The organism is Clostridium sp. LIBA-8841, assembly GCF_034439435.1.
Lineage (GTDB): Bacteria > Bacillota > Clostridia > Clostridiales > Clostridiaceae > Sarcina.
Genome location: NZ_JAPCKJ010000006.1, coordinates 57,672 through 173,014 on the forward strand (window position 1 = coordinate 57,672; position 115,343 = coordinate 173,014).

The 115,343-nt window shown below is 29.7% G+C and carries 110 protein-coding genes, 7 tRNA genes, 1 riboswitch and 1 other annotated feature (2 of these 119 cut by a window edge); of the genes, 105 read left to right on the forward strand and 12 right to left on the reverse strand.

Translation table 11 applies throughout. The features are described 5' to 3' along the window. From rpsC to cwlD, 33 genes are all read left to right on the forward strand, one after another. Nucleotides 1-638, forward strand: partial view of a 30S ribosomal protein S3 gene (rpsC, locus tag OIF33_RS14695; protein WP_322504994.1) — the 3' portion only. The gene continues 31 nt to the left of window position 1, outside the view; the window shows 638 of its 669 coding nt (coding positions 32-669); the start codon falls outside the window, past its left edge; its stop codon occupies nt 636-638. 30 nt (nt 639-668) lie between these two features. Beyond that, complete coding sequence (gene rplP, locus OIF33_RS14700; protein WP_322504995.1) at nt 669-1,103, forward strand: 50S ribosomal protein L16; 435 nt, start codon at nt 669-671, stop codon at nt 1,101-1,103. Continuing rightward, nucleotides 1,103-1,312: a 50S ribosomal protein L29 gene (rpmC, locus tag OIF33_RS14705; RefSeq protein ID WP_322504996.1), complete on the forward strand. Its 210-nt coding sequence runs from the start codon at nt 1,103-1,105 to the stop codon at nt 1,310-1,312. Before rplP ends, rpmC begins: the two co-directional genes overlap by 1 nt. 21 nt (nt 1,313-1,333) lie before the next feature. After that, on the forward strand, nt 1,334-1,588 hold the full coding sequence (gene rpsQ, locus OIF33_RS14710) for a 30S ribosomal protein S17 (RefSeq protein WP_003454312.1): 255 nt from the start codon (nt 1,334-1,336) through the stop codon (nt 1,586-1,588). A gap of 30 nt (nt 1,589-1,618) precedes the next feature. Further along, complete coding sequence (gene rplN / locus OIF33_RS14715) at nt 1,619-1,987, forward strand: 50S ribosomal protein L14 (RefSeq protein WP_317274678.1); 369 nt, start codon at nt 1,619-1,621, stop codon at nt 1,985-1,987. Nucleotides 1,988-2,010: 23 nt separating this feature from the next. Then, nucleotides 2,011-2,325 carry a 50S ribosomal protein L24 gene (gene rplX, locus OIF33_RS14720; protein ID WP_003454257.1) on the forward strand — a complete coding sequence of 105 codons (315 nt, stop codon included), beginning with the start codon at nt 2,011-2,013 and terminating at the stop codon, nt 2,323-2,325. A 22-nt stretch (nt 2,326-2,347) separates the two neighbouring features. After that, entirely contained in the window at nt 2,348-2,887 is a 540-nt protein-coding gene (gene rplE / locus OIF33_RS14725) for a 50S ribosomal protein L5 (RefSeq protein ID WP_322504997.1), read from the forward strand. A gap of 16 nt (nt 2,888-2,903) precedes the next feature. Next, nucleotides 2,904-3,089, forward strand: a complete 186-nt coding sequence (locus OIF33_RS14730; protein ID WP_003470274.1) for a type Z 30S ribosomal protein S14 — start codon at nt 2,904-2,906, stop codon at nt 3,087-3,089. A 32-nt stretch (nt 3,090-3,121) separates the two neighbouring features. Then, on the forward strand, nt 3,122-3,520 hold the full coding sequence (rpsH, locus tag OIF33_RS14735; RefSeq protein WP_003454446.1) for a 30S ribosomal protein S8: 399 nt from the start codon (nt 3,122-3,124) through the stop codon (nt 3,518-3,520). 94 nt (nt 3,521-3,614) lie between these two features. Beyond that, nucleotides 3,615-4,154, forward strand: coding sequence for a 50S ribosomal protein L6 (rplF, locus tag OIF33_RS14740; RefSeq protein ID WP_322504998.1), 540 nt, complete (start codon nt 3,615-3,617; stop codon nt 4,152-4,154). A 30-nt stretch (nt 4,155-4,184) separates the two neighbouring features. Next, the gene (gene rplR / locus OIF33_RS14745) at nt 4,185-4,544 is read left to right on the forward strand and encodes a 50S ribosomal protein L18 (protein ID WP_322504999.1); all 360 of its coding nucleotides are present in this window, start codon (nt 4,185-4,187) and stop codon (nt 4,542-4,544) included. A gap of 20 nt (nt 4,545-4,564) precedes the next feature. Beyond that, nucleotides 4,565-5,062, forward strand: coding sequence for a 30S ribosomal protein S5 (gene rpsE, locus OIF33_RS14750; protein ID WP_322505000.1), 498 nt, complete (start codon nt 4,565-4,567; stop codon nt 5,060-5,062). Nucleotides 5,063-5,067: 5 nt separating this feature from the next. Continuing rightward, nucleotides 5,068-5,247: a 50S ribosomal protein L30 gene (gene rpmD, locus OIF33_RS14755; protein ID WP_322505130.1), complete on the forward strand. Its 180-nt coding sequence runs from the start codon at nt 5,068-5,070 to the stop codon at nt 5,245-5,247. Nucleotides 5,248-5,280: 33 nt separating this feature from the next. Further along, entirely contained in the window at nt 5,281-5,721 is a 441-nt protein-coding gene (gene rplO / locus OIF33_RS14760; protein ID WP_322505001.1) for a 50S ribosomal protein L15, read from the forward strand. Nucleotides 5,722-5,723: 2 nt separating this feature from the next. Continuing rightward, nucleotides 5,724-7,001: a preprotein translocase subunit SecY gene (secY, locus tag OIF33_RS14765; RefSeq protein WP_322505002.1), complete on the forward strand. Its 1,278-nt coding sequence runs from the start codon at nt 5,724-5,726 to the stop codon at nt 6,999-7,001. Nucleotides 7,002-7,027: 26 nt separating this feature from the next. Continuing rightward, nucleotides 7,028-7,678 (forward strand): adenylate kinase, encoded by a 651-nt coding sequence (locus tag OIF33_RS14770; RefSeq protein ID WP_322505003.1) that lies wholly within the window; start codon nt 7,028-7,030, stop codon nt 7,676-7,678. Then, nucleotides 7,678-8,427 (forward strand): type I methionyl aminopeptidase, encoded by a 750-nt coding sequence (map, locus tag OIF33_RS14775; RefSeq protein WP_322505004.1) that lies wholly within the window; start codon nt 7,678-7,680, stop codon nt 8,425-8,427. Before OIF33_RS14770 ends, map begins: the two co-directional genes overlap by 1 nt. An 88-nt stretch (nt 8,428-8,515) precedes the next feature. Beyond that, complete coding sequence (locus tag OIF33_RS14780; RefSeq protein WP_322505131.1) at nt 8,516-8,794, forward strand: KOW domain-containing RNA-binding protein; 279 nt, start codon at nt 8,516-8,518, stop codon at nt 8,792-8,794. 7 nt (nt 8,795-8,801) lie between these two features. After that, complete coding sequence (gene infA, locus OIF33_RS14785) at nt 8,802-9,020, forward strand: translation initiation factor IF-1 (protein WP_300351220.1); 219 nt, start codon at nt 8,802-8,804, stop codon at nt 9,018-9,020. 12 nt (nt 9,021-9,032) lie between these two features. After that, nucleotides 9,033-9,146 carry a 50S ribosomal protein L36 gene (gene rpmJ, locus OIF33_RS14790; RefSeq protein ID WP_039312872.1) on the forward strand — a complete coding sequence of 38 codons (114 nt, stop codon included), beginning with the start codon at nt 9,033-9,035 and terminating at the stop codon, nt 9,144-9,146. A gap of 236 nt (nt 9,147-9,382) precedes the next feature. Next, on the forward strand, nt 9,383-9,748 hold the full coding sequence (gene rpsM / locus OIF33_RS14795; RefSeq protein WP_300351226.1) for a 30S ribosomal protein S13: 366 nt from the start codon (nt 9,383-9,385) through the stop codon (nt 9,746-9,748). 16 nt (nt 9,749-9,764) lie between these two features. Beyond that, a complete protein-coding gene (rpsK, locus tag OIF33_RS14800) occupies nt 9,765-10,160 on the forward strand; it encodes a 30S ribosomal protein S11 (protein ID WP_003454436.1) in 396 nt (131 codons plus the stop codon). A 23-nt stretch (nt 10,161-10,183) separates the two neighbouring features. Continuing rightward, nucleotides 10,184-10,804, forward strand: a complete 621-nt coding sequence (rpsD, locus tag OIF33_RS14805; protein WP_003470276.1) for a 30S ribosomal protein S4 — start codon at nt 10,184-10,186, stop codon at nt 10,802-10,804. Between the two features lie 84 nt (nt 10,805-10,888). Continuing rightward, a complete protein-coding gene (locus tag OIF33_RS14810; protein ID WP_003454404.1) occupies nt 10,889-11,836 on the forward strand; it encodes a DNA-directed RNA polymerase subunit alpha in 948 nt (315 codons plus the stop codon). A gap of 16 nt (nt 11,837-11,852) precedes the next feature. Further along, a complete protein-coding gene (gene rplQ, locus OIF33_RS14815) occupies nt 11,853-12,194 on the forward strand; it encodes a 50S ribosomal protein L17 (protein WP_003454231.1) in 342 nt (113 codons plus the stop codon). Between the two features lie 370 nt (nt 12,195-12,564). Continuing rightward, nucleotides 12,565-13,410: an energy-coupling factor transporter ATPase gene (locus OIF33_RS14820; protein ID WP_322505005.1), complete on the forward strand. Its 846-nt coding sequence runs from the start codon at nt 12,565-12,567 to the stop codon at nt 13,408-13,410. Further along, entirely contained in the window at nt 13,395-14,252 is an 858-nt protein-coding gene (locus tag OIF33_RS14825) for an energy-coupling factor transporter ATPase (protein WP_322505006.1), read from the forward strand. Before OIF33_RS14820 ends, OIF33_RS14825 begins: the two co-directional genes overlap by 16 nt. 15 nt (nt 14,253-14,267) lie before the next feature. Further along, complete coding sequence (locus OIF33_RS14830; RefSeq protein WP_322505007.1) at nt 14,268-15,074, forward strand: energy-coupling factor transporter transmembrane component T; 807 nt, start codon at nt 14,268-14,270, stop codon at nt 15,072-15,074. Between the two features lie 182 nt (nt 15,075-15,256). Further along, on the forward strand, nt 15,257-15,991 hold the full coding sequence (gene truA / locus OIF33_RS14835; protein ID WP_322505008.1) for a tRNA pseudouridine(38-40) synthase TruA: 735 nt from the start codon (nt 15,257-15,259) through the stop codon (nt 15,989-15,991). 146 nt (nt 15,992-16,137) lie between these two features. Beyond that, nucleotides 16,138-16,572 (forward strand): 50S ribosomal protein L13, encoded by a 435-nt coding sequence (gene rplM / locus OIF33_RS14840; RefSeq protein WP_322505009.1) that lies wholly within the window; start codon nt 16,138-16,140, stop codon nt 16,570-16,572. Nucleotides 16,573-16,598: 26 nt separating this feature from the next. After that, a complete protein-coding gene (rpsI, locus tag OIF33_RS14845; protein ID WP_322505010.1) occupies nt 16,599-16,991 on the forward strand; it encodes a 30S ribosomal protein S9 in 393 nt (130 codons plus the stop codon). A gap of 513 nt (nt 16,992-17,504) precedes the next feature. Continuing rightward, entirely contained in the window at nt 17,505-19,118 is a 1,614-nt protein-coding gene (locus OIF33_RS14850; RefSeq protein ID WP_322505011.1) for a Na/Pi cotransporter family protein, read from the forward strand. A gap of 219 nt (nt 19,119-19,337) precedes the next feature. Then, nucleotides 19,338-20,030 (forward strand): N-acetylmuramoyl-L-alanine amidase CwlD, encoded by a 693-nt coding sequence (gene cwlD / locus OIF33_RS14855; RefSeq protein WP_322505012.1) that lies wholly within the window; start codon nt 19,338-19,340, stop codon nt 20,028-20,030. 234 nt (nt 20,031-20,264) lie between these two features. Here the strand turns inward: cwlD and OIF33_RS14860 are convergent, their stop codons facing one another. Continuing rightward, entirely contained in the window at nt 20,265-21,122 is an 858-nt protein-coding gene (locus OIF33_RS14860; RefSeq protein WP_322505013.1) for a YitT family protein, read from the reverse strand. A 253-nt stretch (nt 21,123-21,375) separates the two neighbouring features. Here OIF33_RS14860 and OIF33_RS14865 point away from each other — a divergent pair, with 253 nt between their 5' ends. The 5 genes from OIF33_RS14865 to OIF33_RS14885 all read left to right on the forward strand — a co-directional run bounded on the left by OIF33_RS14865 (nt 21,376) and on the right by OIF33_RS14885 (nt 28,002). Further along, the gene (locus OIF33_RS14865) at nt 21,376-22,074 is read left to right on the forward strand and encodes a response regulator transcription factor (RefSeq protein WP_322505014.1); all 699 of its coding nucleotides are present in this window, start codon (nt 21,376-21,378) and stop codon (nt 22,072-22,074) included. Further along, nucleotides 22,052-23,875, forward strand: coding sequence for a HAMP domain-containing sensor histidine kinase (locus OIF33_RS14870; protein ID WP_322505015.1), 1,824 nt, complete (start codon nt 22,052-22,054; stop codon nt 23,873-23,875). Before OIF33_RS14865 ends, OIF33_RS14870 begins: the two co-directional genes overlap by 23 nt. A gap of 124 nt (nt 23,876-23,999) precedes the next feature. Then, nucleotides 24,000-24,356, forward strand: a complete 357-nt coding sequence (locus tag OIF33_RS14875; RefSeq protein WP_322505016.1) for an arsenate reductase family protein — start codon at nt 24,000-24,002, stop codon at nt 24,354-24,356. Between the two features lie 282 nt (nt 24,357-24,638). After that, a complete protein-coding gene (locus tag OIF33_RS14880; protein WP_322505017.1) occupies nt 24,639-26,870 on the forward strand; it encodes a ribonucleoside-diphosphate reductase subunit alpha in 2,232 nt (743 codons plus the stop codon). Between the two features lie 97 nt (nt 26,871-26,967). After that, entirely contained in the window at nt 26,968-28,002 is a 1,035-nt protein-coding gene (locus OIF33_RS14885) for a ribonucleotide-diphosphate reductase subunit beta (RefSeq protein WP_322505018.1), read from the forward strand. Between the two features lie 205 nt (nt 28,003-28,207). Here OIF33_RS14885 and OIF33_RS14890 read toward each other — a convergent pair whose 3' ends face one another. Beyond that, entirely contained in the window at nt 28,208-28,903 is a 696-nt protein-coding gene (locus OIF33_RS14890; protein WP_322505019.1) for a carbonate dehydratase, read from the reverse strand. A gap of 256 nt (nt 28,904-29,159) precedes the next feature. On the opposite strand from OIF33_RS14890, the gene rpsD (OIF33_RS14895) reads away from it, so the two are divergent. Next, nucleotides 29,160-29,753, forward strand: a complete 594-nt coding sequence (gene rpsD, locus OIF33_RS14895; protein ID WP_322505020.1) for a 30S ribosomal protein S4 — start codon at nt 29,160-29,162, stop codon at nt 29,751-29,753. Nucleotides 29,754-29,926: 173 nt separating this feature from the next. Here rpsD (OIF33_RS14895) and OIF33_RS14900 read toward each other — a convergent pair whose 3' ends face one another. Continuing rightward, nucleotides 29,927-31,933: a sigma 54-interacting transcriptional regulator gene (locus tag OIF33_RS14900; protein WP_322505021.1), complete on the reverse strand. Its 2,007-nt coding sequence runs from the start codon at nt 31,931-31,933 to the stop codon at nt 29,927-29,929. Between the two features lie 473 nt (nt 31,934-32,406). Here OIF33_RS14900 and ptsP point away from each other — a divergent pair, with 473 nt between their 5' ends. The 4 genes from ptsP (at nt 32,407) to OIF33_RS14920 (ending at nt 36,678) form a co-directional block, all read left to right on the forward strand. After that, entirely contained in the window at nt 32,407-34,026 is a 1,620-nt protein-coding gene (gene ptsP, locus OIF33_RS14905; RefSeq protein ID WP_322505022.1) for a phosphoenolpyruvate--protein phosphotransferase, read from the forward strand. Nucleotides 34,027-34,189: 163 nt separating this feature from the next. Next, nucleotides 34,190-35,359: a beta-aspartyl-peptidase gene (gene iadA / locus OIF33_RS14910; protein ID WP_322505023.1), complete on the forward strand. Its 1,170-nt coding sequence runs from the start codon at nt 34,190-34,192 to the stop codon at nt 35,357-35,359. Between the two features lie 117 nt (nt 35,360-35,476). Further along, on the forward strand, nt 35,477-35,791 hold the full coding sequence (trxA, locus tag OIF33_RS14915) for a thioredoxin (RefSeq protein WP_322505024.1): 315 nt from the start codon (nt 35,477-35,479) through the stop codon (nt 35,789-35,791). Between the two features lie 26 nt (nt 35,792-35,817). Beyond that, a complete protein-coding gene (locus OIF33_RS14920; RefSeq protein ID WP_322505025.1) occupies nt 35,818-36,678 on the forward strand; it encodes an NAD(P)/FAD-dependent oxidoreductase in 861 nt (286 codons plus the stop codon). A gap of 32 nt (nt 36,679-36,710) precedes the next feature. Here OIF33_RS14920 and OIF33_RS14925 read toward each other — a convergent pair whose 3' ends face one another. Both OIF33_RS14925 and OIF33_RS14930 read right to left on the reverse strand, forming a co-directional pair. Then, nucleotides 36,711-37,313 carry a cell wall hydrolase gene (locus OIF33_RS14925; RefSeq protein ID WP_322505026.1) on the reverse strand — a complete coding sequence of 201 codons (603 nt, stop codon included), beginning with the start codon at nt 37,311-37,313 and terminating at the stop codon, nt 36,711-36,713. 70 nt (nt 37,314-37,383) lie between these two features. After that, on the reverse strand, nt 37,384-38,346 hold the full coding sequence (locus OIF33_RS14930) for a hypothetical protein (RefSeq protein ID WP_322505027.1): 963 nt from the start codon (nt 38,344-38,346) through the stop codon (nt 37,384-37,386). 159 nt (nt 38,347-38,505) lie between these two features. Here OIF33_RS14930 and cdaA point away from each other — a divergent pair, with 159 nt between their 5' ends. From cdaA to OIF33_RS15035, 21 genes are all read left to right on the forward strand, one after another. Then, nucleotides 38,506-39,363: a diadenylate cyclase CdaA gene (cdaA, locus tag OIF33_RS14935; RefSeq protein ID WP_322505028.1), complete on the forward strand. Its 858-nt coding sequence runs from the start codon at nt 38,506-38,508 to the stop codon at nt 39,361-39,363. Then, complete coding sequence (locus tag OIF33_RS14940; protein ID WP_322505029.1) at nt 39,330-40,712, forward strand: YbbR-like domain-containing protein; 1,383 nt, start codon at nt 39,330-39,332, stop codon at nt 40,710-40,712. The genes cdaA and OIF33_RS14940 overlap by 34 nt, the downstream gene beginning before the upstream one ends. Before the next feature lie 76 nt (nt 40,713-40,788). Further along, nucleotides 40,789-42,390 (forward strand): NAD(P)/FAD-dependent oxidoreductase, encoded by a 1,602-nt coding sequence (locus OIF33_RS14945; protein ID WP_322505030.1) that lies wholly within the window; start codon nt 40,789-40,791, stop codon nt 42,388-42,390. A 182-nt stretch (nt 42,391-42,572) separates the two neighbouring features. Beyond that, a complete protein-coding gene (gene ptb, locus OIF33_RS14950) occupies nt 42,573-43,481 on the forward strand; it encodes a phosphate butyryltransferase (protein ID WP_322505031.1) in 909 nt (302 codons plus the stop codon). Between the two features lie 21 nt (nt 43,482-43,502). Beyond that, nucleotides 43,503-44,573 (forward strand): butyrate kinase, encoded by a 1,071-nt coding sequence (gene buk, locus OIF33_RS14955; RefSeq protein ID WP_322505032.1) that lies wholly within the window; start codon nt 43,503-43,505, stop codon nt 44,571-44,573. Nucleotides 44,574-44,800: 227 nt separating this feature from the next. Continuing rightward, entirely contained in the window at nt 44,801-46,519 is a 1,719-nt protein-coding gene (locus OIF33_RS14960; RefSeq protein WP_322505033.1) for a ferredoxin hydrogenase, read from the forward strand. Between the two features lie 251 nt (nt 46,520-46,770). Further along, nucleotides 46,771-47,880, forward strand: coding sequence for a sn-glycerol-3-phosphate ABC transporter ATP-binding protein UgpC (locus OIF33_RS14965; RefSeq protein ID WP_322505034.1), 1,110 nt, complete (start codon nt 46,771-46,773; stop codon nt 47,878-47,880). 34 nt (nt 47,881-47,914) lie between these two features. Beyond that, complete coding sequence (locus OIF33_RS14970) at nt 47,915-48,856, forward strand: PucR family transcriptional regulator (RefSeq protein ID WP_322505035.1); 942 nt, start codon at nt 47,915-47,917, stop codon at nt 48,854-48,856. A 393-nt stretch (nt 48,857-49,249) separates the two neighbouring features. Beyond that, nucleotides 49,250-50,476, forward strand: a complete 1,227-nt coding sequence (locus OIF33_RS14975; protein WP_322505036.1) for a maltose ABC transporter substrate-binding protein — start codon at nt 49,250-49,252, stop codon at nt 50,474-50,476. A 93-nt stretch (nt 50,477-50,569) separates the two neighbouring features. Beyond that, complete coding sequence (locus OIF33_RS14980) at nt 50,570-51,520, forward strand: sugar ABC transporter permease (RefSeq protein ID WP_322505037.1); 951 nt, start codon at nt 50,570-50,572, stop codon at nt 51,518-51,520. Between the two features lies 1 nt (nt 51,521). Further along, a complete protein-coding gene (locus tag OIF33_RS14985; protein ID WP_322505038.1) occupies nt 51,522-52,415 on the forward strand; it encodes a sugar ABC transporter permease in 894 nt (297 codons plus the stop codon). Between the two features lie 322 nt (nt 52,416-52,737). Continuing rightward, on the forward strand, nt 52,738-53,751 hold the full coding sequence (locus OIF33_RS14990) for a LacI family DNA-binding transcriptional regulator (RefSeq protein ID WP_322505039.1): 1,014 nt from the start codon (nt 52,738-52,740) through the stop codon (nt 53,749-53,751). Nucleotides 53,752-53,773: 22 nt separating this feature from the next. Continuing rightward, the gene (locus OIF33_RS14995; protein ID WP_322505040.1) at nt 53,774-55,921 is read left to right on the forward strand and encodes a TIM-barrel domain-containing protein; all 2,148 of its coding nucleotides are present in this window, start codon (nt 53,774-53,776) and stop codon (nt 55,919-55,921) included. A 21-nt stretch (nt 55,922-55,942) separates the two neighbouring features. Then, nucleotides 55,943-57,436, forward strand: coding sequence for a 4-alpha-glucanotransferase (gene malQ, locus OIF33_RS15000; RefSeq protein WP_322505041.1), 1,494 nt, complete (start codon nt 55,943-55,945; stop codon nt 57,434-57,436). Next, nucleotides 57,429-59,792: a glycogen/starch/alpha-glucan phosphorylase gene (locus OIF33_RS15005; protein ID WP_322505042.1), complete on the forward strand. Its 2,364-nt coding sequence runs from the start codon at nt 57,429-57,431 to the stop codon at nt 59,790-59,792. Before malQ ends, OIF33_RS15005 begins: the two co-directional genes overlap by 8 nt. Nucleotides 59,793-60,200: 408 nt before the next feature. Next, the gene (locus tag OIF33_RS15010; protein ID WP_322505043.1) at nt 60,201-62,219 is read left to right on the forward strand and encodes an amylo-alpha-1,6-glucosidase; all 2,019 of its coding nucleotides are present in this window, start codon (nt 60,201-60,203) and stop codon (nt 62,217-62,219) included. Nucleotides 62,220-62,335: 116 nt separating this feature from the next. After that, complete coding sequence (locus OIF33_RS15015) at nt 62,336-63,175, forward strand: AIM24 family protein (RefSeq protein ID WP_322505044.1); 840 nt, start codon at nt 62,336-62,338, stop codon at nt 63,173-63,175. Between the two features lie 213 nt (nt 63,176-63,388). After that, nucleotides 63,389-63,691 (forward strand): YerC/YecD family TrpR-related protein, encoded by a 303-nt coding sequence (locus OIF33_RS15020; RefSeq protein ID WP_322505045.1) that lies wholly within the window; start codon nt 63,389-63,391, stop codon nt 63,689-63,691. Nucleotides 63,692-63,770: 79 nt separating this feature from the next. Next, the gene (locus OIF33_RS15025; RefSeq protein ID WP_322505046.1) at nt 63,771-64,088 is read left to right on the forward strand and encodes a DUF1540 domain-containing protein; all 318 of its coding nucleotides are present in this window, start codon (nt 63,771-63,773) and stop codon (nt 64,086-64,088) included. Between the two features lie 245 nt (nt 64,089-64,333). Further along, entirely contained in the window at nt 64,334-65,026 is a 693-nt protein-coding gene (locus OIF33_RS15030) for a response regulator transcription factor (protein ID WP_322505047.1), read from the forward strand. Further along, a complete protein-coding gene (locus OIF33_RS15035) occupies nt 65,007-66,401 on the forward strand; it encodes a HAMP domain-containing sensor histidine kinase (RefSeq protein ID WP_322505048.1) in 1,395 nt (464 codons plus the stop codon). The genes OIF33_RS15030 and OIF33_RS15035 overlap by 20 nt, the downstream gene beginning before the upstream one ends. 52 nt (nt 66,402-66,453) lie before the next feature. Here OIF33_RS15035 and OIF33_RS15040 read toward each other — a convergent pair whose 3' ends face one another. Next, nucleotides 66,454-67,746, reverse strand: coding sequence for a DUF349 domain-containing protein (locus OIF33_RS15040; RefSeq protein WP_322505049.1), 1,293 nt, complete (start codon nt 67,744-67,746; stop codon nt 66,454-66,456). A gap of 470 nt (nt 67,747-68,216) precedes the next feature. On the opposite strand from OIF33_RS15040, the gene glmM reads away from it, so the two are divergent. From glmM to OIF33_RS15070, 6 genes are all read left to right on the forward strand, one after another. Further along, a complete protein-coding gene (glmM, locus tag OIF33_RS15045; protein WP_322505050.1) occupies nt 68,217-69,563 on the forward strand; it encodes a phosphoglucosamine mutase in 1,347 nt (448 codons plus the stop codon). Nucleotides 69,564-70,322: 759 nt separating this feature from the next. Beyond that, nucleotides 70,323-72,155 carry a glutamine--fructose-6-phosphate transaminase (isomerizing) gene (gene glmS, locus OIF33_RS15050; protein WP_322505051.1) on the forward strand — a complete coding sequence of 611 codons (1,833 nt, stop codon included), beginning with the start codon at nt 70,323-70,325 and terminating at the stop codon, nt 72,153-72,155. 17 nt (nt 72,156-72,172) lie between these two features. Next, nucleotides 72,173-72,343 (forward strand): hypothetical protein, encoded by a 171-nt coding sequence (locus tag OIF33_RS15055; RefSeq protein ID WP_322505052.1) that lies wholly within the window; start codon nt 72,173-72,175, stop codon nt 72,341-72,343. A 256-nt stretch (nt 72,344-72,599) separates the two neighbouring features. Further along, entirely contained in the window at nt 72,600-73,412 is an 813-nt protein-coding gene (locus tag OIF33_RS15060) for a class I SAM-dependent methyltransferase (RefSeq protein WP_322505053.1), read from the forward strand. 272 nt (nt 73,413-73,684) lie between these two features. After that, entirely contained in the window at nt 73,685-74,266 is a 582-nt protein-coding gene (locus OIF33_RS15065) for a 5-formyltetrahydrofolate cyclo-ligase (RefSeq protein ID WP_322505054.1), read from the forward strand. Between the two features lie 91 nt (nt 74,267-74,357). After that, nucleotides 74,358-76,052, forward strand: a complete 1,695-nt coding sequence (locus OIF33_RS15070) for a M3 family oligoendopeptidase (protein ID WP_322505055.1) — start codon at nt 74,358-74,360, stop codon at nt 76,050-76,052. Nucleotides 76,053-76,135: 83 nt separating this feature from the next. Here the strand turns inward: OIF33_RS15070 and thrS are convergent, their stop codons facing one another. Further along, nucleotides 76,136-78,067 (reverse strand): threonine--tRNA ligase, encoded by a 1,932-nt coding sequence (thrS, locus tag OIF33_RS15075; RefSeq protein ID WP_322505056.1) that lies wholly within the window; start codon nt 78,065-78,067, stop codon nt 76,136-76,138. Between the two features lie 87 nt (nt 78,068-78,154). After that, nucleotides 78,155-78,373, reverse strand: a binding site (T-box leader). A gap of 242 nt (nt 78,374-78,615) precedes the next feature. On the opposite strand from thrS, the gene OIF33_RS15080 reads away from it, so the two are divergent. The 4 genes from OIF33_RS15080 (at nt 78,616) to OIF33_RS15095 (ending at nt 82,164) form a co-directional block, all read left to right on the forward strand. Continuing rightward, nucleotides 78,616-78,699, forward strand: a tRNA-Leu gene (locus tag OIF33_RS15080). A gap of 4 nt (nt 78,700-78,703) precedes the next feature. Beyond that, a tRNA-Gly gene (locus OIF33_RS15085) sits at nt 78,704-78,777 on the forward strand. Between the two features lie 9 nt (nt 78,778-78,786). Beyond that, nucleotides 78,787-78,861, forward strand: a tRNA-Gly gene (locus OIF33_RS15090). A gap of 240 nt (nt 78,862-79,101) precedes the next feature. Next, entirely contained in the window at nt 79,102-82,164 is a 3,063-nt protein-coding gene (locus OIF33_RS15095; protein WP_322505057.1) for a GDSL-type esterase/lipase family protein, read from the forward strand. 65 nt (nt 82,165-82,229) lie between these two features. Here OIF33_RS15095 and OIF33_RS15100 read toward each other — a convergent pair whose 3' ends face one another. Then, on the reverse strand, nt 82,230-82,634 hold the full coding sequence (locus OIF33_RS15100) for an HNH endonuclease signature motif containing protein (protein ID WP_322505058.1): 405 nt from the start codon (nt 82,632-82,634) through the stop codon (nt 82,230-82,232). A 191-nt stretch (nt 82,635-82,825) separates the two neighbouring features. Here OIF33_RS15100 and OIF33_RS15105 point away from each other — a divergent pair, with 191 nt between their 5' ends. The 7 genes from OIF33_RS15105 to OIF33_RS15135 all read left to right on the forward strand — a co-directional run bounded on the left by OIF33_RS15105 (nt 82,826) and on the right by OIF33_RS15135 (nt 86,671). Beyond that, complete coding sequence (locus tag OIF33_RS15105) at nt 82,826-83,518, forward strand: hypothetical protein (RefSeq protein WP_322505059.1); 693 nt, start codon at nt 82,826-82,828, stop codon at nt 83,516-83,518. 101 nt (nt 83,519-83,619) lie between these two features. Then, a tRNA-Arg gene (locus OIF33_RS15110) sits at nt 83,620-83,696 on the forward strand. 3 nt (nt 83,697-83,699) lie between these two features. Further along, a tRNA-Gln gene (locus OIF33_RS15115) sits at nt 83,700-83,774 on the forward strand. 70 nt (nt 83,775-83,844) lie between these two features. After that, nucleotides 83,845-83,918 (forward strand) — tRNA-Gly (locus OIF33_RS15120). Between the two features lie 44 nt (nt 83,919-83,962). Then, nucleotides 83,963-84,038, forward strand: a tRNA-Lys gene (locus tag OIF33_RS15125). A gap of 134 nt (nt 84,039-84,172) precedes the next feature. Continuing rightward, on the forward strand, nt 84,173-85,015 hold the full coding sequence (locus OIF33_RS15130) for a pyridoxamine kinase (RefSeq protein WP_322505060.1): 843 nt from the start codon (nt 84,173-84,175) through the stop codon (nt 85,013-85,015). Nucleotides 85,016-85,091: 76 nt separating this feature from the next. After that, nucleotides 85,092-85,256: riboswitch (SAM riboswitch) on the forward strand. Between the two features lie 101 nt (nt 85,257-85,357). Further along, on the forward strand, nt 85,358-86,671 hold the full coding sequence (locus tag OIF33_RS15135; RefSeq protein WP_322505061.1) for a Na+/H+ antiporter NhaC family protein: 1,314 nt from the start codon (nt 85,358-85,360) through the stop codon (nt 86,669-86,671). Between the two features lie 134 nt (nt 86,672-86,805). On the opposite strand, the gene ispF is transcribed toward OIF33_RS15135, so the two are convergent. Beyond that, nucleotides 86,806-87,276, reverse strand: coding sequence for a 2-C-methyl-D-erythritol 2,4-cyclodiphosphate synthase (gene ispF, locus OIF33_RS15140; protein WP_322505062.1), 471 nt, complete (start codon nt 87,274-87,276; stop codon nt 86,806-86,808). A 397-nt stretch (nt 87,277-87,673) separates the two neighbouring features. Here ispF and OIF33_RS15145 point away from each other — a divergent pair, with 397 nt between their 5' ends. From OIF33_RS15145 to rluF, 3 genes are read left to right on the forward strand one after another with little or no spacing between them, the layout of a single operon-like run. Continuing rightward, entirely contained in the window at nt 87,674-88,327 is a 654-nt protein-coding gene (locus OIF33_RS15145; RefSeq protein ID WP_322505063.1) for a class D sortase, read from the forward strand. A 60-nt stretch (nt 88,328-88,387) separates the two neighbouring features. Further along, the gene (locus OIF33_RS15150; protein ID WP_322505064.1) at nt 88,388-89,401 is read left to right on the forward strand and encodes an anti-sigma factor domain-containing protein; all 1,014 of its coding nucleotides are present in this window, start codon (nt 88,388-88,390) and stop codon (nt 89,399-89,401) included. A 20-nt stretch (nt 89,402-89,421) separates the two neighbouring features. After that, nucleotides 89,422-90,309 carry a 23S rRNA pseudouridine(2604) synthase RluF gene (gene rluF, locus OIF33_RS15155; RefSeq protein ID WP_322505065.1) on the forward strand — a complete coding sequence of 296 codons (888 nt, stop codon included), beginning with the start codon at nt 89,422-89,424 and terminating at the stop codon, nt 90,307-90,309. A gap of 155 nt (nt 90,310-90,464) precedes the next feature. Here the strand turns inward: rluF and OIF33_RS15160 are convergent, their stop codons facing one another. After that, nucleotides 90,465-91,412: an alpha/beta hydrolase gene (locus OIF33_RS15160; RefSeq protein WP_322505066.1), complete on the reverse strand. Its 948-nt coding sequence runs from the start codon at nt 91,410-91,412 to the stop codon at nt 90,465-90,467. 105 nt (nt 91,413-91,517) lie between these two features. Between OIF33_RS15160 and OIF33_RS15165 the strand changes: the two genes are divergently transcribed. The 19 genes from OIF33_RS15165 (at nt 91,518) to OIF33_RS15255 (ending at nt 112,713) form a co-directional block, all read left to right on the forward strand. Continuing rightward, entirely contained in the window at nt 91,518-92,228 is a 711-nt protein-coding gene (locus OIF33_RS15165; RefSeq protein WP_322505067.1) for a DUF3298 and DUF4163 domain-containing protein, read from the forward strand. A gap of 234 nt (nt 92,229-92,462) precedes the next feature. Next, nucleotides 92,463-93,839 carry an aldehyde dehydrogenase gene (locus tag OIF33_RS15170; RefSeq protein ID WP_322505068.1) on the forward strand — a complete coding sequence of 459 codons (1,377 nt, stop codon included), beginning with the start codon at nt 92,463-92,465 and terminating at the stop codon, nt 93,837-93,839. A 704-nt stretch (nt 93,840-94,543) separates the two neighbouring features. Continuing rightward, a complete protein-coding gene (locus OIF33_RS15175; protein ID WP_322505069.1) occupies nt 94,544-95,923 on the forward strand; it encodes a glycoside hydrolase family 1 protein in 1,380 nt (459 codons plus the stop codon). Nucleotides 95,924-96,074: 151 nt separating this feature from the next. Continuing rightward, entirely contained in the window at nt 96,075-97,145 is a 1,071-nt protein-coding gene (locus tag OIF33_RS15180) for a mannose-1-phosphate guanylyltransferase (RefSeq protein WP_322505070.1), read from the forward strand. A 275-nt stretch (nt 97,146-97,420) separates the two neighbouring features. Continuing rightward, entirely contained in the window at nt 97,421-97,987 is a 567-nt protein-coding gene (locus tag OIF33_RS15185) for a DUF3867 domain-containing protein (protein ID WP_322505071.1), read from the forward strand. A 326-nt stretch (nt 97,988-98,313) separates the two neighbouring features. Beyond that, nucleotides 98,314-98,892, forward strand: a complete 579-nt coding sequence (locus OIF33_RS15190) for a zinc dependent phospholipase C family protein (RefSeq protein WP_322505072.1) — start codon at nt 98,314-98,316, stop codon at nt 98,890-98,892. Nucleotides 98,893-98,976: 84 nt separating this feature from the next. Further along, entirely contained in the window at nt 98,977-99,597 is a 621-nt protein-coding gene (locus OIF33_RS15195; RefSeq protein WP_322505073.1) for a TrkA C-terminal domain-containing protein, read from the forward strand. A 129-nt stretch (nt 99,598-99,726) separates the two neighbouring features. Then, on the forward strand, nt 99,727-100,086 hold the full coding sequence (locus OIF33_RS15200) for a metalloregulator ArsR/SmtB family transcription factor (protein ID WP_322505074.1): 360 nt from the start codon (nt 99,727-99,729) through the stop codon (nt 100,084-100,086). 14 nt (nt 100,087-100,100) lie between these two features. Then, on the forward strand, nt 100,101-102,296 hold the full coding sequence (locus OIF33_RS15205; RefSeq protein ID WP_322505075.1) for a heavy metal translocating P-type ATPase: 2,196 nt from the start codon (nt 100,101-100,103) through the stop codon (nt 102,294-102,296). Nucleotides 102,297-102,761: 465 nt separating this feature from the next. Next, the gene (locus OIF33_RS15210) at nt 102,762-103,400 is read left to right on the forward strand and encodes a redox-sensing transcriptional repressor Rex (RefSeq protein WP_322505076.1); all 639 of its coding nucleotides are present in this window, start codon (nt 102,762-102,764) and stop codon (nt 103,398-103,400) included. A 270-nt stretch (nt 103,401-103,670) separates the two neighbouring features. After that, nucleotides 103,671-104,453 carry a short-chain-enoyl-CoA hydratase gene (locus OIF33_RS15215; protein WP_322505077.1) on the forward strand — a complete coding sequence of 261 codons (783 nt, stop codon included), beginning with the start codon at nt 103,671-103,673 and terminating at the stop codon, nt 104,451-104,453. A 44-nt stretch (nt 104,454-104,497) separates the two neighbouring features. Next, nucleotides 104,498-105,637: an acyl-CoA dehydrogenase gene (locus OIF33_RS15220; RefSeq protein WP_322505078.1), complete on the forward strand. Its 1,140-nt coding sequence runs from the start codon at nt 104,498-104,500 to the stop codon at nt 105,635-105,637. Nucleotides 105,638-105,655: 18 nt separating this feature from the next. Beyond that, nucleotides 105,656-106,435, forward strand: coding sequence for an electron transfer flavoprotein subunit beta/FixA family protein (locus OIF33_RS15225; RefSeq protein WP_322505079.1), 780 nt, complete (start codon nt 105,656-105,658; stop codon nt 106,433-106,435). A gap of 21 nt (nt 106,436-106,456) precedes the next feature. Further along, on the forward strand, nt 106,457-107,464 hold the full coding sequence (locus OIF33_RS15230) for an electron transfer flavoprotein subunit alpha/FixB family protein (protein ID WP_322505080.1): 1,008 nt from the start codon (nt 106,457-106,459) through the stop codon (nt 107,462-107,464). Nucleotides 107,465-107,577: 113 nt separating this feature from the next. Next, entirely contained in the window at nt 107,578-108,426 is an 849-nt protein-coding gene (locus tag OIF33_RS15235; RefSeq protein ID WP_322505081.1) for a 3-hydroxybutyryl-CoA dehydrogenase, read from the forward strand. 249 nt (nt 108,427-108,675) lie between these two features. Next, a complete protein-coding gene (locus OIF33_RS15240; protein ID WP_322505082.1) occupies nt 108,676-110,376 on the forward strand; it encodes an ABC transporter ATP-binding protein in 1,701 nt (566 codons plus the stop codon). A gap of 211 nt (nt 110,377-110,587) precedes the next feature. Further along, entirely contained in the window at nt 110,588-111,088 is a 501-nt protein-coding gene (locus tag OIF33_RS15245; protein ID WP_322505083.1) for a signal peptidase I, read from the forward strand. Nucleotides 111,089-111,352: 264 nt separating this feature from the next. Next, entirely contained in the window at nt 111,353-111,757 is a 405-nt protein-coding gene (locus OIF33_RS15250; RefSeq protein WP_322505084.1) for a C-GCAxxG-C-C family protein, read from the forward strand. A gap of 17 nt (nt 111,758-111,774) precedes the next feature. Then, nucleotides 111,775-112,713, forward strand: a complete 939-nt coding sequence (locus OIF33_RS15255; RefSeq protein WP_322505085.1) for a DNA-3-methyladenine glycosylase family protein — start codon at nt 111,775-111,777, stop codon at nt 112,711-112,713. A gap of 78 nt (nt 112,714-112,791) precedes the next feature. On the opposite strand, the gene OIF33_RS15260 is transcribed toward OIF33_RS15255, so the two are convergent. Together OIF33_RS15260 and OIF33_RS15265 are read right to left on the reverse strand one after the other, a co-directional pair. Next, nucleotides 112,792-113,097 (reverse strand): HNH endonuclease, encoded by a 306-nt coding sequence (locus tag OIF33_RS15260; protein WP_322505086.1) that lies wholly within the window; start codon nt 113,095-113,097, stop codon nt 112,792-112,794. Nucleotides 113,098-113,225: 128 nt separating this feature from the next. After that, entirely contained in the window at nt 113,226-113,882 is a 657-nt protein-coding gene (locus tag OIF33_RS15265; RefSeq protein WP_322505087.1) for a TIGR01906 family membrane protein, read from the reverse strand. Between the two features lie 381 nt (nt 113,883-114,263). Here OIF33_RS15265 and groES point away from each other — a divergent pair, with 381 nt between their 5' ends. Then, a complete protein-coding gene (gene groES, locus OIF33_RS15270) occupies nt 114,264-114,548 on the forward strand; it encodes a co-chaperone GroES (RefSeq protein ID WP_322505088.1) in 285 nt (94 codons plus the stop codon). A 56-nt stretch (nt 114,549-114,604) separates the two neighbouring features. Then, on the forward strand, nt 114,605-115,343 hold the start of the coding sequence (gene groL / locus OIF33_RS15275; protein WP_322505089.1) for a chaperonin GroEL. The gene runs 881 nt beyond the window's last position; the window shows 739 of its 1,620 coding nt (coding positions 1-739); its start codon is at nt 114,605-114,607; its stop codon lies off the right edge, out of view.

Genomic DNA, 115,343 nt, shown 5'->3' on the forward strand with positions numbered 1-115,343 from the left:
GAGTTGGTGTAATTAAAGATTGGGATGCAAAATGGTATGCTGATAAGAAAAATTTTGCTGACAACTTAATCGAAGACCAACAAATAAGAAAATTCATAAAGAAAGAACTTTTCTCAGCTGGAATCGCTAAGATTGAAATCGAAAGATCAGCTAAGAGAATTAAGTTAAACATACACACAGCTAAGCCAGGAGTAATCATCGGAAAAGGTGGTTCAGGAATCGAAAGATTAAAAGCTAGCTTAAAAAATATAATAGCTGAGAAGAATGTTTTAATAAACATCGTTGAGGTTAAGAACGCTGAAACTAACGCTCAATTAATGGCTGAAAACATTGCTGCTCAATTAGAAAAGAGAATATCATTCAGAAGAGCTATGAAGCAAACTATCCAAAGAGCAATGAAAGCTGGCACATTAGGTGTTAAAACTGCTTGTTCAGGTAGATTAGGTGGAGCTGAAATAGCAAGAACTGAGCAATATAATGAAGGAACAATCCCACTACAAACAATAAGAGCTGACATCGACTATGGATTTGCTGAAGCAGATACAACTTATGGTAAAATCGGTGTTAAAGTGTGGGTTTACAATGGAGAAGTTCTTCCAACTAAAAAAGTTGAAAAAAAGGAAGACGCTAATGCATAATATGATGCACTAAGAAAGGAGGAATATAACATGTTAATGCCTAAAAGAGTTAAACATCGTAAGGTACAACGTGGTAGAATGAAAGGTAAGGCAACTAGAGGAAACTTTCTAGCTTACGGAGATTTCGGAATCCAAGCTACAACTTGTGGATGGATCACTAGTAACCAAATAGAAGCTGCGAGAATAGCTATCAATAGATATATAAAAAGAGGCGGAAAGCTTTGGATAAAAATATTCCCAGATAAACCTGTAACTGAGAAGCCAGCTGAAACAAGAATGGGTTCAGGTAAAGGTTCAGTTGAATACTGGGTAGCAGTAGTTAAACCAGGTAGAGTTTTATTTGAATTATCTGGAGTTGATGAAGAGAAAGCAAGAGAAGCTATGAGACTTGCTTCACACAAACTTCCTGTAAAGACTAAGTTCGTTACAAGAAGAGATTTTGAGGAAATGGGTGGTGAAGAATAATGAAAGCTAGAGAGTTAAAAGAACTAAGAACAAGCAATCCTCAAGATTTAATAAATAAATTAGGAGACCTTAAAGCTGAGTTATTCAATTTAAGATTCCAATTAGCTACAGGTCAATTAGAAAACCCAATGAGAATCAAAGAAGTAAAAAAATCAATAGCTCAAATCAAAACAATCATAAGAGAAGAAGAGTTAAAGATTGAGCAGTAATCCTGAAAGGAGGTAACCGCTGTGGAAAGAAATTTAAGAAAAAAGAGATTAGGTAGAGTTGTTTCTGATAAAATGGATAAGACTATCGTTGTTGCGGTTGAAACAAAGGTTAGACATCCACTATACGGAAAAACTGTTAACAGAACAACTAAGTTCAAAGCTCATGATGAAAATAATGAGGCTAGATTCGGAGATAGAGTTCTTATAATGGAAACTAGACCATTATCTAAAGATAAGAGATGGAGACTTGTTGAGATAGTAGAGAAAGCAAAATAGTTTTCTAAAGTCTGAAAGGAGGTTAATTTCATGATACAACAACAAACCTTACTAAAGGTTGCTGATAACTCAGGTGCAAAAGAAATAATGTGCATAAGAGTTTTAGGCGGATCTAAAAGAAAATTCGGAAATATCGGAGATATAATAGTTGCTAGCGTTAAAAGTGCAACACCAGGCGGAGTTGTTAAAAAAGGAGACGTTGTTAAAGCAGTTATTGTAAGATCAGTAAGAGGACTAAGAAGAGCTGACGGTTCATACATCAAGTTTGATGAAAATGCAGCTGTAATAATAAAAGATGATAAGCAACCAAGAGGAACTCGTATCTTTGGACCAGTTGCTAGAGAGCTAAGAGATAATGAGTTCAACAAAATCTTATCATTAGCACCAGAAGTTCTATAATAAACGATTAGGAGGTGGCTAAGATGAAGGTACATGTTAGAAAGAACGACACAGTAGTAGTTATATCAGGTAAAGATAAAGGAAAAACTGGTGAAGTTTTAAGAGTAATTCCTAAGACTGGTAAAGTAGTAGTTAAAGGAGTTAACTTAGTTAAAAAGCATCAAAAACCTAATAGACAAAACATGCAAGGCGGAATAATAGAAATGGAAGCTGCAATAAACAGCTCAAAAGTTATGTTATTCTGTGAAAAATGCAAAAAGGCTACAAGAATAAGCCATAAGTTATTAGAAGACGGTGCAAAAGTAAGAGTATGTAAGAAGTGTGGAGAAACATTCTAAAATTTGAAAGGAGGTACTTTACGTGAATAGACTTCAAGAAAGATATGAAAAAGAAGTAGTTCCAGCTATGATGGAAAAGTTCGGATACAAAAACATAATGCAAGTTCCTAAAATAGAAAAAGTTGTTATAAACATGGGAGTAGGAGAAGCTAAAGACAATCCTAAGGTTCTAGAATCAGCTGTTAGTGATTTACAAATAATCGCTGGACAAAAGCCTGTATTAACAAGAGCTAAAAAGTCAGTTGCTAACTTCAAAATAAGAGAGAACATGGCTTTAGGATGTAAAGTTACTTTAAGAAAGACTAATATGTACGAATTCGTAGATAAATTAGTTTCAATAGCTTTACCTAGAGTAAGAGACTTTAGAGGAGTTTCACCTAAAGCATTTGATGGAAGAGGAAACTACTCATTAGGTATTAAGGAACAATTAATATTCCCAGAAATCGAGTATGATAAAGTAGATAAAGTAAGAGGAATGGATATAATCTTCGTTACTAGTGCTAACACAGACGAAGAAGCAAGAGAATTATTAAGATTCCTTGGAATGCCATTCGCTCAATAATAAGGAGGGGATACGCATGGCTCGTAAGGCAATGATCGAAAAATGGAAAAAAGAACCTAAATACAAAACTAGAGCGTATACTAGATGTAGATTATGTGGAAGACCACATTCTGTATTAAAGAAATTCGGAATTTGCCGTATCTGCTTCAGAGAATTAGCTTATAAAGGTGAAATTCCTGGATGTAGAAAGGCAAGCTGGTAATATACTAGTAGAATGAAAGGAGGCACAATATAATGGTTATGACAGATCCTATCGCAGACTTACTAACTCGTGTGAGAAACGCGAATTCAGTAAGACACGAAGTTGTTGAAGTACCTTCTTCAAGTGTTAAGAAGGCTATCGTAAATATATTATTACAAGAAGGTTATCTTAAAGGAGTAGAGGAGTACAACGATGGTGTAGTTCCTATGATGAGATTAACTTTAAAGTACGGAGCAAACAATGAAAGAGTTATAACTGGTTTAAAGAGAATATCAAAACCAGGTTTAAGAGTTTACTGCAAGAAAGATGAAGTTCCTAGAGTATTAAACGGATTAGGTATCGCTTTAATATCAACTTCAAAAGGATTAGTAGTTGACAGAGAAGCTAGAAAATTAGGATTAGGCGGAGAAGTTATCTGCTACGTTTGGTAATTTTTTAGATTGAGAAAATAACATAGATTTAAATAGATTGAAGCAAAGAGATAAATTAAAAATATAAGGACCAAATTCACAGGAGGTGCGCATTATGTCAAGAGTAGGTAAAATGCCTATAGCTATCCCTGCTGGAGTAACTGTTACTGTAACACCAGAGAACGTTGTTACAGTAAAAGGCCCTAAGGGTGAATTAGTTAAAGCTATGCACAAAGACATTAATATAGCTGTAGAAGATGCTCAAGTAGTTGTTACTAGACCAAGTGACGTTAAAGAACACAGAGCACTTCACGGATTAACTAGAGCTTTACTTAACAACATGGTTGTTGGAGTAAGCCAAGGTTTCTCAAAAACTTTAGAGTTAAACGGAGTTGGATACAGAGCTCAATTACAAGGAAAGAAACTTGTTATGAACTTAGGATATTCACATCCAGTAGAAGTTGAAGCTGTTGAAGGAGTTGACTTCAAGTTAGACGGAACAACTAAAGTTATCGTTGAAGGTATCGATAAAGAAAAAGTTGGAGCAGTTGCTGCTAACATCAGATCATGGAGAAAACCTGAACCATACAAAGGTAAAGGAATCAAGTACTCTGATGAAGTTATAAGAAGAAAAGAAGGTAAAACTGGTAAATAATAAATACTAATATAGAAAGGAGTGAACCTTATGTTCAAAAAGGCAGACAGAAAAGAAGCAAGAGAAAGACGTCACCTAAGAGTTCGTAAGAAGGTATTCGGAACTCCAGAAAGACCAAGATTATCTGTATATAGAAGTGAAAAGAACATATATGCTCAAATAATAGACGACGTTAACGCTGTTACTTTAGTATCTGCTTCAAGCTTAGATAAAGCTATAGAAGTTAAAGGAAGTAACAAAGAAGCTGCTAAAATCGTTGGAGATTTACTTGCTAAAAGAGCTATAGAAAAAGGAATAACTGATGTAGTATTCGACAGAGGTGGATACGTATATCATGGAAGAGTTGAGGCTTTAGCTAGCGGAGCAAGAGAAGCCGGATTAAAATTCTAATCTACAAGGAGGGGAAATACATGAGAATCGATCCTAGCACACTAGACCTTAAAGAAAAGGTTGTTAGTATAAGCAGAGTTACTAAGGTTGTTAAGGGTGGTAGAAACTTCAGATTCAGTGCTTTAGTTGTTGTTGGAGACGAGAACGGACACGTTGGTGTTGGAACTGGTAAATCTATCGAAATCCCAGAAGCAATAAGAAAAGGAATAGAAGATGCTAAGAAAAACTTAGTTGAAGTTTCAATAGTTGGAACTACTGTTCCTCATGAAATACACGGAAAATTCGGTACAGGAGATGTACTTATAATGCCAGCTACTGAAGGTACAGGAGTTATAGCTGGAGGTCCTGCAAGATCAGTTCTTGAGTTAGCAGGATTAAAGGATGTTAGAGCTAAATCATTAGGTTCAAACAACCCAAGAAACATGGTAAAAGCAACTATCAACGGATTAGCAAACTTAAGAACAGCTGAAGATATAGCTAAATTAAGAGGAAAATCTGTTGAAGAGATATTAGGTTAGGAGGGATAGCGATGCTAAAGGTAACATTAGTTAAAAGCTTAATTGGTAGAAAAAAAGACCATATCGCTACTGCACATGCCCTTGGACTTAGAAAAATAGGTAAAACAGTAGAGCATGAGGAAACTCCTCAAATAAAAGGTATGATAAACAAAGTTAGTTATCTACTAAAAGTTGAAGAAGCATAATTAAATAGAGTGTCAGAGGAGGTGTAATAACATATGAAACTTCATGAATTAAGCCCAGCAGCTGGTAGTAAATCAGCTCCTAAGAGAGTTGGTAGAGGTACTGGTTCAGGACTAGGAAGAAATGCCGGAAAAGGTGAAAAAGGTCAAAATGCTAGATCAGGTGGTGGAGTTAGACCAGGATTCGAAGGTGGTCAAATGCCATTATACAGAAGACTTCCAAAAAGAGGATTCACTAACCCATTTTCAAAACATTTTGTAACAATCAATGTTGATAGATTAAACATATTCGATAATGGAACAGAAGTTACTCCAGAATTACTATTAGAAAAAAGAGTAGTAAGTAAACTAATGGACGGAGTTAAGATCTTAGGAAATGGAAACATAGAAAAGAACTTAACTATCGCAGGTTGCAAGTTATCAAAGCAAGCAGCTGAAAAAATAGTTGCAGCTGGAGGAAAAGTTGAGGTGAAATAATCGTGCTATCAACCCTACGTAATGCCTGGAAGGTTCAAGATTTAAGAAAAAAGATAATTTGGACTGTATTCTTAATAGCAATTTTCAGGATGGGAAGTTATATTCCTGTTCCTGGAATTGATACAGATAGTCTGAAAGCTTTAACACAATCAGGAGGCTTAGTAAGCTTCTATGATTTAATTTCTGGTGGTTCTTTTAGTAGATTTAGTATATTTGCTTTAGGTGTTGTACCATACATTAATGCTTCAATCATCATGCAACTTTTAACAGTTGCAATTCCTAAATTAGAGCAACTATCTAAAGAGGGAGATGACGGAAGAAAGAAAATCCAAAAGATAACTAGATATGCTTCAATTGTTATTGGAGCAATCACAGCTTATGGAACTTATGTGATAATTCACAATGTAGGAGCACTTAAGAGTAATTCTCCAGTTAGTATGTTTTTAATATTACTAACATTAGTAGTAGGATCAACTTTCCTAATGTGGTTAGGAGATCAAATTACTGTTAAAGGAGTAGGAAATGGTACCTCTTTGATAATATTTGCAAATATATTATCAAGTTTACCAATGACTGGTTATCAAATATATAACTTAAGTAAGATAGGTAAAATAAATATTGTTGAAGTAGCATTATTTATTTTCTTTACATTAGCTTTATTAGCAGGTGTAATTTACTTATCATTAGCTGAAAGAAGAATCCCTGTACAGTATGCAGGTAAAGCCGTAGGTAATAAAATGATGAAGGGACAATCAACTCATATTCCATTAAGTATTATTGGAACAACTGTTATAGCAATAATCTTTGCTATGTCTGTTATGAGTTTCCCAACAACTATAGCTCAATTCTTCCCAGAAGCTGGATGGTCACAATGGATTACAGGATCTTCTTACAGTCCTTTCAATGCAAAGACTTGGATGTATCCAGTATTATATTCATTACTGACTATATTCTTTACTTGGTTCTATACTCAAATAACATTTAAGCCAGATGAAATGGCTGAGAATATGCATAAATCATCAGGTTTCATTCCTGGAATAAGACCTGGTAAACCAACAGAGATTTATTTAGAGAAAGTATTAAATAGAATTTCAATGTTTGGTGGATGTTTTGCTGCGTTTATAGCGGTAGTTCCTATCTTAGTTGCAAACTATACTCCTTTTGAAGGAATACAGTTTGGAGGAACATCACTGTTAATCTTAGTTTCAGTTTCATTAGAAATAATGAGACAGTTAGAATCTCAATTAACAATGAGACATTACCAAGGATTCTTAAAATAGAAATACAAGTTATGGAGATGATGCCCGTGAAGATAGTTTTATTAGGTCCTCCTGGAGCAGGAAAAGGAACACAGGCAAAATCAATTAGTAATAGATATTCAATTCCTCATATATCTACTGGAGATATTTTTAGAAAGAATATTTCTGAGAATACTCCTTTAGGTATTGAGGCTAAAACATACATGGACAATGGACAGTTAGTTCCAGATGAAGTAACTATAAACATGGTAAAAGATAGACTTCAGCAAGATGATTGTAAAAACGGATATCTGTTAGATGGTTTCCCAAGAACAGTTCATCAAGCAGAGGCTTTAGATAATTTCTTAAGTGAAAGAGGCGAGTCAATAGACACAGCTCTTTTAATAGAAGTACCTAAAGAATTCATACTTGAAAGAATGACAGGAAGAAGAGTTTGTCCTTCATGTGGAGCAAGTTATCACATAAAGTTTAATCCACCAGCTAATGATGGAAAATGTGATCTTTGCGGATCAGATGTTATCCAAAGAAAAGATGACACTGAGGAAACAGTGAAAGAAAGACTTGATGTGTACGAAAATCAAACACAACCATTAATTGATTTTTATGAAAACAAAAAGCAACTTTCAGTAGTAGATGGAACACAAGCAATAAACGAGGTCTTTGAGAGTATCTGTAAAATATTAGGGAGCGACAAGTAATGATAATTCTTAAGAATGAGAATGAAATCGACCTAATGAGGAAAGCAGGAAAGCTTCTTGGAGAAACACTTAACCTGCTTAAGGAGAAAGTAAGACCTGGTATTACTACTACGGAATTAGATAGAATAGCTGAAGAGTTTATAACTAAGCATGGAGCTACACCATCCTTTAAGGGATTGTATGGTTTTCCAGCTTCATTATGTATATCTGTTAATAATCAAGTAATTCATGGTTTCCCAGGAAGTTATGAATTAAAAGATGGAGACATTGTTTCTATTGATTGTGGAGTTTGTCTAAATGGATTTCACAGTGATGCTGCTAGAACTTTTGGTGTTGGAAATATATCAGAAGAAGCGGAAAAGCTTATTAGAATTACTGAAGATTCCTTTTTTAAAGGAATAGAGAAGGCATATGTAGACAATAGATTAACGGATATTTCTAATGAAATACAGCAATATGTTGAAGCAAATGGATTTTCTGTTGTTAGAGACTTTGTAGGACATGGAATTGGCCGAAAAGTACATGAAGATCCTGAAGTTCCTAATTTCGGTAGACCAGGCAGAGGTCCAAAGTTAATGGCAGGAATGGTGTTAGCTATTGAACCAATGGTAAACATAGGATCATATAGAGTTAAGACTTTAGATGATGGCTGGACAGTAATAACAGCAGATGGTAAACTTTCTGCACATTATGAAAATACAGTTGCAATTTTACCTAATGGTCCTGAAATATTAACACTTGTAAAATAGTTTTAATATATATTGCTTAGTTATAAATTAACATTTGCCTATAAGGAATTTGTAGTTTATGACTAAGGTAATCTTTGAGGTGGATAAGTTGCAAGAAACTCACTTAATTGGTAAATTAGTTACTTCAAATGCTGGTAGAGATGCAGGAAAATCATATATTGTGGTTGGATCAGCAGGTGAATATCTACTAGTAGCTAATGGAGCAACTAAAACCATGGAAATGCCAAAAAAGAAAAAAATAAAACATGTAGTGCTTACTGAGATATTGGATGATGAATTAAAATCAGGTATAATATCAAAGGATAAGAATATAAATCTTAAAATAAAAAGATTTTTAAAGCTTAATCGCACTAACAAGGAGGTTTGATTACCTTATGTCAAAAAGTGATATAATTGAAATGCAAGGTACGGTTTTAGAATCCCTACCAAATGCAATGTTTGAAGTTGAATTAGAGAGTGGGCATAAAATTTTAGCACATATCTCAGGAAAGTTAAGAATGAACTTCATAAGAATTTTACCAGGAGATAAGGTTACTGTGGAACTTTCACCATATGACCTAACAAGAGGTAGAATTACATGGAGAGCAAAATAAGGAGGGTTAGCGATGAAAGTAAGACCATCAGTTAAGCCTATTTGCGAAAAGTGCAAAGTTATAAGAAGAAAAGGAAGAGTAATGGTAATCTGTGAAAATCCTAAGCACAAACAAAAACAAGGCTAATAGGTAAATAAAACATAATAAAAAGGTCAATTGGGAGCGAATTCTTATTGACTTTTATTTAAAAGTAAAATATGATTATATAGGCATTTAAATAATAGCAAGTAAATTTTAGGTGCGGCTGTGATGGGTAAAACCATCAACCTAAAATTTTAAATATAAATAAACAATAGAGCAATTGAGTTACTTATTTAATGTAAATCAATTTCGTATTTTAATTACCAGGAGGTGTAACATTAATGGCAAGAATAGCAGGTATCGACCTACCAAGAGAAAAAAGAGTTGAAATAGGTCTAACTTATATATATGGTATAGGATTACCTACATCACAAAAAATTCTTGAAGTAACTGGAGTTAATCCTGATACAAGAGTTAAGGATCTTACTGAGGACGAAGTAAACTCAATAAGAAACTACATTAAAGAATTAACAGTTGAAGGTGACTTAAGAAGAGAAGTTGCTTTAAACATAAAGAGATTAGTTGAGATTGGTTCATACAGAGGAATCAGACATAGAAAAGGTCTTCCACTTAGAGGACAAAAAACTAAGACTAATGCTAGAACTAGAAAAGGTCCTAAGAAGACAATAGCTAATAAGAAGAAATAGTTAAGGAGGGAAGACAATGGCAGCTCAAAAAGTTAAAAAAACTAGAAGAAGAAAAGAAAGAAAAAATGTTGAGCATGGTGCAGCACACATCCAATCAACATTCAATAACTCAATAGTTACTTTAACTGATGCAAAAGGAAATGCATTAGCATGGGCAAGTGCTGGTGGACTTGGATTCAAAGGTTCAAGAAAAAGCACACCATTTGCAGCTCAAATGGCAGCTGAAACAGCAGCTAAAGCAGCTATGGAACACGGATTAAAAAGCGTTGAGGTTTACGTAAAAGGACCAGGTGCTGGAAGAGAAGCAGCTATAAGAAGCTTACAAGCAGCTGGATTAGAAGTTACTTTAATAAAAGATGTAACTCCAATTCCACACAATGGATGTAGACCACCAAAAAGAAGAAGAGTTTAGTAACGTCACGGGAGGTGTAATGAATGGCAAGATATACTGGAGCTACATGTAAGTTATGTAGAAGAGAAGGTATGAAATTATTCCTAAAAGGGGATAGATGTTATACAGATAAATGTGCTTTCGTTAGAAGAAGCTATGCACCAGGACAACACGGAGCAAGCAGAAAGAAATTATCTAACTACGGAACACAATTAAGAGAAAAGCAAAAAGCTAAGAGAATATACGGAGTTCTTGAAGGTCAGTTCAGAAACACATATGAAAGAGCTGAAAAAATGAGAGGAATCGCCGGTGAAAACTTACTTAAGTTATTAGAAATGAGATTAGATAACGTTGTTTACAGATTAGGATATGGTGCTTCAAGAACAGAAGCTAGACAATTAGTAAACCATGGTCATTTCTTAGTAAATGGTAAAAAAGTTGATATAGCATCATTCAAAGTATCAGTTAACGATGTTATAACAGTTTGTGAAAAGAGCAGAGGATCAGAAAGATTCAAAATGTTTGCTGAAAATCCAAAAGCTTTACCAAAATGGTTAGAAGCTAACGTTGAAAACTTCGAAGGTAAAGTTGTTGCTGAACCTGCAAGAGAAGATATCGATGTACCAGTTAACGAGACTCTAATCGTCGAGTTATACAGCAAATAATAATTAATGATCTTAAGAGTACTTTTACAATTGGATCAGTTGCCCTCATAAGGTTGCCATTTTTATATTAAGGAGGGTTTTTAAATGTTAGAAATAGAAAAGCCAGTAATTCAATGTGTTGAATCAAACGATAACGGAACATATGGTAAGTTTGAGATTGAACCATTAGAAAGAGGTTATGGAATAACTCTTGGTAATGCATTAAGAAGAATATTACTTTCTTCTTTACCTGGAGTAGCTCCAACTTCAGTTAAAATAGATTCAGTTCTTCATGAATTTTCAACAATAACAGGTGTTAAAGAAGATGTTACAGAGATAATCTTAAATCTTAAAATGTTAGCACTTACTATGGAAGGTGAAGGACCAAAAACTATTTATATTGATGCTCAAGGACCAGGTGTTGTGACTGGAGCAGATATAAAAACAGATGGTGATGTAGAAGTTGTAAACAAAGATCTACATATCGCTACATTAGACAACGATGGTAAGTTATATATGGAAATCGTAGTTAATAGAGGAAGAGGATATGTTACTCAAAACAAAAATAAAACAGAAGATCTTCCATTATCAGCTATAGCTATAGATTCTATATACACTCCTGTAAAGAGAGTTAATTTCTCTGTTCAAAATACAAGAGTTGGTCAAATTACTGACTATGATAAACTTACATTAGAGATTTGGACTAATGGAACTATAAGAATAGAAGAAGCGATTTCATTATCAGCTAAAATTCTTATAGAGCACTTCAAATTATTCATGACTTTAACTGACAACGCTAATGATGTTGAGATAATGATTGAAAAAGAAGAAGATAAAAAAGAAAAAGCTTTAGAGATGACTATAGAAGAGCTTGACTTATCAGTAAGATCATACAATTGCTTAAAAAGAGCAGGTATAAACACTGTTCAAGAGCTTGCGGGCAAGAGCATGGATGATATGATGAAAGTTAGAAACTTAGGTAAGAAGTCTCTAGAAGAAGTAGAAAGAAAGTTAAACGAGTTAGGCTTAAATTTAAGACTAAATGACGAGTAGGTGAGGAGGTAAAGCCATGGCAGGATATCGTAAGTTAGGTCGTCCTACTGATCAAAGAAAAGCTATGCTTAGAAATCTTGTTACAAGCTTCTTAAAGCATGGTAAAATAGAAACTACTGAAACAAGAGCTAAGGAAACTAGAAGCCTTGCAGAAAAAATGATCACTCTTGCAAAAAGAGGAGATTTACACGCAAGAAGACAAGTATTAGCATTTGTTACAGAAGAAGAAGTTGTTAAAAACTTATTTGACAACATAGCTCCAAAGTACGCTGAGAGAAACGGTGGATACACTAGAATGTACAAAGTTGGTCCTAGAAGAGGAGACGGAGCTGAAGTTGTTATACTTGAATTAGTATAATATATTTCTTTAGAGAGGATTAAGTTTTTGCTTAGTCCTCTTTTGTCATATAAAATAATAATTATAGGGTACTTGTACTAACATATGAAGTTTAAAATTCAAGTCATATTATGGTGGTAAATTAGTAGCTTATTAAATGTTTAAAGAAACTTTTAATAAATATATTTTAAGTTTCAAGAAAGATAATTTTATATAAAGGGTTAAAATAAGGAAATATCTATTTACAAAATAAAATTATTAATAGTATTATTTTATAAGTAGGTATTTTTTTTATACCTAAAATAATTTTTTGAATTTAATACATATTGAGAAAAGGAGTTAATTACTTTTAACTCTAACTACTTTAGATTTAGCTTTATAGGAGGCTAGTATGGGAGAAAATATGATTAAAAGTGAAGATTTAGTTTTTAAATACGTCAACGCTGAAGAACAAACTGAAAAGATTGCAATAAATCACGTTTCTATGGAAGTTAAAAAGGGAGAATTTCTAGTTATATTAGGTCATAATGGTTCAGGAAAATCAACTATGGCAAAGCATATGAATTCTTTATTACTCCCTAGTGGTGGAAAGATGTATGTAGATGGATTAGATACTTCTGATATAGAAAATATTTGGGAAGTTAGAAGAAGAGCAGGAATGGTTTTTCAAAATCCAGATAACCAATTAGTAGCTACCATAGTTGAGGAAGATGTTGCTTTCGGGCCTGAAAATTTAGGTGTTGAGCCTAAAGAAATAAGAGAAAGAGTCGACGATTCATTAAAAGCAGTTGGTATGTATGAATATAGAAAACATGCACCACATTTATTATCAGGAGGACAAAAGCAAAGAATTGCAATTGCAGGAATATTAGCAATGAGACCTAAATGCATAGTTTTAGATGAACCTACAGCAATGCTTGACCCTTCAGGTAGAAGAGAAGTAATGAAAACTATAAAAGAAGTAAATAAGAAGTTTGGAATTACTATAATACTTATAACTCACTACATGGATGAGGCAGCACAAGCTGATAGAATAATTGTTATGGATAATGGTGAAAAGGTAATGGAGGGAGTTCCAAGAGAAATTTTTTCTCAAGTTGAAAAAATAAAATCAATAGGATTAGATGTTCCTCAAGTTACTGAATTAGCTTATGAACTTCAAAAAGAAGGGATAAATATATCAACAGAAATATTAAATATAGATGAGATGGTGAATGCTTTATGTCAATTAAAATAGAAAATTTAAATCATGTTTATATGCCTAAAACACCATTCGAAAAAATCGCATTAAATGATATAAACTGTGAGATAAAAGATGGAGAATTTATTGCATTAATCGGGCATACTGGATCAGGAAAATCAACTTTTATTCAACATTTAAATGGATTATTAAGTCCTACTAGTGGAAATATAATAGTTGATGGGGTTAATATAGCTGATAAAAAAGTTAAGTTAAGTGATATTAGAAAAAAAGTTGGCTTAGTATTTCAATATCCTGAATATCAATTATTTGAAGAAACTATTGAAAAGGATATTGAATATGGTCCAAGAAACTTAGGTATTAGTGAAGAGGAAATAAGTAAGAGAGTTAAGAAATCAATGGAAATGGTTGGCCTTGATTATGAAACATACAAGGATAAATCACCATTTGATTTAAGTGGTGGACAAAAGAGAAGAGTTGCCATAGCTGGTGTTATAGCTATGGAACCTAAAGTTCTTATATTAGATGAACCAACTGCTGGATTAGATCCAAAGGGAAGAGAAGATATACTTGCTCAAATAAAAATTCTTCATAAGGAATATGGAATGACTATAATAATGGTTAGTCATAGTATGGAAGATGTAGCTAAGATTGCTGATAGAGTAATAGTTATGAATAGTGGAGAAATAGTTTTAGAGGGTGAGATAGCTGAAGTATTTAAAGAGGTTGAGGTTTTAGAGAAGATAGGCTTGGCTGTTCCTCAAGTTACTTATTTAATAAAAGAGTTAAGGAAAAAGGGCTTTAACATATCAGAAGAAATATTTACTATTTCTCAAGCTAAAGAAGCTCTTTTAGAAATAATAAAGAATAATAATTAGGAAGGATAAGAAATTATGTTAAAGGACATTACTATAGGTCAATACATTCCTGGGGATTCTTTTGTACATAAATTAGATCCAAGGACTAAGATATTAATATCATTTATCTTTATTGCTTCACTATTTATAGTAGATAAGTTTTGGGGATATATATTTATAATAGCCTTCTTAGGTGCAACAGTATTAATATCTAAATTACAATTTAAGTATTTATATAAAGGACTTAAACCGGTATTTTTATTAATAGCTATAACAGCAGCACTTAATATATTTATGATAAAAGGAACAGAGGATACTCTTATATGGCATTGGAAATTCTTATATATTTATAAGGAAGGGATAACAACAGCTATATTTATGGCTTTAAGACTTATCTTATTAATAATGGGTACTTCTGTATTAACACTTACTACATCTCCAATAGAGTTAACTGATGGGATTGAAAGCTTATTAAAGCCTTTCAAGAAGATTGGAGTACCAGCTCATGAGTTAGCAATGATGATGACAATTGCTTTAAGATTTATACCGACTTTAATTGATGAAACTGATAAAATAATGAAAGCTCAAAAAGCTAGGGGCGCAGATTTTGAATCAGGAAACATAATACAAAAAGCAAAAAGCTTAATACCATTATTAATACCTTTGTTTATTAGTTCATTCAGAAGAGCAGATGAGTTAGCCATGGCTATGGAAGCAAGATGCTATAGAGGTGGAGATGGAAGAACTAGAATGAAAGTATTAAAGTATTCTAAGAATGATTTTATTTCTTTCGGAGTAGCAGGTTTACTTTTAGCTTTATCAATAGTAGTTAGGGTTATGTAATATAAATAAGTTTAGAGTTCAAAGAGATTTAGTACTTTTAATAGGAATTAAATATTGATAATATAAAAGAAAGACTACAAATTTGTGGTCTTTCTTTCTTTGAAAAACAATATAAGTACAAATTTATTTGAAATGTGCTTAATTGAATTTTATTGTATAAAAAGATTTAAAGGAATGATAATATGAAAAATATAAAGTTAACTATAGAATATGATGGAACATCCTATTTTGGATGGCAAAAACAACCTATAGGTAATACTATTCAACAAAGGGTTGAAGAGGCCATAAAAAAAGTTACAAAGGAAGAGGTTGAACTATTGGGAAGTAGTAGAACTGATTCAGGAGTTCATGCAAAAGCTTATGTGGCTAATTTTAAGACTAATTCTAGCATACCAGGAAGGAATTTTAAGGCTGCATTAAATTCAAAGTTACCAAAGGATATAGTTATAATGAATTCAGAAGAGGTAGATGAAGGTTTTCATGCTAGGTATATGACCACTGGAAAGACTTATTGTTACACTATATTAAATAGAGAAGAACCACCAGCATTAGAAAGAAATTATGTTTATCACGTGAAAAAGCCTTTGGATGTTGAGGCAATGAAAGAAGCATGTAAATACTTTTTAGGAAATCATGATTTTAAGGCTTTTCAAAGACCAGGAGGAACAGTTAAAACTTCTGTAAGAACAATTAATGATTTGCACATTGAAACAGAAGGAAATAAAATAAAGATTTTTGTATCAGCTGATGGATTCCTATATAATATGGTGAGATTAATAGTTGGAACTTTACTTAAAGTAGGAAGAGGAAAAGAAAAGCCAGAGTATATAAAGGAAGTCATAGATTCTGGTGATAGAAAAAAGGCGGGAATTTGTGTTCCGCCAACAGGACTATGTCTAGAAAAAGTTTTTTACTAAAAGTAACCTAAATGTATTGACACGCCCGTAAGCGTGTATTATAATTGTATTTGTTTGTAAGAGAGATGTACGGGATTCAATATGAATCTTAACATAAAGTACGAGGACATATAAAACCTATTTTAAAATTCTAGGGAGGGAAAACGATGAAATCATACATTGCAAAAGCACAAGAAGTTGAAAGAAAATGGTATGTTGTTGACGCTGCTGGAAAGCCACTAGGAAGAGTTGCTAGCCAAGTTGCTTCAATATTAAGAGGAAAGAACAAGCCAACATTTACACCAAATGTTGATTGTGGAGATTTCGTTATCGTTATAAACGCTGAGAAAGTAGTTTTAACTGGTAAGAAATTAGATCAAAAAATGTTAAGAAAGCACAGCCTATATGCTGGTGGATTAAAAGAAACTCCATACAGAGAAGTTTTAGAAAATAAACCAGAATTTGCTTTCGAAGAAGCTGTTAGAAGAATGCTTCCAACAGGCGTTTTAGGAAGAAAAATGTTAAAGAAATTAAATGTGTACAGAGGAACTGAGCACAAGCATGCTGCTCAAAATCCAGAAGTACTTGAGTTAAGATACTAATTATAAGCTCGGGAGGAGGAGTTCAAATGGCAAAAGTTCAATACATGGGAACTGGAAGAAGAAAGAAATCAGTTGCAAGAGTAAGACTTGTACCAGGTGAAGGTAGAGTTGTAGTAAATAATAGAGAAATCGAAACATATTTCGGATTAGAAACTTTAAGAGTTGTAGTTAACCAACCATTAGTTTTAACAGAAACTAAAGACAAATATGACGTTTTAGTTAACGTTCATGGTGGTGGATTATCAGGTCAAGCAGGAGCTATAAGACATGGTATATCAAGAGCTTTATTAAAAGCTGACGAAAACTTAAGACCAGAATTAAAGAAAGCTGGATTCTTAACTAGAGACCCAAGAATGGTTGAAAGAAAGAAATGCGGTTTAAAGAAAGCAAGAAGATCTCCACAATTCTCAAAGAGATAATATTGTTTTTATCAGAAAGAAGGAGGAACACCTCCTTCTTTTTTTATATCTTTTTGTAAATATGAGAACTTTTAATCAATAAGATGATTTCATCTTAAGAATAAAAAGTATTTTCTTTTTTTATATAGGCTAAGTTTAAAATAAATATTAGTATTTACAAATACTGAACAATATTTATAGGTAACAAAGGAATATATTACAATAAATATTAACAAATTTGAAATATAAATATGAATAAATCGATTAGACAATAAATGTTATAAAATCTTAAAAGTGGCTTAATAACTTAATGTAAATGTATTCTATGTTTAGTTCTTTTAAATAAATTGGATATTAATTAGAAAAAATTTCAATAATTTGGATTCTATATTAAGTTTAAGTTAAAAAGAATATTTAAAACTTAACAAGCAAGTGATTATATTGTAAAATGTTATAGGATTGATATTTTAAAATTAAAAAAGAAAAATTAGAGATTTGTACTTTACAAATTAAGCAAATTGGAGGAGAAGTATCTTGAAAGATGCAATTTTTACTTTAATTGAGGTTGCCGGTGGTTTAGGACTATTCCTTTTCGGTATGAAGTTAATGGGAGAAGGACTAGAGAACGCTGCAGGTGATAAGTTAAAAAGTATATTAGAGAAAGTTACTAAAAATCCTATATCAGCAGTTTTAGTAGGAGCTTTTGTTACTATGGTAATACAAAGTTCAAGTGCTACTACAGTAATGGTAGTTGGATTCGTTAATGCAGGTCTTATGAACTTAGCACAGGCTGCTGGAGTAATAATGGGAGCTAATATTGGGACAACCATTACAGCACAACTTGTTGCCTTTAAGTTAGATGAGATTGCACCTTTATTTGTAATAATTGGTGTTGTGTTATTAATGTCAGCTAAGCAAAAGAAAAGAAGAGATGTGGCTAACATAATATTAGGATTTGGTATCCTATTCATGGGTATGGGAATAATGAGTTCAGCATTAAAACCATTAGCTGCATCACCAATGTTTAAAGATCTTATAGTTGCTATTGGACATAATTGGTTTTTAGGAATATTTACTGGATTAGCACTTACAGCTATACTACAAAGTTCATCAGCTACAACAGGGATATTAATAGCTTTAGCATCAACAGGTAGTATAGATATAAAAGTTGCATTACCAATATTATTTGGATGTAACATAGGAACATGTGTAACTGCTTTATTAGCTAGTATTGGTGCCAATAAAACAGCGCATAAAGCTGCTGCAATACATTTAATGTTTAATGTTTTAGGTACATTGATATTTATACCATTTATAGCACCACTTGGAGATCTTGTTATAAAAATGAGCCCAGGGGATGTTGAAAGACAAATAGCTAATGCGCATACAATCTTTAATATAACTGCTACTATAATACTTGTACCATTAAGTAAGTACATGATTATGATAGTTAACAAATTAATTAGAGGTGAAGATGAAATTGAGCACTGTGGACCTAAGTATCTTGATGAAAGATTATTAGAAACACCAGTAATAGCTGCAGGACAAGTTCAAAAAGAAACTTTAAGAATGGCGAATAAAGCTAAAGAAAACTTAGAGTTAAGTATGAAAGCTTTTAAAGAAAATAATGAGAGCTTAGTTAAAAAAGTATATGAAAATGAAAAACTTATAAATGTATTAGAAGAAGCAATAACTTCTTACTTAGTTAAATTATCTAAGTGTGAATTATCTGCTAAAGAAAGTAACTTAGTAGCATCAACTTTCCATGTTGTAACTGATATTGAGAGAATTGGTGATCATGTTGAAAATATAGCTGATTTAACATTGGAAAAGGTTGGAAGAAGTCTAAAATACAGCGAAGATGCTTTAAAAGAAATAGATTATATATATAATCAAACAATTAAAGCTTTAGATGTAACAATAGATGCCTATGCAAATGAAAATGTAGATGAAGCTGGAACTATTTACGAAATAGAAAGAAGAATAGATTCATCACAAAAAGAATTTAGAGAAAATCATATTAAGAGATTAAGTCAAGGTTCTTGTAGTGCTTATGATGGTGCAATATTTATGGACTTATTAAGTAACTTTGAAAGAATCGGTGACCATGCAACTAACATAGCTGAAAGTGTTATGGAAGTTTACTAAGATTATTAAAAGAACACCTAGAATTAGGTGTTCTTTTTTTGTATAAACTTTTAGAATATTTCTTTATATATAGGAAAAAATAAATTGGACTTCATAATTAAATAAGTTGTTTATTTTAGAGTAATAATTAAATTTACTTTGATATTAATGCTTCTTTATGGTTTCTAATTAAAGGAATCTTAGAGATATATAATTATATAAATATAGGAGGTATTCTAAATGAAGAAAATAATTAAGATTTTATCAATGATGATGATTTCTTTTTTAGCTTTTAATATGATTCTGGTAAAAGTTAATGCAGAGGAATGTAGAAAAGTTATATTGATAGATCCTGGCCATGGAGGAATAGATGGAGGAGGTAAAAGTGCAAGTGGAATATTAGAGAAGGATATAAACCTATCAATATCCTTGAAAACTAAGGCTATTTTAGAAAGCAAGGGATATAAAGTAGTAATGACAAGAAGTGAAGATGTGGGGTTATATAGTGAAGGTAAAAAGGTAAGAGAAAAGAAACAAGAAGATTTAGCTAATAGAGTTAAGATGAAGAAAGAAAGTAGTTGTGATGTTTTTATAAGCATACATCAAAATATGTTTCCTCAAAAAAGTTGTAAAGGAGCTCAAGTATGGAGTGCCAACAATGAAGCGAGTCAAAAGTTAGGGCAAATAATTCAACAAAAGTTTAGAGAAGAGGTTGATTCTAGTAACAAAAGAGCACCAAAAGTTGCAAAGAAAGAATATAAAATATTAAGTGATGACCATGAATGTTCTTCTGTAATATTAGAATGTGGATTCTTATCAAATCCAGAAGAAAGTGTATTATTAAGTAAGGAAGAGTACCAAACTAAAATTGCTAATGCCATATCAAATTCAATAGATGAATATTTTAAAACAGTAGATGAAAAGAAAAACTAGGCTTGAAAAATTTACTTCAATATCATTAGGTCTAATAGAATTAAATCTATAAGATAAAAAAATAAGGTTTAAAATTAAGAAAAATAGTATTATAAATAAAAGACATATTAAGAAATTAAGTAATTTAAACTTATTCATAAAAACTCCCCAAAATAAATCTACTATATATATACTTTAATTTATTTAGTTATTATGACAATAAAAAAGCTATGCTGTATTAGCATAGCTTTTATTTTATATATTTTTAAAGCCTTTTCCTTTAACTTCTGAAACGTCAATTATAGTTATAAAGGCACTTGAATCTATATAATGTATTGTGTTTTTTAACTCAATCATTTGTCTTGTAGTAACTAGACAATAAAGCATTTTCTTTCTATCGTGAGTATATTCACCTTCAGCTAAAAGAGAAGTTACTCCTCTATGAAGATCATTTATTATGTAATTTATTACTTGTTGTTCTTTATCAGTTATTATAAGTAGTAACTGTTTTGAGTGAATACCTTTAATAACTTTATCAACTAATACTGTCTGTACAAATATAGATATAAGTGTATAAAGTGCTGTTTCTAAACCAAAGAAAATTCCACCTAAAGCAACTATACACATGTTCAGTACGAAACTTAGTGATCCTATATTAAAGTTTGAGTATTTTTTACGGATAACCATAGTAACTATATCTGTTCCTCCAGTTGATCCACCTTTAGAAAATACTAAACCATAACCAAAACCGCATATGGCACCACCAAAAACACAGTACAATAATTTATCATCTAATGATACAAGATGTGATACTGGTGCTGTTATCATTAATGATATAGATAAAGCTAACATTCCTATAGCTGAGTTAAATGTAAACTGCTTTGAAAGTTTAAAATAACTAAGTATAAATAAGGGAATGTTTATGAGTAAAACAACAATACCTGAGTTAACTCCCATTAAGTATTGAAAGATAAGTGCAATACCTGTTGCTCCACCACTAAGAAGTTTAGCATTTGATAAAAATAGGTTTACGCCTAAAGATGCGATAAAACAACCTAAAATAATAAATGCATTATCAATTAGTAATTCTTTTTTCTCTCTAATGTAATTCATTGGGATTCTCCTAAATTTACAATAAATAATTTCATAGGTTATTATAATGCTTTTTTTTTTAAAGTAAAGCAAATAGATACATTGAAAAAGCAACTGATGTGTTTTTATGGTAAAATACATTGTATATACTATGATTTTCACTGAATTAATAGTAGAATTTATATCTTAATAAAATCGTAATAAATAAATATGTTAATTTTAATTTTCCTCCTTTACTATTTAAGGGAGGCATAAGTTTAAGGAGTGCTTTATTATGGAAAAAGAAAAGTTTAATGTTTTAGTTGTTGATGATGAGAAAGAAATAAGAGATGCAATAGATATATATTTAAGAGGTGAGGGAATAAATGTAATAAAGGCTGGAGATGGATTTGAGGCCTTAGAAGTTCTTGATAAAGAAGATATCCATTTAGTAGTTTTAGATATAATGATGCCTAAATTAGACGGTATGAGAACTTGTTTAAAGATAAGAGAAAGTAGAAATATACCAATAATATTACTATCAGCAAAATCAGAGGATAGTGACAAGATATTAGGGCTAAATATTGGTGCAGATGATTATGTGACAAAACCATTTAACCATCTAGAGCTTGTTGCTAGAGTAAAATCTCAATTAAGAAGATATGACTATCCTTTAAATAGAGAAAATACTCAAGACTTAATAGTAATAAAAGATTTAACTATAGATACGGTAAATAAGCAAGTTGCTTTAAGAGATGATAATATCAAGTTAACAGCAACAGAATATAAAATATTAACACTTTTAGCATCTCATCCAGGAAGAATATTTTCAATTAAAGAAATATATGAAAGAGTATGGGAAGAACCTTTTTATAAAAGTGAGAATACGGTAACAGTTCATATAAGAAGAATGAGAGAAAAAATAGAAATTAATTCAAAAGACCCTGAGTATATAAAGGTGGTGTGGGGACTTGGGTATAAAATTGACAAATAGTTTTTCTAGATGGTGGAGAAACTATAGCCTTTCAGTAAGAAGTATAGAAAACATGTTTATAATAATATTTGCAGTATTTATTCCTGTTCTTTATATTATTTTATTTGGAGGATATACTTTCGAAAATATAGTAAAACTAAATGCAAAGGCAAATACTGATATAAGTAACACTGTTATGTATAGAAATGCATTAATAAATCCACAGAGATATAGAGAAAGTAGACTTTTAGCTCAATCTGTAGATATATCGGATTTTCTATATAATGAAACCAACTATTTAAGTACATTAGATAGCCTAGATACAAGAGAAGAAAAGCAAGCTTTTATTTCAAAGCTTCAAGAAAGAGCAACTAGTTATTCTGGAGTTGTTTTAGTAAATAAGAAAACTGGAGAATATTACTCTAATAGAGTATGGTTTTATGAAAAGCCATACAATCTTTCAACCCCTAAAGAAGTTTTAGAAAGCTTATCAAAGAATGATAATGTAGTCTTTAAGGAAATCAATCCTTCAGATAATTATGAAGAAATATATTTTTCTAGAGGAGAGCTTTATGATTCTGAAATAAGTTCAATTAAAATTGCTTTTATTGTGACTATGACAACTACAATTTTAATGATACTTTTAATTATAAAAAAACTAGCTATGATTAAAAATATGGGAATAAAGGCTTATAAAAAAAGCTGGAGAAATGGTTATTTCTATAAATTTTTAGAGTGTTTAAATGTATTAATTACGAAGAAGATGTTTATAGAAGAATTTTTAAAAGATAAAGTGGTTATATTCACTATTTCTTTTACAATAATATATATTCTTATAAATGGTTTTATGAGAAATATAGAATTCGTATGGAAGCAATATCACTATGTCTTAACAGATAATAGATATTTATGGTTGATTCCAATTATTTTTATAGTTCATTTTATTGGAAAATTCATAAGAAAGTATGATGGGTTAGATACTATAATAAAAGATATAGAAAAAGTTAAAAAAGGTGATACTGAAATTGAAATAAAGGATAATGATGACAAACAAGTAAGAGAGTTAGCAGATGATGTTAATGATCTAAGATTAGGATATAAAGAATTAGTTGAAGAGGGAGTAAAAAATGAAAAGCTAAAAACAGAACTAATATCTAATGTTTCACATGATTTAAAAACTCCATTAACTTCAATAATAAATTATGTAAATATCCTTCAATTAAATGATATAACAGAAGAGGAAAGAAAAGAATATATTGAAATATTAGATAAAAAATCTCAAATGCTTAAAAAGCTTATAGATGATTTATTCGAGGTTTCTAAGATGTCTTCAGGTAAAGTTGAATTATTTAAGTATAATATAGATATAATTCAACTTATATATCAATGCATAGCAGAAGTTGAGGACATATATTCAGAAAAAGAAATTCAGTTTAAGATAAATTCACCAGAAGAATGCATTGTAAAAATAGATCCTCAAAGAATGTCTAGGGTTTTTCAAAATTTAACTACTAATGCTTTAAAATATAGTTTAGAGAAAACTAGAGTATATATTGAAATTAAAGATTTAGAAAACTATTTAGAAATATCATTTAAAAATATTTCATCATATGCCTTAGATTTTGATGAACAGGATATTTTGGAAAGATTTGCAAGAGGAGATGAATCAAGAAATTCAACTATAGAAGGATCAGGATTAGGATTAGCTATAGCTAAAACTATCGTGGAACTTCATAACGGTAAATTTAGAGTTGAATGTGAAGGTGATTTATTTAAAGCTTTTGTAATAATACCTAAGAATAAGGAAGACAATAATGAATAAGAATTATAGTCTTTTATTATTAACTTATTTTAAAATCTTCACATAAAGAGTATAATTACTATATAATAATATTTATTTAATAAAATTATTTGTTAAAATATTAATTAAGAGAAGGTGTGAGGAAATGAGTTATTTATTTTTAGAGTATCCTAAATGTAGCACTTGTAGAAAGGCTAAGAAGTGGCTTGAGGAGAATAATATAGATTTTATAGATAGAATGATAGTTGAAGAAAATCCGACTAAAGAGGAATTAAAAACTTGGTATGAAAAAAGTGGAGTTAAGTTAAGTAAGTTTTTTAATACTTCAGGTAAATTATATAGGGAAATGAACCTAAAGGATAAAGTAAAAACTGCTAGTGAAGATGAGCTTTTAGAAATACTGTCAAGTAATGGTATGTTAGTAAAAAGACCGCTACTTATAAAAGATGATTTAATTCTTATAGGATTTAAAGAAGAAGAGTGGAATGAAAATTTAAAATAATTAAAAGACTACAGGAGAAGATTCTGTAGTCTTTTTTTATTAGTATACCAAAAGCATTATTCTACTTATTGTAGGAATAAATTTAAATTGTCAATAATTATTATTAAGCAAATAACATTAAAAAAAGAAAATATAACTTATATAATAAGAGTTATTGATATAAAAACCTAACTTTTTCAAGAAATTCAAGTTTTACAAAACAGACTTAAATTATTATAATAAATTGTCAAGATATTGTGCGAAAATAAAGATTAATTACTATATATTGTGGAGGGGTAGCTAATGACACTATTAAAGAGATATTGTGCATGGTCTATAGAAGAACTAAATGATGAAACGGGACTATATACTGAAGAAAAGTTAATGGTAGCTTTAGATAATATAGTTACATCAAAAATGGGAGAAAAAGAGATAATAAAATCTTTCATACAAGTTTCATTAGAGTTAACTTCTCAAACGGAACCAAGATGGCAAGAAGTAGCGGCAAAGTTATATGTTAAGAATTTATATGAAGAGGTAAGGATAAACAGAGGATTAGAAGGTGGTGTAAATCCATATGATAACTTCTATGATTTTATAAAAGAACTTACTGATAAAGGTTTATACGGAAAATATATTTTAGAAAATTATTCTAAAGAAGATATAGAAGAGTTAGAAAAAGAAATAAAAAGAGAAAGAGACTTTTTATTTACATACAGTGGAATAAATTTATTAGCTAAAAGATACTTAGTTCAAGATTTTAATAGATTACCATTAGAGCTTCCTCAACAAATGTTTATGGGAATTGCTATGCATCTTGCTATTCCTGAGAAAAAGGAAAAGAGACTTTATTGGGCTAAAAGATTCTATGATGTTTTAAGTTCTATAAAAGCTACAATGGCTACACCAACTATGTCTAATGCTAGAAAGCCATTCTATCAATTAAGCTCATGTTTTATAGACACTGTAGATGATAGTTTAGCAGGTATATATAAATCATTAGATAACTTTTCAAAAGTTTCTAAGTTCGGTGGTGGAATGGGAATCTATATGGGTAAGGTAAGAGCTCTAGGCTCAGCTATAAGGGGCTTTAAAGGTGCATCAGGCGGAATTATACCTTGGATAAAATTATTCAATGACACAGCTGTAGCCGTTGACCAACTAGGAGTTAGAAATGGATCAGTTGCTATTTGGTTAGATGCTTGGCATAAAGACTTACCAGAGTTTCTTCAAATAAGAACAAACAATGGAGATGACAGAAAGAAAGCACATGATATATTCCCAGGGCTTTGTTATCCAGATTTATTTTGGAAGTTAGCCGAAACTGATATAGATGCTAACTGGTATATGATGTGTCCTCATGAAATAAAGACTGTTAAAGGATATTCCTTAGAAGATTTCTATGGAGAAGAGTGGGAAAAGAAATATTATGAGTGTGTAGAAGACTCTAGAATAGAAAAGAGAGTTATGAGTGTTAAGGACATTGTTAGACTTATAATAAAGAGTGCTGCAGAAACAGGAACACCTTTTGCTTTCTATAGAGATACTGTAAATAAATTTAACCCTAATAAACATAAGGGTATGATATACTCATCAAATCTTTGTACTGAAATAATGCAAAATATGAGTTCTATGGAGATAGAGCAAACAGAGATTAAGGATGAAAATGGTGATGTAGTAGTTATTGAAAAAACTAAACCAGGAGACTTTGTTGTTTGTAACTTATCTTCAGTGGTATTAGGAAATGTAGATGTTACATCAGATGAAGAAATAGAATACATAGTTGAAACTCAAATAAGAGCTATGGATAACGTAATAGATTTAAATTATTATTCAGTTCCATTTGCTGAAATAACAAATAAAAGATATAGAGCAGTTGGATTAGGAACATCAGGATACCATCACATGCTTGTAAATAATAAGATTGTATGGGATTCAGAAGAACATTTAGAGTTTGTAGATAAGGTTTATGAAAGGATAAACTTCTATGCTATAAAGGCTAGTTTAAATATAGCTAAGGAAAAAGGAAGCTATCCATTATTTGAAGGTTCAGACTGGAGCAATGGTGATTATTTTGAATTAAGAGAATATAATTCACCACAGTGGAAAGAACTAAAAGAAGAAGTTACTAAGCATGGTATGAGAAATGGATACTTATTTGCAGTGGCTCCAAATGGTTCAACAGCTACTTTAGCGGGAACTTCAGAGGGAGTAGATCCAGTTATGAATAGATTCTGGCTAGAGGAGAAAAAAGGAAGCATAACTCCAAAAGTAGCACCAGGGCTATGTCAAGAAAACTTCTGGTATTATGTTTCAGCTTATAATGTAAATCAAGAGTTTACTGTTAGAGCTAATGGAGTGAGACAAAGACATATAGACCAAGGACAATCATTTAATCTATATATAACTACAGACTATACTATGAGACAAATCATGAATCTTTACATAGCTGCATGTAAAAATGGAGTTAAGAGTATTTACTATGTAAGAAGTAAATCATTAACTGTTGAAGAGTGTGAGAGTTGTTCAGCATAGAAAAAATAGATTAAGAGAATAAAGATACTCATCTAAATTTAGATGGGTATCTATTACGTATAAACCAAGAAATAAAGTGATGAAAGGTGACGCAGAAATGGAAATAAATAAAAGACCTCTTTTTAATGAGTTTGGAGATACTGAAACTAATAAGAAGAGAATGATAAATGGTAATACAACTAACTTAAATGACTTTAATAATATGAAATATACTTGGGTTTCAGAATGGTACAGACAGGCTATGAATAACTTCTGGATACCAGAAGAAATAAATTTAGCTCAAGATTTAAAGGATTATAAAAAGTTAACTAAGGAAGAAAAAACAGCTTATGATAAAATATTATCTTTCTTAATATTCTTAGATTCAATACAAACAGCAAACTTAGGAAATATAAATAGTTATATTACTGCTTCAGAGGTTAACTTATGTTTAACTATACAAGCTTTCCAAGAAGCGGTTCACTCACAAAGTTATAGCTACATGTTAGATAGTATTTGTTCACCAGAGGAAAGAAATGAAATACTATTCCAATGGAAGGATGATTCTATATTACTTCAAAGAAATAAGTTTATAGGAGAGCTATATAATAACTTTTTAGAAAACTCAACTATGGAAAATTTTATAAAATCAGTAATGGCTAACTATATCCTAGAAGGTGTTTATTTCTACTCAGGATTTATGTTCTTCTATAACTTAGAGAGAAATGGAAAAATGCCAGGTTCAGCTCAAGAGATAAGATATATAAATAGAGATGAAAATACTCATTTATGGTTATTTAGAAGCATAATAAAAGAATTAAGAGAAGAAATGCCAGAGGTATTTACTGAAGAATTAAAGAATGACTTAAGAGAAATGGTTAGAACTGGTGTCGAGCATGAAATTGCATGGGGACATTATGTTATAGGTGATAATGTTAATGGGATAAATAAAAATCTTATAGAAAAATATATAAAATATATAGGAAACTTAAGGGTTAAAGCTATAGGATTAGAACCTTTATTTGAAGGATATAATGAAAATCCAGCACCATGGGTAGATTACTACGCTGATGCAAACCAAGTAAAAACAGATTTCTTTGAAGCCAAATCAACAGCTTATGCTAAAGCTGGAGCTTTAATAGATGATCTATAATCTTTAATATATTCAACATAAGAAGAGGCTGTATTAATAGTGCTTAAAATAAAATTTATAAATATATTCTGAGAATTACTAAATTCCAGCAATAATTTATAAGTTCTATTATATAAGATTTTTATACAGTCTCTTTTTTTACATGTTTTTATTTTGTCATGTCTTAAAATGGTATTAAATTTTAGCTAGATTTAAATAAAATGGTTTATTCCAATAAATCAGGAGAATTTAAATCATAATGCAATCCACAGCTACAGAGGCCTTCTCCAAATAAGATTGAATATGATTGAGGAAAAGCACTATTTATCTTTATCACTTCTTTAGCAAATTCCTCTCTGTCTTTAGGTATATCCATTAAAGCATCAGCCTTTTCTTGTGTATCAATTATAGCACCAGAAGGTATAAACTTATTTGGAGGTATTTTAATGGCTCCTGTTACCAAGGTATTTGCAGAAATATAAGTTCCTTCACCTACTATTGCATAGAAAACAGTACTATTAAAGCCAACAAAGACATTATCTTTTAAGTAACAAGGACCGTGAATTATGGCACCATGAGCACAGGAAACTGATTTGCCTATATAAATAGAGTATTTTTTATTGTCTATAAGAACTTTTTCTTTAGCTAATCCATGTAATATAACACCATCTTGTAGATTGGAGCTTTCACCAATAAAAAATGGAGAACCTTCATCACATCTAACAGTAACATTGCAGGCTATAAAAACATTCTTTTCAATAGTTACATCTCCTATAATTGAAGAAAAAGGACCAATAAAGGCTGTAGGGTCTATACTTGGAGAAATACTTACTTTATTAATCTCAGTTTTAGGATTTGGACTTATAACATATGGATGAGTATTTAAATTATATACATTTTGACGTGAACTAATAGAATTCATAACTTATCACCTTAAATTAACTTTATAACTTCATAATATTAACATGCTAATTAGAATGTGTTATTACTAAAATAATGTATAAATTTTTATTTCAAAATAGACAATAAAATTATAGTTTAAAGATAGAGTGAGTATTTAAAAGCATTAATAAGATAAATAAATATAAAATAGATATTCGTTAATGATAATCATTTTCAATGAGATAAAGTTTATGTTAAAATGACATCATAGAAAAACAAACATTTGGAGGTTTAATATGGCTAAAATGATGGGACCTCGTTTCAAAATGTGTAGAAGACTTGGATTAAATGTAATAGGACATCCAAAGGCGATGGAACGAGCAAGCAGAGGAACAAGCAGAGCAGATAAAAAATTATCTGATTATGGTGTTCAATTATTAGAGAAACAAAGATTAAGAGCTTATTATGGTGTTATGGAAAGACAATTTACTAGATATGTAGATCAAGCTTTTAATAGTAAAGAACAACCAGGTGAAGCTTTACTTATGATTTTAGAGTCAAGACTTGATAATATGGTATATAGAATGGGATTTGCAACTTCTATAAGACAAGCTAGACAAATGGTTAACCATGGACACTTCTTAGTAAATGGAGAAAAAGTAAATATACCATCTTTTAGATTAAATGTTGGAGATGAAGTTGTTTTAAGAGAGAAATCAAGAAAAACAGAAATGTTTATAAACAACTTTAAGGATAGTATAGGAAGTGAAGTTCCTTACGTAAGTAAAGAAGAGGAAAGCTTTAAAGGAATATTTACTAGAAAACCTAAGAGAGAAGAAATTCCAATAACAATACAAGAGCAATTAATAGTTGAATTCTATTCTAAATAATAGTAATGCTGTATAACTGTTTAATTCAATAGGAAATTTAGTTTTAATTACCAAGCTGTTCCCGTAGTTAAGACTAAAATATCTTGTCATAATTATACCTAATAATGTTACTAAACTCTTACTAATAAAAAACACTTGGAGGTGTGCTGGCCTCCAAGTGCTTTTTACTTTTATTATTTTTTTACATCTATATTATACTTTTTACATTTTAGAGAAACTGTTCTATGAGTTAATCCTAAAGCTTTACCAGCCTTATTAAATGATTTATATTTTTTCATAGCTGCTTCAATTATTTGCTTTTCATATTCTTCGAAAGGAAGGATATGATCCACATCAATATTTAAAGCGAAAGAAGTAGATTCAATTGGCTTTAAATAAGAAGGAAGATATTTGCTATCTATATAATCTCCATCGCATAGATTTATAGCCCTTTCCATTATGTTTTCAAGTTCACGAATGTTTCCAGGCCAAGAATATTCAATTAAGAGATTAAGAGCATCTTGGTTTATTCCTAATATACTTTTATTTAGCTTTTTATTTAGCTTAGTTATAAAATGCTCAACTAATTCAGGGATATCTTCCTTACGTTCCTTAAGAGGAGGAAGATTAATACCAAGGACATTAAGTCTATAATAAAGATCTTCTCTAAATGAACCTTCCTCAATCATTTCTTCTAAATTTCTATTAGTTGCTGCAATAACTCTTACATCAATGTTCTTAGGTGCAATTCCTCCAACACTTTCAATTTCTCTTTCTTGCAACACTCTAAGTAGTTTAACTTGCATTGATAAAGGCATATCACCTATTTCATCTAAGAAAATTGTTCCAGTATCAGCAATTGCAAATTTACCTGGCTTACTTTGAACTGCACCTGTAAAAGCACCTTTCTCATATCCGAATAATTCACTTTCCAATAGATTTTCAGGTATTGAAGCACAGTTAACTCTAACAAAGGGTTTATTTTTTCTATTACTATTATTATGTATAGCTTTTGCTATAAGCTCCTTTCCTGTACCACTTTCACCTCTAATAAGTACTGTAGAAGTAGTTTCAGAAGCTTTTTGACACATATACATTATGTCTTTTAATGTTCTAGTTGAACCTATAATGTTTTTAAAAGAAGAATTTTTAGAAAGTTGTCTTAAAAATTCATTTTTATAGTAATCTAATTCTTGTTCAGATTTATTTAATTTTGACATAAGCTCTTTAATTAAGCTAACTGGTCTAGAAGTTGAAATAACTCCTTTAAATTCACCATCAATAAATAGTGGGTCAATAGTACTTATGACATTAGTACCATTTTTCTTATGAATTACATCTTTTAATAAAGTTTTTTCTTTAAATACTTTAGCTCTAAGCCCTTTAGGAGAAACATCAAAAATGCTTTTTCCTATAATATCAGTACTTACTTTAGAGAAATTTTTAATATATGCAGGATTTAAGTAGTTTATTATGCCATTTTCATCTAAAAAGCAAATCATATCCTGTGAGTTTTCAAGTATCTTTGTAAATTTCTCGTTTATTTCCTTCATACCTATAAGATCAGATACATCTTGAATTACACTAACAGCTCCTATAATTTTTTCATTTATAAAAAGAGGAGAACTATTCACTAATCCAACTCTATTATTAATATGAAGTGTAGAACCATATTTTTTTAAATTACTAAGCATAACATGAGGAAGTTGAGATGAAGGAATTACCTCGTTAATTTTTTTACCATTAACATCTTTTCTATCACATCCAATGAATCTTAAAGCATATTGATTTATTGTTATTATATTTTGGTCTATATCTATAACAACAATTCCTATAGGTAGACTTTCTAGAACCTGTTCGTTAGCTACTATACTAGCATCAATTATTTCATCAATTTCACTATCTTCAGATTCTGAAGAATCATTTATGTTTTTATCAATAAAATCCATAAGAGATTGAACTGCTAATTTTTCAATCATTCCTTCATTTTGACATCCAATTAATATTCTTTCACCAGGTAAAACCTTAAGGGAAAGAATTGCAAGCATACTTATTCCAAGCCAATCAGTATAAGAATCTTTTTTTATATAAAGCTTAACTTTATATTTTGACTCTATTTCAGAGGCTTTATTAACAATCATAGCAGAGTATCTAGTATGTAATCCTAAGGGCGTTTTTATGATTAATTCTCTTGAATACATTAAATGAAATCACCGTCCAAAGTTTTATTTTAATGAATTATATACAAAAAAGTGAATGTACTTGATATTTTTTATCAAGCATTAATAATATATTATCAGAAAAACATATTATTTTAAAGGTTTTATATATGTTATTATTAATAAAAAAGAAATTTCTAAAGAAAATGTGATAAAAAATATCAAGAGTAAAATTTGATTGATATTTTTTATCACATTTAGTATAATAAAAGCAATTAATATAACTAATTATTTTTATGTAAGTTTTTAATGAATAAAATATTTTTATAAGAATTATAGGCATTTTTACTAGGGTTTATGAGTATAATATATCTTGAAAAATATTATGCTTTAAAAACTTGGCACGCAAATTGCTGTTGTATATAGGCAGTGAATTTGAAAAGTGAATTAGTTGAATTGTGATTGATATTTAATGTTGTATTTAGTTGAGTACGAACTTAAAGGAGGACTACATAATGAAAAAAGGTATTGCTGCTTCAAAAGGATATGCAATAGGAACTGTATTTATACAAGAACATGAGGAAATAGTAATAACTGATGCGAAGGTTTCAGATATAGCTGCTGAAAAAGAAAAGCTAGCTAAAGCTTTAGCTCAATCAAAAGAGCAATTAGAAGCAATAAAAGAAAAAACAGCTAAAGAAATCGGAGAGCATGAAGCTCAAGTTTTTGAAGCTCATTTAATGTTATTAGATGACGTAGAGTTTACTGGTCAAATGGAAATGACTATTGAAAATGATCAATTAAACGCTATGAAGGCTGTACAAAATGTTACAGATACTTTCGTTATGATATTTGATTCTATGGATGACCCTTATATGAGAGAGAGGGCAGCAGATATAAAAGACGTTTCTAAGAGAATAATAGCTAACCTAGCAGGTAAGGGCGGAAACGGAATGGAAAATGTAGGAGCTAACACTGTTGTTGTAGCTCATGACTTAACACCTTCAGATACTGCTCAATTAGATAGAAGTAAAGTTGTTGGTTTCTTAACTAACATCGGAGGAAGAACTTCTCACTCAGCTATAATGGCTAGAACATTAGAAATACCAGCTGTTGTTGGATTAGGTGATATAACAACTTCAGTTAAAAATGGAGATACTATCATAGTTGATGGTATTGAAGGTGTAGCTATAATCAACCCAGATGAAGCTACTATAAATGAATACAAAGCTAGATTAGAGAAGTTTAAAGCAGACCAAGAAGAATTAAAGAAATTAATAGATGTTAAAACAACTACTAAATCAGGTAGAAGAATAGAGGTTTGCGGAAATATCGGTAAACCAGAAGATATAGATCAAGTTTTAGAAAATGGTGGAGACGGAGTTGGACTATTTAGAACTGAGTTCTTATACATGGATAGAGATGAAGCTCCAACTGAAGATGAGCAATTTGAATCATACAAATATGTTTTAGAAAAAGCAAATGGTAAGCAAGTTGTTATCAGAACATTAGATATCGGTGGAGATAAAACTCTTCCATACTTACCATTACCAGAAGAAATGAACCCATTCTTAGGATACAGAGCTATAAGATTATGCCTAGACAGAAAAGATATATTTAGAGTTCAAATAAGAGCTTTATTAAGAGCTTCTGTTTATGGAAATCTTGCAGTAATGTTCCCAATGATTTCAGGATTAGAAGAATTCCAACAAGCTAAAGCATTTGTTGAAGAATGTAAAGCTGAATTAAAAGCAGAAGGAATAGCTTACTCTGATTCAATTCAATGGGGTATCATGGTTGAAATTCCAGCTGCAGCAGTTTATGCTGATGAATTAGCTAAGCATGTTGATTTCTTCTCAATAGGAACTAACGACTTAATCCAATATACATTAGCTGCTGATAGAATGAGTGAAAAGGTATCATACCTTTACAACCCAATGCATCCAGCTGTATTAAGATTAATCAAAATGACAATAGATGGTGCTCACAAACATGGTAAGTGGGTAGGAATGTGTGGAGAGATGGCAGGAGATGAAAGAGCTATACCAACATTAGTTGAATATGGCTTAGATGAATTCTCAATGAGTGCTTCATCAATCTTAACTGCTAAAAAGATAATAATGGAACAAGAATAATAGTCAATAATTTAAAAATTAATATACAACACTCAAAACCCTAAGTTTTGGCACGAATTGTTTCGTGCCTTTTTTTATATAAAAACTTATTTTTTTATTAAATAAATTTATTATTGAGTTTTAGGTAAAAATAATAATAATTTAAATAAAGGAGGTGTATTTTTTGTTAAAGATAATAAAAAATATAGAGGTTTATGATCCAGAGTATTTAGGCAAAAAGGATATTGTTATATTAAGTGATAAAATTGAAGGGATATATGATGAAGTAACTGTTCCAGAAAATTTTATAAATATTCAAGTTATTGATGGAGAAGGAATGATAGCTGTTCCAGGATTCATAGATTGTCATGTCCATATAATTGGTGGGGGTGGAGAAGGTGGATTTAGAACACGAACTCCAGAACTTCAATTAAGCAGTATTATAAAAGGTGGAATAACTACCCTAGTAGGGTGTATAGGAACCGATGGAGTTTGTAGAGACATGAAGGGATTAGTTGCAAAAGCAAAGGCTTTATGTGAAGAAGGTGTTACTTGCTATTGTTATACTGGATCTTATGATGTTCCTGTAAATACTATAACTAAAAGTATTAAGAGTGATTTACTTTTGATAGATAGAGTTATAGGTGTTGGTGAAATAGCCCTTTCAGATCATAGAAGTTCTCAACCAACCTATGAGCAGTTTATTAATATAGTAGCTCAGGCTAGAGTTGGAGGACTTTTATCAGGAAAGGCTGGGATAGTAAATGTTCATTTAGGTGCTGGAAAAAGAATGATCGAGTATATAACTAGATTAATAAATGAAACTGAGATTCCACCAAACCAGATTGTTCCTACTCATATGGGAAGAAGTAGAGAGCTTTTCGAGGCTGGTATAAACCACGCTAAAGCTGGTGGTCAAATTGATTTGACTACATCATCAGATCCTCAGCATTTAGAGGAAGGAGAGCTAACAGCTGGCGAAGGACTTAAAAAGCTTTTAGATGCTGGAGTAGACATAGAGAGAATAACCTTTTCTTCAGATGGAAATGGAAGTATGCCATTATTTGATGAAAATGGAGAGTTAAAAGGTTTAGGAATATGTTCAGTAGAAAGTCTTTTTAATGAAGTTAAGGAGGCTATAAAGCTTGGGGTACCTTTAGAAAAGGCTATAAGAGTTATTACTAGTAATGTTGCTAATGTTTTAAAGTTAGAGCATAAAGGCTTTATATCAACAGGAAAAGATGCAGATATAGTTTTATTAGATAAAAAAAATTTAGATATAAATTCTGTTATATCTAAAGGGAATATTTTGATGAATGATAAAAAATTGTTAGTAAAAGGTACCTTTGAATAACAAACTTATAAAAGTTAAATAATAGTTATTATTTGTAACATTGACTTAATATTTTAAATATAATATAATTGTAAGTAATAAAGTACCCCTAAGGGGTATATTAGGAGGCGCGTAAAAATGGTAAAACACATAAATGATCAAGATTTTAATACAGAGGTAATAGAAGCAAGTGAAGTAGTAGTTGTTGATTTCTGGGCAACTTGGTGTGGACCTTGTAAAATGATAGCACCAGTTATAGAAGAGTTAGCAAATGAAATGACAAATGTTAAATTTGTTAAAGTTGATGTTGATAAAAACCCAGGTTCAGCTGGAAAATATCAAATACAAAGTATACCAACTTTATTAATATTCAAAGGTGGAAAAGTTGTTGATACTTTAGTTGGATTTAGACCAAAAGCTGCATTAGTTGAAGCTATCAAAAAACACGTTTAATGAGCTTCTTAAGGAGATGAACAATTTTGAGCGAGAGATATGATATAGCCATAATAGGAAGCGGACCAGCTGGTCTTTCAGCTGCATTAAATGCAAAAATCAGAAATAAAAAATTTATTCTTTTTGGTAATGATGATTTAAGCACAAAGCTTGTTAAAGCACCAAAAGTAAATAACTATCTTGGATTTGTAGGAAAAGATGGTATTGACCTTAAGAATCAGTTTATGGGTCATTTAAAAGAAATGGATATAGAGATAACTGAGGAAAGAATAAATAGTATTTATGCTATGGGAGATTATTTCGCTCTTATGGTAAATGAAAAAATGTATGAAGCAACTTCAATAATAATTGCAACTGGTATAGAATACACAAAACCTATGAGAGGTGAATCAGAATTCTTAGGTAAAGGTGTAGGCTATTGTGCTACTTGTGATGCTCCGTTATATAAAGAAAAAGTTGTAACTATAATTGGTTATAATAAGGAAGCTGAAGAGGAAGCTAACTTCGTAAGTGAATTAGCAGCTAAAGTTTACTATGTTCCTAGATATAAAGGAGAATTTAATTTAAATTCATCAATAGAAGTTGTTGATGATATTCCTGTAGAAATACAAGGAGATAATAAGGTCACTAAACTAGTTACTAAGAATGGTGAAATAGATACTGATGGTATATTTGTATTAAGAGATAGTATATCACCAGGTCAATTAGTACCAGGTTTAAAAATAATTGGTGATCATATAGATGTTGATAGATCAATGAAAACCAATATAGAAGGATGTTTTGCTGCAGGTGATTGTACAGGTAAACCATATCAGTACATGAAAGCTGCTGGTGAAGGAAATGTAGCTGCCTTAAGTGCAGTATCGTACTTAGACAGTAGAAAATAAGAAAAAGCTAACACAAAGTGTTAGCTTTTTCTTTAGGTAACATTAAAAAATACATGTTGACCTATACTTTTTTCTCCTGTCTTTTCAACGCCTTTCATCCACGAGCATGTAGCAATTTTAGGGTTATAAAAATATAATGCTTCATTTGTTGGGTCACAGCCTTCTATAGCTTTAATAACAGCATTATAGCTATCACTATCAGGTACTACGTCTATTTTACCGTTTCTAACGCAGGAAAAGGCATTTTTTTGAGTTATTACTCCTTGAATAGTATCAGGGAAGTGAGAATCTGTTGTTCTGTTAAGAATTACTGAAGCAACAGCGATCTTGCCATCAAAAGGTTCACCTTTACTTTCAGCATATACAACCTGAGACATTAAATATATGTCATCTTTGGTCAAGGATATTGTAGAGTTTGAGCTCTTGAATACAGCGACAACCTCGTCAGGTGTATTACAGATTTGATCAGATTCTGGGTTTTGTGAATTAGCAGCTATTTCTGCTAATTCTATATAATCATTTTTGGTTACATGCTCATTTGAAAGAGAAAGCCCTAAAACTTCTTTCTCATTAAGTGTAGTGATAAGAAATAAGGCGAAGGCGAAGATGAAGTAAGTATAAATACTCTTTTTCATAAGAACCTCCTTTTAGGTAATTATTTTACTTTGTATATTGTAACCAAAAAAATAGACTTAATACGCTATTTTAATTTTTAATATAATTATCTAAGGACTTTTCGGCAGATTCTAATGAATAGATGAATTCATCAAATAGCTCAGAAGACTTATCATAATAATCTTCTGCAGTCTTTTTATTTTCGATCTCATCTAAAAGACCCTTGTAGAAATAATCAATGTAGTTACCATAAGATTTTAATGCCTTTTCAAGAGCTAAGAAGCAATCATTAGCTTGTTCTGGAATAGGCAAGGAATATAAATCATTTTTAAGTTCTTGGAGAGAAGCAATTTTACTGTCTATGTCGGTTGTTAAAACTTTTAAATCTCTATTGGATTCTTTTATTAGGTTTGCTGTTTCAAAAAGTTTTTCATCCATTGAAGAAAGTTTTAAAGCTATTGATTTCATGGCAACCACAAAATCATTTTTTTGGCTTTGGACAAAGTCTTTATCTCTATTTGTTTTTATTAACTCATTTATATAATAAAAAATGTCTTGAAGATAAGTATTTCCTTCTTTGTATAAATAAACAGGAATTAAATTAGCTCTACATAGGTAATAGTAATTTTCACATTCTTCTTTTAGCTTTAACGCAATAGCATATTCATCAGCTAGATTTAAGGCATCTGGTGTTTTTAGAATAGATAGTATTTTATTGAAAAGTTCAATATTTTTTTCTAAGCCATTACTAATAGGTGTTAATAAATATTCTCGTTTTGGAGAAACTGTTAAAGATTTTATATTAGAATTTATGTTTGAAAGTTTTTCAAGTTTATTTTCTATGGAGTTTATATAATTTTCTGAAGTTATGGTTCCTTCAGAAAAATCATAAGTAAGATTAATTTCAGAAATAGATCTTCCTAAGTCTTCAAGCTTAGATTTTTCATTATGTGCTCTAAAAAAGGAAAATCCTAAAACAAATATTAGTATTAGAACTGCAAATATTATATATATCAAGGAATTATCAATATATTTTTTATACTTAAAGTCCATAATAAGTACCCCCTCATTTGATTTTTATTAAAATATATGAAGAAATACATGATAACATTACCTAGAATATGTAAAACTACAAAGAAATGATTTAAAATATATTTTATAATTATATTTTTATTGTATAATTTAATTGTTAAGGTAATGGAGGTGAATTTTGTGCAAGAATTAATAATGATATTTACAAATAGTTTAAAGGATATATCTATTTGGTCAATCATAGATATTTTAATTGTAGCCTTTATATTTTATAGAGGTTATATATTAATAAAGGAAACTAGAGCAGAGCAATTATTAAAGGGAGTAATATTATTATTGATTTTAATCCCTATAAGTTATGTTTTAAGACTTCAAATGTTAAACTTTATATTAACAAAGACATTAACAATAGGAGTATTATCAATAGTAATTATTTTTCAACCTGAAATCAGAAGGGCATTAGAACATATAGGAAGTACTGCTTTTGATGATTTTCATGTAATTCAAGATGATCAAAAACTAGAGGAAGTTATTGACCAGCTTATAACAGCAGTAGAAGACATGGCTGAGACTAAAACAGGAGCTTTAATTGCTATTGAACAGGGAACTGGTTTAGCAGAAATAATATCCACAGGAACTCAGTTAGATGCTATTATAACATCAGCATTAATAGAAAATATATTCTTTAAGAATACTCCATTACATGATGGAGCAACTATAATTAGAAATGATAGAATCGTTTCAGCTGGTTGTGTTTTACCATTAACAAATAATAATACTATAAATAAAAAGTTAGGAACTAGACATAGAGCGGCTATAGGATTATCTGAGATATCAGATGCTTTAGTTATCGTCGTTTCAGAAGAAACAGGAGCGATATCCTTAGCTGTAAAAGGAAGATTAACTAGAAATTATGATGGTAAAAAGTTAAAAAATATATTATTAAAAGTCATGAGGAATAGACGTGATAAGAGAGGTAAATCTTATGGGGAGAAGGTGAAAATATGCTTAAAAAAATTAAAGGAAAAAATTTCTTGATAAAATTTATATGCTTATTATTATCCTTTTCACTTTGGTTATACATAATAAATGTGGAGAATCCAGTTAGAGAGTATAAATTGAATAATGTTCCTGTTCAAGTTGTAAATGCAGATGTTTTAAAGGGATATAATTTAGTATTGATCCCTAATCAAAATTTAACAGTAGACTTAGATTTAGAGGGGCCTTCAACTGAAATATATAAGGTTAAGAAAGAACAATTTAAAATAGTTGTTAATTTAGGAGAGTATGTTTTAAAAGAAGGAGATAACAACATACCAGTACAAATAGAAAGTTCTCCTAATAATATAAATATAAAAAACAATGGACTTTTAAGAGTTAATGTAGCTCTTGATAAATATCAAGAAAAAAGTTTACCTATTGAAAGTAAAATAAAAGTAAATACAGAACAAGGAACTTATGCTGATAAAATAACTATTAATCCACAGAATGCTACTGTATCAGGGGCTCAATCCTTAGTAAGCAAAGTTAAAGCTTTAGAAGTAAAAGGTGAGATAAATGATGTTAGCAAAGCTGTTAATATGAGTTTACCCGTTGTTGCTGTAGATGAAAATGGAAATGAAATTAAGGATGTAAATATAAGTCCAAATAAGGTAGATGTATCTTTTGGAGTTAAAAAAGCTAAGGAGGTACCAGTTAATGTAATAACAACAGGAACTCCTAAGGAAGGCTTAGCCTTAAAATCAATTACTCCAAGTATTGCAAAAGTTAGCTTAATTGGACCGGAAGATGCATTAAGTAAAGTTAGCTTTGTGGAAACTACACCTATAGATGTATCTCAATTTGCAGATGATGCAGAGGTAACAACGGTGTTAAAAGTTCCAGATGGAGTAAGCTTAACTTCTAATGATCAGTCTCAGATCAAAGTTAAATTAGATTTTAGCAAAGACGCACAAAAAGAAATTGATGTTCCAGTAACTATAGAAGGAAGTTTAGAAGGTTATACACCTGAAACTGATGTTAAGACCGTTAAGTTAACATTAGATGGGCCAGAAGATTCTATAAGTAATATAGATGTAAGTAAGTTTAAATGTAGTATTGATATATCAAAACTTACAGCAGATGGAGGAAGTGTAAAACCAACTATATCAAATTCTTATGATAACATAAAAGTTATTAATATGAATCCAGTAGAGGTTAAGGTAACTTTTAAAAAGAATGCTGAGTCAACTGGTGGTACTGATAATAATACTAATCCAGAAAATCCAAACAATAATAATAGTGATAATAGTAACAGTAGTAACAGTAATAATAGTAACAATAATAATAGTAATAGTAATAGTATTTCACGTGCAAATAATAAGCATAATAAAAATAATAAGCAATAAATATTTACCACAGATTACTTTAGGGTTATTCTGTGGTAAAATAATTTACTAAAGAAAATAAAATGGAGGCAATTTTATGACTATTAGAATAAATAATATTAGTTTAGATATAAATGAAGATTTAAGTCTTTTAAAAAATAAAGTAGCTAAAAAATTGAAGATGTCTAAGGATGAAGTTGGAGATATAAAGATAATAAAAGAGTCTTTAGATGCCAGAAAAAAGAATCTTATAAAATTTAATTATTGTATAAATATAGAGCATGAAAATGAAGATAAAATAGTTGCTAGACTTAATGATAAAGATGTGAAAATAGAAACGGTTAATTATGACTTTGATTTTAAGTTTGGAGAAAAAAAGCTTGAACATAGACCTGTAGTTGTGGGATTAGGACCATCAGGATTATTTGCAGCTCTTTTATTAGCTAAAAAAGGATTTAATCCAATAGTATTTGAAAGAGGAGAAGATGTTGATACAAGAACTAAAACTGTAGAAGAGTTTTGGAGAAGTGGGGAATTAAATCCAGAATCAAATGTACAGTTTGGTGAAGGTGGTGCAGGAGCATTTTCTGATGGAAAGCTTACAACTAGAATAAAAGATACAAGATGTGATTACGTACTTGATGCTCTTGTAAGAAATGGAGCACCAGAGGAAATAATTTATAAAGGGAAACCTCATGTAGGAACCGATATATTAAAGAATGTGGTTAAAAATATTAGAGAAGAAATAAAAAGATATGGCGGAGAAGTTCACTTTAATTCAAGATTTGAAGGAATAATAAAAAAGAATAACAAACTAAAAGGAATTAAGGTTAATGGAGAAGAAGTTCCATGTGAAGTAGTAGTTTTAGCTTTAGGACATAGCTCTAGAGATACATATGAAATGTTATTTAATGAAGGAATATTCATGAAGCAAAAACCTTTTGCCATAGGAGTTAGAATAGAGCATCCACAAGAAATTATAAACTTAAGTCAATATGGAGAAAAATATGCTAATCATCCTAGATTAAATGCAGCAGAATATAGACTATCATATCAAAGTAAAACTTTAGACAGAGCAATATATTCTTTCTGTATGTGCCCAGGAGGAGTTGTTGTTAATGCATCTTCAGAAGAAAATAGATTATGTGTAAATGGTATGAGTTATCACGCTAGAGATAAAGAAAATGCTAATTCTGCCTTAGTTGTAACTGTGGGATCAAATGATTTTGGAGGTGATCATCCTTTAGAGGGAATGAAGTTCCAAAGACATTATGAAGAACTTGCATTTAAACTAGGTGGAGGAAACTATAATACTCCTATTCAGTTAGTTGGAGATTTTATGAATGATAGAGTTTCAACCAAATTAGGAAAAGTTAATCCAAGTGTATTGAGTAATGGGTATAGATTTGAAGATTTAAGAAAATGTCTTCCTTCTTATGTAATAGCAGGATTAAAGGAAGGTATCACTGATTTTGATAGAAAGATAAAGGGTTTCGGTCATAATGATGGTGTTTTAACTGGTATAGAGACAAGAACTTCAGCACCAGTTAGAATTGAAAGAAATGAAAAGTTACAAAGTATATCTTTAGAAGGACTATATCCTGCCGGAGAAGGTGCTGGTTTCGCAGGTGGGATTGTTTCAGCGGCAGTAGATGGATTAAAGGTAGCTGAAAATATAATGAAAGAATATAGTGTTTAAAATTTAACAATTAAATAAAAAATAATAATTTGAATATTCTGAAAACTTATGTTTTCAGAATATTTTTTGGTAGAATATAGTTATGTAGAATTAATTTTGAATTTATAAAATTATGTAATCGAATTTTTTTTGTTTGTAATTGTTATAAATTTAACAAAATTCAAGGGAGAGGGTTGAGTATTATGGCTAAAAATTTTAATGAATTGTTTTCAAAACTAAGAGAGAATGGAATGAAAAAAGTTTCCGTTGCAGTTGCTCAGGATGAACCAGTTTTAGAAGCAGTAAGAGAAGCAAAAAAATTAGGAATAGCTGATGCTGTTTTAGTTGGTAATGAAGAGAAGATAAAAGAAATAGCTAATAAGATAGATATGAATTTAGCTGATTTTGAAGTTATAAATGAGCCAAATGATAAAAAAGCAGCTTTATTAGCAGTAGAGTTAGCATCAACAGGCAAAACTGATATGGTAATGAAAGGATTAGTTGATACTGCTACTTTTTTAAGAAGTGTACTAAATAAAGAAGTTGGATTAAGAACAGGTCAACTAATGTCACATGTATCTGTATTTGAAATACCAGGAATGGATAGATTACTTTTCTTAACTGATGCAGCATTTAATACATATCCAGAGTTAAAAGATAAAGCAGCTATGATAAATAACGCAGTTAAAGTTGCACATGCTTGTGGAGTTTCAGTTCCTAAGGTTGCTGTTATAGGCGCAGTAGAAGTTGTGAATCCTAATATGCCAGCAACAATCGATGCAGCATTATTAGCTAAAATGAGTGATAGAGGACAAATAAAGGGATGTATAGTTGACGGACCGTTTGCCTTAGATAATGCTATATCAGAAGAGGCTGCTGAACATAAAGGTGTAAAAGGGGAAGTTGCAGGAAAAGCAGATATATTATTATTACCTAATATAGATGTTGCGAATGTAATGTATAAAACTTTAACTTACATGTCAGATTGTAAAAATGGTGGATTATTAGTTGGTACATCAGCACCAGTTATATTAACTTCTAGAGCAGATAGTTTTGAAACAAAAGTTAAATCAATAGCTATAGCAGCAGTAGTTGCTCATGATTTAAAATAATAGATTTTGGGGGAGAGTTATATGGCATACAAATTATTAATAATAAATCCAGGTTCAACATCAACTAAAATTGGTGTTTATGAGGGAGAAAAAGAAATTTTAGAAGAAACATTAAGACATTCAGCAGAAGAAATATCAAAATATGATACAATTTACGATCAACTTGGTTTTAGAAAAGAAGTTATTTTAAATGTTTTAAAAGAAAAGGGAATTGATATAAAAGAGTTGGATGCCGTTGTTGGAAGAGGTGGAATGCTTAAACCAATAGAAGGTGGAACTTATGAAGTTAATGGTGCTATGGTTGAGGATTTAAAAGTTGGAGTTCAAGGACCACATGCTTCAAATCTAGGTGGAATATTATCTAATGAAATAGCAAAAGAAATTGGTAAAAGAGCATTTATAGTAGATCCAGTTGTTGTTGATGAAATGGAAGATGTAGCAAGACTATCAGGTGTTCCTGAATTACCTAGAAAAAGTAAATTCCATGCATTAAATCAAAAGGCCGTCGCTAAGAGATATGCGAAAGAACATAATACTTCATATGAAGATGTTAATTTAATAGTTGTTCATATGGGAGGCGGTGTTTCAGTAGGAGCACATAGAAAAGGAAGAGTTATAGATGTAAATAACGCATTAGATGGAGATGGACCATTTTCACCAGAAAGAGCTGGAGGAGTACCATCAGGAGAATTATTAGAAATGTGTTTCTCAGGAAAATACAGCAAAGAAGAGGTTTATAAAAAACTAGTTGGAAAAGGTGGATTCGTTGCTTACGCGAATACAAATGATGCAAGAGATTTAATAAAGTTATCACAAGAAGGTGATAAGGAAGGTTCATTAATATTTGATGCATTCATATACCAAATAGCAAAAGAAATAGGATCAATGGCTGTGGTTTTAGAAGGAGAGGTTGATGCTATAGTATTAACTGGTGGAATTGCGTATAGTGATTATGTTACAAATGCTATAAACAAAAAAGTAAAATGGATTGCACCTATGGTTGTATACGGTGGAGAAGATGAACTTTTAGCTTTAGCACAAGGTGCAATAAGGGTATTAGATGGTGTAGAGGAAGCAAAAATATATAAATAAATTAATAAAATAGATATAAATTTTAAGAGTGTAAAGTATTTAGGGGAAGAATTTTGTAATTCTCCCTTAAATTTTGCTTTAAAAAAGTGTTCATAAAAGTCTGAAATATTTATATTTCACAAATATTATGTTAGAATAGTAACGATGATTTTTAAATTAACTGATTTTTACGATATAAGAGTTGATGTTTAGTATTTATTAAAAAATCCTAAAAGTGGAGGAACAGCATGAATAAAATAATAATCAATGATAAGACTATCGAATTTGATGGTGATAAGACGATACTTGACTTAGCTAGAGAGAATGGATTTGACATTCCGGTGCTTTGTGAGTTAAAAAATTGCGGAAATAAAGGACAATGTGGAGTTTGTCTTGTTGAGCAAGAAGGAAATGATAGACTATTAAGATCTTGTGCAATAAAAGCTAAAGATGGAATGGTTATTAAAACTGAGAGTGAAAAAGTTATAGAGGCTAGAAAAGAAAGAGTAGCAGAACTTTTAGACGAGCATGAGTTTAAATGTGGACCATGTAAAAGAAGAGAAAACTGTGAATTCTTAAAGCTTGTAATAAAAACAAAAGCAAGAGCTCATAAACCATTTATAGTTGCAGATAAATCAGAATATGTAGATGACAGAAGTAAATCAATAGTTTTAGATAGAACTAAGTGTGTTAAATGTGGTAGATGTGTTGCTGCATGTAGAACAAGAACAGCTACTAACTCAATAAAATTCCATAGAATTGATGGTGTTAGATTAGTTGGACCAGAAGAATTAAAATGTTTCGATGATACAAACTGTTTATTATGTGGACAATGTGTTGCTGCTTGTCCAGTTGATGCATTATCAGAGAAATCACATATAGAAAGAGTTCAAGATGCATTAAATGATCCAGAAAAGCATGTAATAGTTGCTATGGCACCAGCTGTAAGAACATCAATGGGTGAATTATTCAAGATGGGTTACGGCCAAGACGTTACTGGAAAATTATATACTGCTTTAAGAGCATTAGGTTTCGATAAAGTATTTGACATAAACTTTGGTGCTGATATGACAATAATGGAAGAAGCTACTGAACTTATAGAAAGAATCAAAAACAACGGACCTTTCCCAATGTTAACTTCATGTTGTCCATCATGGGTTAGAGAAGTTGAAAATTACTTCCCAGAGTTAGTAGAAAATCTTTCAACAGCTAAGTCACCACAACAAATATTTGGTGCGGCATCAAAAACTTACTATCCACAAGTTGCTGATATAGATCCTAAAAAAGTATTTACAGTAACTATAATGCCTTGTACTTCTAAAAAATTCGAGGCGGATAGACCAGAAATGGAAAACGAAGGAATGAGAAATATAGATGCAGTTTTAACAACTAGAGAATTAGCTAGAATGATAAAAGCTGCTAAAATAGATTTCGCTAAGTTAGAAGATAGCGAAGTAGATCCAGCTATGGGAGAATACACAGGAGCTGGTGTTATATTCGGAGCTACTGGTGGAGTTATGGAAGCTGCTTTAAGAACAGCTAAGGACTTCATGGAAAATGATAACTTAGATAACGTAGATTATGAAGTTGTTAGAGGATTAGCTGGAATAAAAGAAGCTGAAATAGAAATAGCAGGAAATGAATATAAATTAGCTGTTGTAAGTGGAGCTGCTAATGTATTTGAATTAGTTAAGTCAGGTAAAATAAATGACTACCACTTCATCGAAGTAATGGCATGTCCAGGTGGATGTGTTAACGGTGGAGGACAACCACATATCTCAGCTGAAGATAGTGATAAAATGGACATTAGAGAAGTAAGAGCTTCTGTTCTTTACAACCAAGATAAGAACTTAGAGAAGAGAAAATCACATCAAAACTCAGCTTTATTAAAAATGTACGAAAACTATATGGGTCAACCAGGTCATGGAAGAGCTCATGAGTTATTACACATGAAATATAAAAAATAATATTTTAAATATAAACAGAGTGTTTAAATTTTAAAACACTCTGTTTTTTTATAGCCTTTTACAAAATATAAAAAAATTAATAAAAAATATCACAAGAAAAATGAAATTTGTACAGGCTATTTAGATTATCATACAAAAAATAATGAATTCTTTTGTAAATAATGTCCATAGATGAAAACGGTTAATTGGTATAAAATAAAATCATAAAAGAAATTCGAGAAAATAACTGAAATTTATGGGGGAGTATTAATATGGCAAATTTATCACTTAAACATATTTATAAAGTTTATCCAGGAGATGTTACAGCAGTTAAAGACTTTAACCTAGAAATAGCTGACAAAGAGTTCATCGTATTCGTTGGACCATCAGGTTGTGGTAAGTCTACTACTTTAAGAATGATTGCTGGATTAGAAGAAATATCAAAAGGTGAATTATTCATTGGAGATAGATTAGTTAACGAAGTAGAACCAAAGGAAAGAGATATAGCAATGGTTTTCCAAAGTTACGCACTATATCCACATATGACTGTATATGATAACATGGCTTTTGGACTTAAATTAAGAAAAGTTCCAAAAGAAGAAATAGACAAGAAAGTTAGAGATGCTGCTAAAATACTTGATATAGAGCATTTATTAGATAGAAAACCAAAAGCTTTATCAGGTGGACAAAGACAAAGGGTTGCATTAGGAAGAGCTATAGTAAGAGAACCTAAAGTATTCTTAATGGACGAACCTTTATCAAACTTAGATGCTAAATTAAGAGTTCAAATGAGAACTGAGATTTCTAAATTACATCAAAGATTACAAACAACATTCATATATGTTACACATGACCAAGTTGAGGCTATGACAATGGGTACAAGAATCGTTGTTATGAAAGATGGTATAGTTCAACAAGTTGACTCACCACAAGAAATATACAATAACCCAGCTAATATATTCGTTGCAGGATTCATTGGAAGTCCACAAATGAACTTTATAGATGGTACTATAAAGGAAGAAGGCGGAAAATATTTTGCTACTTTCCAAAATGAAAAAATTGAAATGCCAATGGATAAAGCTAGATTATTAAAAGAAAAAGGATATATAGGAAAAAATGTTATAATAGGGGTAAGACCTGAACATTTAGATGATGACCAAGAGTTAGTTGCTGCAAATCCAACAACAGTAATAAAATCAAAAGTTGAAGTTACAGAATTAATGGGAGCAGAAAGTTATATTTATACTAAACTTGCAGATCAAAACATAACAGTTAGAGTAAATGGAAGTACTAAATTACAAAATGGTCAAGAAGCTAAGTTCTACGTTGATGCTAATAAAATTCATATATTCGATAAAGAAACAGAATTAAAATTAGTTTAATCAGCAATAGCTTTAATATAGAGGGGTAATCAATATGTACAGTTTTCATAAGTTCTTAGAAGAGTTATATTTAAATACAAAAATACCTTTCAAGGTTACTTTGGATGATAAGGAGTTTATATTATCAGAATTTGATAATAGTGATACGGTTTCTTTAGACTTTGAAGTTAATGATAAAAAGGGAAAAATAGTAACTCAAAAAGAATATGAAAGCTGTACTTCTTTATTGAGATATTTAATTGAAAATAAAATTAAAGAGGTATCGAGCAATAAGGAAAAGCTTATTAAAAAAGCCTTAAATGGAGTAGTTATAGACAAAAATATTATTGATAAAGAACTATATTTTTTAAAGGATGAGTTCTTTATAATTAATGTTTATTTAGCTTCACATATTCAAGAAGGCTTAGAACTTATAAATGAGTGTTATGGCAATAAAAATATAGTTAGTGTATTAAGGAATGATAGTATAGTAATCATTGGAACGCTAGAAGATATTGAAGAGCATCTTAATAGTATCAAAGATTCTATAGCCTCAAACCTTTATACAAAATGCTATATAAGCTATATGAAATTAAATAATATAAATGAAATAAAAGAGGCCTATGAGATAAATATGTCTAAAATAAATCTTGCAATAAAATACGATTTGGATGAAATTGTTTATGGAGATAGAGATTTACTTTTCGAAAATTTAGTTGACTCTATAGATGAAGATTTAAAAAATAAGATGTATGAAGATTTTGGATTAGGGTTCTCTAAGTTAGATAGAGAAATGATAAAAACAATAGAAACTTTCTTTAAGTGTGGACTTAATATAAGTGATGCATCTAAAGAATTATATGTACATAGAAATACTCTTATCTACAGATTGGATAAAATTCAAAAATGTACATCTTATGATATAAGGAATTTTAATGAGGCTGTAATCTTTAAAATAGCTTTTTTAATATGGCGTGGAAAAGAAATCAGCAAGTAATAATTAAATATATTTATGAGATTAAAGAACTGTATCAAATATATGCTTTAGAAAAATTAAAGTTAAGTTATATTTGATACAGTTCTTTCGTTTTTAGAAAAATAATTTGGTTTTGTAATAGTAGAAAACTTATTACCAGTTACAAGATAAAATGGAAAATAAAGAAATAAATAAAAATTATAAGAAATCCAGAAAAATTTCAAAAAAGGTATTGAAAATGTTTTCTGAATATTATATAATAATCTTGGAAACGATACCGAAACGAAACTTTTCAAAAAATATTTGTTAGTAAGCAAATTAAATATTTTTTTAAATTGTTTTGGTATCGTTTCCGAAGGCGAGAATGAAGAATATAGCTTTTAGCTAATTATAAGTTATGAGGGGGATTTTATAATGGGAAAACGTACAAAAATTCTAGCAACTGTAATGGCAGCAACAATGTTATTTGCAGGATCACTAGTGGGCTGTGGAGGAAAAACTGATTCAGGAAATGCTGGAGGTTCAGAAAAGGAATTAACAGTATGGTCACATTTAACAACTCCAGAAGTGGACGAGATAAACAAATTAGCTCAAAAATGGGGCGAAGAAAATGGAGTTAAAGTTAAAGTAGTAGAAGATAAATCAGAAATGCAAGCTTACATACAGGCTGCAAATAGTTCAAAGGGACCAGATATCATGTTTGGTTTAGCACATGATAACTTAGGAACATTCCAAAAGGCAGGACTTTTAGCAGAAGTTCCAGAAGGAACTATAAATGATTCTGATTACGCATCACATCAAGTGTTAGATGCTGTAACAATAGATGGAAAAAGATATGCAGTTCCAATAGCACAAGAAACTTCAGCTCTTTTCTATAATAAAGATAAAGTTAAAGAAGTTCCAAAGTCTATGGAAGATTTAGTTAAGGTTGCAGAAGAGGGCGCAGGATTTAAATACGACATCAATAACTTCTATGCTACTTATGGATTCATAGCAGCAGATGGAGGATACGTTTATAAAGATAATAACGGAAGTCTTGATCCAACTGATATTGGACTAGCTACACCAGGAGCTATAAAAGGATATCAATTCGTTCAAGATTTAGTTCAAAAAGATAAATTAATGCCAGCTGATATAACTGGAGATATAGCTAAAGGTGATTTCTTAGCTAAGAACACTGGATTCTATATTTCAGGACCTTGGGATGTATCAGCATTTAAAGATGGTGGAGTAAACTTTGGAGTAGCTCCAATGCCAACATTATTTGGAAAACAAGTACCAACTTTCTTAGGAGTTCAAACTGCTTTCGTAAGTGAAAAATCACAAAATAAAGATTTATCATGGAAGTTACTTAAATATTTAGCTGAAAACTCAGGAGATATATTATTAAACAAAGGTAACAGAATTCCAGTATTAAATAAATACTTAGATAGTGCAGACTTTAAAAACAATGAATATATGAGTGCTTTCGCAGAACAAGCTAAATTTGCTACACCAATGCCTAACATACCAGAAATTCAAGCTATGTGGACACCTGCTGGAGCTAACTTACAATTATTAACTTCAGGTCAAATCACACCAGAACAATGTGCTCAAATGACAGTAGAGCAAATTAAAGAAGGTATAGCTCAACAAAAATAATTAGAAGTCTTAACTAGGGGGATGAAAATTCCCCCTTATTTATAAGAATTATCTTAGAGGGTAGAGGTATTTTATTAAGGAGGAGAGTATGTAATGCAAGTAGTAGCAGATAAAAAGGCAGCAAGAAAAAAGAGTAGAGCTCAAACAAGAAAATCTATTCCATATTTATTACCAGCACTTATATCAATTATAATATTCACAATTTTTCCTATATTATATACAGTGTATATATCTTTTACAGATTATACAATGTATTCACAAGGTAATATCCAATTTGTAGGATTAGCAAACTTTGTAGAGGTTTTTACAGGACCTTTTAAAGAAATATTTTTCCCAGTTCTAGGTTGGAACTTAGTGTTTGCAATAGCTTCAACTTTAGGAACTTTCTTCTTAGGATTAATAGTTGCTATGGCAGTAAATAATCCTAACTTAAAAGAAAAAGCAATTTATAGAGCAATACTTATAATTCCATGGGCTTTACCAGCAACAGTAGCAATACTTTCATGGAAAGGTCTTTTAAATGGAAGTTATGGAGCAATAAATAACTTGTTAATGAATATGCATATTATAGCTGATCCTATTCCATGGCTAACAGATCCAATGTGGGCAAGAGTTGCACTTATATTTGTTGGTATATGGTTAGGATTCCCATACATGATGAATGTTTGCTTAGGAGCTTTAGGAGCTATTCCAGATAGTTATTATGAAGCAGCAGATGTTGATGGTGCTAGCAAATGGCTTCAATTCAGAAAAATAACATTACCATCATTAGCACAGACTGCTTATCCATTAATAATTTCATCATTTGCATTTAACTTTAATAACTTTGGACAGGCATATTTGATTACCAATGGTAATCCACCAAGGATGGCGACTCAGTTTGCTGGATACACAGATATCCTTGCATCTGTAAACTATAAATTATCAACACAATTTGGTAGATTTGAAATAGCATCTGCAATAAGTATAATAATATTTATTTTATTAGCAACTATATCATATTATCAAATGAAATTATCAGGACAATTCGAGGAGGTTGAATAAAATGCAAAGTAGAGTACAAAAAAAGAGCGGAATAAACACTTCCTCAGATATTAAATATAAAAAGAAATTAAGACCATCAGAAGTAAGATCAGTATGGATATCAAGAGTGTTTCTATGGTTTATGTGTCTTGTAGTATTATTCCCAGTTTTATCTATAGTAACTGCTTCTATGGCTAAAGGGGAAGCTTTCGTACAAACAACATTATTACCACAATCATGGACACTTGAAAACTATTCAAAGGTTTTAACTGAAACAAACTTTTTAATATGGGTTAAAAATACTCTTATCATATGTGTTGTAGTATCTGTAATTCAATTATTTTTAACAATACCAACAGCATTTGCTTTCTCAAAATTAAGATTTTGGGGGAAGAAAAAAGGGTTAATGTTCTTGTTATTACTTCAAATGTTCCCAGCAGCTATGGCATTACCTGCAATTTTAGGTCTTGCATATAGATTAAATGGTATGGACCATTTAATTACATTAGTAATTATAGCTGCAGGTGCTAGTGCATATAACATTTGGTTAATGAAAGGATTTATAGATGGAATTCCTAAGGAACTTGTAGAAGCTGCAAGTGTTGATGGAGCAACTACTTTCCAAATATTTATGAAAATAATATTACCATTAACAAGAAATATGATTTTAGTAATATTCTTATTTACATTCATAGGATCATACAGTGAATTTATATTTGCTTCAGCAATATTAAAGGATCCTCAAAGTTTAACACTTGCGGTAGGAATGCAACAATTTATTAAGAATGACTTCTCAGCTAACTGGACTCAATATTCAGCGGCTGCAATAATGGCTTCAATTCCTATAGTAATTCTTGCAACTGTAGGTCAAAAATACATGGCTAAAGGTTTAGTTGCCGGATCAGTTAAAGGCTAAAATAATATGAGACTTTATATGGAATAGAACTTAAATACCTTAAATATAATAATAGATACTTCTTATAAGATATATATATTGATGGAAAATGTAGAGGAAGTTTAGGAGCTTCTTTCTACATCCATCAAAATATAAGAAATAATTATCAAAATGTGTGTTTAAGAATATTAAATTCTAGATATAAGAAATTTTATTATAATTATTTAAACTCTTGTAAGTATTATTGCTAATGCTTTCTATGAGGTTTATAATTAAGTTGGTATCGTTACCGAAACAATTTCCAAGTTAATTAAAGATTATAGAAAATCAGGAGGATTTTTATATGAATATAAGAGACATAGCAAAGCTTGCTGGCGTTGGTGTTAGTACAGTATCAAGAGTTATAAATGAGCATCCAGATGTAAAGGATGAGACTAGAGAAAAAATATTAAAAATAATAAAAGAGAGTAATTACATACCTAATAATAGTGCTAGAATTCTTAAGAAGAATTACACAAACAATATAGGAGTTCTAGTAAAAGGGGTATTCAACCCATTCTTCGCTGAGATGATAAATATTATAGGTAATAGGATAAATGAAGCAGGCTATACAATGATATTACAACAAAATGATTATGCTACAGAGGATGATGTAGATAATTTAATAGCTTTTGTTAAGGAGAAGAGACTTCAAGGAATCATTTGTTTAGGGGGAAACTTCTTAAATATAAACGATGAAAGTTTTCAGTTTTTAGATATTCCAGTAGTATTAACCTCTGTTAATACAATATCTAAAGAGAGTAAAAGTAAATATTCATCAATAGGAATAGACAATATATTATCCGCAAAAGAGTCAACCCAATATCTTATAGATAAAGGACATAAAAACATTGCTATTTTACTAGGAGAAAAAAACGACGTTGGTATCAGTGGATTAAGACTTGAAGGATATAAAGAGGCATTAAAAGAAAACAATATACCATATTCAGAAGACAATGTATTTATAGGTGACTACGATTATAGTGGAGGTTATAAAGCTACAAAAGAAATTATAAATAATAGAAAAGATATAACAGCTATTTTTTCAATATCAGATATTATGGCAGTTGGTGCAGCTAAGTCAGTGATAGATCAAGGATTAAAGGTTGGAGAGGATATGTCTATTATCGGATTTGATGGTATGGATATAAGCAAATATTATAATCCAGGAATAACAACTGTAAAGCAGCCTAAAAGACATATGGCTAATAATAGTATAGATTTACTATTAGCTCTTTTAACTAAAAAGGAAGAGCATAAGCATATAATTTTTGAAACAAAAATTATAGAGAGAGAGTCATGTAAAGACATGAGATAGTTATTATAATGGGGGAGATATTATGAGAATTAATGGTATCAATAATCACATAACTAAATATACTTTTGGAACTCCTTTTAATACTGAGTCAGTTGTTTTAAAGGAAGGTTCAGAAATAGAGAACCAAGAATTAAAATATTTAAATTTTGAAAATAACACTTTTACATTAGATCTTAAGGATGAAGATGTAATCTATGGATTAGGAGAGAATGTAAGAGGATTAAATAAAAGAGGCTGGATATATGAAAGTTTCTGCACAGATGATTTTTCACATACTCCAGAAAAGAAAAGTCTTTATGGAGCTCATAATTTCTTAATGGTTTATGGGGAAAAAACTTTTGGGATATTTATAGATTATCCTGGAAGAGTAAAGTTTGATGTAGGTTATACAAGAAGAGATGAATTAAAGATAACAATAGATGATGAAAACTTTGATTTATATATTATTGAAGGCGAAAGCTTAAAAGACATAGCAAAGAGTTTTAGAGAGCTTATAGGTGAAAGTTACATAGCTCCTAAATGGGCATTTGGTGCTCAACAAAGTAGATGGAGTTATAAAGATAGCAATGAAGTTCTTGAAGTCCTAGATAATTTTAATGAATTAGAACTTCCTCTTGATTGTTTATACCTTGATATAGATTATATGGAGGATTTCAAGAACTTTACTATAAATAAAGAAGCATTCCCTGACTTTGAAAACCTTGTAAAAGAAGTTAAAGATAGAGGAATTAGGCTTATCCCAATAATTGATGCAGGATGCAAGATTGAAGAGGGATATGATGTTTATGAGGAAGGCGTTAAAAATGGTTATTACTGCTTAGATGAAGAGGGAAAACCTTTTGTAGCAGCAGTTTGGCCTGGGAAAGTCCATTTCCCAGACTTCTTAAATAAGGATGCAAGATTATGGTTTGGAAACAAGTATAAAGTCCTTACTGATAAAGGAATAGAAGGTTTCTGGAATGACATGAATGAACCTGCAATATTCTATTCAGAAAAAAGATTAAATGAGGCTTTTGAAAAAATATCAGAGGCAAAGGGTAAAAACTTAGGTATATATGATTACTTTGATGTTAAGGATACATTCCCAAGACTTCAAAATAGTATGGAAGATTATCAAAGTTTTTATCATAGAGTAGGAAATGAAAAAATAAGACATGATAAAGTTCATAATCTTTATGGATTTAATATGACAAGAGCAGCCGCTGAAGGTCTTGAAAATATAGATGAGAATAAGAGATTCCTACTTTTCTCTAGAGCATCTACAGTGGGTATGCATAGATATGGGGGAATATGGACTGGAGACAACATGTCTTGGTGGGAACACATTAAGTTAAACCTTCAAATGATGCCAAATATCAATATGTGTGGATTTATCTATACAGGAGCTGATACTGGCGGATTCGGGGGAGATGCTACAGAAGACTTAGTTATAAGATGGTCACAATTAAGTATGTTTACACCTTTATTTAGAAATCATGCAGCTTTAGGTACAAGACATCAGGAACCATATGCATTTAGAGGTGAGAGTGTCAAAGTATTAAGAAATATATTGGAGTTAAGATATGTTATGGTTCCATATCTTTATAGTGAGTATATGAAGGCTGTTTTAAATAATGAAATGTATTTTAAACCATTAACATTTGAATATGAAGATAACTTTGTGAAGGGAGTAGAAGATCAATTGCTTTTAGGTGATAGTTTGATGTTAGCACCTATATATGAGCAAAATGCTTTAGGAAGATATGTTTATCTTCCAGAAGAAATGCTTCTATGGAGAGCTAGAAAATATGATGAGGGAGATTTTGAAGTTTTACAAAAAGGTCATCATTATGTAGAGGCTAAATTAAGTGAAGTTCCTATATTCATAAGAAAGAATAAAATAGTAACAATGGCAAGTAAGCCAAGTAAAAGGGTGGAAAATTTAGATACTAGTGAATTAAATCTAATTGCTTTTGTTGATGATATGGCTGAGTACACATATTACAACGATGATGGAATTACTAAAGACTATAAAAAAGGTGATTATGAAGAGCTTAAAGTTAAAATCACAAAAGCAGAATCAGATTATGATTTATCAATAGAAAATAAAAATTCAAGGGTTAAAAAGTTAAATATAAAGATATTTGATTTAAATAAAAATATGATTGAAAAAGAGATATTAGTTCAATAATAGTAACTAGGGGGAAGCAATATGAGAAGATCAAGTGGAATAATAATGCATATTGCTTCCTTACCTGGAAAGTATGGAATAGGTACTTTTGGTAAGGAAGCATTCAATTTTGTAGATTTTTTAAAGAAATCTGGACAAGGATACTGGCAAATATTGCCCTTAGGTCCTACAAGTTATGGAGATTCACCATATCAATCATTTTCAGCTTTTGCAGGAAATCCATATTTCATAGATTTTGATATTTTAAATAAAGAAGGATTACTTGATAAAAAGGATTATGAAGGAATTAATTTTGGGGATGATCCAGAAAAAATAGATTATGCTTTATTATTTGACAAGAAAATGAGAGTGTTAAGAATAGCATATGAAAAATCTTTAGATAAAAACAAAGAAGAAATCGAGAAGTTTAGAGAAGAAAATAAACTTTGGATTGAAGATTATGCTTTATATATGGCAATTAAAAATGAAAATGACTTAGTTAGTTGGCAAGATTGGGATGAAAAACTAAAGTTAAGAGATAAAAAGACTTTAGAAGAATGCAAAGCTAAGTTAACTAAAGAAATAAATTATTGGGTATTCTTACAATATCATTTCTTTAAACAATGGAGTGAGTTAAAAGAATATGCAAATAGTTTAGGAATTAAGATAATAGGAGACATGCCTATATATGTTGCAGAGGATAGCGCAGATGTTTGGGCAAATCCAAAAGCCTTTTTATTAGATGAAAATAATGTGCCTAAAAAAGTGGCTGGATGTCCACCAGATGCTTTTTCAGAAACAGGTCAGTTATGGGGTAATCCTATATATGATTGGAGTTATATGGGTGATACCGGCTATAGTTGGTGGATTGATAGAGTAAGAGAAAGCTTTAAGCTTTATGACATATTAAGAATAGATCACTTTAGAGGATTTGAAGCTTATTGGCAAATACCATATGGAGATGAAACTGCAGTAAATGGTGAGTGGATTAAAGGACCTGGAATAAAGCTATTTAATGCAATCAAAGATGCGTTAGGAGAGGTTAATGTAATAGCAGAGGACCTTGGTTACTTAACTCAAGGGGTTATAGACTTTAGGAATGAAACTGGCTTCCCTGGAATGAAGGTTTTACAATTTGCTTTTGATTCTAGAGAAGAAAGTGATTATCTTCCACATAACTACCCAGTAAATACAATAGCATATACTGGCACTCATGATAATGATACATTTAGAGGTTGGTTTGAAGTTACAGGGAATAAGGAAGATGTGGAATACTCTAAAAAATATTTAAAACTTACTGAGGAAGAAGGTTATAACTGGGGATTCATCAGAGGAGTTTGGAGTAGTGTAGCACATACTGCAATAGCTCTAATGCAAGATTTCTTAAACTTAGGAAATGAAGCAAGAATAAACTATCCATCTACTCTTGGGGGCAATTGGCAATGGAGAGTTAAAGAGGATGCTTTAACTGATGAATTAGCAGAGAAAATATATGATATAACAAAACTATATGGAAGGGTGAATAACAATGAATAAAGAACAAATTAAGAGAGGAATCGAAAGATACCTAAAAGTAAAGTATGGAAAGAGTTCAATTAAAGATGCTAAAGATTTTGAGGTGTTTAATGCACTATCATTAACTCTTTTAGAAAACATTGTTGATGATTGGAATCATACAGAAGAGCTTTATGAGAAAGAAAAAAATGCATATTATTTCTCTGCTGAATATTTAATGGGTAGAGCCTTAGGAAATAACTTAATAAGTTTAGGGCTTTATAATGAAGTAAAAGAAGTTTTAGATGAAATAGGATTTGATTTAAATAGAATTGAGGAAATAGAAGAGGATGCTGGGCTAGGAAATGGTGGTCTAGGAAGACTAGCAGCTTGTTTTATGGATTCAGGAGCTTCATTAGAAGTACCGCTAAAAGGCTATGGAATTAGATATAACAATGGTTTATTCTCTCAATATTTTGAAGATGGATTCCAAAAGGAAGATGTTGATAGCTGGTTAAAATATGGAGAACCTTGGAGTATAAGAAAAGAGGATGAATTTGTAACTGTTGATTTTGAAGATATGACAGTTAAAGCTATTCCATATGATACTCCTATAATAGGATATGCTAGTAAGAATATAAATACTTTAAGATTATGGAAGTGTGAACCTGTAAAAGAATTTGACTTCAAATTATTTAATGAACAAAAATATGATGAAGCATTAGAACTTAAAAATAGAGCTGAAGATATATCAAGAGTATTATATCCAAATGACTCAAATAGAGATGGTAAGTTATTAAGATTAAGACAACAATATTTCTTAGTAAGTGCATCATTAAAAGATATAATAAGAAAGCATAAAGAAGTATTTGGAAACGTTACTGAAGATTTTGCAAAGCTTCATGCTGTTCAATTAAATGATACTCATCCAGTTTTAGCAATTCCAGAGCTTATAAGAATTCTTGTAGATGAAGAAGGATTCACTTTTGAAGAAGCTTACAATGTTGCTTCAAAAACTTTTGCTTATACAAACCATACTATATTAGCAGAAGCTTTAGAAAAATGGGATGTTGATTTAATAGAAGAATTATTCCCAAGAATATTAGAAATAATTAAAAAAATAGATGCAGAGTTTATAGTTAACTTAGAAGAAAAAGGATACTCAGAAGAGGAAATAGAAGAATTCAGAATAGTTAATGATGAAAAAGTTAGAATGGCTAACTTAGCAATACACGTAGGATTCGCCGTTAACGGTGTTGCACAATTACATACAGATATATTAAAAAACATTGAGCTTAAAAACTGGTATGAATTATATCCAGAGAAGTTCCAAAACAAAACAAATGGAATAACTCCTAGAAGATGGTTAAGGTTATGTAACCAAGAATTATCAGCTTTAATAACTGAACTTTTAGGAAGTGAAGATTGGGTTAAAAACTTAGACTTATTAAAAGGATTAGAAAAATACAAAGATGATGAAGAAGTTCTAAAGAGATTTATGGAAATCAAGCACACTAAGAAAGAGCAATTAGCTGCATATATTAAAGAGCATGAAGGTGTGGAATTAGATCCAGATTCAATATTTGATATACAAATTAAGAGATTACATGAGTATAAGAGACAATTATTAAATACTCTATATATCTTAGATTTATATTATAGATTAAAAGAAAATCCAGATATGGATATACCAAAAGTAACATTCATATATGGAGCAAAAGCTTTCCCAGGATATAAGAGAGCTAAATCAATAGTTAAGTTAACAAATGAAGTTGCTAGACTTATAAACAATGATGAATCTATAAAAGGAAAAATAAAAGTTGTATTCGTAGAAAACTATAGAGTTTCTTATGCAGAAAGATTATTCCCAGCAGCAGATGTATCAAAACAAATATCAACAGCTGGTAAAGAAGCATCAGGAACAGGTAATATGAAATTCATGTTAAATGGAGCTCCAACTTTCGGTACTAACGATGGAGCTAATGTAGAAATTGTTAGAGAAAGTGGATTAGATAACAACTTTATATTTGGATTAGAAGTAGAAGAAATAGAAGAATTAAAAGGAAAATATGATCCAGTTGCTTACTATGAAGCTGATGAAGAATTAAAAAGAGTTTTAGATTCATTAGTTGATGGTACTTTTGATGATGGTGGTACTGGTGATTTCGAAGATCTTTATAACTCATTATTAGAAGAGGGAGATCAATATTTCTTATTAGCAGACTTTAAAGGATTTAAGGATACTGAAGAGAAAGTATTTGAGGCTTATAAAGATGAATTAGGATGGGCTAAGAAAGCATTTGAAAATACTTGTAATGCAGGTATGTTCTCAAGTGACAGAACAATACAAGAATATTGTGATGATATCTGGGGAATCAAAAAATGCACAAATAAATAATAGGGCAAAAGCTTATTTAATAAGCATTCCAATATATTCCCAAATATATTACTAAAAGGCCTATATTTCCTTAAGGAAATATAGGCAATCATAGAAAATGGCTTTGTTAAAACTTGAAAACTGAGTTAAAGTCCAAATTAAAAATTTGGAGAGCTAAATTTTACACTTTTTATAAAAGCGTAAAATTTAAGCGGGTTTTAGGTTTTTAATGCAAAGCCTTTTCTAAATTTATAAAGTATTTTTTATTAGGCTATGTTTAAAATAATGATTATTTTTTATTTAATTTTATTAGTTAGGTAAAATCAACATTTATTTGGTACATAGTTTTAAATTTATATATAAGTTTAAAATTTATAAAGATTATAGCAAAAAGGGTACTTTAGGTATTAAAATAAGGGGTGGCAATTTATGAAGTTTGGAAAAAAAGATTGGATTAGTTATGATAGAGGTATAGAAAAAGAATGGATGCTAACAAATGGCATAAGTGGATTTTGTGGAGGTACTGCTATTGGAGCAAACTGCAGAAAATATCATGGATTATTATTAGCATGTACTAATTCACCAGAGGAAAGATATATGATTCTTTCTAATTTAAATGAAGAAATAAATATTGGTGGAAAGGTTCACCAGTTGAGTTCTTGTAAATATACAGATAAAATAGTTGATGGCTTTAATAATTTACAAGGATTTTATTATGATGGATTACCTCATTTTAGATTTTTTGTAGATGGAGTAGTTGTGGATAAAAAAGTTGCTATGGAATATGGAAAGAATACTGTAGTAATAGAATATGACATATTAAATGAAAGTAAAGAATCAAAAATAAACATTGAACCACTAGTTACTTTTAGAAATCCAGGAGTATGTAGTGAACAAGAAAACTTAGAATTCAAAAAAACTGTGGATAAAGAAAAAATTGAACTTATTCCACAGCTAAAAGAGGACATAAACATAAGATTTTTAACTTATGGTGGAAAAATAATAGATAATTCAGGCAAAATTGTGGATAAAATTTATTATGATGTGGATAAAAGTACAGGTGATAAGTTTGTGGATAAATGTTACGTTCCAGGAACTGTTGAAATAAATTTAAAACCTAATGAAAGAAAAAAAGTTTATTTACTTTGTACTATAGAGAAAGAAAATGATTTTGATTGTGAAAAAATAATAAAAAATGAAGAAGAAAGAATAAGAAAACTTAGAAATACATTTGATGATTCAAGAGTTTTGGCTAAGTATCTTCCTATTGCAGCAGATCAATTTATAGTTAATAGAGAATCTATAAATGGAAAAACAATATTAGCAGGATATCCTTGGTTCTTAGATTGGGGAAGAGATGCTATGATTGCCATTAATGGTGTAACGCTATCAACTGGTAGATTAGATGATGCTAAAGATATTATAAGAAGTTTTAGTTTATACGAGAAAGATGGACTAATACCAAATATGTTCCCTGGAGAAGGAAAAGAACCACTTTATAATACTGTTGATGCTTCATTATGGTTTATAAATGCAGTTTATAATTATTTACTTTATAGCAATAACGATGAAGCAATAGAATTCGTTAAAAATGAAGTGTATGGAACAATAAAAAATATAATAAAGGCTTATAAAGAAGGAACTGAGTTCTCTATAAAAATGGATGAAGAGGATTCTTTAATAAATGCTGGTTCAGGTTTAGATCAAGTAACTTGGATGGATGTTAGAGTAAATGGAATAGTAGTTACTCCAAGACATGGTAAGCCAGTTGAAATAAATGCTTTATGGTATAATGCTTTAAAAATAGCAGCTTTATTAAAAGATAAGTTTGAAAAAGAAGAAAATAATGAATATGAAGAGTTAGCGAAAAAAGTTAAATCTTCATTTGAAAAAGCTTTTTGGAATGAAGATGGTAAGTATCTTTATGATGTTGTAAATGATGAAGAAAAAGATTCAAGCTTAAGACCTAACCAAATTTGGGCTGTATCATTACCATTTACAATGTTAGATAGAAAAAAAGAAAAGTATGTTGTACAAAAAGTCTTTGAAGAGTTATATACACCTTATGGTTTAAGAAGCTTAAGTAGAGATCATAAGGATTATCATGGAATTTATATAGGAAAGCTTTTTGATAGAGATATGGCTTATCATCAAGGAACAACATGGGGATTCCCACTAGGTGGATTTTTCACAGCCTATTGTAAGGTGAATGACTATTCTAAAGAAGCTGTTGAGTTAGTAGATTCTCTAATGAGGGATATGGAAGATCACATACAAGATCAATGTTTAGGAAGTATTGCTGAAATTTTTGATGGTGATAATCCATATAAAGCTAGAGGATGTTATGCCCAAGCTTGGAGTGTTGGTGAAATGCTTAGAGTTTATTATGAAGATATATTAGGAAATAAGAAAAAATTAGAAAAAGCCCACAAAGATATATTTATATAAATGTTTTGCTAGAGATTAATTTTATAATCTCTAGCTTTTTTGATTTTTTGTAATTATTAAGTTCTAACTTTTGGGATATAATTAAAGGAAGAACTTAACATAAAGGAGCGATAGGTGTGAGAACATCATTAAACATAGAAAATCAAATTAATATGATATCTGAAATGAGAGGAGACTCTGTATTTCAAGTTTTAGAATATGATAGTTTAAGAGGAGGAAACTCTTTAGATCTTGCGATCAAGTTAAACCAAATGAGAGAGGCTAATATAAAGCTTAGACAGGTAAGAATTATATTAGAAGACAGTTCTGTAAAGATAGAAAAAGGGGCTTTAAGTTATATGAGAGGCCCGATATCTATGAAAAATAAGATTGGTGGACCAATAGGGTTAGGTAAAAAGTTTTTTACTAGTAAAGTTACTGGAGAGAGTACTTTTAAGCCTAGATATGATGGAACAGGAGATATATTTTTAGAGCCTTCTTTTGGACATTATGCATTAATTGAATTAGAAGATGATGAGATAATAGTTGACGATGGATTGTTTTATGCTTGTGAAAGTAGTGTTGAAATAACAGCTCATATGAATAAGTCACTATCATCTATGGTTTTAGGAAATGAAGGTATATTTCAAACAAAACTTTCAGGAGAAGGAATAGTAGTTTTAGAAATACCAGTACCTGAAGAAGAAATATTTAAATGTAAGATAAATAATGATGTTTTAAAAGTTGATGGTAACTTTGCAGTTTTAAGAACTGGAGATATTGAATTTACAGTTGAGAAGTCATCTAAATCTTTAGTATCTACAGCTACTGGTGGGGAAGGTCTTTTAAATGTGTTTAGAGGAACAGGAGAGGTATGGTTAATACCAACTAAATCTGTTTATGAAAAGCTTGAGCATGGATGGGATTCACTAAGACCTTTAACAGACCCAAGTGGTAGTTCAAATACTGAAGTATAATTTACTTATAATATAAGTATTTAAATGACTATTACTAAAGAAATATATTCAAATTAAAATTCACTAAAGTTTAGATATATTAAACTAACTCTATTGCAAGTATTATTTTCTTTATTATAATAAAGAGATATAATTAATTTGTTAAAGAATTTAAAATATATTTGATTTTTATAGAGTTATATTAATATACAAGTAGTTAAAGGAGAAGATTATATGAATGGAGTGCAATCTAAACTAAAAAGTAAGGATTTAGATTTTTTATTTGAGGCTATATTAAAATTAGAGGATATAAATGAATGCTATAGCTTTTTCGAGGATATATGTACAATTTCAGAATTAAAAGCACTAGCTCAAAGATTGCATGTTGCAAGAATGCTTAGAGATAAGAAGACATACACTGAAATTGCCGATGAAACTAAGGCATCAACAGCAACTATAAGTAGAGTAAATAGATGTCTAAACTATGGAGCAGATGGGTACAATGCCATACTAGATAGGTTAGAAGAAAGTAAATAGGTGTAAAAATCACATTAGGAATAATGTAGTGAAGAAAAGACATACTAATATCAACTAAATATTTAAGGAGGTATATAGTATGCCAAATTTAAAATGTGGAGTAGATAACTGTACATATAATCAAAATGATATGTGTTCATTAAACACAATAAAAGTAAATGGTTCCTTTGCTAAGCAATCAGAAACAACTTGTTGTGGAAGCTTTGTTGAAAAAGGTGGATTTACTAATGCTGCTGTTGATGTTGGAGAAGCTGAACCAGCAACTAGTGTTGATTGTGAAGCAGAAAAATGTTGTCACAATAAAGATTGTAAATGCCATGCAGAAAGCATAGATATTTCTGGTGATTATGCACAAAATCAAGAAAGCACAAATTGTGCAACTTTTAAACCTGAATAATTAAGTTATATTAACTTTGCTAATTGAGAAAGAAGACTATATAAGTTAGTCTTCTTTTTATATAAAATAATTAAATTAATACGAAAAAAAGCAGACAAGCTATCTGATTACGATTTACATGTATACTATAATAAAAATATAAGCATAGAAAAGCCTAAAATATTTCTACATATTATTTATATATTTCTTTTATATAAATAATATACAAATAGAAAATCTAAAATATTTAGTAAGAGGTGTAAATTTTGAATATATTATTAGTTGATGATGAAGAAAAAATAGTAGAGGTCTTAGAAGCCTATTTAAAGAAAGAAGGATTTAATGTTTTTTCTTGTAGTAATGGAGAAGAGGCTTTAAAAATATTCGAAAATAATAATATAGATCTGATTCTTTTAGATCTTATGCTTCCAGATTTAAGTGGAGAGGAAGTTTGTAAAGTAATAAGAGAGAAGAGTTGTGTTCCAATAATAATGATAACTGCAAAGACTGAAGAAGAGGAGTTGTTAGAAGGTTTTGATATTGGAGCTGATGACTATGTTACTAAGCCTTTTAGTGTTAAACAATTAATAGCTAGAATAAAGGCCATTATTAGAAGAAGTATTAATTGTCCAAAAGAAGAAAGTGATAGTTTAATTTTTGATAATGGAGAATTAAAGATTAATGCAAATACAATGGAAGTTTGGGTAAGAGGAGAATTAATAACTCTTACATCCACAGAATTTAATATACTTCTTTGCTTAAGTAGATATCCAAAGAAGATATTTACTAGAGATGAAATACTTGAGTTAGTTTTAGGTGATAAAAGTGATAGTTTTGATAGAGTCATAGACTCTCATATAAAAAATTTAAGAGGTAAAATAGAAGAGAATACAAGAAAACCTAAGTTTATAGTAACTGTATATGGGGTGGGGTATAAGTTTGAAGGTAAGAAGATATAAGAGTTTAAACTTTAAGGTAATAGTTCCTTCTATAGCTATTATAATAATTGCTACATTGCTTACTGTATTTGTATCAAAGTTTTATTTTGATAAAAAATTTGGAGATTATGTTATGGTTAAAAATCAAAATACAGTACAAAATATTTTGATTGATTTAGGTGAGCAATATTCTAATGGTAAGTGGAATTATCAAAATTTAGAAAAGATAAGTTATGATGCCTTAAACAAAGGAATTATAGTTGCCTTATATGATAAGGAAGATCAAGAGGTAATTAATATAGAGAAAAACTCTAAAGAGAAATGTAATAAGGTTATGAATTTTATAAAAAGTTCTATGGAAGGGAAATATGGTTCTACTACAAGTCAATTTGAGCCAGTATATTATCCTTTAATCAAAAATGGAGAAAAAATAGGGGAAGTTAGAGTTAAATTTTATGGTCCTATTTTTTATATGGAGGATGAATTAGTGTTCTTGGATATGGTAAATAATATTATTTTAAGTATTGGAGCATTATTAATCTTGGCCTTTACTATAATAGGCTTTATAATTTCAAAATCTATAACAAAACCAATAAATAAGCTTATGATAAAAGCAAAATATATTTCAAATGGAGATTATGATAAAAAAATTGATATAAATACAGATATTTTAGAGATTAATGATTTAATAAATTCTATAAATAATCTTTCACAGAGCATAAAGGAACAGGAGAACATAAGAAAAAGGCTTACAGGAGATATTTCTCATGAATTAAAAACACCTTTAACAAATATACAATCACATTTAGAGGCTATGATAGATGGAATATGGGAACCTACAGAGAAAAGGCTTATGAGCGTCAAAGAGGAAGCAGAAAGACTAACTTCTTTAGTTAGTGATATGCAAAAGCTTAATAAATATGATGAGGCTTCTATGAAGATAAAAAAAGATCTTGTTAATATAAGTGATGTAATTTGTTTTGTAGTATTTCAATTTTCTAATTTAGCCAAGAGTAAAAAAATAAAAATTAAATACGAAAAAAATAATATTCAGATATATTGTGATAAAGATAAAATAACTCAAGCTTTAGTAAATATTCTTTCAAATGCCATTAGGTACTCTAATGAAGGAAGTACTATAGTTATAGAGGAGAAACTAAACGATGATAAGTTGAGTATATCTATAGAAGATGAAGGAATAGGTATTTCGAAAGAAGATTTACAATATGTATTTGAAAGGTTTTATAGAGCAGATAAATCAAGGACAAGAGCTACTGGGGGAACTGGTATAGGGTTAACCATAGTTAAGTCTATAGTATCTTCTCATGGTGGAGAAGTAAGAGTACAAAGTAAATTAGGAAAGGGAAGTAAATTTACAATAATACTTCCTAAATAAAGTTATAAAAGAAGCTTACTAACTAATACTTTGTTAGTAAGCTTTAAATTTTTTATTTTAAGTCATTTAATTCAGTTCTTATTTCATGCATTTCATTTTGAACTTCTTTGACTTTAGCCTTATTACTTTCAATTCTACCTTTAATATCCTCAACTATTTCTTGGTATTTTTCAATAGTTTCTAATGAGTTGTTTCCAGGTCTAACATTGAATAATCTGTTAGTGAAGTCAGAAAGTCTTTCTTCGTCTTGGCTAATATATTTCTTTAACTTTTTAACAAATTCATCTTTGTTTTTAAGTAATCCATTTAAGAAGTCTCTTTGTTTATTAGCTCTAGCAGCATTTATATTATCAAAATATTCTTGTCTAGCAGCATAGAATCCGTCTCTTATTTCTTTGAATTCATTTATAAGTTTTTCATTTTCTTCTTTTCCGCAGAATCCTATTTTAAAGAATTCATCACTTATTTCTTTTACTTTAGCTGAAGCTTCTTTCCAGCTATCATTTTCATATAATTTCTTTAACTCTTCTATAAGAGCTGTTCTCTTTTCGATATTAACTTTATTTTTAGCTTTTAAAGCATCGAAGAATTCTTGTCTCTTAGCAAAGAAAGCATCTTTAGCTTCTTTGTAACCTTGAGATATTTCTTCATTTCCTTCTTTTCCAGAGAAGCCTATTCCTTTAAATTCTTCACAAAGAGCATTAAACTTTTCAGTAGCTTCTTTCCAGTTTTCATTGTTAACTAAAGCCTTAAGCTCAGCAATGATTTCTCTTTTTCTTTCAGCTTTATTTACGAATTCTTCTTTTAAGCCTTCCATAGCAGCTTTTCTACTTTCTTGAGCGGCATTTCTAGCAGCTTTAAATCTATTGAATAATTCAGTATTTACTTCTTTGCCTGCAAAGCCTAAAGCATAGAATTCCTCAGATAAAGATTTAGATAGCATATCTCCAGCTTTTATATCATTTGTATAAACTAAAGCTTCAAGTCTTTTTATAACATCTTCTTTTTTGGCAGCATTTTCTTTGAAACCTTCGTTAGCTTTTTCAAAGAATGCTTTTCTAGCATTGTAAAACTCATTTTTAGCTTCTCTTAATTCACTTTTAAGAGTATTCTCAGCTTCTTGGTCATAGTAATAAATATTGTTAAACTCTTCTAAAAGAGAGTTGAATTCTTTATTAGCTTCTTTCCAATTTTGAGCGTTTTTTGCTAAGCTTTTAATTTTCTCAATTACCTCTTTTTTTCTTTTACAAGAATTTTCTTCTTCAGCAGCTAAAGCTTTTGCAAAATCTTCTGTTTCTATAGGATTTTTATTTTCATCTATGTAATTAGATTCATTAGTTGTCATGTTAATTATCCCCTTTCTTTTATATCACTCAATTAATATTTTAAGGCGTAATAGGAGTTATGTCCATAATTAAAATGTTTTCACGAATATTTATGTAAGATATATAGAAATATACTATTAATAGGTATTTTAATGAACATAAAACACAACACCTTTCTAATTTCAAGTATATGCTAATATGAAGGATATATTATATTAAAAGAAGTAAAATTCCTTAGAGATTTGTTAAAATAATATTAATGAAAAAGTGGTCTAAAAATAATATTTTAGTAATAAATAGGCTTTATTCCTATGATAATATAAAAAATGACTATGAAAAATAGAAAAAAATTTAAATTTCTATTAACTAATATTTGACAAAAAGTAGTACATACAGTATTCTTTGAAAGTGTAAAAAGTATTAATTAAGTAGCAAAAATAAAAGAATTTTAATTAAATATAATATAAATTTATTAGAGGGGTGACAGAAATTGTCAAGATTATTTGGAACAGATGGAGTTAGAGGAATAGCGAATACTGAATTAACAGCAGAATTAGCATATAATTTAGGAAGAGCAGGAGCTTATGTTTTAACAGAAGGAACTCATAAACCTAAAATATTAGTAGCAAAGGATACTAGAATATCTGGAGATATGTTAGAAGCGGCTTTAGTTGCTGGTATATTATCAGTTGGGGCAGAAGCTGTTTGTTTAGGAGTAGTTCCAACACCAGCAGTAGCTCATTTAACAAGAGAATATGGTGCTGATGCTGGGGTTATGATATCAGCTTCACACAATCCAGTTGAATATAATGGAATAAAATTCTTTGATGATAAAGGATATAAATTATCAGATGAATTAGAAGATGAAATACAAAGAGTTATAGAAAGTGGCTTTGAAAATGTTCCATCACCAACAGGAGCAGATTTAGGAAGAGAAATAATAGAGAAGGCTGCTTTAGAGGATTATATAAACTTTGCTAAAGATACAGTAGGAGTTTCTTTAGAAGGATTAAGAATAGCTTTAGATTGTGCTAATGGTGCATCTCATGAAGCTGCTGTTAGAGCTTTCAGAGAATTAGGAGCAGAAATATTTGTAATAAACGATAATCCAGATGGAACTAATATAAATGAAAATTGTGGATCAACTCATCCAGAAGAATTAATGGAGTACGTTGTTAAGAAGAAATGCCATATGGGATTTGCTTTTGATGGAGATGCAGATAGATGTTTAGCTGTTGATGAGCAAGGAAACTTAGTTGATGGAGACTTTATATTAACAATATGTGCTAAGTACTTAAAAGAATTAGGTAGATTAAAGGATGATACTTTAGTAGTAACAGTAATGAGTAACTTAGGTTTAATGATAGCATGTAAAAATGAATCAATAAACACAGCCGTTACAAAAGTTGGAGATAGATATGTATTAGAAGAAATGTTAGCTAAAGGATATTCTTTAGGTGGAGAGCAATCAGGACATATTATATTCTTAGAGCATAACACAACAGGAGATGGTCTTGTTACTGCACTTCAAGTAGCTAGTATAGTTAAGAGAACAGGAAAATCTTTATTTGAATTAAAGAATGTAATGAAGGTATTACCACAAGTTTTAGTTAATGCTAAAATACCAAATAACATGAAAAATATTCATGAAGAAGATGAAGAAATAATAGCTGAAATCAAGAGAATAGAAGTTGCTTTAGAAGGTTGCGGAAGAGTATTAATAAGACCTTCAGGTACAGAACCATTAGTAAGAGTTATGCTTGAAGGTGAAAATCAAGCTGAAATAGATGAAATGGCTCATAATTTAGCAAAAATGATAGAAGATAAATGTAATTAATATATAAGATAATATATTTTAAAGCTATAAATACATGAAGAGATATAGTAAAAACTTTTCATGATATTTATAGCTTTTTTTATAAATAATAGTAGAAGTTTTAATAGTTACTATTTTAAAAAATAAAAGTTATATTTTAAAAATTATTATGTGGATTAACTAGTGCTTTGAAATAAAATGAAAGAATTTTATTTAAGACTTTCTTTGGGGAACAGAATTTTAAATATTTAATTGGTGCTTTAAAGGTTATAGATGTCTATACAACTATACATTAATATATTAAAAAGAAGAAATATAGAGGTATAGACAGAAAAATAAAAATAATCTTAAAAAATAATCAAAAATAAAGAAAAATGGACAAAAATAAGTGAAAAAAGCTTGAAAAATTTTTTGAAAGTGCTAGAATAAGTTTGTAGATTTTTTAAAAGATGATGCATAGAATATATTAACTTTCAAGATAATAAATTAAAGCGCCAGGGCTTAAAGTTTTTATGGCCATAAGTTAATAAGTCGCCTGACCTTAAATGGAGGTAAGATTTATTAGTATTCATAAAACTTTAAGTTGACGAGGATGGGGAGTATCGAGATTTCGGCGGGTGCCCCACGGTAAGACACTACCGTAAAAGGTTAGTTAAAGCTTAGAAGTAATTTTAAGGACAAAGCTAACTAGGTGTTAAAACCTTCTATGCATTGAGAAGTTATATATAACTTATTTTGAAAGTTGAAATATAATTTGAAAAACGGAAGGAAGAAAATAATATGTGTGGAATAGTTGGATATGTAGGCCAGAAAAAGGCAACTAATGTATTAGTTGAAGGGTTATCAAAATTAGAGTATAGAGGATATGATTCAGCAGGAGTTGCTGTATTAGAAGACAATAAGATAAAAGCTGAGAAGCATAAAGGAAGATTAGCAAACTTAGAAGGAATGTTAGAAGAAAATCCAATAGAGGGTGGAATCGGAATAGGACATACTAGATGGGCTACACACGGTGAGCCATCAGATGTTAACTCACATCCTCATTTAAATAATAAAGGAACAATAGCTGTAGTTCACAATGGAATCATTGAAAACTATAATGAATTAAGAAACTGGTTAATGGAAAAAGGATATGAATTCCATTCAGAAACAGATACAGAGGTTATTCCAAATTTAGTAGATTTCTACTATAAAGGAGACTTATTAGATGCTGTTATGAAAGCTACTAAACACATGGAAGGTTCATATGCTATTGGAGTTATATGTAACGATGAACCAGAAAAATTAGTTGCTGTAAGAAAAGACAGTCCATTAATAGTTGGATTAGGAGAGAAAGAATATTTTATAGCTTCTGATATACCAGCAGTTTTAAATTATACAAGAGAAGTTTATCTTTTAGAAGATAAAGAGTTTGTTGTATTAACAAATGATGGAGTTGTTCTTTATGATGAAGAGAAAAATCCAATAGAAAAAGAAGTTTATCATATAACATGGAACGTTGATGCAGCTGAAAAAGGTGGATATGAAGATTTCATGTTAAAAGAAATTCATGAGCAACCAAAGGCTATAAAAGATACAATGACATCAAGAGTTATGGAAGGAAAAGAAGTAACTTTAGATGATATATCAATAACTAAAGAATATTTAGATAATGTTGATAGAGTATATATAGTTGCTTGTGGAACAGCTTACCATGCTGGAGTTATTGGAAAATACGCTATAGAAAAATTAGTTAGAATACCAGTTGAAGTTGATATAGCTTCAGAATTTAGATATAGAGATGCTGTTATTACAGATAGAACTTTAATAATAGTATTAAGTCAATCAGGAGAAACTGCAGATACATTAGCAGTTTTAAGAGATGGACAAGCGAAAGGTGCAAGAGTATTGGCTGTAACTAACGTTGTAGGAAGTTCAGTTTCAAGAGAAGCTAATGATGTATTATATACATGGGCTGGTCCTGAGATAGCTGTTGCGTCAACAAAAGCATATGTAACTCAATTAATTGCTATGTACACATTAGCATTACACTTCGCTGAGTTAAAAGGAAGCAAATCAGTAGAAGAAATTGAGGAAATCAAGAAAGCAATGCTTGAATTACCAGAAAAAGTTGAAGAAATTCTTGGAAATACAGATTTAATAAAAGAATTTGCAGTTAAAGCATCTACAGAAAAAGATTTATACTTCTTAGGAAGAGGTATGGATTATGGAGTTGCAATGGAAGGATCATTAAAACTTAAAGAGATTTCTTACATTCACTCAGAGGCTTATGCAGGTGGAGAACTTAAGCATGGTCCAATAGCTCTTATAGAAAAAGATGTACCAGTAGTATCATTATTAACTCAAAGAGAGCTTATGGATAAAATGATAAGTAATGTTCAAGAGGTTGTTACAAGAGGAGCTAATGTTTTAGGTGTTTGCTTTAAAGGTGATATGGAAGAAAGTAAGAGAAAAATGTTTGAAGGATTAATAGAAATTCCAGAAACATTAAGCTTATTATCACCAGTTTTAAGTGTTGTACCACTACAATTATTCTCATATTACGTGGCTAAAGCTAAAGGATTTGATGTTGATAAACCACGTAACTTAGCTAAATCAGTAACTGTTGAATAAAAAGGGGGATTTTGAATATGAATAATGAGAGTTTATTAAAATTATTAGAAGAGTACAAGGAAACTAAAAAATGTCTTGAACTAGGTTTAAACTGGTTACAAGATAAAGACTATGCTAAAGGTAAATTAGAAATAGTAAATGTAATAATAAAAGATTTAGAATCAGCAATTGGGGCACAAGGAATTTAATTATATAGCTTAAAATTTAATCTTATTTATATGTGTAGAGAGTGTTGGAATTTATAATATATAGGGTTTAAAAATTCTATAAGAGAGTAAATTCCACACTCTCTTTGTTTTTATATGAATAAATAAAAAAATTATGGGCTAGAATGCGCTGAATTAAGAAATATATTGAAAAATAATTTTGGTTGAAGTATAATACTTTCGCTAAAACCTTATAATGCTGAGGAATAAGCTAATATTAATTAATGAGGTATTTACAGTGGAAAAATTTCAAGAAAATAATATTTTAGAAGATAAAAAAGTCTGTATTCAAGAAAATGAAGAGGCTTGGAATAAAGAAACATATGATGCTTGGGTTAAAAGATTTGGGACAGCTGAAGAGGCGGCAGAGAAAATAAAAGCTATGCCTGAGAAAAAGTTAAATGTTTTATTAGATAAGTTTGGAGATGTTAAGGGCAAAAAAATATTTAATCTTATGGGATCTAACGGAAATAAAGCTGTTGCTTTAGCTTTATTAGGTGCAGATGTTACCGTAGTAGATTTTTCAGAGGGAAATAAAAGATATGCTTTAGACTTAGCAAAAGCTTGTGGAGTTGAGATTAAATACATATTAAGTGATGTTTTAAAGATGTCTAAAGAGATATTAAGTGGAGATTACGATATAGTATTTGCTGAAATGGGAATACTTCATTATTTTTCAGACTTAACTCCTTTTATGGAAGTTATATATAGCTTACTGAAAGAGGATGGAAAGGCTGTAATAAGAGATTTTCATCCAGTATCAACAAAGCTTATAACATCAAGAGGAAGCACTGCAAAAGTAAGAAAACATAAGGTTACAGGAGATTATTTTGATACTTCACTAGAAGAAAAAGAGGTTGCTTATTCAAAATACTTAGAAGAAGGTAAGGTTGAGAAAGTACTTCTTCGTAAATGGAATTTAGGTGAAATAGTTACAGCAATAGCTAGTTCAGGGTTAAAAATTGAAAGTTTAGAAGAAGAACCGAATTTATCAAGTGAAGTTTTTGATAAGGGAATTCCAAAGACATTTACAATAATAGCAAAAAAATAAAGTTTTTATATAGGTGTATAAATTGGCAAATTTAATTTGTAGGAATCAATTTATATACCTATTTTTTATTTATAGTATTTTTTTATTTATAGTATTTTTTTATTTATAGTATTAGTTTAAATTAAAAATATTTTAATTAATCTAGTGTGAGTAATGGTAAAATAGAAATTTTCTTTATAATTTATGTATGAACTATAATATTAATTTCTTTCATATAGTATTGCAATACAAAATATGGTAAAATTATTAAAAATCTATGAGGAGTGAGTTCAATGGATAAGGGAGAGTTAAGAAAAGAAATTAAGCTTAAAAGAGAAGTTTTAGATAAAAACATAAAGTTAATGGCTGATGAAAAGATAAGAAAATCACTTTTTGAAAGTGAAATTTATAAAAATAGTAAAGTTGTATTTATATATGTAAACATGGACTCTGAAATAAACACAATAGATATAATAAAGGAATTATTAGCTTCAGATAAAATTGTTGCAGTACCTAAAGTTATTCCAGTAAGCTTAAAGGAAAGACAAATGAAGGCTCTAAAAATAAATTCAATGCTTCAACTAAATGAAAGTGGTGCTTTTGGAATTTTAGAACCAAGTATTGAATGTGAGGATATTAGTGAAGATGTTGATTTAATTATAATACCAGGTCTAGCTTTTGATATGAACGGTAATAGATTAGGATATGGTGGGGGATTCTACGACAGATTTTTAAGTAAATATCCTAATAGTAAAAGAGTAGCTTTATGTTATGATTTTCAAATTTTTGATGAAATTCCACATGAATTCTTTGACGAGAAGGTTGATTTAATAATAAGTGAGGAAAAAATTATTAACTTAAAAAAAGTGAAATAATAAAAGAGTATTTTTGATAATTTAAATTTATTGATAATAATTTTTAGTTGTGCCAAAATTAAAGGAAATAGAATTGTGAGGTGGAAAATGTATGAAATTTGAAGAGTTTAAGTACGAAAGACCTAATATAGAAAAAGACAGAGAAAATATTAGAGTTTTCATAAAAGATTTAGAAAAAGCGAAAGACTTTGATGAAGCTAAGAAAGTCATAGGAGAAATAAATAAAATAAGAAACAATACAGCAACCATGATGGCTTTATCAGAAGTTAGACACACAATAAATACTGAGGATAAATTCTATAATGAAGAAAGTGATTTCTGGGATGAAAATTCTCCTCTTATAGAAGAAGTAAACAATGAGTTCTATAAAGCTTTAATTGATTCACCTTTTAAAGATGAAATAGGTGCTTATTATGGAGAAACTATAATAAAAGAAGCTGAGTATTCACAAAAGAGTTTTTCTAAAGAAGTAATAGAAGACATGCAACTTGAAAACAAATTAGGTAGTCAATATCAAAAGCTTATTGCTTCTGCAAAGATTGATTTTGATGGAGAAGAAAGAACATTAGCACAGCTAGCTCCTTTTGTGACATCATCAGATAGAGATGTTAGAAAAAGAGCTTCAGAGGCTAAATATAATTTCTTTGTTAAGCATGAAAATGAAATTGATGAAATCTTTGATAAGCTTGTAAAGATAAGAACCAGAATAGCTAAAAAGCTTGGTTATAACAATTTTGTTGAATTAGGTTATGTAAGAATGAGAAGATATGACTACAATAAAGAAATGGTTGAAAACTTTAGAAAGCAAGTTGAAGAATTTATAGTTCCTATAGATAGCAAATTATATAAGAGACAAGCTAAGAGATTAGGACTTGAATCATTAAAATATTATGATGAAAAATTTGAATTTTTAAGTGGAAATCCAACTCCAAAGGGAGATTCAAAGTGGATAGTTGAGAATGCAAAGGTGATGTATTCACAGCTTTCAAAAGAAACTAAGGAATTCTTTGATTTTATGGTTGAGAATAACTTAATGGATTTAGTAGCTAAGAAAGGGAAAGCAGCTGGTGGATATTGTACAAACTTCCCTAATTATAAAGCTCCATTTATATTCTCAAACTTTAATGGTACAGCAGGAGATGTAGATGTTTTAACTCATGAAGCAGGACATGCATTCCAAAACTTTAGAAGTTCTTGGATAGAAATGCAAGAATGTCAATGGCCAACTATGGAAAGTTGTGAAATTCATTCAATGAGTATGGAATTCTTTACTTGGCCTTGGATGTATTTATTCTTTAAAGAAGATACAGATAAATATAAGTTCTATCATTTAGGAGATGCAATTAAATTTATACCTTATGGGGTAACCGTAGATGAGTTCCAACACTTTGTATATGAAAATCCAGAGGCTACACCAAAAGAAAGAAAAGATGCATGGAGAATAATAGAGAAAAAATATCTTCCACATAAAAACTATGATGAGTGTGATTTCTTAGAAAGAGGTGGTTGGTGGTTCCAACAAAATCACATATTCCTATCACCATTCTATTATATTGATTATACATTAGCTCAAATATGCGCACTTCAATTCTGGAAAAAAGATAGAGAAAACCATGAAAGAGCGTGGGAAGATTATTTAAATCTTTGTAATATAGGTGGAACAAAAACATTCCTAGGATTATTAAAATACGCCAACTTAAAATCACCATTTGAAAACGGATGTGTCGAAAGTATAGTTGGAGTAGTAGATTCGTATCTAGAAGGCATAGATGATAGCAAATTCTAATATGTAATAAATCAAAAAAGAACTTGGAATAAATTATCCAAGTTCTTTTTGTTTAACTAAGTCTTTTATAGATTTGAAAGTTCTTAGTTTTCTTTGTTAGCTATTTCAAGAACTATTCTATTTACTAATTGATCTAAAGGCATAGCACCTTCTTCACCATTCTTTCTGCTTCTTACAGAAACTTCTCTGTTTTCAGCTTCTTTTTCTCCAACTACTAAGATATAAGGAGATCTCTCTAATCTAGCTTCTCTTATTTTGTATCCTATTTTTTCAGCTCTGTGGTCAGCTTCAACTCTAACGCCTCTTCTTCTTAATTCTTCAACAACTTCATTTGCATAATCAGCATATTTGTCTGAAAGAGGAAGAACTTTAGCTTGAACTGGAGCTATCCAAGTTGGAAGAGCACCTGCATATTTTTCTATAAGCATTGCTAGTGTTCTTTCATAACATCCGATTGAACTTCTGTGAATGATGTAAGGACGTTTCTTTTCTCCATCTTTATCGATGTAGTACATTCCGAATCTTTCAGCTAAAGCAAAGTCTATTTGGATAGTGATGATTGTATCTTCTTTTCCATGAACGTTCTTGAATTGAATATCAAGTTTTGGACCATAGAAAGCAGCTTCATCATCAGCTTCTGTGAAATCTATATTTAAGTGATTTAATATTTCTCTCATTATATTTTGAGTATTTTCCCAAGCTTCAGGATCATTGATGTACTTATCAGTATTGTTTGGATCCCATTTTGAGAATCTGTAAGTAATATCATCAGCTATTCCTAAAGTAGTCATAACATACTTAACTAAGTCAACAGTGTTTTTGAATTCATCTTCTAATTGCTCTGGAGTACATACTATATGTCCATCAGCAAGAGTGAATTGTCTTACTCTTATAAGACCATGCATTTCTCCTGAAGCTTCGTTTCTGAATAGAGTAGAAGTTTCAGCAAATCTTACAGGTAAGTCTCTGTAACTGTGTTGAGTAGCATTGTATATTGCATATTGGAATGGGCAAGTCATTGGTCTTAAAGCAAATACTTCGTTATCTACTTCTTCATCACCTAAAACAAACATTCCATCTTTATAGTGATCCCAGTGTCCTGATATTTTGTAAAGATCACTTTTAGCCATTAAAGGAGTTTTAGTTAAAACATATCCTCTTCTTTGCTCTTCATCTTCAATCCATCTTTGAAGAGTTTGAATGATTCTAGCACCTTTTGGCATTAATAGTGGAAGACCTTGACCTACATTTTCATCAGTAGTGAATATTCCAAGTTCTCTTCCTAATTTGTTATGGTCTCTTTTTTTAGCTTCTTCTAAAGCTTCTAAATAAGCATCTAATTCAGCTTTTTTAGGGAAAGCAGTACCATATACTCTTGAAAGCATTTTATTACTTTCGTCACCTCTCCAGTAAGCACCTGTAGATCTTAATAATTTAACAGCCTTCATTGGCTTAATGCTCATTAAGTGAGGACCAGCACATAAATCAACGAAATCACCTATTTGATAGAATGAGATTATTTCATCTTCTGGTAATTCATTTATAAGTTCAACTTTGTAAGGTTCATCCTTCATAAGTTCTAAAGCTTCATTTCTTGGAAGCTCAAATCTTTTTATTTCAGGATTTTCTTTTATTATTTTTTTCATTTCATCTTCTAATTTGTTTAATTCATCAGCTGTGAATGGTTTCTCAGTGTCAAAATCGTAATAGAATCCATTATCTATTGATGGTCCTATAGCTAATTTGTCTTGAGGGAATAATCTTTTAACTGCAGCAGCTAGTATATGAGAAGCTGTATGGTTAAAAGCGTGTTGTCCTTCTTTAGAATCGAAAGTACAGATTTCTAAGTTGGAATCCTCATTAACTATGAATCTTAAATCCTCAACTTTTCCATTTACTATACCGCAACATGCGTTTCTAGCTAAACCTTGGCTTATGCCTTGAGCTATTTCAAAAACTGATAGTCCAGCTTCAACTTCTTTTATTGAACCATCTTTAAGTGTAATTTTTATCATATCAATTTCTCCTTTCAAAATTATGTTTTTCATATAGTTATTTATCATTCATATAAAATAAAAAACTCTCGTCTCTTTTCTATATAGAAAAGGGACGAGAGTGTATATTCCCGTGGTTCCACCCAAATTGTACTTTAGTAATATTAAATAAAGTACCACTTAAATTAATCGTAACGTGATTATAACGGACTGGATTAGAGTCACTCAGAGGTAGTCTTCAACTAATTCCATTTAAAAGTACTTGCAGCTAATGTACTTTCTCTCTGAAAATGTACCAAAGTTTACTCGTCTCTTCATTGTGTTAATAGATTTATAATATTTACTTTAGATTATAAGTTTATTGGTTTTGTATGTCAATGGATAAAATAATAAAATAAAACTTAATTAAAAATTCTTAGAGTTTGTAAAATATAAGAACAACTTAGTATCTCAATATTATATAATCAAAGTTATACAATTGATACATTTAAATTAAAGTTTTTAGAGAATAATTTACAAAAAAAACTTGAAATAGAGTTTGAAAAATATTATAATTAAAACATAGTTTTGCAGGTGTGGCGGAATTGGCAGACGCACTAGACTTAGGATCTAGCGCCTACGGCGTGGGGGTTCGACTCCCTTCACCTGCACCACTAAGCGGGTGTAGTTCAATGGTAGAACACCAGCCTTCCAAGCTGGATACCCGGGTTCGATTCCCGGTACCCGCTCCAATTAAATATGCGGGAGTGACTCAATGGTAGAGTGTCACCTTGCCAAGGTGAAAGTTGCGAGTTCGAGTCTCGTCTTCCGCTCCATATAAAGCAACTGATATTTCAGTTGCTTTTTTCGTTTAATATAATAAATTAAAAGACTTTTATTCCAAATTTGGAATAAAAGTCTTTTTTTATACAGGAAATATTTTGAGTATAAGTAATTTGTTAAAATAAATCCTGATAAAAAGGTAACCTAAACTTTCTAGTATATTAGTCTTTTCTTAAGAATAAGGATATAAGAGGATATACAACTAATTAAATTTTTGTTTGGGAGAGAAATCTATGAAGAAAAAAGCCATAAGTTTATTATTAGCTACATGTATTGGAGGAACATGCATATTTTCAAATTATGTATCTGTGCTTGCAAATGAAAATAAAGATAACATAATTGAAGAGTTTGAAACTAAAGAACCTAAATTAGACTATGAATTAAATAAGAGCTTCAATGGTATTAATGACTATGTAGATATTACAGAAGACTTAGGGAAGATTGAAAATTTAACAGAGGGAACTATAGCTATTAAGTTTAAGGCAAATAATATTAATACATGGCAAACACTATTTTCTATGAGTGATAAAAATGATTCTAATAGTAGATTATTTGTTGGTATAACTAATACAGGTCGAATTCGATATGAAGTCAGAGAAAATGGACAATTAAAGCTAGGGTTTGAGTGGCCACATAGAAATTATAATGATGGAAAGTGGCATGGACTTGTTGTGAATATAGGGGGAGAGAATGGAGCAGAGTTATATGTAGACGGAAGTAAGTTATATTCTACTGGTAATAATATTAACATGAGCTTTTTTAATGGAGTAAATACGCCAAATAATTTAAATATAGGTAGAATATTAACCAGTGAAAATCAGAATGGACAATGGTATTTAAATGGAGAGATATCAAATATAAAAGTTTTTGATACGGCATTAAGTTCCAGTGAGTGTTTAGCTTTAAGTGAAGTAAATGAAGAATCTAACCCGGAACCAGAGGGAGAAAAGGAAGAGTTAATTAAAATGCTAAAAGGAGATAAGGATTTAAACGTAGTATTTACTGGAGATAGTATAACTCATGGCCCATTGCATACAAAAGGATACAGAAGTTACTCAGAACATTTTAGTGAAAGATTAAAAGGAGAAAGTATAAATAGAGTTACTAAAGAGGATAGTATGGTTTTTAATACTGGGGTTTCTAGTGCCACCACTAGAAATATAATAAACGGATTCGATACTTGGGTTAGTTTATATAATCCAGATATAGTCTTTATAATGATTGGTATGAATGATTCATCTAATCAAATGGTTCCTTTAGATGAATATAAAAGAAATGTAAGAGAGCTTGTTGATAGAGTAAGAGAAGGAGGAGCTATACCAGTTCTTCAGACAAGTAACACAATAAGAATGTCTTCTAATAGAGAGAGTCTTCCACTTTATATGGATGCTGTTAGAGAGATTTCAAGAGATAAAAATGTTACCTTAATAGATCATTATAAACATTGGGAAGATTTAGAGAAAGAAAATCCTAATATTAAAAATGAATTTTTGAATGATTCAATTCATCCAAATGAAAAAGGACATTTAGAAATGGTTAAGCTTATTTTTAAGGAACTAGAAATTTTTGAGGATGATAGTTATACCTGTAATTTAAATTATCCAATAAAAATAGAAAATGATTTTGGAAGGAGTGTAGATACAACATATTACCCTAAATATGAAGGCATAGAAGGAAAAGAAAGTTTAATCAATTATAATCTAGATAAGAAATTTAATGATGATTTTATAGACAAGTCAGAAGATTTGAATAAGGTCAGTAATTTAGGAAAAGGAACTATAGTCTCTAGGTTTAAAGTTGAGAATAATAGAAATGCTCAAACTATTTTAAGTCTTTCTGATTCTAGAGATGATGCTAGTAATGTTACTTTAGCTATAAATAATGGAAGTATTCACTTTTCAGCAAGAGAAAATGGGGTTTTCAAAAGTAATATAACTACCTCAAGAGGAGGTTATAATGATGGAATGTGGCATACAGTTGCAGTAGATGTAAGTGAAAGTGGAACTAAAATATATGTTGATGGAGAAATGATTCACAGTGATTCAAATAAAGGATTTTTTAATACTGTAACAGAAGCAAATACCTTAAATGTAGGAAGAAATTTAGATTATAAAACTTCTGGTGAATGGTTCTATTATGGGGATATATCTTATATAGATGTATATGATAATAATTTGTCTGAAGAGGAATTGATTAAATCAACTAAGGAGAATTTAAATGAAAACTTAGTTGATATTATAAAGATAATAAATGAAAATGAAAAAGTCTCTTGGGTATTTTTGGGTGATGATGATACTACTGGAAAAGGAGATACTTTTGGTTACAAGAATTATGTAGAGTATTTGGAAGAAAGAGTACGTTGGGAGTTAAATGGTGGAAGTATGGCTAAAAGAGAAAAGTTTATGGTGAACTCCGCTGTAGAAGATGCTAATTCTGAATATTTATTAAGTAATTTTGATAATTTAGCCACTAAATATAATCCTAAAGCTACTTTTATTATGATTGGAGGCAATGAAAACATTACTCCTGAAGAATTTAAAGCCAATTTAATTTCAATAGTTAATAGAACTGAGGAAATAGGAGCCGTACCAGTTTTACAAACACCAATTAAGAATGAAAAGAATATAGAGGATTATGTGCAAGTTATAAGGGAAGTAGCTAAAGAGGAAGAAGTATTATTAATAGATCACTATGAGTATTGGAGAAAATTAAATGAAAATCAAGAATGGCTTGGAGAATCTTGGCTCTTAGAGGGGAATCCAAATCATAGGGGACATCTAGAAATTGCTAAGAAAATTTTAAAGGATTTAAGAATATATAATTATAATAGTTTAACTTGTAGTTTTTCATTAGATACACCAGGTGATGCTATATTTGAAGAAGTTAGAGAACAGTTAGATTCTATTATAAATGAATATAAAATATTAAGTGATAATGTCAAAGAAGGATATGAAGTTGGAGAGTATATCTACGGTGCTAAAAGACTTTTAAATGATGCTTTAATTAAGGCAGAAGAATGTTTAAATACAGGTGCTGTAGGAAAAATGAAAGAAAATATAGGAGCTCTTCAAGATGCTAAAGTTATATTTGATTCATTAGAGATAAATGAATTAACGGGAGATTTAAATGATGATGGTTTCTTAAATATAGGTGATTTATCATTAGTCTCAATGAATTTTGGAAAAAATTCAAACTCTGAAGGATGGAGTGAAATAGAAATTTATGATTTAAATAAAGATAAGGTTATAGATAAATTCGAAATAGAGTTTATTTCTTTAAGAATATTAAATAATTAGAGAAATAAAAAAATAAGGCTGTATCAAAACCTAAAATTAAATTAATAGTTTTGATACAGCACATTTTATATACAACTTATTGCTTTTTGCAACATGAAATCTTCTATATATTCTTCTGAATAAACTTTTCTGCCCATGAGATTAAATATTAATTCATCTCTAGAATATCCTTCTTTATAACGCTTTAGGTTCTTAGTTAATTTTTTTAAGGAACCTGGTGTAAGCCCTAGCATAGTTTTTATATCATTACCGGTATAAAAACTTTTTATAAAAAGCTCATTAAGTTTATTCTGCATTTCAAGTTTATAATTTAAATCTACAAACTTATCTCTATGTGGACCATTTTTAGAACGGTGATGTTTCTTACATAAATATTTATAATTTAGTTTGAAATCTAGACCACCTTCTGCTCTATGAACTATGTGATGAACATCAGCGTAATCACCACAAATCTCACAACAATAAGACATATAATCCTCCTTAATTTTGATATACCCATTTATAGTAATAAAATAGCATAAAAAAATAGTTTAATCAATATAAGCGAGCTTTTTTAAATAGATATGAGGGTATATAAAGAAATTTAGGATTTTTTACACTTTGATGTTAAAAAAAGTTAGCAATATAATTAAATTATAAAATATATAAAGGGGGTTTTAAGATGCGTAACTTATTTCGTCAAAGATTAAAAAAAGAAGAAAATCCCGAGAAGTATTGGGGTGAATTAATAAGAAAAAATGAAACCCTAAAAGGAAGAATGTTCAAAGATGAACCTATAACTAAAGACACAAAATATCTACATTATGTAATATTTAATAGACATGTTGGATTCCAAAATGTTTGGGTAATGGTACCTGATTTTAATAGCCTCATACAGTTTATACAATATGTCTTTATGCCAGAGGCTTATTATAAATGGGTTGAAGGAAAAAGAAAATTAGTAACACAAATTCCATCAAATGATGTAGAAAAAATTATCTCTATAGTAAAGAGTAAAGCAACAGAAGAAGATAGAGAGAAAATGAAAAATGATATTTTAGCATTAAGAAAGTTAAATGGATTTAATGCTGAAAATGGAATGAGAAAATTAAAAATATTCTGTAGTAGATTTAATAACAATTGGATTGGAGATAAAGATGAGTTTTTATACTTAAAAGTCTTCAATAATGCTGAAGAATTAGGTAAGTTTGTTGTTGAAACTAACTTACAAACTGATTGTGAAGATTGTTATGAAAAAACTATAGGAATGACTACAGAAGAATGGTATAGAGTTTGTAAAAATGCTGATAAAAATAAAGAGGATGGAGAAAAATTTAAAACTGTGTTATTTAAGTACTTGGAAGATATTGTTTAAAATTAAATTCGCTTAGTATTAATAAAAATATAAAATAAATTCAAAAAAATGTTGACAATTTTTAAATGATTATGTATAATAATTTTTGTTGATTCAAGTTTGTATCTTTAGCTCAGCTGGATAGAGCAACGGCCTTCTAAGCCGTGGGTCAGGGGTTCGAATCCCTTAAGGTACACCATGTTGGGATATCGCCAAGCGGTAAGGCAACGGACTTTGACTCCGTCATTCGCAGGTTCAAATCCTGCTATCCCAGCCATTTTTTTGAATAATAAATCAAAAAATACTTGACAACATGTTAATATTATGTTAACATATAAACATACCAAGCGGGTGTAGTTCAATGGTAGAACACCAGCCTTCCAAGCTGGATACCCGGGTTCGATTCCCGGTACCCGCTCCATTTTTTAAGGTTTTACTGTAAAATTCTCTTAAAAAATGCAATATGCACCATTAGCTCAGTTGGTAGAGCACCTGACTCTTAATCAGGGAGTCCAGGGTTCGAATCCCTGATGGTGCACCAAGCATCGCTTACTAAGGCGATGCTTTTTTTATTTTAAAATATATCGGTACATTTGATATAAGAAAAATTAATTAATATAATACTGTGTAATGAGAAATATATATTTTAGAGCGGATTTTTGAAGGGAGATAAAAATGAAATCTATGAATAAAATTGCTGCTATACATGATATTTCATGTTATGGAAGAGCAGCTTTAGCGACAATAATTCCTATATTATCTTCAATGGGTAATCAAGTATGTCCACTTCCAACTGCGGTTTTATCAACACATACAGATGGATTTGGAAAACCTGCAATTAGAGATTTAAGTGATTTTATATATGAAACTAAGGAGCATTGGAAAAAGCTTAACTTAGGTTTTCAATGTATTTATAGTGGATATTTAGCAGATCCTAATCAAGTTAAATTTGTAGAGGACTTTATAAAAGAATTTAAAGAAGAAGATACTTTAGTTGTTATAGATCCAGTTATGGCTGATAATGGTAAGCTATATGATGGCATGAGTGAAAAAATGATTGAAGAGATGAGAGTTTTGATTAAGAATGCTGATATAATAACTCCTAATATTACAGAAGCTACTTTACTTTTAGGAAAAGACTATAAAGAAAACTTAACTGAAGAGGAGATTAAGGAGTATTTAATTTCCTTGGGAAACTTAGGACCTAAAATAAGTATAATAACAAGTGTACCAAGTTCAAAGGGAAATGAATATATTGATACTGTGCTGTATGATAAACAGGAAAAGATGTTCTACAATTATTCTCATAAAAAAATAAATGCATTTTATTGTGGAACTGGAGATGCCTTTGCATCCTTGTTAATAGGATGGATACTAAGAGGCGAATGTGATGAAAAAGCTTTAGAAAAAGCATGCAACTTTATAGCAGAGGCAATAGAATATAGTGAAAAATTTGATTATCCACCTAATGAAGGAATATTGCTTGAAAGTTTGTTATATAAATTAGTAAGTAAATAAATTATTAAAAACAATATAAATTAAATTGACAAAGTAATTTTGGCGTGTTAGTATTAAAAAAAATAAAATTTAATAAATCTTATCAAGAGAGGTGGAGGGACTGGCCCTGTGAAACCCAGCAACCGGTAATTCTTTGCGGTTAAAACAATACTGATTTTAAAATAATAAAAGTCAGTAATAATTTCATGTGCAAAGATTTATAGCGGTGCTAAATCCTGCGGTAGAAACTGAGAGATAAGAAAGAGAATCTGTAAGAATAATAACTTCTATCCTGGGATAGAAGTTTTTTTATTTTGTAGGATAAATAAGATAGGTTTATTAAATAGATTAGGAGGAGAGAAAATGAAAGAAGGAAAGTTTTCAGCATTATTACCATTAATAATTTTTGTATCAATCTATTTAGGAACTTCAATAGTAATGAAAGATTTCTACTCGGTTTCTATTTTAGTTCCTGGGATAATAGCCGCATTAGTCGGAATATTTATGAACAGAAAAAGAGGGATTGAGAAGAACATAGAGATATTCTGTAAGGGAGCAGGAAATAGCAATATAATCTTAATGTGTTTAATTTTTATATTAGCAGGTGCTTTCGCAGAAGTGGCTAAAAACATGGGAGCAGTAGAATCAACAGTAAACTTAGGTTTAACAATATTACCTAAAAACATATTAATAGCAGGAATATTTATAATATCATCATTTATAGCTATATCATTAGGAACATCAATGGGAACAATAGCTGCCATAGTACCAATAGCTATGGGAATTGCAGAAAAAACTAATATAGCATTACCTCTTATAGTTGGGGCAGTAGTAGGTGGAGCTATGTTTGGAGACAACCTATCAATGATTTCTGATACAACAATAGCAGCAACAAAAACTCAAGGTTGTGAAATGAGAGATAAATTTAGAATAAACTTTAAGGTTATATTACCATCAGCTATTTTAGTAATTATATTATATACATTCTTAGGAAGTGGTTCTAATGCTTCTGTAGGACAATATGACTATAATTTAATAAAAGTTATTCCATACCTAGGAATTTTAATAGCAGCATTAATGGGGGGAAATGTAATTGCTATATTATCAGGTGGAATAATTTTAGCTGGAGGAATCGGATTCTTTACTGGGGCTATGGATTTAAAAGCATTCTTTGATTCTATATCAGCTGGAGTTGCTGGAATGAGTGAACTTATATTAATTTCAATAATAATTGGAGGAATTGTTGAGATTATAAAAGAAAATGGCGGTATAGATTATGTATTAAATTTAGTTACTAAAAGAATCAATGGCAAAAGAGGGGCTGAATTTGGTATTGGATTATTAGTAAGTTTAATTGATGCATGTACTGCAAATAACACAATTGCTATTGTTACAGTTGGACCTTTAGCAAAGGATATTTCAAATAAATATAATTTAGATTCAAAGAGAGTTGCAGGAATATTAGATATGTTTTCTTGTGCAGTTCAGGGAATAATCCCATATGGAGCACAGTTAATGTCAGCAGCAGCTTTAACAGGATTAAGTTCATTTGAAATAATGAAATTCTTATTTTATCCATATTTAATGGGAATAAGTGCAATAATATTTATAGCATTTTTCCAAAAGAAAGAGAATACTGAAACAAGTGAAGAATTAGATGTTGCAGTAACTCAATAAACTATAAAAAGCAATAAGCACTAAAAAGGGGATTTTAGATATCGGATTTAAAGAAATGTAGTATAAAGTTGGATTTTATAAGTTATAAAAAGAGTATATACCTTCCAATGTTAAGGAAGTTATATACTCTTTTTTTATTTCATTAAAAGACAGATACTTTGAGAAGAAATTCCTTTACCTGAGCCAGTAAAGCCAAGACCCTCTTCAGTTGTTGCTTTAACATTTATTTGGTCTAAATTTATATTTAACGCTTTTGCTATATTTTCTCTCATTGTAGGTATATGAGGAGCCATTTTAGGTTTCTGAGCTATTATTGTTGCATCTATATTGGATATTTTATAGTTATTTTTATATATAAGTTCACCAACGAATTCAAGAAGCCTTATGCTATCTGCCCCTTTATATTTAGGATCAGTATCTGGGAAATGCTTACCTATATCACCTAAAGCTGCAGCACCTAAAAGCGAATCCATTATTGCATGTAATAAAACATCAGCATCTGAGTGACCTAAAAGTCCTTTTTCATAAGGAATTTTAACTCCTCCTAAAATTAAATCTCTATTCTCAACTAATTTATGAACATCATATCCCATTCCGATTCTCATTTTTATCACCTCTTAAAAATATTTATCATTATGGTGAGAGCCACCATAATTTCTATGGTTTCATTATATATAATTATTATTATGTTATCAAAGAGTATTAATCTTTATTATAATTTAGCAAAGATTAAAAATAAATTTGTAACATAAAGAGTGTAATATATAATTAAAATATAAATAAATTAAAGAATTCAAATTTATGAAAAAGATGTATTTACTGTATAAAATTTTATATAGATATGATATATGCTATGGTATAATAAATTGAGATTTAATTAAAGAAAATAGTGCTATTGCTTTTAAATATTTAAATTTATATAAAAGTAGTTATTTTAAAGCTTAAATTAGTAGATAGCATTATAATAAAAGGGAAAATTAAATAGAAAGGGTGCATTGAGAAGTGTGGGGAAAAATTAAAAATGTTTTAGGGATTTTTTTAATTGTTGCAGGGGTATCTCTTATTGGGATAACAATTTGGATGAAGTATGATACTTATAAACAACAACAAGCGGTTTTGGAGAGTTTTAAGAATCTAACTTTTGATGTTCCAGAAGGTGAAAATTCAAATGGTGAGGCAACTTTTGAAGAAGAGAATGATGGTAATAACAAAGTTGAAGGTAGTGAAACTAAAGAGAGTAAGAAACCAGAAAAGGCACAACTTGAAGAAGGAAATGGAATTGGTATTTTAAATATTCCAAAGATAGACTTAGAAATTGGTATAATAGAAGGCGTTAGATATGAAGATATCAAGTATGTAGTAGGTCACTTTCCAGGAGCACCTATGCCAGGAGAAAAAGGGAACTTTGCTATAGCTGGACATAGACAGTCATATTTTGGAGAGGCTTTTAAAGACATTGATAAACTTGAAAATGGGGACAAGGTTAATGTTACTTATAATGGAAAAGAATATACTTATGAAGTAACAGATATGTATGAGGTTACTCCAAGTCAAACAGAAGCTTTAGAGCCTACTAAAGATGCAACAATGACTTTAGTTACATGTACTATGGATGCTAAAAATAGAGTAATAGTAAAAGGAAAGTTAGTGGAATAAGACTGGGTTTTTGCCTTAGTCTTATTTTTTGTAAAATATATATAAAGGAGTGTAGCTTAATTGAGTGAGGTAACTTTTAGAAAAGATAAATATATGTTTTCTACTAGAAATATAAAGAAGAATCTAGATAAGAATATCTTAAAAAAAGAAATAAGTACTTTTATAAAAGAACTTAGAAAATTTAAAGTTAATATAAAAAATCTTTCTAATGAATCTTTTAATCTTGAAGAAAGAAATTTAATTCTTAATATAGCATATTTTTTAGTTGATGAGGAAGTTCTCTTAAGAAAAATATTGAATAGAAGAGAGTTGCCTACAAAAGTTATAGCTAAAAAAACAGGCTTTAGTAATGAAAAGATAATCAATTGGTCAAACTATATAATTGCTTATATAGTTTTATTATACAATGCAAATTATACAAATTTAGCAATGTATCTAAATATAAACTTTAAGGATTTAGAAAGCCTTGCAGTTATAAAAGGAACTAAGGGAGAAGAGACTGTTTATAAAGGATTAGTTATGTTAGAAGGGAAAAATAGTACCATAATATTAACTAAGGAAGGCCAATTTATAAGAATAAAAACAAGATGTGAAAATAAAGTTGGAGAGGAACTGTCCGGTAAGGAAAAGAAAACTTTAAGACATTATAGAAAGATAATAATCAGTGTTGTTTTAATTGCCTTTGTTCTTATAGGTGGATTTACATTTATTTATAAGCAACAAGAAACTACCATATTAATTCAAGGAACATCCAAAGTCAAAATTGGATTAAATAGATTTAATAGAATAGTCTATAGTTATTCACCAACAGAAAAGGGAAATATATTAGTAACAGAGTTAAAGTTAAATAATGATAAATTTGAAGATGGAATGATTAATATATTAAAAGGCTTTGAGGAGCAGGATATGATACCATCAAATAGAATTGTTAGTATTTATATAACTGGAAAAATGGTGGATACTATAGATTTAAATAATATCACAGCTTATGTTGATAGTGTAAACAAGGATGATAATGCAAATAATAATTTTAGAATAAAGATAAATAATTCAGGGTATGAAAAGAAAAATTAATAAGAAAGGGATTATTTATAGTGAGAAAAGTATCAAGGAATAACAACAGAAGAGAAAAAAGTTTTTCTAATAAAAAAAAGCATAGAAATGAAGAGAAAAAAATTAATAATCCAACAAAACAAAAAATAGCAAAGAAGGCTTCAGAAAAAGATATAGTTATATCAAATAAAAATGAAGTTAGAGATGAAGTTAGATTAAATAAATACATAAGTGAAACAGGATTTTGTTCTAGAAGGGAAGCAGATAAGCTTATAGAACAAAGAAGAGTCAAAATAGATGGAGTTGTTGCAACAACAGGAATGAAAGTTTCAAAAGGACAGAGTGTATCTATTGATGGTAAATCATTGAAGGTTGAAAATGAACTTGTTTATATAGCTTTAAATAAACCTGTTGGAATAACTTGTACAACAGAAAGCAAAGTAAAGGGAAATATAGTTGATTTTATGAATCATGAGAAGAGAATATTTCCAATAGGAAGATTAGATAAGGACTCTCAAGGATTAATATTCATGACTAATGATGGGGATATAGTAAATAAAATTTTAAGAGCAGGAAACAATCATGAAAAAGAATATGTTGTTACTGTAAATAAACCTATAACTGATGAATTTATAAAAGGTATGAGTAATGGTGTTCCTATACTAGGCACAATTACTAAGAAGTGTTTAGTAAAAAAAGAAGGGAAATATGCCTTCAGAATAATATTAACACAAGGCTTAAATAGACAAATAAGAAGAATGTGTGAGTATTTTGGTTATGAAGTTAAGAAACTAGAAAGACTTAGAATAATGAATGTTAGTTTAGGAAATTTAAAGATAGGTTCATGGAGATATTTAACCAAAAAAGAGTTAGCAGAAATAAATAGACTTACATCAAACTCTATAAAAACAGAAGAGGCTTCTAGATAAGAGAAGTTAACATAATAAAACTCCTATAAATATAGAAATTTCTATATTTATAGGAGTTTTCTTCTATAGCTTAATAAGCATTTTTTATTTGGCTATGTTTTGAGCTAGGGTTAAAAGTCTAGCTAAAAATCAATATTTATCTAGAACAGAAGCTTTTACTTTGTGTCATAAAAGAATAGTGCTTTTTCAATAAAATTCATTACTCTTTTTTCATAAAGGAGTTTATTGGTCGCTAAAGATTCAGCATGTTCAGCTCCTTCTACTAAATAGAGTTCTTTATATCCTCTAACTTTAGCATTAAATAAATCTACTGCCATATACCAAGGAACAAAATAATCTTCTTTACCATGAATAAACATAATTGGTATCTTAGTTGAGGCTACTATATCTATAGGAACTATTTTTTTCATAGAAAATTTTGCTTTTAATTTCATGAACCAGTCTGCGAAAATAAGGCCAGGGCTAAGAATTTTTCTAACTATTCTATTTTTGAAACCATGAGATATTTGAAAGCCTATAAGTCTGTAGAAATTAGAATAGCCACAATCTTCAATAACAAATTTTATAGAATTATTTAAAGGGATAGTTTCCATTACCGTTCCTGCACCCATAGATTCTCCGTGAAGTCCTAATATTATATCGTCTCCAAATCTAGATTTTAAATATTCAATCCACATGTTTACGTCATATTTTTCATAAAAACCGTATGTGGAGTATTTACCTTCACTTTTTCCATGTCTTCTTTGATTTACTATAAGAACGTTGAAGCCATTTCTATAAAAAATATCAAAATATTTTAAAGAACCAACATAACAAATAGAAACACCGTGCACTAATACTATAAATTTGTTTGTTGGTTTTTCATTCATTATTAATGTTGATGTTAGGTTAAGATTATCAAAAGATTTTAAAGTTATATCTTCTTTATGAACAGAATCATATAGTGTCTCATCAAAAAGATTATTTTCTACGTATATATTATAGCTTTGAGCTATATCATGAAGTTTTCTAGTTACAGTTGATTTAAATATATAAATACCTATTGCTGAGAAAAATATAATAACTAGAATTGCAATAACAATCAATATAATAAGGTATTTCATTTTTATCACTCCTAGCAAGATTTTAAATAGTTTTTTATTTATACATAATTATAACATTTAAGAGAAAAATAAATTGAGTTAATTATAAAATGGAGGTTTATTTTTATGAAAATTAAAAGAAGTTTTTTAGGGCTTATATTAGTAATTCTAGTCTTAGCGGTACCAGTTTTCGGAGAAGAAATAAACAAAATAGAAGTTGTAGAAAAATCTATAGAAGAAAATACTGATAAACATGAGGTTAAAGTTAAATATCCTATGATTCATGGCGGAGAAAAAGAAGTTGTAGACAAAATAAATAAAACCATAGAAAATTATACTTTAGATTGGATAAATGATATTAAATTACTGGGCGAAGAATATAGTAAAGAATATGAAAAAGCAGGAACTCCAATGCCTAAAATGGAGGCCTATAGTTTATTTGAAGCTTTTAATACAGATGAAGTTATAAGTTTACCTGTTACTTATTATCAGTATACTGGTGGAGCTCATGGATTGACAACTAAGGTTTCTTATAATTATGATTTAAAGACTGGAAAAATTCTTAAACTAAATGACTTGTTTAAAGAAGGATTTGATTATAAAAGTATAATTGATAAAAAGGTGAGAGAGGATATTGAAAAAGAAAAAGATATTTATTTTGAAAATGGGGCTTTATTTAAGGGGGTTAATGAAAATCAAGCATATTACTTAAATAAGGATGGAATTATAGTATACTTTCAACAGTATGAAATAGCGCCATATTCTTCAGGAATCAGAGAGTTTAAAATCCCTTATGGAGAATTAAAGGAAGGTCTCGTTTATAAATTAGGAGTTTGATATTGGAATAGTTTAGAAAATAAATTTTAGATTTTCTAAACTATTTTTTATTTTAATATTGATTAATTAATCAGTGATATATTTGAAAATAAATATAAAGGGCGTTTTATTATTTTTAAAAATACGATTATAATAGATAAAAAAGAAGAACTTATTTCCATATTATGATTAAAATTTGCATTAATTAAGTAAGATTATAATAAATTAAAAATGTTAACAGAAAGGGAGAGCTTTATGAGTGCGTTAGGAGAAAAGATAAATGAACAAAGGCAGTATTTTAGTACAAATGAAACAAAAGATATAGAGTTTAGAATAAATAAATTAAAAAAACTAAGAGAGGTTTTAAAAAGTGAAGAAGAAAAAGTTCTTGAGGCTTTAAGAAAAGATTTAATGAAATCAGTTTTTGAATCTTATATAACAGAAGTTGCCATGGTATATGATGAAATAAATATTCAAATTAAAAATATAAGAAAGTGGAGTAAAGATAGAAGAGTAAAAACTCCTATAGTTCAATTTCCAGCAAAAAGTTTTGTACACTTAGAACCTTATGGTGTTGTTCTTATAATTGGTCCTTTTAATTATCCTTTTATGCTTACAATGGATCCTTTGATTGGTGCCATAGCAGCAGGAAATACAGTTGTTCTAAAACCATCTGAATCAGCACCAGAAACATCTAAAGTGCTTAAAAGTATTTTAGAACAAGTATTTGATGAAAAGTATGTTCTTCATGTTAATCCCGAAAGAGGAAAAGAAGTGGTTGACGAATTGTTAAGAGAAAAATTTGATTATATATTCTTCACTGGAAGTGCCATGGTTGGAAAGATAGTAATGAAGGCAGCTGCTGAGAATTTAACTCCTGTGACCTTAGAACTTGGAGGAAAGAGTCCATGTATTGTAGATAAGGATTGTAAAGTAGAGTTAGCTGCAAGAAGAATTGTTTGGGGAAAAGCAATGAATTCAGGACAAACATGTGTAGCACCGGACTATTTGTATGTTCACAAGGATATTGAGGAAGAGTTTATTAAGAAATTAGAGGAAGAAATTAAAAAGCAATTTGGAGAAGAACCTCTAAAATCAGAGGATTATTCTAGGATGGTAAATGAAAAAGAGTTTAATAGAGTACTTTCTTATATAGATAAGGATAAGTTAGTTTTTGGTGGAAACTATAACAAGGAAACTCTTCAAATAGAGCTTACAATTTTAAAAGGTGTGACTTGGGATGATCCTGTAATGGAAAGAGAAATTTTTGGACCTATTCTTCCAATTTTAAATTTTGAGGATTTAAATGATGTTATAAAGATTGTAAATAGTAAAGACAAGCCTTTAGCTTTGTATTATTTTTCAGAAGATAAGAATAAGATTAAAAAGGTGCTAAATACTACATCATCAGGTGGAGTTACAATAAATGATACCTTAGTACATGTATCTTCATCTTATTTGCCTTTTGGTGGAGTTGGAAAAAGTGGAATGGGAGAATATCATGGCAAGTATAGTTTTGACTTATTTTCTAATAAAAAGGGTGTCATGAATAGAAAAACATTTTTAGATATAAAAATTAGGTATGCTCCTTTCAAAAATAAGTTGAAAATAGTTAAAAAAATTATGAAATAAATAAAAAATGGATGAATATGACTGGTTTTGTATGGAAATGATTTAAAAAGTTATGTATAATATAATTAAAGATTGTATATGTTTTCAATGAGCGGATAAAAAAGTTCTTAAAATATAGTGTTCAATTTATATTTAAAACATATAACTTAATTAGGAATACAATCTTTGAAAGTTACGTCTATGTACTAATGCCTGTTATTTATAGATGAACTTCTGACAAACCAATAATATTGTATAATAAACATATTAAAGATTAAGTTTTTATGCTTCAAGGTTTGGGGGAGCCTTTGAGTACAATCACTGTTGGAAATATGATTAAGTTTTATTTAAACTTAAAGAACATGTTTTGTTCTTACATGAATTTTTTTAGCTTCGACGGGGAAGAAGCTTAATGTATCTTTCAGCTTATGATAGATATTAGGGTATTTATATTGAGAAATTATTTTTATTAATTATTGAATTTTGAGAGAATTTATTAAATATGGTCATTTAAAGGGGACGTTTCAAGTTTAAATTAAAATTTAAATAATTGTATTAGTTATATTGGTTTGCGAAAAAAGGTCTAAGTTTATGCTTAGGCCTTTTTTTTCTTGAAATTAGCAACTATTTTTTGAATTAAGCCATATAAGAACTATAGAAATATTTATGTTTAAAATATACAATTAAATAAAGAAAAAGTTTACAAAGGTATAGGGGGTTTTCAAATGAAATATACTTTCCCAGAAAACTTTTGGTGGGGAGCTGCAACTTCAGGGCCTCAGTCAGAAGGTAGATTTAATAAGAAACATGATAATGTATTTGATCACTGGTTTGATATACAGCCAGAATTATTTCATAATGGTGTTGGACCAGATGTAGCATCAAATTTTTATAATAGTTATAAAGAAGATTTAGTAATGCTAAAAGAAATAGGTTTAAATTCTTTTAGAACTTCAATTCAATGGACAAGATTAATTAAGAACTTTGAAACTGGAGAACCAGATGAAGATGGAGTTAGGTTTTATAATGATGTAATAGATCAATGTTTAGCTAATGGAATAGATATAATAATGAATCTACACCACTTTGATCTTCCAGTTGAGCTATATGATAAGTACGGTGGATGGGAATCAAAGCATGTTGTAGAATTATTCGCTAAGTTTGCAAAGACTGCATTTGAATTGTTTGGAGATAGGGTTAAAAAGTGGGCTACATTTAATGAGCCTATAGTTATTATAGAAGGGCAATATCTTTATAAGTGGCATTATCCTTGTATAGTTGATGGTAAAAGAGGAGTTCAAGCGGCTTATAATATAGCCTTAGCTTCAGCCAGAGCTATAGAAGAATATAGAAAGTTAGGACAAGATGGTGAAATTGGAATAATAGTTAATCTAACACCGGCTTATCCAAGAAGCGAAGAAAAAGAAGATTTAAGAGCTGCTGAAATTGCTAATGCTTTCTTCAACGAATTATTCTTAGATCCAGCAACTAAAGGTGAATTCCCTAAGAACTTGATTGAAGTTTTAGAGAAAGACGGCGTTATGTGGGAGTCAACAGAGGGAGAATTAGAGGTTATAAAAAATAATACAGTTGATTTCTTAGGAGTAAATTACTATCAACCAAGAAGAGTGAAGGCTAGAGAGGAAGAATACACTGGAGAAACATGGGCACCAGAAAAATACTTTGATAACTATGATATGCCAGGAAAGAGAATGAACCCTCATAGAGGATGGGAAATATATCCTAAGGCAATCTATGATATAGCAAAAAATGTTCAAGAGAACTATGGAAATATAAAATGGTTCATTTCAGAAAATGGAATGGGTGTTGAAGGTGAAGAAAAGTTCAAAAATGCAGAGGGTATAATAGAGGATGATTATAGAATAGAGTTTATAATCGAACATCTAGAATGGCTTCATAAAGCAATAGAAGAAGGATCAAACTGTGTTGGATATCACTTATGGACTCCAATAGATTGTTGGTCATGGTTAAATTCATATAAAAATAGATATGGATTTATATCTTTAGATTTAGCTACTCAAAAGAAAACTATTAAAAAATCAGGAAGATGGATAAAAGAAGTTTCTGAGAACAATGGTTTTTAAAATTAGTATAAAATAAATTAATATTAATAAATTAGGAAGACCTTAGAGGGGTATTTTTACTTACACTAAGGTCTTAAATTTTTTTAATACTCACATAATGGCATATTTTCACATAAAATACACTATAACAATTAACGGAGTTGAAGGCAACATGCTTTACTCATTAATTTTAGCAGGGGGTAAGGGAACTAGACTTTATCCACTTTCAAGAAGCTCAAACCCTAAACAATTTCTTAGCATACACAATAATGGAAAGAGTTTTCTTAGTAATACTGTGGATAGGATTAGACCCATAATCGAGAAAGATAATATTTATGTGGTGACAAACAAAGAGTATGAAGACAAAATAAGAGATGAACTAAAAGATATAAGAAAAGAAAATATCTTTACTGAACCTGCTAATAAAGAAACTGCAACATGTATAGGTCTTTCGGCTGCCAAGCTTCTAAAGAAGGACAAGGATGCAGTTATGATTGTATTGCCTTCAGACCATTATATAGAAGGAGATAAAAGTTATCTTCAAACTCTGGAGCAAGCCGTAGAAATTTCTGATAAGAAGAGAGCTATTGTAACCATTGGAATAGAGCCGAGCAGACCAGAAACAGGTTATGGCTATATAGAAATGGGTGACAGAATTAACGGTGACATTCCTACCTTCAAGATAGCAAGGTTTACAGAGAAACCTAATTTAGAAGTTGCAAAGGACTTCTTATTAAAGGGGACTTATTTATGGAATAGTGGGATGTTTATATTTAGAGCTGATGTTATATTGAGAGAAATTGAAAAGTATATTCCTAAGATGTATAAATGTTTAATGGAGATATATCAACACATTGGAGAAGAGGATGAGGAAGAGATAATAAGAGAGCAATATTCATTAATTGATGGAATATCAATAGATTTTGGAGTAATGCAAAAAACAAGAAGATCCTTTGTCATAAAGTGTGATTTTTCTTGGGATGATATAGGTAGTTTCTCAGCTTTAAGTAGATTTTTAGAGTCTAATGGTAATAATAGAACTTCAGAAAATGTCTTTTTAGAGGAATGTGAAAATTGTTCCGTTTTTGGAAAGGAAAAATTAATAATAGGATTTGGAATAAAAGACTTAGTATTAGTTGATGCAGGAGATGTTATTTTGGTTATGGATAAGGGAAGAGACCAAGAAATAAAACATCTATTAAATTCTATTGGTGGTAAGAAGGAATTTAAAGAGTATTTATAAGCTTAATAGGCTTATGTAAAAAAAGACCTATATCATGTGTTCTTAAAGCATATGATATAGGTCTTTTTAATTATTTATATTAGTTTTAAACTTTTATTATAAAGAAAAATAATGAATTGAATTAATTACTTTTAAGAGTGATGTTTATTTGAATTTTATACTTTTTCACATAAATAAGTATTAATTAAAACTTTTAGTGTTTAAAATATGTTATAAATATGTTTTTGTGTTATTATAATAATAATATAAATTTGGACTTTACGGAGGTATTGTTTATGAGTGATAGAATTGTAGATTTCAATGAATTAAAGAATAAGGCAAGAGATAAAGATATAGATAATTTTGAATCATACATTTATGATTTATACTACTCAGTAGCTCAGGGAAATATGAGTATGATGGATCTTTCAAGAGAGATAACTAAATACATGAATGAAAATAATATTTCTCAGGAAAAGTTCTTAAACATACAAACAGAAATGCTTAAGAGATACGGCTTTGATATGGAAGATATTGAAGGTCAAATGAAAAACTTAGGGATAGATATGAGTAATTTTGGAATTCAAGAAGGAGACTATGAGGGCTTAAGAAAAACTTTAAGTTTCCAAGAGAAATATAAAGGAAAAGTAAAAACATCTAATGTTACTACATATTTTATAAAAAATGAAAAAAATGATATTGAATTAATTTTAGAAAAAAACAAGGTTCTTATAACTAGTCCTAAAAATATAGATCTTCAGGATGGTGAATTAAATGAGTTTTTATGCTCATACAAAAAAACTCTTCCAGATGATCTTTTAGATATAAGAATTTGTGAAAATGTAGGACAATATAATTACTAAAATACTTTTAGTTAGACCTAAACATATTTAAGTTTTATACTTAGTATGTTTAGGTCTTTGTAATTAGGTAAAATAAATTACTAATTATATTATTAAAATTTAGGTTTGGTTCTGAGTCAATATTCATATAAAGAGAACTGAAATTTAAGCGGAATATGACTTTGTTGGATTAAAGTTTATGTTACAGTTATATTTTTCTAAATAAAAAGTAGGTTTGTTAATAATTAATTAATAAATAAAAATTATTTTTGTAATATACTTTTATTAGATATGAAATATCATATTAATTAAGAGACTTTTTTAAAAGGGATTAGAGGTAATAAATTATGTTAATGAACACTCATGTTCTTATTGCACAAAATATATTGAGAGATGTTGACGTAAATTTTAAAATTAGTGAAAAAAATTTTATATATGGAAATGTAAAACCAGATATGGTTTCAAAGTATAAATTAAAGAAGCATTATTTAGATGAATCTTTTGATATGATAGTGAATAAGATAAAAAAATTATCATCACTTAGTATGTATGACTTTAAAAAGAAATTCTCAGTAAGCAGATTTAGCCAAGAACTTGGAGTTATATGTCATTTTATATGTGACTTCTTCTGTGTTCCTCATAGCGAAAGATGGGAATTTAAGCACAGTATGAATAAACATGTTAAATATGAAAAAAAGTTAGCTAACTTTGCTAAAACATATGTCCCTTCAAAAGATGAATTTGAAATATTGGGTAATATGTCTGTTGAGTTTTTCTTAAAGGAAGCCCATAAGATATATAGAAGGAGAGAAAGCTATAGAAATGATATGCAATATGCTTATTTTGCTTGTAGAAGTATTATTAAGTATATAAGTGATTCTATATCTATAAATACGCAAGTGGTTTATTCAGAAGTTATAGCTTAATGCAAATATTTCCTTTCCATTATAAAGTATGTTAAAATTGATATGTATTTAGACGAGTAATTTTTATAATAGAAAGGGTATGAGATGGAGAGTAAAGTAAATGAACCTATATACAAGCAGATTGCTTTAGATATTGCAGGAAGAATATATAATGATGACATGAAAATAGGAGAAAAGATACATGGTAGATCAACTTTAGCAAGTAATTACAATGTATCGCCAGAAACAGTTAGAAAAGCTGTTAAATTATTAGAAGATATGAAAGTAGTATCATCAAGCAAAGGCAGTGGAGTAACGATTATCTCAAAGGATAATGCTTATAATTTCATAAATAGGTTTCATTCAATTGAAAGTGTAACATCTTTAAAGCATGATATAGACTCTTTAATGAGAGAAAAAGAGACCATAGAAAAAAATATAGGAGAAATGATAGAGAGAATAGTAGATTATTCAAATAGACTTAGATATACTAATCCATTAACTCCTATAGAAATAGAATTGCCAAAAGAATGTGATCTTATAGGAAAGAGCGTTTCTGAATCAAAGTTTTGGCAGAACACAAAAGCGACTATTGTTGCTATAAGAAGAAATGGTGAGCTTATTATATCACCAGGGCCGTATTTGGTTTTTGAAAAAGGTGATAATTTACTTGTGGTTGGAGAAGAAGATATATTAAAAAAAATAGAGAAATTCTTAAAGAAATAATGAAAAGCTAAACTAATTTAAAATTAGTTTAGCTTTTTTTAGTTGCATTTTATATAGGACAGACATATAATATAAATGAACATATGAACAGATGCTCATATGTTAATGTTAATAATAGGAGTTTGAATTATGAAGAATAATAAGATAGAAAGTTGTAACTGTTCTACTATTCATGAAGATATACTAAAGAGAGTAAAAGAACACTTACCAAAGGAAGAAGTTCTTTATGAGTTAGCAGAAATATTTAAAGTTTTTGGAGACTCAACAAGAATAAAAATATTATGTGCATTATTTGAAGGAGAAATGTGTGTATGTGATATGGCAGAGTTATTAAAAGTAAGTCAATCAGCCGTATCTCATCAATTAAGGGTATTAAAACAAGCAAGACTTGTTAAGTTTAGAAGAGAAGGTAAAGTAGTATATTATTCATTAGCTGATGATCATGTTAAACACATTTTCAATGAAGGTTTAGACCACGTTTTAGAGTAAAGGAGATATTAGTCATGAAAGAAATAAAATTTTATTTAGACGGTTTAAATTGTGCAAATTGTGCAGGAAAGATTGAAGATAAGATAAATAAACTTAGTGATGTTGATGAAGCTGTTCTTAATTTTTCAACAAAGCTTTTATTAATAACTCCTAAAGAGGGGATTTCAGAAAAAGAGCTTGATGAAAAAGTAGAAAAAATAGTTTTAGGTTTAGAACCAGATGTAAAAGTTCTAAAGGAATCAGAAAAAAATAAAATGCAATCTTCAAACCATAGAGATTGTTGTGATGAAGAGGATGAACATGGACATGTTCATGGTCACTCACATAGTCATGGAAGTATCAAAGGTAATAATTTTGGAATAGATAAAAAAGACCTTATTAGATTAGGGGCAGCCTTAACTTTATTTATAATAGGAATGATAGTTAATTTAGATAAGATGTATGAATTTATTATCTTTGGTGTAGCTTATATTATAGCTGGTGGAGAAGTTCTTTTAAAAGCATTTAAAAATATATTAAAAGGACAGGTTTTTGATGAAAACTTCTTAATGACTATAGCTACAATTGGTGCATTTGCCATAGGTGAATTCCCAGAAGGGGTAGCAGTAATGCTATTTTATGAAGTTGGAGAAATGTTCCAAGATTATGCGGTAAATAAATCAAGAAAATCAATATCAGATTTAATGAATATAAGACCAGATTTCGCTAATTTAATTAATCTTAATGGAGAAGAACAAAAAGTATCTCCAGAGAGTGTTTCAGTAGGATCAATAATAGTAGTAAGGGCAGGCGAAAAAATTCCTCTAGATGGTACTGTTTTATCAGGTGAAGCAACGTTAGATGTATCTGCATTAACAGGAGAATCATTACCAAAAGAAGTAGAAAAAAATGATGATGTATTAGCAGGTTCAATAAATAGAAGTGGTTTATTAAAAATAAAAGTTACTAAGAGTTTTGGAGAATCTACAGTTTCTAAAATATTAGATTTAGTTGAAAATGCAGGTAATAAAAAATCTCCAACAGAGAAGTTTATAACTAAGTTTGCAAGGTATTATACACCAGTAGTTGTATTTTTAGCTTTAGCACTTGCAGTTATTCCACCTTTGGTAATAAGTGGGGCAAGCTTCTCAGAATGGATATCAAGAGCTTTAATATTCTTAGTTGTTTCATGTCCTTGTGCTTTAGTAGTATCTATACCTCTTGGATATTTTGCAGGAATTGGGGTAGCATCTAAAAATGGTATCTTAATAAAAGGAAGTAACTATTTAGAAGCTTTAAATAATGTAGAGAGTATAGTTTTTGATAAAACTGGTACACTAACAAAAGGTACATTTAAAGTTAAAAAAGTAGAGAGCACAAGCGAATTAAGTAATGAAGAATTATTAAAATTAGGAGCATATGCTGAGTATTACTCAAATCATCCAATTGCTAAGTCAGTAGTAAGTGCCTTTAATGGAGAAGTTGATAAATCATTAATATCAGATTATGAAGAGATTCCTGGAAAAGGTATAAAGGTAACAATTGATGGAATGACAGTTTTGGCTGGTAATTCAAAGTTAATGAATATGGATAATATAACTCTTACACCTATAAATGAAGTTGGAACTGTAGTTTATTTAGCTAATGAAAATAGTGAATTAGGCTATATAGTTATTTCAGATGAAATAAAAGAGGATGCTAAAGAAGCTATAAGTGGATTAAAGAAAATAGGTGTTAAACAAACTATTATGTTAACTGGAGATAATGAAAAAGTTGGAGACAGTGTTGCTAAAGAGTTAGGCATAGATAAAGTATACTGCAACTTATTACCACAAAACAAAGTAGAAAAATTAGAAGAACTATTTAACAATAAAAGTAAGGATAAAAAGATTGCTTTTGTTGGAGACGGAATAAATGATGCTCCCGTACTAGCTAGAGCCGACATAGGAATAGCAATGGGAGGTGTAGGATCAGATGCAGCGATAGAAGCAGCAGATGTTGTAATAATGGATGATGAACCAAGTAAGATAATAAAAGCAATTGATATAGCTAAAAGAACAAATAAAATTGTATGGCAAAATATAATTTTTGCTCTAGCAATTAAAGTTATAATTTTAATATTTGGAGCTTTAGGAATGGCTAATATGTGGGAAGCAGTCTTCGGAGATGTAGGTGTAACATTAATAGCTGTACTAAATTCAAGTAGAATATTAAAAAATAAGAAGTTATAACCGTGAAATTTGTCTAATGTTGTTGACAAGACTTAGTTTTTTTGCTATCCTTACATGGTAAGAATACTTTCAGGCATAGGGTATAGATTGTAAATAATTCCCTTAAACTTTTATATTAAACATTATGAAATGTTTAAATAGGCTTGTGTGCACGTAGGGTTTTAGACACGCAAGCCTTATTTTTTTTGTAGAAATTTATTAATAAGTTAAGTTATAACAAAATAATGCAATTTTAATTATATTAACCAAGTATTATAAAAATGGAAAAAAATATAAATAATATACTTAAATACATATATTTTTGATAGTGAAACCAAAAGAATGTTAAAATATAGACAAACTTTTTTGGGTATGGTAATATTTTAGAAGGTTAAATTTGTAATTTTATCATTTGAGTTTAGAATACATTCTAAAAAGTAATTGCTTTTTAAAAAAAGAACAATTTTAGAAAGAGGTGCTATTAAAATGGAAAAGAAAAAAGGCATATCTATGGCTGTTATAAAAAGATTGCCTAAATACCATAGATACTTACAAGAATTAATGGAAAATGATGTTGATAGAATATCTTCAAAAGAGTTAAGTGAAAAAATAGGATTTACTGCTTCACAAATAAGACAGGATCTTAATTGTTTTGGTGATTTTGGCCAACAGGGTTATGGATATAATGTAAAAGAATTATACAATAATATAGGAAGCATATTAGGACTTACAAGAGACTATAATACAGTAATAATAGGTGCTGGTAATATAGGGCAAGCGATAGCTAACTATAATAGTTTCAATAGATTAGGCTTTAAATTAAGAGGTATATTTGATGCAAATCCAAGAATGTTTGGAATTAAAATAAGAGATGTAGAGATACAAGATGTAGAGAAACTAAAAGATTTCGTAAAAGAAAATGACATTGAAATAGGAATAATTTGTGTACCAAGAACTAATGCTCAAAAGGTTTGTGATGATTTAGTTGAAGGTGGAATAAAGGGCATTTGGAACTTTGCTCCTATAGATCTTGAAGTACCTAATGAGATAAGAGTGGAAAATGTACATTTAAGTGAGAGTATGATGACTTTAGTTTATCTTTTAAATCACAATGACGTAAAATAGAGTGAATTTATCATAGGATAAATTGTTTAATATGGAAAAAAAGTATTAGATTTTCAAAAAAATATAAATAATATATTGAAATATTTACTATTAAGTTTTATAATTTAATTGAAGTACCAAGTACTTCAATTATTTTTTTGCCTTTGCTTGTTACAAAATTAACAATAATTTTGGAAAAATATAAGGTGGAAGAATATTAAGTTGTTAGTTATTAGTTGTTAAGCTATTTAAAACCATATATTCGCTATGGTATATGAGGGAGGAAATACGATGGAATTAAATAATGTAATCTTTGAAAAAGAGGGCAACATTGGAATTTTAACAATTAACAGACCAAAAGCATTAAATGCACTAAATTCAGAAACTTTAAAGGACTTAGATACTGCTATAGACCACATCGAGAAACAAGATGATGTATACGTTGTTATCTTAACAGGTGCTGGAGATAAAGCATTTGTTGCAGGTGCTGATATAGCAGAAATGAAAGATTTAAATGAAGAACAGGGTAAAGAATTTGGACTTTTAGGTAACAAAGTATTTAGAAGATTAGAAAAATTAGACAAGCCAGTAATTGCTGCTATAAACGGTTTCGCTTTAGGTGGCGGATGTGAAATTTCTATGGCTTGCGATATAAGAATTGCAACTACAAAGGCTAAGTTCGCACAACCTGAGGTTGGTTTAGGAATTACTCCTGGATTTGGTGGAACTCAAAGATTACCAAGAATAGTTGGAATGGGTAAAGCTAAAGAACTTATTTACACAGGCGATATGATAAAAGCTGATGAAGCTTTAAGAATTGGTTTAGTAAATAAAGTTGTTGAGCCAGAAACTTTAATGGAAGAAGCAATGGCAATGGCTAAAAAAATAGCTGCTAATGCACCAATAGCTGTTAAGCTATGTAAAGATGCAATTGATAGAGGTATGCAAGTTGATATAGATTCAGCAGTAGTTATAGAAGCTGAAGATTTTGGAAAATGTTTTGCTACAGAAGATCAAACTGAAGGTATGAGTGCTTTTGTAGAAAGAAGAGAAAAGAATTTTAAAAACAAGTAATTTTTTAAATAAATGGTTGTGTGGATTTAAGGAGGGTAATTAAAATGAACTTTCAATTAACAAGAGAACAAGAATTAGTTAAGCAAATGGTTAGAGAGTTTGCTCAAAACGAAGTTAAACCAATAGCTGCAGAAATCGATGAAACAGAAAGATTCCCTATGGAGAATGTTAAAAAAATGGCTAAGTTAGGAATGTTGGGAATTCCTTTTAGTAAAGAATATGGCGGAGCTGGTGGAGATACTTTATCTTACATCTTAACTGTTGAAGAATTATCAAAAGTTTGTGGTACTACAGGAGTTATAGTTTCAGCTCATACTTCATTATGTGCTTCATTAATAGATCAATTCGGTACTCCAGCTCAAAAAGAAAAATATTTAACTCCACTTGCTAAAGGTGAAAAGTTAGGTGCTTTCGGATTAACTGAACCAGGTGCTGGTACAGATGCTGCAGGTCAACAAACTACAGCCGTATTAGAAGGAGATAACTATATCTTAAACGGAAGTAAAATATTCATAACAAACGGTGGAGTTGCTGATACTTTCATAATCTTTGCTATGACTGATAAGAGTCAAGGTACAAGAGGAATCTCAGCTTTCATAGTTGAAAAAGACTTCCCTGGATTTTCAATTGGTAAATTAGAAGACAAAATGGGTATAAGAGCTTCTTCAACAACTGAGTTAATAATGGAAAACTGTGTTGTTCCAAAAGAAAACTTAATCGGAAGAGAAGGAAAAGGATTTGGAATAGCAATGAAAACTCTAGACGGTGGTAGAATAGGTATCGCTGCTCAAGCATTAGGGTTAGCAGAAGGAGCTTTAGAAGAAGCGGTTGCTTACATGAAAGAAAGAAAACAATTCGGTAGATCATTATCTGCATTCCAAGGATTACAATGGATGGTAGCAGAAATGGATACTAAAATTGAGGCTGCAAGATTTTTAGTATATAAAGCAGCTTGCTTAAAAGAAGCGGGTAAACCATATTCAGTAGATGCTGCAAGAGCTAAATTATTTGCTGCAGATGTAGCTATGGAGGTTACAACTAAGGCTGTTCAATTATTCGGTGGATACGGATATACTAAGGAATACCCAGTAGAAAGAATGATGAGAGATGCTAAGATAACTGAAATCTATGAAGGAACTTCAGAGGTTCAAAAAATGGTTATCGCAGGAAGCATATTAAGATAATTTTAGGAGGGCTTTGAGATGAAAATAGTAGTTTGCTTAAAACAAGTGCCAGATACAACAGCTGTTAAAATAGATCCAAAAACAGGAACTCTTATAAGAGATGGAGTTCCATCAATAATAAACCCAGAGGATAAGCATGCTTTAGAGGCTGCATTAGAATTAAAAGATAATAATGGAGCAGAAGTAACTGTAATAAGTATGGGACCACCTCAAGCTAAGAGTGCTTTAAGAGAAGCTTTATGTATGGGAGCTAACAAAGCAATTCTTATAACTGATAGAGCATTTGCAGGGGCTGATACTTTAGCTACTTCAAAAGCTTTAGCAGGAGCAATAAAGAAATTAGAATATGACATAATATTCGCAGGAAGACAAGCTATTGATGGAGATACTGCACAGGTTGGACCAGAAATAGCTGAGCATTTAAATATTCCTCAAGTAACTTACGTTCAAGGTGTTAAAGTTGAAGAAGATGGATTATTAATAAATAGAGCTTTAGAAGATGGATATGAATTAATAAAAGTTGATGCTCCAGTACTTTTAACTGCTATAAAAGAGTTAAATGAGCCAAGATACATGAATGTTAAAAACATATTTGAAACATCTGATGATGAAATCTTAGTATGGTCAGCTGATGACATAGATGTAGACAAAGCTGAATTAGGATTAAAAGGATCTCCAACAAAAGTTAAGAGATCAATGACTAAAGAAGCTAAAGGTGCAGGAGAAATAGTTAAAGAATCACCTAAAGATTCAGTTACTTATGTACTAGGCAAATTAAAAGAAAAACACTACATCTAAGGATTATGGGAGGTATTTAAGATGAATAAAGCAGATTTCAATGGCGTTTGGGTTTTTGCAGAGCAAAGAGAAGGTCAATTACAAAAAGTTTCATTAGAATTATTAGGTGAAGGTAGAAAAATCGCTGATAAATTAGGATCAAAATTAACAGCGTTATTAATAGGAAATAAAGTTGAAGGTTTAGTTGAAGATTTATCAAGACATGGTGCTGATGAAGTACTAGTTGTTGATTCTCCAGAATTAGAGCATTACACAACTGACGGATATACTAAAGCTATATGTGAGTTAGCTAAGGCTAAAAAACCAAATATAATCTTTATAGGAGCAACATTCATAGGAAGAGACTTAGGTCCAAGAGTTGCTGCTAGATTAGAAACAGGTTTAACTGCTGACTGTACATCTTTAGATGTTGATGTTGAAAGTGGAGATTTATTAGCAACAAGACCAGCATTCGGTGGTAACTTAATGGCTACAATCGTATGTCCAGATCACAGACCTCAAATGGCTACAGTAAGACCAGGAGTTTTCGAAAAACTTCCACTAGGAGAAAATGATGCAACTGTAGAAAATGTTGAAATAGAATTTAATGCTAACGATATAAGAACAAAAATAGTTGAAATAGTTAAAGAACACAAAGATATCGTAGATATCTCAGAAGCTAACGTATTAGTTGCTGGTGGTAGAGGTGTTGGTTCAGAAGAAAACTTCAAAATGCTTAAGGAATTAGCAGAAGTTATGAACGGATCAATAGCAGCTTCAAGAGCAGCAGTAGAAAAAGGATGGGTAGATAAAGATTACCAAGTTGGACAAACAGGAAAAACTGTTAGACCAAACATATATGTAGCTTGTGGTATCTCAGGAGCTATACAACATGCTGCTGGTATGCAAGAATCAGATATGATAATAGCTATCAACAAAGATGCTAATGCTCCAATAATGAAAATTGCTGACTATGCAATAGTTGGAGATGTAAATAAAGTTGTTCCAGAATTTATAGCTCAATTAAAAGCTATGAAAGAGGAAGCTTAATTAAAAGGTAATATAACAAGGGTAAACTTATAAAATTTTTCAATTAATGGTGTAGGACTTTTCTGAGAAATCAGAAAAGTCCAATTAAAGAGAGTATTTAGGAGGAACTTAATATGGAAAAGATTTTTGTAATTGGTGCAGGTACAATGGGTGCTGGAATAGTTCAAGCATTCGCACAAAAAGGATATGAAGTTATCGTTAGAGATATCAAAGACGAGTTTGTTGATAGAGGAATAGCTGGAATCAATAAAGGTCTTACTAAATTAGTTTCTAAAGGAAAAATAACTGAAGAAGATAAAGAAGCGGTATTATCAAAAATCACTGGAACTACTGATTTAGGAATGGCTGCTGATTGTGACTTAGTTATAGAAGCTGCAGTAGAAAACATGGAAATCAAAAAGCAAATATTTGCTGAGTTAGATAAGATATGTAAAGAAGAAACTATATTAGCTTCAAATACATCTTCATTATCAATAACAGAAGTAGCTTCAGCTACAAACAGACCTGATAGAGTTATAGGAATGCATTTCTTTAATCCTGCAACAATAATGAAACTTGTTGAAGTAATAAGAGGTATGGCTACTTCACAAGAAACTTTTGACAAAGTAAAAGCTATGTCAGAAGCTATAGGAAAGACTCCAGTAGAAGTTGCTGAAGCACCAGGATTTGTAGTTAATAGAATACTTATTCCTATGATAAATGAAGCTGTTGAAATATATTCAGAAGGAATAGCTTCAGTTGAAGATATAGATACTTCAATGAAATTAGGAGCTAATCATCCAATGGGACCTTTAGCCTTAGGTGATTTAATAGGATTAGATGTTTGCTTAGCTATCATGGACGTATTATTCAAAGAAACTGGAGATAGTAAATATAGAGCTAGCAGTCTTTTAAGAAAATATGTTAGAGCTGGATGGTTAGGTAGAAAAACTGGTAGAGGATTCTACAACTACAATGTATAGAATTGAAATTTAAAAAAGTTTATAAAAATTAAATAATTTATATTATAAATATTTATTATAATAATTGCATAAATAGTTTTATAGTGTGATATTTATATGATTAAAATTTAGTTGAGTTATGCAAAAGAGGTTGATATTTTATCAACCTCTTTTTAGTTATTTTTTAGTTGATTTAATTTAAAAAATTCATTATAATTAGAGGAATGAAAATAAATATTAATTAATAACGTATATCATTAAGGGGGAAATATGTTAAAAAAATTTATACAATATTATAAACCATATAAAAAATTATTTATTTTAGATTTATTAGCAGCCTTTTTAGTTGCTGCTTGTGATTTAGTTTATCCTATGATTACAAGAAATATAATCAACAACGTTATTCCAAATAAACAAATAAGGTTGTTGTTTGTTTTTGCTACGGTGCTTACTTTGATATTCTTAGTTAAAGCAGGTTTAAACTACTTTATGCAATATTGGGGGCATGTAGTTGGTGTAAGAATGCAAGCAGATATGAGAAGAGATTTGTTTGAAAAATTACAAGACATGCCTAATAAATATTTTGATAATAATAAAACAGGGGTTCTTATGTCTAGAATAGTAAATGATCTTTTAGACATATCAGAATTGGCACACCATGGTCCAGAAGATTTATTTATATCAATAGTTATGTTATTTGGATCATTTATAATTTTATGTACAATAAATATACCTTTAACAATTATTACTTTTGCTCTTTTACCATTTTTAATTTTCTATACTATTAGAAAGAAAAATAAAATGAGGGAAGCATTTAAAGATACTAGAGTTAAAACTGGAGAAGTAAATGCTACTATAGAAAATAGTATTTCAGGTGTAAAAGTTACTAAATCATTTGGTAATAAGACTTATGAGATGGATAAGTTTGATAAGAGTAATAATATATTTAAAAAGGCAAGAGAACATGCATATAAAGCCATGGCTGAGTATTTTTCAGGAATGTTTTTCCTTATAGATATGCTTGAACTTATAGTATTAATAGCAGCTGGATATTTCACTTATTTAGGAAAAATAAATCTTGGGGATTTTGCAGCATATTTACTATATATAAAGATGTTTTTACAACCTATTAGAAAACTTATAAATTTCAATGAAATGTTCCAAAATGGGATGTCTGGTTTTGAAAGATATGAAGAAATTATGGGCGAAGAAAATGAAAAAGAAATTCCTAACGCAAAGGAACTTAAAGATGTAAAAGGGAAAATTTCAATAAAAGATGTTACTTTTAGATATGATAATAAGGAAAGTATACTAGAAAACTTTAATTTAGACATTAAAGCTGGTAAAATGGTTGCTTTAGTTGGTCCTTCAGGTGGAGGAAAAACAACAGTATGTAATCTTATTCCTAGATTTTATGACTATGAAAGTGGAAAGATATTTATAGATGATGTAGATATAAGCACTGTTACTTTAAAATCTTTAAGAGAAAACATAGGAATAGTTCAACAAGATGTATTCTTATTTACTGGAACTATAAAAGAAAATATAATGTATGGAAATCCTAAAGCAACTGAGGAAGAAGTTATAGAAGCAGCTAAAAATGCTTGTCTACATGACTTCATAATGGGATTAGAAGATGGATATGATACATTTATAGGAGAAAGAGGAGTTAAGCTTTCTGGTGGTCAAAAGCAAAGAATAGCAATAGCTAGAGTATTTTTAAAGAATCCTGCAATATTAATCTTAGATGAGGCTACTTCAGCTTTAGATAATGTTACTGAATATGAAATACAAAAAGCCTTAGAAGAATTAAGTAAGGATAGAACAACTCTTGTAGTTGCGCATAGACTTTCAACTGTTAAAAATTCTGATGAAATAATTGTGTTAACAGACAAGGGGATAGAAGAGAGAGGAAATCATGAAGAACTTATAAAACTTGGAGGAGTTTATAGTCACCTTCATAACCTATAGAATATTTGTTTTAGAATTGGTTGTATCAAAACTTTATTTAAAGTTACTTTTGATACAACCAATTTATATTTTAGAAGTATTTTAAAATATAAATTAAAAAAATATATTTGAAGAATTAAATACTAATAAAAAGTCATATTTTACATAATATTTGAATATAAATATAATAGGGCAATTGTATCTATATTTAATATTTAGTAAGGGTGAGTTTATGAGTAATAAAAAGATAGGTAATACAATATATTATATAGTTGTAGGTATGTTAGTTCTTATATTAATAAACAACTTTATGAGCAAGTCAGATGCAATATTTAAGGCTGTTGGGTTTAGAACATATTCAATATTAAGTGGAAGCATGGAACCTGAGATTAGAACCGGAGATTTAGTTATTGTTAAAAGTGCTGAAATTAATGAAGTTGATTCTGGAGATGTAATAACTTTTAAATATGAAGGAAATATTGTTACTCATAGAATTGTAGAAGAAAATGAAGAGGGGTTAATAACAAAAGGTGATAATAACAATGCAGAGGATACTGAGATGGTTAGAGAGGAAGATTTAATAGGAAAAGTCTTATTTCATATACCATTCCTAGGATATGTTACAGTATTTTTATCAAAGCCTATAGTTATATCTGGACTTATGGTATTAATTGCAATAAGTATTCTTTGGGATACTTTTAAAGGAGATAAGAAAAAAGTATTGAAGGCTTAGTTTATAACATGGAGGGTGATTCGAAAGAACACCTATCCATGTTTTTATTTTGTTTTATATAAAAAGACTATTTATTAATAACCTTTATTAGTATAATATTATTCATATAAGGTTTTATGAATAGAATTAGATAATACTTTTAGATTTAAATTCTAACTGGTTTATCTTATAGATATATAATTTTGAAAGAGAAATTTTTTTATTTATAATAACTATAAGATAAATATTGATATAATTAATAAAACTTTATTTTGGAGGGATAATATGTTAGTTGAAAAAGCAAGAGAAAAGTGGGATAAAAAACATGATTTGAATTGCGCAGAGTGCATAATGTATGCTGCAAATGAAGAATATAATTTAAATTTATCAAAGGAAACTTTAAAAGTAATGTCATCTTTTGGTGGTGGATTAGCAATAGGAAATGTATGTGGGGCAGCAACAGGTGCAGCTGGTATTCTTGGTGTTATGTTCACAGAGGATAGAGGACATCAAAGTCCTCAAACAAGAGCTTTCACAAAAGAGTTTATGGAAAAATTTTATGATAGATTAGGCGAATATAATTGTACTGAGTTAAAAGCTAAATATAAAAAAGACGATGATAGAAGATGCATAGTTATGATAGAGACTGCATCTGAAGTTTTAGATGAAATCGTAAGAAGAGAAAGATAGAAAGATAGGTGAAATAAATGGATTTTAAAAGTGTAGAGTATAGAGAGGATAAAGTAATATTAAAGGATACAAAAAACTTTAATATAAAACAAGTTTTTGAATGTGGGCAGTGCTTTAGATGGGAAAGAACAGAAAGTGGTTCATACATAGGAGTTGCCTTTGGAAGAGTTATAGAAGTTGCTCAAGAAGGTGATGATGTAATAATATATAACACTAATAAAGAGGATTTTGAAAATATTTGGGTAGATTATTTCGATTTAGAAAGAGATTATTCAAAGGTTAAAGAAGCTTTATCTTGGGATGATACCTTAAAAAGTGCTGTTGAGTTTGGATATGGAATAAGAATATTAAATCAAGATCCTTTTGAATTAGTTATTTCATTTATAATATCAGCAAGAAATAGCATACCTGTAATATCAAAAACAATAAAGAAAATAAGTGAAAGATGGGGAGAAGCAATAGAATATAAAGGAAATACCTATTATGCTTTCCCAACACCAGAGAGCTTAGCTAAGGCTTCAATAGATCAAATAAGAGAAACTGGTGCATCATTTAGAAGCAAATACATATATGATACAACTCAAAAGATATATAAATGTGAATTAGCAAAAAGAGGAATACTAGAAGCACCAGAAGAAGATATAGTTGAAATATTAGAAAAATATGATTTAGAAAAGATAACTAATATGGATGTTGATGGATGCCATAAAGGCCTTCAAGAATTCATGGGAGTAGGAGCAAAGGTAGCAGATTGTATAATGCTATTCTCTATGAAGAAAAGTTCAGCTTTCCCAGTTGATGTTTGGGTTAAAAGAGCTATGATGCATTTTTATGGTGCCGATGATGCTTCATTAAATAAGATAAGAATTTTTGCAAGAGAAAGATTTGGAGAATATTCAGGATTTGCTCAACAATATTTATTCTATTATGCAAGAGAAAATGGAATAAAAATATAGTTTTTAGATCAAGTAAAAAAAGAGTAGATTAAGAGCTTTATAAACTTGGGTTTAAGGAGCTAATAATCTACTTTTTTGTTAATAACGACCTTTTTTACGAATGGCTTTTGATTGTTTTATAGTAAAGTTAGCATCACCAGGGTGTTTCTTGATGAATTTTAAGTAACGTTTTATCTTCTCTTCATCTCTAAGCCTTGGTATAGAGTAAAGTCTAGAAGCTAATTCATAATTACTATATAAAGCATGTACTTGTTTGTGACAAGGCACGCAAAGCCAAGCTGTTTCTTGAAATCTTCCTCCTTTTTGACGAGGAATTAGATGATGTTCTGTGATTGTAGGAACTTCCCTTTCACAAAGATCACATATATGAGTTTCTTTATTCATATTCATCACACCTTAAATAATAGAATACTTATAAATATTATAATATATGTATTTAAATTTTAAAAAGCCGTTACTTTAATAGTTTGAAAATTTAAGAAGAATTATTCTATAATTTAAGGAAATATAATTTATTTTGAAGAAGAAAAAATAGGTTTATTTAGGTTATAAAAGATTTTGGATATTATAGAAAACATGATTACTAAAGATATTACCAATACTGCTAAGAATAAAAAATAGGATTCAGGTAAAACATTTATTATTTGGTCTTTTTGAGGATCAAATATCCAATAATCATTATTGAAAAATATTTTATGAAATAAAGTAAATAGTTTTGAAAAGTCAAAATAAAATCCTAAGAGTATAAAAAAGCAAATAATTAAAACTTCATAGAAGAATAGATTAAATGACTTCAATAAGACTTTAACTTTAGATTTTTTTATCAATATAAATAAAATTATTCCTAATATTAGACAAATAAATCCAGCTAGATAAACAGAAGTAAAAATATTTTTGACTTCTAAAAAGTGATATTCTCCAGTAGGACTCATTTTAAAATTTTCAAATTTAAGAGTAGTTTCATATGGCGAATTCAGGTAATTGATTATATTATTATAATCATTCATAATTTGATTTTTACTAAGGTTGCTTATTGCTGGTAGACTTTTAAAATCTAGAAAAAATGAATATAGTAATGGAGAATTATTAAGTGTTATTATAACGGAAAATATTATTGAACTAATTAATAAATATAAAGAAAGTAATATATTCTTTAAGACTCTAATCATTATTTACTCCTTAAAATAAATGTTTTTAATAATTCTAGACTTTTTTATAAAATATTAATCAAAGAATACATATTTTAAGAATACATTTAGTATTAATTTATAGTGTATGGTGTATTAATAAAGAGGAACTTGTCTAGAATTAAGAAGTAAAAGGTATAATTAAATTTTAAAAGATACTTAAAGGAAAATAGAGTATATTACAGAAAATAAAAGATAATTTAAATTAAAGAGAAAAAATAATAATAACATATTGTAAATTAATAAATTTAGTTATTGAATTTACAACTGGTAAATTATATTATATTAATAAGAATTAGCACTCTTTATTGAAGAGTGCTAAAAATTGAGTAATTAATTAGCATTTTTAAGGAGGGTTTTTGAATGAATATTAAACCACTTGGAGACAGAGTTGTCATTAAAAGATTAGAAGCAGAAGAAACTACTAAAAGCGGTATAATAGTTACTGGAACTGCTAAGGAAAGACCACAGGAAGCAGAAGTTATAGCAGTAGGACCAGGAGCAATAGTAGATGGAAAAAGAACTGAAATGGAAGTTAAGGTTGGAGATAAGGTTTTATACTCTAAATACGCAGGAACAGAAGTTAAGTTTGAAGGTGAAGAATATACTATCTTAAGACAAGATGATATACTTGCAATAGTTGAATAGTTTGAAAACATATAAATGCTTTAGATATTCATAATAAATTTGGGAGGTAGATTAATATGGCTAAAACATTATTATTTGGTGAAGAAGCAAGAAGGTCTATGCAAGCAGGTGTAGATAAATTAGCTAACACTGTTAAGGTTACATTAGGACCAAAAGGAAGAAATGTTATTTTAGATAAAAAATTTGGATCACCACTTATAACAAATGATGGAGTTACTATAGCAAGAGAAATTGAACTTGAGGATGCTTACGAAAATATGGGAGCTCAACTTGTTAAAGAGGTAGCTACTAAGACTAATGATGTGGCAGGAGACGGAACAACTACAGCTACACTATTAGCTCAAGCTATCATAAGAGAAGGATTAAAAAATGTAACAGCAGGAGCAAATCCTATATTAATAAGAAATGGAATTAGGCTTGCTGTTGAGAAGGCTGTTGAAGAAATAAAGAAAATTTCTAAACCTGTTAATGGAAAAGAAGATATTGCTAGAGTTGCTGCTATATCAGCCGCTGATGAAAAAATAGGTGAATTAATAGCAGATGCTATGGAGAAGGTCGGTAACGAAGGAGTTATCACTGTAGAAGAATCTAAGTCAATGGGAACTGAGTTAGATGTAGTAGAAGGTATGCAATTTGATAGAGGCTATGTATCAGCATATATGGTAACAGATACAGAAAAAATGGAAGCTGCTTTAGATAATCCATTAGTATTAATAACTGATAAGAAAGTAAGCAATATTCAAGATTTATTACCAATACTTGAGCAAATAGTTCAAGCAGGTAGAAAGCTTTTAA

Coding starts and splice junctions, on each gene's coding strand:
- rplP (WP_322504995.1), top strand. CDS start 669: ATGTTAATGCCTAAAAGAGTTAAACATCGTAAGGTACAACGTGGTAGA.
- rpmC (WP_322504996.1), top strand. CDS start 1,103: ATGAAAGCTAGAGAGTTAAAAGAACTAAGAACAAGCAATCCTCAAGAT.
- rplN (WP_317274678.1), top strand. CDS start 1,619: ATGATACAACAACAAACCTTACTAAAGGTTGCTGATAACTCAGGTGCA.
- rplX (WP_003454257.1), top strand. CDS start 2,011: ATGAAGGTACATGTTAGAAAGAACGACACAGTAGTAGTTATATCAGGT.
- OIF33_RS14730 (WP_003470274.1), top strand. CDS start 2,904: ATGGCTCGTAAGGCAATGATCGAAAAATGGAAAAAAGAACCTAAATAC.
- rpsH (WP_003454446.1), top strand. CDS start 3,122: ATGGTTATGACAGATCCTATCGCAGACTTACTAACTCGTGTGAGAAAC.
- rplF (WP_322504998.1), top strand. CDS start 3,615: ATGTCAAGAGTAGGTAAAATGCCTATAGCTATCCCTGCTGGAGTAACT.
- rplR (WP_322504999.1), top strand. CDS start 4,185: ATGTTCAAAAAGGCAGACAGAAAAGAAGCAAGAGAAAGACGTCACCTA.
- rpsE (WP_322505000.1), top strand. CDS start 4,565: ATGAGAATCGATCCTAGCACACTAGACCTTAAAGAAAAGGTTGTTAGT.
- rplO (WP_322505001.1), top strand. CDS start 5,281: ATGAAACTTCATGAATTAAGCCCAGCAGCTGGTAGTAAATCAGCTCCT.
- map (WP_322505004.1), top strand. CDS start 7,678: ATGATAATTCTTAAGAATGAGAATGAAATCGACCTAATGAGGAAAGCA.
- infA (WP_300351220.1), top strand. CDS start 8,802: ATGTCAAAAAGTGATATAATTGAAATGCAAGGTACGGTTTTAGAATCC.
- rpmJ (WP_039312872.1), top strand. CDS start 9,033: ATGAAAGTAAGACCATCAGTTAAGCCTATTTGCGAAAAGTGCAAAGTT.
- rpsM (WP_300351226.1), top strand. CDS start 9,383: ATGGCAAGAATAGCAGGTATCGACCTACCAAGAGAAAAAAGAGTTGAA.
- rpsK (WP_003454436.1), top strand. CDS start 9,765: ATGGCAGCTCAAAAAGTTAAAAAAACTAGAAGAAGAAAAGAAAGAAAA.
- rpsD (WP_003470276.1), top strand. CDS start 10,184: ATGGCAAGATATACTGGAGCTACATGTAAGTTATGTAGAAGAGAAGGT.
- OIF33_RS14810 (WP_003454404.1), top strand. CDS start 10,889: ATGTTAGAAATAGAAAAGCCAGTAATTCAATGTGTTGAATCAAACGAT.
- rplQ (WP_003454231.1), top strand. CDS start 11,853: ATGGCAGGATATCGTAAGTTAGGTCGTCCTACTGATCAAAGAAAAGCT.
- OIF33_RS14820 (WP_322505005.1), top strand. CDS start 12,565: ATGGGAGAAAATATGATTAAAAGTGAAGATTTAGTTTTTAAATACGTC.
- OIF33_RS14825 (WP_322505006.1), top strand. CDS start 13,395: ATGTCAATTAAAATAGAAAATTTAAATCATGTTTATATGCCTAAAACA.
- OIF33_RS14830 (WP_322505007.1), top strand. CDS start 14,268: ATGTTAAAGGACATTACTATAGGTCAATACATTCCTGGGGATTCTTTT.
- truA (WP_322505008.1), top strand. CDS start 15,257: ATGAAAAATATAAAGTTAACTATAGAATATGATGGAACATCCTATTTT.
- rplM (WP_322505009.1), top strand. CDS start 16,138: ATGAAATCATACATTGCAAAAGCACAAGAAGTTGAAAGAAAATGGTAT.
- rpsI (WP_322505010.1), top strand. CDS start 16,599: ATGGCAAAAGTTCAATACATGGGAACTGGAAGAAGAAAGAAATCAGTT.
- cwlD (WP_322505012.1), top strand. CDS start 19,338: ATGAAGAAAATAATTAAGATTTTATCAATGATGATGATTTCTTTTTTA.
- OIF33_RS14860 (WP_322505013.1), bottom strand. CDS start 21,122: ATGAATTACATTAGAGAGAAAAAAGAATTACTAATTGATAATGCATTT.
- OIF33_RS14865 (WP_322505014.1), top strand. CDS start 21,376: ATGGAAAAAGAAAAGTTTAATGTTTTAGTTGTTGATGATGAGAAAGAA.
- OIF33_RS14875 (WP_322505016.1), top strand. CDS start 24,000: ATGAGTTATTTATTTTTAGAGTATCCTAAATGTAGCACTTGTAGAAAG.
- OIF33_RS14880 (WP_322505017.1), top strand. CDS start 24,639: ATGACACTATTAAAGAGATATTGTGCATGGTCTATAGAAGAACTAAAT.
- OIF33_RS14885 (WP_322505018.1), top strand. CDS start 26,968: ATGGAAATAAATAAAAGACCTCTTTTTAATGAGTTTGGAGATACTGAA.
- OIF33_RS14890 (WP_322505019.1), bottom strand. CDS start 28,903: ATGAATTCTATTAGTTCACGTCAAAATGTATATAATTTAAATACTCAT.
- rpsD (WP_322505020.1), top strand. CDS start 29,160: ATGGCTAAAATGATGGGACCTCGTTTCAAAATGTGTAGAAGACTTGGA.
- OIF33_RS14900 (WP_322505021.1), bottom strand. CDS start 31,933: ATGTATTCAAGAGAATTAATCATAAAAACGCCCTTAGGATTACATACT.
- ptsP (WP_322505022.1), top strand. CDS start 32,407: ATGAAAAAAGGTATTGCTGCTTCAAAAGGATATGCAATAGGAACTGTA.
- trxA (WP_322505024.1), top strand. CDS start 35,477: ATGGTAAAACACATAAATGATCAAGATTTTAATACAGAGGTAATAGAA.
- OIF33_RS14925 (WP_322505026.1), bottom strand. CDS start 37,313: ATGAAAAAGAGTATTTATACTTACTTCATCTTCGCCTTCGCCTTATTT.
- OIF33_RS14930 (WP_322505027.1), bottom strand. CDS start 38,346: ATGGACTTTAAGTATAAAAAATATATTGATAATTCCTTGATATATATA.
- OIF33_RS14940 (WP_322505029.1), top strand. CDS start 39,330: ATGCTTAAAAAAATTAAAGGAAAAAATTTCTTGATAAAATTTATATGC.
- OIF33_RS14945 (WP_322505030.1), top strand. CDS start 40,789: ATGACTATTAGAATAAATAATATTAGTTTAGATATAAATGAAGATTTA.
- ptb (WP_322505031.1), top strand. CDS start 42,573: ATGGCTAAAAATTTTAATGAATTGTTTTCAAAACTAAGAGAGAATGGA.
- buk (WP_322505032.1), top strand. CDS start 43,503: ATGGCATACAAATTATTAATAATAAATCCAGGTTCAACATCAACTAAA.
- OIF33_RS14960 (WP_322505033.1), top strand. CDS start 44,801: ATGAATAAAATAATAATCAATGATAAGACTATCGAATTTGATGGTGAT.
- OIF33_RS14965 (WP_322505034.1), top strand. CDS start 46,771: ATGGCAAATTTATCACTTAAACATATTTATAAAGTTTATCCAGGAGAT.
- OIF33_RS14970 (WP_322505035.1), top strand. CDS start 47,915: ATGTACAGTTTTCATAAGTTCTTAGAAGAGTTATATTTAAATACAAAA.
- OIF33_RS14975 (WP_322505036.1), top strand. CDS start 49,250: ATGGGAAAACGTACAAAAATTCTAGCAACTGTAATGGCAGCAACAATG.
- OIF33_RS14980 (WP_322505037.1), top strand. CDS start 50,570: ATGCAAGTAGTAGCAGATAAAAAGGCAGCAAGAAAAAAGAGTAGAGCT.
- OIF33_RS14985 (WP_322505038.1), top strand. CDS start 51,522: ATGCAAAGTAGAGTACAAAAAAAGAGCGGAATAAACACTTCCTCAGAT.
- OIF33_RS14990 (WP_322505039.1), top strand. CDS start 52,738: ATGAATATAAGAGACATAGCAAAGCTTGCTGGCGTTGGTGTTAGTACA.
- OIF33_RS14995 (WP_322505040.1), top strand. CDS start 53,774: ATGAGAATTAATGGTATCAATAATCACATAACTAAATATACTTTTGGA.
- malQ (WP_322505041.1), top strand. CDS start 55,943: ATGAGAAGATCAAGTGGAATAATAATGCATATTGCTTCCTTACCTGGA.
- OIF33_RS15005 (WP_322505042.1), top strand. CDS start 57,429: ATGAATAAAGAACAAATTAAGAGAGGAATCGAAAGATACCTAAAAGTA.
- OIF33_RS15010 (WP_322505043.1), top strand. CDS start 60,201: ATGAAGTTTGGAAAAAAAGATTGGATTAGTTATGATAGAGGTATAGAA.
- OIF33_RS15020 (WP_322505045.1), top strand. CDS start 63,389: ATGAATGGAGTGCAATCTAAACTAAAAAGTAAGGATTTAGATTTTTTA.
- OIF33_RS15025 (WP_322505046.1), top strand. CDS start 63,771: ATGCCAAATTTAAAATGTGGAGTAGATAACTGTACATATAATCAAAAT.
- OIF33_RS15040 (WP_322505049.1), bottom strand. CDS start 67,746: ATGACAACTAATGAATCTAATTACATAGATGAAAATAAAAATCCTATA.
- glmS (WP_322505051.1), top strand. CDS start 70,323: ATGTGTGGAATAGTTGGATATGTAGGCCAGAAAAAGGCAACTAATGTA.
- OIF33_RS15055 (WP_322505052.1), top strand. CDS start 72,173: ATGAATAATGAGAGTTTATTAAAATTATTAGAAGAGTACAAGGAAACT.
- OIF33_RS15065 (WP_322505054.1), top strand. CDS start 73,685: ATGGATAAGGGAGAGTTAAGAAAAGAAATTAAGCTTAAAAGAGAAGTT.
- OIF33_RS15070 (WP_322505055.1), top strand. CDS start 74,358: ATGAAATTTGAAGAGTTTAAGTACGAAAGACCTAATATAGAAAAAGAC.
- thrS (WP_322505056.1), bottom strand. CDS start 78,067: ATGATAAAAATTACACTTAAAGATGGTTCAATAAAAGAAGTTGAAGCT.
- OIF33_RS15095 (WP_322505057.1), top strand. CDS start 79,102: ATGAAGAAAAAAGCCATAAGTTTATTATTAGCTACATGTATTGGAGGA.
- OIF33_RS15100 (WP_322505058.1), bottom strand. CDS start 82,634: ATGTCTTATTGTTGTGAGATTTGTGGTGATTACGCTGATGTTCATCAC.
- OIF33_RS15105 (WP_322505059.1), top strand. CDS start 82,826: ATGCGTAACTTATTTCGTCAAAGATTAAAAAAAGAAGAAAATCCCGAG.
- OIF33_RS15130 (WP_322505060.1), top strand. CDS start 84,173: ATGAAATCTATGAATAAAATTGCTGCTATACATGATATTTCATGTTAT.
- OIF33_RS15135 (WP_322505061.1), top strand. CDS start 85,358: ATGAAAGAAGGAAAGTTTTCAGCATTATTACCATTAATAATTTTTGTA.
- ispF (WP_322505062.1), bottom strand. CDS start 87,276: ATGAGAATCGGAATGGGATATGATGTTCATAAATTAGTTGAGAATAGA.
- OIF33_RS15160 (WP_322505066.1), bottom strand. CDS start 91,412: ATGAAATACCTTATTATATTGATTGTTATTGCAATTCTAGTTATTATA.
- OIF33_RS15165 (WP_322505067.1), top strand. CDS start 91,518: ATGAAAATTAAAAGAAGTTTTTTAGGGCTTATATTAGTAATTCTAGTC.
- OIF33_RS15170 (WP_322505068.1), top strand. CDS start 92,463: ATGAGTGCGTTAGGAGAAAAGATAAATGAACAAAGGCAGTATTTTAGT.
- OIF33_RS15175 (WP_322505069.1), top strand. CDS start 94,544: ATGAAATATACTTTCCCAGAAAACTTTTGGTGGGGAGCTGCAACTTCA.
- OIF33_RS15180 (WP_322505070.1), top strand. CDS start 96,075: ATGCTTTACTCATTAATTTTAGCAGGGGGTAAGGGAACTAGACTTTAT.
- OIF33_RS15185 (WP_322505071.1), top strand. CDS start 97,421: ATGAGTGATAGAATTGTAGATTTCAATGAATTAAAGAATAAGGCAAGA.
- OIF33_RS15190 (WP_322505072.1), top strand. CDS start 98,314: ATGTTAATGAACACTCATGTTCTTATTGCACAAAATATATTGAGAGAT.
- OIF33_RS15195 (WP_322505073.1), top strand. CDS start 98,977: ATGGAGAGTAAAGTAAATGAACCTATATACAAGCAGATTGCTTTAGAT.
- OIF33_RS15200 (WP_322505074.1), top strand. CDS start 99,727: ATGAAGAATAATAAGATAGAAAGTTGTAACTGTTCTACTATTCATGAA.
- OIF33_RS15205 (WP_322505075.1), top strand. CDS start 100,101: ATGAAAGAAATAAAATTTTATTTAGACGGTTTAAATTGTGCAAATTGT.
- OIF33_RS15210 (WP_322505076.1), top strand. CDS start 102,762: ATGGAAAAGAAAAAAGGCATATCTATGGCTGTTATAAAAAGATTGCCT.
- OIF33_RS15215 (WP_322505077.1), top strand. CDS start 103,671: ATGGAATTAAATAATGTAATCTTTGAAAAAGAGGGCAACATTGGAATT.
- OIF33_RS15220 (WP_322505078.1), top strand. CDS start 104,498: ATGAACTTTCAATTAACAAGAGAACAAGAATTAGTTAAGCAAATGGTT.
- OIF33_RS15225 (WP_322505079.1), top strand. CDS start 105,656: ATGAAAATAGTAGTTTGCTTAAAACAAGTGCCAGATACAACAGCTGTT.
- OIF33_RS15230 (WP_322505080.1), top strand. CDS start 106,457: ATGAATAAAGCAGATTTCAATGGCGTTTGGGTTTTTGCAGAGCAAAGA.
- OIF33_RS15235 (WP_322505081.1), top strand. CDS start 107,578: ATGGAAAAGATTTTTGTAATTGGTGCAGGTACAATGGGTGCTGGAATA.
- OIF33_RS15240 (WP_322505082.1), top strand. CDS start 108,676: ATGTTAAAAAAATTTATACAATATTATAAACCATATAAAAAATTATTT.
- OIF33_RS15245 (WP_322505083.1), top strand. CDS start 110,588: ATGAGTAATAAAAAGATAGGTAATACAATATATTATATAGTTGTAGGT.
- OIF33_RS15250 (WP_322505084.1), top strand. CDS start 111,353: ATGTTAGTTGAAAAAGCAAGAGAAAAGTGGGATAAAAAACATGATTTG.
- OIF33_RS15255 (WP_322505085.1), top strand. CDS start 111,775: ATGGATTTTAAAAGTGTAGAGTATAGAGAGGATAAAGTAATATTAAAG.
- OIF33_RS15260 (WP_322505086.1), bottom strand. CDS start 113,097: ATGAATAAAGAAACTCATATATGTGATCTTTGTGAAAGGGAAGTTCCT.
- OIF33_RS15265 (WP_322505087.1), bottom strand. CDS start 113,882: ATGATTAGAGTCTTAAAGAATATATTACTTTCTTTATATTTATTAATT.
- groES (WP_322505088.1), top strand. CDS start 114,264: ATGAATATTAAACCACTTGGAGACAGAGTTGTCATTAAAAGATTAGAA.